Raw genomic sequence first — 115,343 nt, forward strand, 5'->3', positions numbered from 1 at the left:
ACCCCCGCACTTGGCCGCAAGCGGATCCACTTGTTTAGCGTCAACGCAAGACTAACCGCAAGCACCATGAACCCATGGGAATAGGATTCATCAAACTTTAACCACCGCTCCGATAATACTTCTAGTGCCGGCCACAGACCTACAAACAAAATGACGATGACAGCCAAGGGCATCAGCCAGTCATAGCCGGCATTCGAATTCAAACGTTCCATGTTATCCCATCTCAATGTTTAAGCCTGTACAACAGCTTCAGCAACCGCCCACGCACGACCATCATAGAAACCATCGGCACCTCCCGGTTGGCGAGGCGTTTTTTGTAATTTTCATTCTTACCCTCACCCGCCAACAAGTCGAAGCTGTCTACATCAGCAGCCGAACACGCCGATTCAATACAGTAGCCCAAGTGCAGCGTGCCTAAGGCCAGTTTGCGATGGAATCCCTCGATAAAACCAGCTTGGATATTGTATGCCCTACCCTCGTAGGTCACATTGTACAGGAGCGATATACCCTCCTTATCACAGGATAGAACAGACAACTCCGGCCGTCCGCCTTCTTCAGCAATCCTAGACAAGAAGCGCAAATGAAAACCGAGACTGTCGGGACCGAAACAGGGCTCGCCCCAACGATCGATGTGAAGCTCATTCAGTCGACGAAAGAAGGGCTCTACCTTATTTGGCCAATAGTTCTCTATCTGGATTTGACCAAGTGTTTCCAGTACCTTTCTACGGTTAAACAAGCGCAAACGCGTATTCGGACCAAGACTGGCAAGATAGTCCTTAAACGTCTTATCGGTCGTAACCTGATAAGACGTGTCGTGATGGACGGTTCGCAACAACCAGCCACGCTCGCGACAAAGCTGGCGCAAACGGCTCACGCCTGGAGAGAAATCGATGAGGTCGCGAAAAACGGCTTCGTTCCATGGCAGGTCTGAGAGCTTATCATCTGCCTCCAGACCGTCATAAAACGATGTTAAATCATTGTATTCGGTTCTAGGTGTGGAAATCCGCCGATAGTTGGTGCCGACAAATTGCAGGCAGCGAATCGGCACCGCGATGCGCCAGTGGTACTGGTCAAGGTATAGTCCACAACGGAGGCTCCCTCCTGGCATCACCAATCTGAACCCGGGAGTGCTTCCCCAGATTTCCCACCATGTCTTTTGCCAAGCGCTGCTCTGAAATAGGCTCACAACCTATATCGTCCATGAGTAAGTTACAGAGAAAAATAGCACGCCCTGAGGCTGCTTGTTTGTCAGAAATTCTTACACACTGCTTAAATTAACAGCGTCTCCAGCAGAGTATCACACTGTTATGCTTGGTGAAGTTATAATCTGGCACTTCTCATGCTGCTATCAACGAAAAGGACGTTTGACCGTTTCGGGGGATATAAAGCATGAGCTTTCTGAGCCAGGTATTACCAGCCCGCAGTAGATTGCTAGCGTTTTTTCTTCTAATTCTATTCAGTGCCTTATCCAGTTCCCCGCTTCTTGCTGCTCCCAACATACTAGTCAGCGAATACCCGGACCGCTCAGCACCGCTGCAATTGGCCGGGGCCGAACTTCACGGAGTTCGTTATATCTTTATTTCGCCGGATACCAACGTTAAACGCGTTGAGTTTCACCTAGACTCGGCGCCGCCATCAGGAACATTTAGCGTTGAGAACGTAAAACCTTTCGATTTCAACGGAACCGAGGCTGACGATACCGCCAAGCCGTATGACACCAACTCTATAAACGACGGCCAACACAGCATCTACGCCACCGTACGGTACAACGACGGCACATCTCAGCTCATATCATCAGCGTTTACCGTATACAACGCCGCCCCTGCATTGGAATTCAGTCAATCAACGGCGACCTTCTCAGCCCAGGAAGGAAGCATAACGACCTCTTCTCAGGCCGTGTCATTGCAGACATCAGACTCAAACCCGGTATCCTTTACCTTATCCGATAACGCAACCTGGCTTGCTGTCACGCCAAGCTCCGGCACAACACCTCAAAGCATTAACCTGACGGCAGACCCCTCCGGCTTGCCTCCCGGGCAATACAGCGCCCAAGTCACCGCGAACAGTAACAGTGCGAACAGTGATAGCTTGCTTGTCACATTAGATGTCGTGCCAGAACCGTCGAGTACATACTCTTTGATGGTGAGCAGTGATCCTGATCGCTCTTCTGCCATTTCGCTCAGAGGCGCTTCATTAGCCGGTAACGTTTATGTCTTCGTGCCCGAGCAACCGGACATGACTCGCGTCCAGTTCTATATTGATAACCCGCAAAAGAATGGATCGCCTAACCAGACAGAAAACGTCGCTCCGTATGACCTGGCCGGTACGGCAACCAACGATCAAGCAAAAGCGTTCGATACGACTCAGCTAACTGACGATACCCATACCGTCACCGCTGTGATCAGACTTAACGATGGTTCAACGCATGAAGTCACTGAATTCTTTGACGTTGCCAACAACTCTGTCTTTTTAGCTTTTGCGCCGTCGTCTCTAGCGGGCTCTAGGCATGTTAATAACCCCGACCCAATTGTCTCGAGCTCGACTCTTACCGACAGTGACAGCTCAGGGGCCGTATTCAATTTAACCTCGAGCGAAAGTTGGCTATCTGCCATAGGTGATTCGGGTACCACACCCGCCACAATAACGGTGACCGCAGACCCAACCGGCCTGCCCGCAGGCACCTACAATGCGGCGGTTACCGCTTCCGCTTCCGGCTATGAATCCGCACTGCTTAATTACTCGCTGACAGTTACCGATGGCCCTCAAGGGCTGCTCGCTGCACCTAGCTCGCTATCATTTACCGCCGCTCCCGATTCCATTCCGGCAAGCCAAACGGTTTCCGTCAGCCATACTAGCAACCAAGCTACCGCCTTTACTGTCAGCACCAACGAACTCTGGCTGTCAGCCTCGCCATCAAACTCCACTACGCCTGACGACATTTCAGTGTCGGTTGATACCAACGGCTTGGCATCAGGAAATTACAGTGGCGTGGTTACCCTCAGCCCTGCCAGTGGAGATCCTGTCAATGTGCCCGTTCAACTGACCGTCGCAAGCTCCGACAAATGCGCCCCCGTGCAATGCAGCGATGTTCGCGTAGACCTGCCTTACCAACTCAGCTTCACAGAAAGCCAAGGATACTACATGGACAAAAATGGATGGGGCACGGGCTTTACCTGGGTGGACAAACCTACGGCTGGAACCGGCTACATTCAGAACAACCTAGAGATGTTTTTCTTGCAGGGTTATTTGGAGCTGACCACAACATCCGGCCTGAATATCGGGGGCGTTAATTCTCTGGATAATGCTATGGCGGTCGGCTTTGCCGCACCCAACCAAATCACCCGGATCACCACTCAAGTACTGGATATTCCCCAAGGTACTGGCAAGTATGAGCAAGCTGGGCTCTGGTTCGGAAATGACGAGGACAACTACCTTAAGTTGGTGGCAGCCTCTACGCCCAGCGGGACCGTTCTCCATTACTTGCTGGAGGTAAATGGGCAAAAACTAATCGAGAAAAACGTCTCCGTTGCAGGGCTTGTTGGTTCGGATGCTAAATTTGGCCTTATCGTAGACCCTTACTCCCGGAGCGTCGATCTGAACTACAGCCTTAATGGCGGTTCAACCTACAAACTCGCGACAGTATTCCCGCCCGATGAGTTCTTCAGCTTCGACGCGGCGGGTATCGATCCTGAAATAGGTACTCGCAGTTTCACCGGTATTTTTGCAACGCATCGCCATGCGTCTGCCCCCATGATCTATCGTTTTAACGAATTCACTCTGCAAGAGGGAGAGGCTCCGCTAGCACCTAATTCCGGTGTCGACTTCATAAAACGTCAATACAATATCGACTACCCGACATCGATGGTCTGGGGTCCCGACGATCGCCTGTACGTAACCCAGCTGTTCGGCACCATTCGCGCGCTAACTTTTGACGACGAACTCAACGTTATCGGCGACGAAGTCATCAACGCACTTGAGAACGATTTGGGCCCAAGGCTGACACTTGGAATTACCGTCTCGCCCTACTCGACTGCTAACGACATAGAACTGTGGGTCGCCCATAGCAGCCCGTCCATTGATAATGGCGAGCCAAACTCCGGCATGGTAACCCGCATTGGTGGCCAAGGATTCGGAACGGTTGAGCACGTCATTACCGGCTTGCCGAGGGCAATTGCCAATCACTCCATCAACTCCATACACTTCGGCCCGGATGATAACCGCCTCTATATTGCCATCGGCGGAAATACTGGCGCTGGCGCACCGAACGAATCGAACTCTGAATTCGGACAAATGCAAGAGCAGCCTTTGAGTGCGGCGATTCTGGTAGCGGACGTGTTCGCTGCAAACTTTGATGGTTCCTGCAACAACACCAACGACCTATTCGGGCCGCCACCCTGCGATGTCGCCACCTATGCAACAGGCCTCCGTAACAGCTACGACTTCGCATTTCATACCAACGGAAACATGTACGCGACCGACAATGGTCTTGGTGTGACCGGCACATTCCCTCCAAAACCGGAGCCCCAGTGCCTTGGTCTCGCGAGTACAGCGAGTTATCAGAACGGCGGTCACAACCCCGGTGCCCAACCTGACCTGCTGCTGCTTGTTAAGCAAGGCGCCTACTATGGCCATCCCAACCCGCATCGTGATGAGTGCGTATTTAAAGACGGTTCCTATCAGAATGTTGCGCCACTGCCCAATTACGAGGAACCTGCCTATATCCTTGGCGAGCATAAATCTGCGAACGCCATTATTGAATACCAAGGCGGTCAAGGATGCGTGGGCGATTATCTGAATGGCCAACTACTGATTACGAACTACTCGGTGGGAGACGATATATTCCGGGTCAAACTCGACAGCACAGGCAATTACGGCGTCGAAGGCAGCCCCTTGGTAACCGGCTTTAACGACCCGCTGCCAATGACCAAATCTCCAACCGGCAACCTGTTTGTCGGAGAGTTCGGCGGCGGTAACCTTACTGCTCTGAAACCCGTAAGCCTGGGTTGCTGGGAATCTAAGGCACCGGCACCCATAGCGGTACTTGATGCCTCCGGGGCAGGCATTAACGGTAAATTCTATGCTGTAGGTGGTAAAAACAACAGCGGACACCTAAATACCCTACTCATTTATGACCCGGCTACAGATAGTTGGAACCAAGGTGCGCCGCTACCCGGCGCTGGCGTTGAAAACCCGGCAGTTACAGCACACAACGGCATGCTGTACGTATTTGGCGGATCGACAGCCCCATTCTCCGGCGCAGTGGCCAACAGTTCGGTTTACGACCCATCCACCAACGCCTGGGCCGCACTTCCTGACATGCCAACCGCTAGAGGTGGCGCTACCGCACAAGCTGTTAACGGCACCATCTACATCATTGGCGGCATGGGGTCTGCAGGGAACTCGTTAAATACGGTGGAAGCGTTCAACCCAATCGCCAACACTTGGCAGCTCGCCCAACCACTGACGTATGTTCGTGACAACCCGGGTTCGGCGGTGATCAACGATAAGATCTACGTCTTTGGCGGGCGCCATCGTGAAGCTAACGGCAATACGATCGAGGGTGCAATGAAGACCGTAGAAATGTACGACCCCGCCGCTGGCAGTTGGGCTAACATGGCACCAATGCCAACAGGAAGACGTACCATGAGCGTCGGTGTCATCGGAGGCAAAATCCAGGTAGCGGGCGGCGAATTTAATGCTAACAACACAAGTGGGGTGTTTGAGCAGAATGAAGAATACGACCCCACGACCAATACCTGGCGCCCTTTAACAAATGTTCCAACACCCAAACATGGCGCAGCGGCAGCAACGATCAACGACACTCTGTTCATAATGGGAGGCGGCGCAACGGCTGGGTCATCGTATACCAGCTCAATGGAAGCCCTGAGATATTGAATCCAGAGAACACTCAGAGGTACTAACTGCTTTGCCTATCGAACACCATTGAAACTGGCTATACTTTAGGCAACATAACATCCTCTGAAGTGGCAAGGACGCAAATGCCAAGAGCTTCAATCATTGTCCCCGCGTTTAACGCGGGGCAATATATCAGAAAAACACTTGATTCGATCCTGAGCCAGTCATTTCAGGACTTCGAAGTCATCATCATTGACGATGGATCGTCTGACGATACCGCCCAAATAATCCATCAATATGAAGACCCTAGAATTCGCTACTATCACCAACCGAATAGCGGTAAGCCCGCCATCCCACGAAACCGGGCAATAAAAAAAGCTCAAGGCGAATTCATCTTCATCTTCGATTCAGACGACATCATGCTGCCGGGTAAGCTGGCGACAACTATAGAGCGCATGGAACAAGCCCCACAAGCCGGGCTCGCATTTACTGGTTTTGCCTGTATCGATGAGCAGGACTCTGTTATCAACCCCGACTTTCTGGCCCCTTATCAAACTCTCTATAACCTTGAGAAAACCGGAGTAACCGACAACGCCTTCCTGATCAAAGCTCCAGATGCATTGAAAGGGCTAGCGATTTCAAATTACTTGGGCACGTCTGGAGTGGCCATTCGGCGCACGGTTTTTGAGAACGTAGGCGGTTTCGATGAGGATGTGCGAAATTCAGACGATTATCTGATGTGGCAAGCTGTCGCAAGCCAATACGACTTTCTCTACATCCCCACTATCTTTCATCATTACCGCGTCCGCTCCGGTAGCATTTCGCTCCGCAAAATCGAAGACCGGGCACCCGGCCTGATTGCCTGCACTGAAAAGATGATGCAGTACCACGAAGGCGATTCGGTATCACTCAATCACCTGCGACAAAGGATAGGACGATTTCATTTTGAAGTTGGCTACTCGCATTTCAAACAACAGCAGATGCCCCAAGCCCGAAAAGCATTGATCAAGGCGCTCATCAAACGTAAAGACCGAAAAAGTCTTTTTTACTTACTTCTCGCCTGCCTTCCCCCCTTCCTACTAGGCCAACTTAAACAACTAAAAGCATCAGGTAGCAGCAGCTAACGTGTCGACCGCCACTGAACTTTTAAAAGGGTCCGTTACAAGGGTTTCTCAAACCTTTGTCAGCATCATCGTCGCCTTCTTTATGATGCCATTCCTGATTCATGAGCTCGGCGACCATTGGTACGGCCTCTGGACTGTGGTAGGAAGCCTAGCTGCGGCCTATCACCTTTTTGACATGGGCATGGCCAGCGCGGTCACCCGATATGTCAGTCGCGCCTTTGGTATCAACGACGACCAACAGGCTAACGTCACCATCAATACCGCACTGGCCATTTATATTGCCATCGCGCTTGTCATCATACTCGTGAGCATAGCCGCGAGTTTCGTTAGCCGAGGGTTTATAGATAACGAAAGCGATAAGGATATTATCCAATGGCTTGTACTAATCATCGGCGTATCGGTAGCCTTAGAGTTTCCCTTTAACGCCCTGGCCGGAGTTGCCAACGCAAAGCTCCGCTTTCACCAAGTAGCCATCGTGCGGATTGTCATGACCCTGTTAGGGGCAGCACTGACTTGGTGGTTCATATCGAATGACTATGGCATCGTCGCCCTCGCGGTCATCACGTTCTGTACTGCCAGAATATCCAATATTCTTTATTACCTGATCTGTAAATCGGCCTTCCCCGGTCTAAAGCTTTCCTGGTCTCTGGCATCCCGAGACAACAGTAAAGAACTTTTCAAATACAGCATTTGGTCATTCGTGATTGCGATTGCCTACCAGATGCGAAACAACGTGGACAATTTTGTAATTGCGGGATTTCTTTCTGCTGCGAGCGTAACGCCCTATGCGATTGGCTTGCGATTGGTTGACTATGTCGCCCAGTTTCTGAGCCAGGCGACAAACATGTTCGTGCCAATTTTTACGGCCTACCACGCCAAAGAAGACACCAGCGAGCTGCACTCAAAACTGCTGTTTATCACCCGGCTCAATCTTGTACTAGCGCTCATTGCTGGCGGCGGGTTGGTGATATTCGGCGATGCCTTTATCAATCGCTGGATGGGGCCAAGTTACACAGAAGCCTACTGGGTGATGGTGATACTGTTGATTGGTCGAATGATCGGTTTCGCCAACCACCCTCTAAACTCTGCTATGTACGCCGCCAACAAGCACAGCATCGTGGCGAAAATTGATGTAGTGGAAGTTGGCCTTAACTTGGCGATAAGCCTGATTTTGGTTCAATACTATGGTTTGATCGGCGTTGCCCTAGGCACCATGATACCGCTGCTAGCCCTTCGCCTGTTCGTTCTTCCAACACTTGCTTGTCGCGCTATCGAAATGCCTGTGAAAGACTATTACCTTTGTCTGATTCGTCCAATAACAGCAACAACCTTACCTCTCGTAGGCATGTACCTATGGGTACATGCCAGTGTAAAGCCCGAGAGTTACGGCCAGATCTTCGCCTTTGCAGCGCTAATGACGGCAATCACTGCGGCGACGGGGATAAAACTAGGCTTTTCAGCTCCGGAAAAAAGCGAACTTCGCAAGGTCATTCCAGGGCACCGACTCAAGCTATTGCTCTGAGCAAAGATAAAATCAAAACAAAGCTAACCTTTGCGCAGCAACAAATCGCCGGGATAAAAAATGGAATATACAACCAACTCCAAACCACTTGTTTCAATTGTGATCGCAGCTTACAACGCGTCTCAATATATCCGTGAAACGTTGGACAGCATCTTGGCCCAAACCTACAAAAACCTTGAAATCATTGTAGTTGATGATGGATCTACAGATAACACCGCGGACCTTGTAAAGGCGTACTCACCTCGGGTTGATTATTACTACCAAGAAAATAGTGGTAGTTGCGCATCCCCTCGAAATACAGGATTAAAAAAAATAAAAGGCGATTTTGTTACTTTCTTCGATGCTGACGACATAATGCTGCCAGAAAAAATTGAGACGCAAGTAGGAGCATTGTTGGCCAATCCCGATGCCGTAATGAGTGTTATCAACTACCGCAATTTCAAGGAAAATAAGCACTCCGCGGATCACTTTTCCACTTGCCCTATTTTTTCTTCGTATGTGGAGCATAATCAAAGTAAAAGCTTCGCTCTAACCTCTGAGGAGTGTAGGCGCATTATGATCGATGAAAACTTCTCCATCGCGTCTTCGCCGGTTTTTCGGTCTGGATACCTGCAGCAGGAGCAAGGGTTCGATGAAACGTTAACTGCCTGTGAAGATTTCCATTTAATTTACCGCATAGCGATTCATGGTCAGGTTATCATTCACCCTGACATAGGATTTGAACGCCGACTACATAACAGCAACATGAGTAATGATAATGAACGCATGCTAAAAAACTTAGTGATGAGCAGGTCGCATTTAAGTAAAATAGAAAAAGATTATCACTTGAACAGGTGCTTGACTAACAGAGTCACCCAATACCTTCGAAAGTTACAGTCGTGCCTCATCAATAAAGGCCAAATAAGATCAGCACTAAAAATATACAACCAAACATTTCCACCAAAATCGATCTATGATATTCGTCATGACCTCCTACAACTTATCAAAATAACGTTAAAACTTAACCCCAAAAAAAATAAAAACTGAAGGTAAATTTAAAAATCATCTGACATCCAAGAGCATCAATTTAAGATTTTTTTGCTTTTGAGAAAACTCCTCAAAAACACCAAATAACAACGTGTAAGCGGTAGCACCAACCGAAAAACTTACCAACCAAGCGTCAGCACAGAGCACATTAAAAACAAAAAACAAACTCTAGCTTTTGCATTAACGCCACCCCAATTATTTAGCTAAAACTTCAGGCGACACGAGAATTATCAAAGAACGAAACATCCTTATGACGTTCTTTCTTATACCCCAGAAAACCAATCTTAAACACCTACAGACACAACATAAAAGTGGGATTATAATATTTTTAACGTGAACACCAAATGATCGCACAAATATTTATCAGGCGACATTACACCACCACTCCTAACATACAAGAAGATAACTGATATTATTACTAAAACTAAAAATGAATCACCCCTTTCTATGCCATCGTCAAAACTATCCTATCATCTAAAATCTACTTATTTTTCTCGCCAACTTGAACCCGCTAGATCTATCTGGTTTTAGCTGGCTATCGCTTTCCTCCGAAAGAATTCTAGATCTAACAATCGATAAGACGACAACAGACAGACCACCGAAGAAATACCATTCATAACTCTTTAGACCATAGCTAGCAAAACTAAACAGAAAATTCATTAAAAGCCAAACCTGCATCGCTTGCACACAACGGTACAAAAAGTCGTCCGTTTTTAGGTTTTCTTTTACAAGCCTTCCGGCGTTCGAGAAATTCTTTATCATTGACCACAAATAAAACAAAAATAACGAAAGCCCGATCAAACCTATTTCTTGCCATATTTCAGCCCATAAAATGTGGGATACCTGGTCTTTCCCAGCTACGTTCCAATTTGCCTCTTTGGATGTCCCCAACCCATGACCTACTATAGGTCGATTCATGGCTACGTTAAAATCAACAACCCAACCCTCAATACGCCCCTCAGCTGATGCCGACTGACGAGCCTCGTCACTTACTATTGAAAAATAGCGATCTTTTTGGACATCACTAAGATTTTCAGAGATAAACCAAAGCCCAATCGCGCCCAACAAAAAGAAAGAAAACCTATGAGTACTTTTTAACCATATACCAATTGCTATAATGCCTAATGCTATAACGCCAGAACGAGAAAGAGTAAGCACCATTGCATACAACAATATAGGAAGGATAAAAAAATAAATACACAAAGCTTTCCCACTCGATTTCGCATATATATAATGAAGGAACGGTATTATGGTAGAAATAATGAAAGCCAACCCATTAGGATTCACTATATCCGACGGTGCTCCAGACAAACGTCCAGCAAATTCACCCCCACCCAAATGAGTAGCAGATCCAAGATAACCCGTTGCAATATTCAAGACCAAAGGTTCTGCTACACGAATTAGATTGCACACCACAAACAAACTAATAACATTTTTAAGACGATTTTCGTTTATTATTAATTTTACGGTAAAAAAGTAAAAAATTGCTCCTTTAACAAAAGCAATCAAACCGTGGGACAAAACCGACCCCGGCCACTCTACAAAGGGTATTGTTAAAATTGAATAAAATAATATTGCTACCAAAAACTTCGATGCGTCATCCAAGCGTGTTCCATTCGTCGCCTTAGATGAGCAGATAAGAAAGAATATTATCGCAACCAAAACAAAGTCTATTCTTATCACACCAAAAAATGGTATTCGGTTTGGTATATGAAGAAAAAAACTGATCAGATATACCAAATAAAGTACAAAAGGCAGGCGGGTTTCTTTCTCTATGACACTTGCCCCATGCTTCGATCTAGTTATTGATATGCCCCCCCTCACCCAAGTACCTGCTCATACATTTTCACAATTGCACCAGCTGTATCCTTTACGTCATAACGTTTTACAGCCTCATGCATGAAATCACCAAACGGCCGCCGTCCCTTTTCTAAACATTCAACAATCCCCCTACCCAAGCTCTCGAAATCCCCTACTTCAACCAACACCGCGGGAGTATCATTCAGCACCTCTCGAAGCCCAATGCACTTACTAGCAACGAGCGGAGTACCCGCACAAAGGGCCTCCATCGCTAGTAGGCCACAAGCTTCCCAACGCGAGGGCATTGCAATAAGGTCACAGCCTTTTAGGTAACCTGCTATATTTGGCGTAAAAGGAAGAAAGTGAAAACTATCAACTAGCCCTCGTTTCTTTAGAGATAACTGCTCCTCTCGAATAAAACCACCTGAACCCACACAAACAACGCTCAATCCCAAGGATGGGTTTTGCGCTCTCACATACTCAACAGCATCCACCAGAACAGAAAAGCCTTTTTGAGCCATGAAGCGACCAAAAAATCCGACCAAGACGCGATCTTCTGAGAGGCCTAAGTCTGCTTTTAAATCCACCCTTTCTGCGTCGCTAAAATTTGCGGCTTGTATCCCGTTCTGAATTACCAACTGAGAAGTTCTAAGAGTCAACGGCAAGGTTTGCGCAAGATTAGATTGCGCGTCCCGAGAAACCGAGTGAACTATCTTGCAGCTGTAAAGTGCTAGGCTCAACAAGAGCTTTTTCAACCACCCACTGAAACCGCTGAACTGGGACGCATTGAGAACATCGTGAGATGTGCAGATTACTGGCAAGCCAGCTAAGCGTGAAGGTAACACACTCGCAATCGCCGAAGTAAAACCATGCGCATGAACCAGGTTAAAGTCACCATTTTTCAGAACCTTGCGCACCACATTGAAACAACCGCGAACCTCTGAACCATTTTCAGGAAAAACAACCCAGGAAGAAAACACCTCAGATAATTCATGCTGCAAAGCATTAGAGTTGTCAGTATCAGCACACACAACGGTAAAATGAAAGCGATCATCATCGATTTCCTGATACACGTACCTGAGAAATGTTCTTATCCCCCCTACAGGCCATCTTACAACGAGAAGTACTCGAAATATCTGCTCCTTCCTTTGTAATCCATCTTCCATCGAGCTCGCTCCTGCTATTCTTGTTTAACACTAGTTTCTAACAAAAACCCCCATGAGACAAGGAATAAACTTATTCTAAGACAGCTTATTGCCAACTGATTTTAATGGTAATTTGACAATATAATATTGTGATCTACGACTCTTGAATGACCATAAAAAAAAATTGCTTATAGCCAACGGGTCTCTTTGTTCTTGAAGTTTAAGTATCGAAGTAGGATCAAACTTTAGTAGACTAAGGCTTAGCTCAAATTAACCTTGGGGGTCGCATGAATTCGTCTATCAATAAGCGCAAATCTCAATACGCGTCGACACTGGCTTGCATCCTTCTTTTTACAGACAGCGTAATGGCTGCCCCAGCCATTACGAATGTCAGCCAAATTTCTGATTCCCCTCCTACACTTTCAGTCTCAGGTTCAGGATTTACCGAAAAAAAACGAGGCGCACCTCTTTACTATTTTGATTTTGAAAATGGTTCAAAGCAACAGAGCAAATCATCATTCATTACCAACCCTTTAACTACCAATGGAACTTTAACCTCTCAAACAACTCCTACAGGCGAAGGAAATGCCCTCAAGTATCGAATTTCCGATGATTACCGTGACGTTGCGATTCCTAGAATAGAGATAAGCCCAGCACCTGCTAGGCTTTACTTATACTTCCATCGCAGATTTGACTTTTCAATCGGTGACTCGTCAACATGGGGCCCATCGGGCTTCAATTTAAAGGTTAACCGATTCTGGGGAAACGATGGCAACAATATCTACCTGGGCTATCAGGGAAAAGAAGGAGCTAACTCCGCAAGAATCTATGCCGAATATACTGCAGAAGGAGGTTCAGTTTGGCCAGGTAGCGAGCTTGGCCAGGTAAAAGGTCAGTGGACTCAGGAGGAAATAATTTATTCAGCAAGTGATATAAACGTTAAGAACGGAAAATTTGATTTTATTCGCAATGGCATTCTTCCATACAGCCGCACTTGGAGAATGAGGACAAGTGATAGACCAAGCATGTATAACGAAATTTATTTCGACCAAATAAGCAACGGCGCCAACACATCACAAGATCTCAACATTTATTACGACAACATATATATTGACGATTCGCATCATCGAATTTATATTTCAGAATCGCCTACTTTCAGTGACGCTAAAAAGCGGTTAATTCAAGTTCCAGTTTCTTGGAACAACAACAACATACAATTTTTATTTAACCCTGGCGGAAGCCCAATCGATAGGCTCTACGTATATATTTCGGACAAAAACGGAAATATAAATGAAAAAGGTGTTCAAATTTGCCAAAACAACTGCTCCTACAGTTCAACAACTGATGCTCCACCAGCACCTCCATCTTTAAGCATTGAATAGCTAATAGCTTTTCCGTTCGGGATAAATCTTTGCCCGAACGGACATAAAATACAAAATTATGAAACAACATTACCCCTTCTAAACCCCGACGATAGAATTAATCAGAAACTTAAGAGATTCAAGTTTACGATCATATTTCCCCTCATATTCACTTCTAAATCTTTCAATATCAGACCTCAACCTATCTTCATTCTCAACCCCATATATTATCGACTCTTTCAAACTATTTGAATCATTATTACTATATAAATACCCCATACTGAAAGTCTGAGACGAACATAAGTTATCAGATAAAATACAAGGAGTACCGACCGCTGCAGCCTCGTAGCCACCGCAAACCAAACAATCAGATCGATCCGTTAGGTCAACGATGAGATTTGATTCAGCCAACAAATCAACATAATCCTGCTCTAGAAGATAGCCAGTTAACTTTAAGTTATCGGGAATCAAATGTTTCATTACATGCTTGGGCGGATTTCCAGTGACAAATAAAACAATATCCTTACTAGATAGAGATCTAGCTGCCTCTATAACCTCCATATATGGCTCATCTTTTGCCCAACTGCATACAAACACAACTTTTTTGAAATCACCTTTTGATTTTTTAACACACTCTGAAATAACAAATTTAGGTATTGGATCCTCTAGCACAAAAGCGCGACCATTATTTTCTTTTACGGCTGCTACCAACAACTCATTGGTGACAATTGTCAAATTAACTTTAGCTATTAACAACGCTGACAATTTATTGAGAACCCAAAACCTACCTTCCAAAGGGTTAATTGCGGCATTATGAGCATCCATAACAAGGTCTAACTTCACAAAAAAAGAATATACGACCAGAAACACTGCAAGAACTATTGAAGGGTTTTGAAATATTACAATATCCGGCCTTTCTCTCCTTAATATACACAAGGTTTTTAACGCCGAACAGATATACCTTATAAAAAATCGATTATCATATATCACCTCGAAAATTGAAATATCTAACGCTCTAGCAATACTACGGCTTCGAGTATGCTTCTCCCACGAAACGAAAATACATTTAATGTCTTTTTCAATTTCCATTTAATCTTAGACTCCGACGAAACACGGCTGTAACATACGAAACTCCATACATTGTTTTTTCAAACCTATCACAATTCTTATCAACCGAATATCGGCTTACAGAGTAGGCATCGCCTAGTGGATCGAGTGTCGGATATGCCGACACCCCATATTTATAACCTGACTTTAATAACGCATACTTTATATTATCATCGAAATCCGATGGCATTCCATTCGGATAGCATAGAATCGACACATCAACACCCAAATTAAAACTGATTGTATCCTTAGAGAACATCAACTCATAACGCAAATCGGCCTCACTGAGTCGAGTCAAAACTGGATGAGTACATGTATGGCTGCCGATATCAAGCAGCCCCTCAGCGACAAACGCTTTCAACTCATCCCACCCAACGGGTTTAAACCCACTTGGAGCATCTTTAGGAAGATTTACATCATTTATAAAGAAAAGATCAGATATATACTTTTCTTTAACTGAATTATTTAACGTTAGACAATAATTAGATATATCACTCCACAGCGAAAAAGAGCTTCCGATCGTCTTTAAACCTTCAACAGCGCCGTCATTTTCTGGAATTTTTATCTTCGATTTTTTCGACAACAAGTATTTTATTTTATCCGGCCACAACCAAACATCTCCATTAACAAACCCGGTAGTTATAAACAGCGTTGCAGGTATCCCTTGTTCCTGAAGAATTGGAAACGCATAATCGGCAAAATCACTATAACCATCGTCAAACGTTACTGCGACGGCATGCTTCGGGGTAATTCCCTTCTCATGTAGCTCTATCAACTTCGACAAGTGGATCGGGGTGAATGATTTTTTAATTAACCTCATTTGGTTACGAAACTCATCTACGGAAATAGTGCCGGGAGCCCCGTCTGGGGAGATACGGTGGTACATCAGGATGCGCGGGTGATTACGTGCAAGGAATCTTGCGACCTGTAAAATCCCCAACGGCCGCGCCACGTTGTATATGAAATGATTCAACGTCACTGTCTATCCCTCGACTTGACCATGGCTTTATATCCGCCGAATCAGCAGTTTGACCAGACTCTTCCAGCCACGCATGTACGATAGGTCGTATTTCAATCCAGTGCAGATGTCTGCTAACGGCTCTGATATGGATTTCTCCGCACTAGCAATGGCCATTCCTCGTCCAATATACATGTCCGCCCACGCACGCGAAGCTAATCGCTCAGAGACTCTACTTGGGTTTGCTTTGATGAACTTTCTCAGAATACGAAACGCATTGTCGTACCGACCCCTGTAATTCATAGACATCTGCCCCGGCCATATTCGGTATATGTAGGTTACCTCCGGGCAGTAGGTAAACTCCCAATCAACCGAGTATCTCAACCATAAGTCCCAATCAATGCCCATCGGCAACTCTTCGTCGAATCCTCCATTTTGCTCTAGACACTTAAGGCGTATTACCGAGGTTCCAAAAGGTATGAAGTTCGAGATAACCAATGCATCCGTCACGCTCCCGCTGTAACGGGTGTAGGGAGCCTCTTTCTCGATCGGTGTTGTGTTCTGATCGATGTATGAAACCTCACTGTAGACGACCCCAACCCTTGGGTTCTCGAACTTCGGCATCTGAACCTCAAGCTTGTTGTTAATCCATAGATCGTCCGCGTCACAAAAAGCGATGAATTCGCCACGCGCTTCTTTGAGTCCTCGATTCTTAGCTTTGGGTTGGCCGCGATTTTCGGTCCGGATATAACGAACACGCTCGTCGTGTTCGAACATTGCCATTCGATCTTCGGTTTCATCTTCGGAGCCATCATCTATGACAACCACTTCAAGGTTGTTCCAGGTTTGGTCGAGCACCGAAGCCACCGCAGCCGGCAAGTATTGCGCTGTGTTGTAGGTGGCGATGACTACAGAAACCAATGCCTGATCGTTCATTGGGGAATCCTGCAGATTGAGAATCGGTATTTACCGGAGGCCTCTTGGGGAATCTCTTTTACATCGTTGATGCTTAGGTCCACGCTTTCCCCAAAAAGTTCTCGCATGGCCTTCAACAAATCGTTATCTGTCTCGTCGGTGTAATCAGAGCCCTTAACGCGATTAATCGTCACCTCGTTTAGCTGCTCTTGTATCAACTGCATTTGCTCAATTCCGGGGACTTTGGTCAGCGTTCGCTCAACGAGCGAGATGCCGGCTACCTGGCCGCCGCCCGGCAGCCGCAAAAAGTCTGCAACTCGCCCTTCAAGTTTCTCTAGCAGGGGGAACCCTCGTCCGCATTCGCAAATTCGATCGCTGCAAACACCGACATCCTCAACACGGTAACGAATGAGCGGCATAGCAAAATTGTTAAGGTCCGTTACCACGATTTTGCCCGGTTCGCCGGGCGCAACAGGGTTATCGTTTGTATCGAGGAATTCCACGTATACGTGCGGAACATTGATATGCATGCCGTTGTGCTGTTCACACTCGCAGGCGATTAATCCAACCTCTTCACAGCCGTAACGGTTCGTTACTTCGCAATCAAACGCTTGCTGGATCGTTGCCCGTTCGTGCTCCAACAGCATCATCGATGTCGCAACAATACCCTGAGGCCGCAAATCGGTGATCCCTTCCAAAAGCACGTATTTTGCGAATACGTAGATCGAGTGCGCATGACCAAACACCGCCCCTGGTTTTTCTTTTCGCCACCGATCAACGAACGAACTCATGGAACAATCATTCAAGTCCATGGTGTCTAGGTAAATGGTTCGATCGAGAAGGTTATGTCTTAGCTTCTGTTTAACGCTTCCGGGTACCGGCGGATTCCCCCAAACAGATGCCCTTTTCATGCCGAGATCCCATCCTGACCAGCGGTCTGCCATCAACTGGGCGGCATTTCTTTTTTCCTGGCACGCTTCATCGAAAAACAAGCTCAGTGATACACCGGTCGACCCTCCGGTCTTAGAACGGACCAATGTACGTTTATCATGGCTGTCGCTGATAAAACGGTCACCACCGTTACGGATATCCTGCTTGGTCGTCACGGGAATCCGCTCAAGGTCACGGAAAGTTTTTATATCGTCCGCTTTAAGGTCATGTTGTTTGAAGAGTTCTCGGTAATGTGGGCTGTGCTTCTCCGCATGTAACAACAAAGCCTTTAATCGACTTAATTGCAGGGTTTCCAAAGCCTCCTTCGACCACCATTGCTGCTTTTCCAGCTGTCGCCATTCCAGTAGCCGCTGGCTGCCATCCTTTAGATCCCAGGCGGGGTAAAAGATGTACTTCGACAGTAAACTCATCATCCTTGGAAAACCTTTGGTTGAACCACTTCATACAGAGCTATGTGCTGGTTCAGCAGGGCGTCAATGCTGTATTTTTCAGCCACCTTCTCCGCCCCTTTGTCGCCCATAGTCACCCGTAGGGCCGGTTGTTCGATGAGATTTTTGAGCTTTTCAGCTAGCCCATCGATGTCGCCCACGTCTACCAGGTATCCAGTCTCTCCATCGATCACAATTTCCGGGTTACCGCCAGTACGCGTGCAAACCACCGGTTTGCCACACCGCATGTATTCGATGATGGCGTTTGAGAAACCTTCGGTTTCTGAACATAAGACCGCTATATCGAACTCGGCAATAAAAGCTTCGGGCTCAGGCTGCGAACCCATGAATCGAATGGATTCCCGAACGCCCACCTCCTCAGCCAACTGTTCATAGGGTGCGGAATCCCCTCCACCTATAATATTGACACTAGACCGCACACCTACCTTTCTCAACTCAGCCACAGCCTTTATTAAATCTTCTATGCGTTTAATCGGCCGAAGGTTGGCGACGATCCCGATAACCACTGGCTTGCCTTCTGCGCTTTCACGCATCGACTTTAGCGCGGCAGGCGGTACTGGCGGATAGCCGTTGTAAATGACTTTTATTTTTTGAGCGGGAATTTTTTCTGAGGAGCGTGTGATAGAACCAACAGCTTTACTGTTGCAGATAACGGCGCTCACAAAGCGGCCCGTTAGTGGCAATGCCCGTAAATATTTGTTGTTGTACCAAAACCCCATATCACGCCGAGAAATGATGGTTTTCAAGCCGGCCATGCGCATGGTTGGTGGGCATAGTACGGAGGCATCGTTAAAAAAAACGTGCACAAGGTGAACGCCTTGTCGCTTTAGTTGCCGACCATACTGATAGGTTTTGAGCCAACTTTGGGGGCTCGATATTGAGCCGATTTCCAGCTCTTCGATCGCCACTGGAAATTCGCCGGCGCGGCTATACTCTGTTCCCCTTAGCACTGCAAAGCGAATATCCCAGCCTCGTTCCCGCAGACCGGTTACTAACTTGAGAACCTGACTTTCAGTACCTGCATAAGGGTTGTTGTACTGATCCATAATGATGCTGAGTTTCATGCCAGCGCCTTCTGGTAAACAGATGTGTAACGATCCGCCATCGCTTCGCTCGAGTAACTTTCTTGCACACGCTGAAGAGACCATATCTTTGCCGCCTCTGATGCGTCTGTTTGCGACAAAGCAGCCTGGAGCCCTTCATACAATCCCGTGTCGCTCTCGGGCGTAATAACGACTCCACCATAAGCAACCTCTCCCTGCCTACCCAGCACCTGCGCGATTTCACCAACATCCGACGCCACGATAGAAACCCCCGCAGCCATGGCTTCAAGTAACGTAATAGGGAGACCTTCTGTTCGTGAGGGCATGCAAAGCACATCCGCCTTCGCCATCATTGCAGGTACTTCACCGCAATAGCCTGGCAACAATACACTGGCTTCCACACCAGACTCTTTCGCCAGTCGCTCCAGCTCAGGCCGCAATTTACCCTCACCGATAATGATTAGCCCGGCATTCGCGTATCGATTCCGCAGTTTAGTGAATGTCGAAATTAAACGGTCAAACCCCTTTTCAGGGGATAACCGCCCTACACCGAGTAAAACAGGAGAATGAGTGTTAAAAAACTCGGAGAAGGTGTCGCTGATAGGTAGTTTTGCCTTTGCGCGAACGGCCTCTATGTCCAGGCCATTGGGAATAACAGTGACTTTTTCTGATCTGGCTATGGCCTGCGGTATCTGCTCTTTCATGGCATCAGATACCAGCACAACCGCTCTCATTTGGCTCAGGCCCACACGATCCAAGCTTTCATATAGCCAGGACTTGGTGAACGTTGGGGCTTTAACATAGCCGTGCAGAGTGGTGACCAATGGGATTGAGCGAATCGATTCCGGCCATAGCCCCATGAGAACATTGAACTTATAGCCATGTGAGTGCAGCACCTCAAAGCCGCTGCTCTTCGCCCAGTGAAGAATCTCTCTCGACCCCGTGAGGTTGAAGCCAGGCTTCATTCTCCAAGGCGTGACGGGTAAGCCAAGACGCTTAGCTTCTGCTTCGATAGGCTTCTCGGGCTGACCAAGCTCTCCAGCACTGAGTATCATCGGCACCAATCCCTGTTTAAGCTGTTCGGCAACGAGCGTCAGAAGCATTTTTTCAGCACCGTAAAGGCCACCACTATCAATCAAGTGCAATACTTTGATTGACATAAAGCTCACCCCTTCCTTGGGTTCCAGACCACTTTCTTTTCCCCCTTCAAAAACGCCACACACGCCTGGAAGGAAGCAAGGTTAAGCAACACAAAGTAATGCGGAATCGAATAGATGGCCGAAAGTGATTTTCCACCTGATTCTTTTTTGTGGCCGCACCAAGCAAGAATTAAGAAGCCTGCGTACCCAAGAGCTGCCAGTGCATAGACACCATTGAAGGGCGCAAGATAAAGCGCTGCATACGCCAGCGTCACCATAGGTACGAAGGCGCAGTACCTTAACAATTTGTGCGAGATCATCTGCCAGGCAAAAAGAGCGTGCTTCAAAGGGTTCATCAGGTGCTTCATGTCTCTAAGTGCCCACAGCGCTCGCAGGCTTACCCGCACACGCATACTGAATTCGCTATTGCCGTCACTGAGGGCTTCTTCCTTTAGCAGTGCCCCCGGCTCGTAAACCACCCTGTAGCCCTGCTCAACGACTTTCAATGGTTGCACAAAGTCTGGAAGCTGATCCGCTCGGAGGGGCTGAAACAGCGCTGTTCGGATGGCATCAATACCACCGTCTACGCCCACCACCGAACCAATTTCTGTTTCCTGAAACCGAAGCCAATTTTCATACTTCATGTACGCGCTGCAGCCATCGCCTACTAAAGAGCCATCGCTGTTCACATACACCATTTTCCCGGTTACATACCCAACTTCGGGATCGTTAAAGTTGCTCACCAGCAAAGAAAGAGCCTTGCTATCCCACTGAGAGTTTGCGTCTGAAAACGCCAAAATTTCTCCCGTTGCATGCTCCTTGAGCATATTCAGACCGGCGGTTTTGCCTTGGCGCGGTACTTGGCGGAATAGGCAAACGTTGCAGTCTGCCTGTTTGGCAATCATCTCGACCAACTCGTCAGTTCCGTCTTCGGATTCATCCGAAACCACAAGGATTTCCAGCTTTTCTTTCGGGTAATCCAATTGAAGCTTGTTTTTTAGTGTGGCCTCTATGTCGCTAGCTTCGTTATACGCCGCAATCAAAATAGAGACTTTTGGTTGGTAGTCGCCGGTCTTTTTGATGGGTCTGGGGTTTAAAATGGCACCGACTTTTACCGCCAACGGATAGCCAAAATAGATGTAAAACAGTAATAAAAGAGAAGCCCAAAACACGAACTGCATCATGCCAAGCCACCTGAAACTTGCAGGCTAGCAGGCTGCGTTGCGTTGGCATCAAGCACCCCCTGGCCACGGAGTACTTCGCTCATGGTCGTAAAGGAAAAATGGTCCACGAGTTTAGAAAGGCGGCTCTCGCACACTTCGAGGTTGTTATAGTGGCGGAATCTGGAGAACCATTTCACGTCCAATCTTGGCTGGTTTGGGTCTACTTCCCATGGATGCAGATAAAACACAAAGGGTTTACCCTGCCGGTTAATGGAGCCTAGCCCCCTTCGACTGAACCAGTAGGGGAACAGCCGAAAATACCCGCCTCCAGCAATTGGCAAAGTGTAGCCGGGGAACTTGAGTGTACTTAATGGAAACTCTGCCAGTTCATAGCCTTTGTCGGTGGTCAGGCGGTGCGGCCATCTTGGCGTGCCGGGCATGCCGTACCGGTCGTGATGAACGGGAAAGATTGATGAGTCCCAGGTGAACCCCTGTTCCGCCAGAATATCCAGAGCCCACCGAGATTGATTCGTAATGGAGTAGCTTGCTGCCCTATAGCCGGATACAGGTACCCCGAGGATGTCTTCCAGGATGCCTTTGGAGCGAATGGTTTCTTCACGAAACACCTCAGGCGTCTGGTTGTAAATCAGTTGATGGCTGTACCCATGGCTGGCAACTTCATGGCCAGCGTCAGCAATTCGTTTCACCAGCTTCGGCGAGCGTTCAGCCACCCAACCCAGTGTAAAGAAGGTGGCTTTAACGCCCGCTTCGCTAAATAAACTAAGTATTCGGTCTGTGTTGGCTTCTACGCGGTACTCCATGCTGGGCCAGTCTTCGTACTTAACGGCCTCAGCCAACGCAGCCACCTGGAAATAATCTTCCACATCGATCGTCAGTGCATTTTGAATTCGCTGCGTCATAGCATTATTCCCAGTCACATCCTGTGCGGGTTAACGGAATCGATATTTCACGCCCAAAAGCACCCAGTTCTCATCATACTCACTGCTTGCCACATCACTCTTTTTGCGTTCGTGGCCGAGCTTGGAATGAAGGCTCAATTGCCTAGAGGCCTGATACTCTGCACCTAACTCAACCCGCGACTTCCGTTCATCCACATCATCGCTGGCATAGGTTATGTAGTCGTAACCTAGCCCTAGGTATGCATTGGTGCGTTTTGCTATCGGGCGGACGTATCGCAGGTTCGCTCCGGCGCCTTCTTCTCGCTCAGCTGAGTCTAGATAGTCAGACTGATTTCCGTATAAGTCGACGTGCAACGTTGAACTGTTCGAGAACCGTTTGTTGAAGCCCGTTGATATTGCGCTGGTTTCCACGGAGATGGAATTCTGAAGGTTGAACTGAAAATCCCCATAGCGGAAATCAAAATCCGATGTCTTGTCCGTGAGCTCTCGAGCCGCCTTTAGGTACCAGTCTGAACTTGGAGTCAGTGCTCTTGAAATGGTCAGCTCACCCACCCAGCCATCGCTCTTTTGCGTGGTAGCACCAAAGCGGGTTTCGATTTCACTGACACCCACGGCACCAGATAAATCCATGGTTGCCCACCGCTTGCTGAAGGTCACCCGCCCGGTTTTTACATCGACTTCCGCGCCTGTGTCATATTCGGTTCGACTGAAGGTGCCGCTTAGGCCTCCGTTCAAGGTTTGGCTGAAAGCGTGGTTCCAAGCCGCCGTTCCCGTATATCGTTCGGTATCGTTGTTATCCGGTTCTGAAAACTCGGTTTGCTCGTATCGGGTGGTCAATGTCAGCCAATTGGTGTCGTTAATCCGCCAGTTATAACGAGGTCCAGTGCTGAACACATTTTTGCGGGTACGATTGTCCTGGGTGTCACCTGCACGGCTGCTCTGAGTAACCTCCCGCAAGGTGTTGGCTACATCCCAATAAAGTTGATTGGCCAGCCGGCAATCGCCGGTGAAAGCCATTTCGCCATACATTTCATCATCGAAGGTGCTGTCGAGCCAGTATGAATAGCCGACGGTGCCGCCAAAGTTGGCATTACATTTACCGGGATCACTGATGTAGTCCGCCTTTAGATATGCTCGGGTCTCAACATCGCTTGTTTCATTGCTACTGACCTTGCCGGCGTTATCCGTATATCTCGAATCAATGCCGCCGCTCAGTACCGTTTGGCTCGCCGCGTTTGATGCTGCACAGATTATGGCGATAGCGCACATCAATTTTTTTGTGCCGCGGAGCATCCCTACTCCTTTTTGACTATCCATTGATGACGGCCCCCACAAATTTATCTGGGTTAAAAGCCATGGCGGCCTTCTCAACCGCTGACGCTGTGATCTTCCCGTGCGGGACTACCAACATACCGTAGTCACACAGCTCCGTGAGAATACGTGCATCCGGGGATTCAGAGATGGGCGCCGTATCCAACACAATAAAACGGTCTGGATAACGTCGGCGTATGGCTTGCAGGAACTGTTTCATTCGAAAGGAAGTGAAGAATTCAGCGGGTGTTTCACGGCGACTACCCGCGGGGATTAACCGAAGCCTAGGTATGCCCGTCGGGTAAAGAATGCGACTGATGTCAAAGTTGGGGTCGTCGAGGAAGTCGGTCAACCCGGTCTCGGGTAAAACGTCTAAAGAGCTATGAATAGATGGTTCTCGCAAGTTGCAATCGATAACCAACGCTGTTTTTGCCTGGTCAAAGGCAAAGGCTGCAGCCAAATTGAGTGCCACGAACGAAGACCCTGCCCCCGGGGAGGCTCCGCTGACAACCATGGTAAAATTGTTGCCCCCGGATAACTCCAGCAACTTGGTTCGCAAGTCACGAAAACGGTTAACAAGAACTCGATTCGAAGACTCCGGGTAGATGATTCTCCGCTCATCTAGATCGTCAGGGGTGAGCTTCCTCGGCTCCTGCATTTTGGTGATCTGCTTACTGATCAAATACCGGTCTACGGCACCAGACCCCAGCTCTAAAGAGCTGGGCACCAAAAGCTTCGAATCCTCTTCTCCGGATGACTCAACTTCCTTTTCTAAACGCTCTTTTCGCCGCTGAAAATACGGGTGCCGCTCTACATGATCGGGTTGGTTGCTGCGATGTTCGCGGTCGGAACTTTCTAGCCCCGCCCGGTCAACTCTGGTGCTTTCGCTCTTCCAATCCGCCATCACAGAACTCCCATGTATGCAGCCGCTACAATGGCGCCATACACAGCCACGATCAGCACAGCACATAACCCAATGACAACCGTTACCCTTCGATCACGTCGCTTTTCAAAAGGCGTTCTAACGGCGGGAATGTCAATCAGTACCGGTAAGCCAATCTCTTCCTCAAGCTGTTCTCTGACCCGCACTCGAGGATCAATCTGTAATAAACCAGCGATGGCGCCAAACGGGATAAACGCGCCCGCCAGCAAACCAGCAGCTGCAAATGCTGAAAACCGGGGCCCTGACGGCTGGTTCGGGTATTGGGCTGCTTCATTAATTCGATAACTGAGCCCTTGGCCTTCAACGTCCAGGTGCATAGATACCCGGGCTTTTTCGCGGCGTTTCAGGAGGTCATCGTATATTTCGCGATTTACCTGCAAGTCTCGTGTTAAGTCAGAATACTGGGCCTTGTTTTCCTGAATTCTCTCCATGCGCAAATTCTGCTTGGCGATGAGTTGTTCAAGAGAGGAGATTCTGATGTCTATCGTGGCCACATCCGCTCTGGCTTTGGTGATGTCAGCCGTAATCTCTTGGTACAGCGGGTTAAAGGTTTGCTCCCCCTGGTCACCTGCATTCGCACTTTGGCCACCAGCTAAATGAGCCGAACGCTGTTTTTTGAGCTCGGCAATTTGTTCACGCAGAATAACAATGTCTGGATACGTGTCGTGGTATTGCAAGCGGAGCGTATCCAGCCGTTCTTCGAGCACACTGATTCGCTGACGGTATACATCCTCAGTTTTTCCCTGCCGGATGGTCTGCCGGACACCACCACGTTGTTGCTGCAGCGAGTCCACCCTCGCATTGAGTTCTTCCCGTTGGAGCCGAGCCAACTCCAGCTGGTTTCTGAGTTGGGCCAATCGGGAATTTGCCTCACCCTCAGTTCCATCCGTGTTTTCAGACAAAAACTCTTTAAGCTGTTGCTCAACTTCTGCCAATTGGTGCTCGTAGCTTTTCACTTGCTTATCAATAAAGTCGTAAGCTCCACGGCTTTCCCTGCGCTTTCGGTCATTAGACTCTTCAATAAACAACTGCCCCAGCCTTTGGGCTACCCGAAACGCTTCAAGTTGGGATTCGGCCGTGTACCCAATACTGAAATAACTATCGCCTCTCGGCCGCACAAAAAGATTACCGCGAATTCGTCCTATACGTTGCTCGACCGAAGGCTCCTCCATTGACGAGTCTGGATAAACAGAGGAGTCACGTGCCAAACGTTCAATGACAGTCCTGGTCAGAAGAAGCTCTCTAGCGGCAGAAATACGGTCATTTAGTTTTGTTGTAACCGCTCGGCCTTCCATCAGCGGGCGAATAATATTGCTGTCATCGACAAAGATAACGACCGAAGCCTGATACTTGTACGGAAACACAAACCCCACACCTAATACCGTGAAGCTGACCACCAAGAAGGCGAGCAACACCAGCCATTTACGTTCTCGAACCTCGCGAACAATTTCGCGAGGCATGTGCGATAGGGGTAAAGCCATAATTACACCAGGCCGGGTTGGGGTTTAATAAACAAGGTCTGTTAGAAATTGCGCTCAGGTATTGTCAAAATATCCCCTGGCCGCATCAGGTAGTTGGTATCAATACGGCCCTTGCTCAAAATGTCATCTAATTGGACCGGTATAGCGACGACCTCGTCGCCAACCTTCCGGTACAACATCGAATCGTTCAGGTCAGCAAACTGATTAGCTCCTCCGGCATTGAGGAACATATCAAGCACCGTCATGCCACTACGGTGCGGTATCGACACGGGCTGGCGCACAGCCCCGGTAACACGAACTCGATCAGTGAACTCATGACTTCCCATCGAGGTAACCACGATGCTGACCTGCGGTTCGCGGATATACTCTGACAGCGCTACCCGTATAGCCTGTGCCAGCTGTTCAGGTGTTTCGCCACTTGCCTGCACGTCACCAACCAACGGTACGGATATCTTGCCGTCAGGCCGAACCGGGACAGAGATACTGATATCTTCATTACGCCACACGGATACCCGGACTACATCCGTGGCACCTAGCACGTACTGATCAACGCTATCGCGCGAATCCATCGCCAAAGCGCGTTGCACCATTTCCGGTGAAGACGGGGTATTGGAAGCACAGCCGGTCAACAAGAGAGCGGCCATAAACGAAAGAACTGATGCAGAGACAAGGGACTTCAGAGACATTGTTTTTTCTCTCTTTTGTTGATGCTGAGTTCCGTGTTCCGGGGCCATTAACCCCGAAGCTACCTTGAGCCTTTCTTGAACAAAACCACCTCAACTGTCTGAAGCACAATCAGAAGGTCGAGAAGTAGACTCTGATTCTTTATGTAGTATAGGTCATACCGGAGTTTTTCCCGGGTATCCTCTTCATTATCTGCATAGGCAAAACATAATTGTGCCCAGCCGGTCAGGCCTGGCTTAACCCGATGCCGCTCAGCATAGAAAGGAATCTTGCTGGTTAACCGCTCCACAAAAATCGGGCGCTCAGGCCGTGGCCCAACAAAAGCCATGCTTCCATTCAAAACGTTGAATATCTGCGGCAGCTCATCAATCCGCACTCGACGAATGAAATCACCCACTTTCGTAACCCGTGAATCGTTTTGCTTCGCCCATACCGCCCCATTCTTTTCGGCATCCGTCACCATTGACCGAAACTTATAAACGCGAAATACCCGGTTATTCACGCCAACCCTTTCCTGACTGTAAACTACCGGGGCTGAGAAGCCGTCTTCAATTTTGATTGCCAGCGCGGTCAGCAACATGATGGGGAAAGTAAAAACCAGAAGCACCGCCGCAGTAATAATATCGAGAGCCCGCTTACCCATTCCGTACACGGCTGAAAACGTGTAGCCATCGGAAAACACGAGCCAACCTCGTGTAAGCATCTCAAGAGCCACTTTTCGGGATTCACGTTCGTAGAAATTGATACCGTCAATAATGCTGACACCCGCCATCTTGCATTCCAGAAGGTCATCCATTGGCAAGCCTCCGCGACGATCATCAACGGCTATAACAATTTCACGCACAGGGTGTCGAATCACATACTCATACAAGGAACCAGGCAGGTTTATTAGATGTTCTTCGCTAACTTCCACATTCTCATCAGGCATTGGAATAAAGCCATCAAGCGTGAATCCCTTGCGATTGAAAGGCGTCGTAAGGTCTTGCAGTAATCGCTTTGCTCGCCGCCCCGCACCAAGTACCACGACACGTCGTTTGAACCGCTCTTTGCCCAATACCCCAAAGAAAAGAACCCGGGCTATCCCAAGGCAAAACACCGATAGGACGGTTGCCGAGGACAGCAGATCAAAGCTGCCCAGATACCAGAGCCAGTCACTAGCCACGAAATAGGCAAATCCGTGAACAGGGATGGCCAGCATTAAAGCCATAATAGTCCGGAGCATCATTCCAGACATGCCCTCTTCAACGCTTGCTTGATAGACGCCTAAAGCCATCATGACTGTTAAATTAATGAACGAAAAAACCACGAGCGAAGGGAAAACAATAGCGAAATGTTCACTGAAGAATGCTGTGTCTCCGAAGAACCGAAAAAACACAGCTAACGAGCAAGAAGCAGCTAAAACAACCAGGTCAATTAAACCCAGAAGTATAAAAGGCAGGTGGAAGTAGTGTTTAAACAACCTGACGTGGGCCACGCCGACTCCTTGTTATGTTCACAATAAAATCAAACCGCATCCCATGCGATTTACTACCAGTTGTGAACATTCAGTTTAGTACACAATCCCGTTACCGCAATAACAATGTGAAGCACTAGTTAACAAAAACTTACAAAGCCCGCCAGGCGCCCATTTCGCGCTTAGCGGGCTTCGGAATTTAGACCTTGCTCTTTCTGCTTCGAACCAAAACCAGACCAACCAAACCTAACCCCATCAATGCCAAGGTGCCTGGCTCCGGGACAGTTCCGATCGTTACGTTGTCGAGACCGTAACCATCATTAGAGTTATTTGCATAGATACTGAGATCCCCTAATCCACCGTCGTCATACAAAGAAATATAGAAGACTTTGCCGTTTCCCAACGATGAACCAAAGATGTCGGCGAACGAGAAATTCACTCCCCCAACAGAGAACCGGCCACCCGCATCGTTAGGGTCCGTCATATAAAAACCCATTGCGGTGTACCCGCCAGACGGAGAAATGGTCATCTTCTGCGCATCCATGCTGTCAAGCCAGTTGTCAGGAGAGATATCAAACCGACCGGAATAGGGTGAGCTTGTAGAATCGAGAACCGCCAAACCAGCGCTACAAGAATACGGACTGGTGTCACACGCACCGCCTGTACCCGCCGTATCCATAGTGAACGACCCGACACCGGCCAGCGAAGTAACCGTTGGGGATTGCGCCCCCACCGTATAGCCGCTGTCGAATGTCTCTGTGATATACCCCGAATTCAAATTGCCGAGAAAAGCGGCTTCCGCTGCCTGCGCTGCACTAAAACCTTCGGAACTGATGTTGATGACTGGCGCTGCAGCTGCGGTGCCAACACCCCCGGCAAACATTAATGTCGCTACTACCGTTGCCATGCTTTTCATTGCTAACGCTCCATGATTGTTTTAATCAATTAGAACGAAGCAGAATCTGTGCCACAAAAAAAAACAGAATTAAAACAACACTTTAAAAAACATCGTATTTCAGAGCGTAAAGAAAGCTGACAACAGAACCCCGAGTCATCTCACATCACCCCAAACAACCCGACAAACTCATGCACCGGCATAACCTCCAGCCGCCCAATATCCTCGCAACTGGCCATAATCGCCTCGCATTTCCGGGGTACAAAACAGGTCTTCAAGCTGTTTTGAAACTTCTCCACTAACAACGGCATCCCCTCTTCCCGTCTACGCCGGTGGCCAATCGGGTATTCCACCGCCACCTTGTCTGTGCTGCTGCCATCGGTGAAAAACACCTGAATGGCGTTGGCGATGGAGCGCTTGTCTGGCTCAAGGTATTCCCGGGTATAACGTTCGTCTTCGACAACGTTCATTTTGTCGCGGAGTCGGTCGATCTCGGGATGAGCTTGGTGAAAGCTGTCTTCGTAGTGTTCTGCGGTCAGGTTGCCGAAAATCAGTGGCACCGCAGTCATGTATTGCAAACAGTGATCCCGGTCGGCCGGATTGGCCAATTCACCTTGCTTGGAGATGATCCGTATAGCGGATTCGTGGGTGGTCAGTTCGATGCGGTCAATTTCATCGAGCCGGTCTTTGACTTCCGGGTGGAGCTTTACGGCAGCTTCGGCCGCAGTTTGGGCATGGAACTCCGCCGGGAATGAGATTTTGAACAGGACGTTCTCCATCACGTAAGAGCCAAAGGGCTGCGGTAGTGAGAACTTACGGAACGAATCCGCTTTCAGGGCTTGGTCGCGGTTGGTCTTGGTGAACAGTACATCGTAAAATCCCCATTGATTTGCGGTCAGGACTCCGGGCACACCCATCTCACCCCGCATGGCGATGTCCGCCAGGCGAACGCCTCGTGAAGCGGCATCCCCTGCGGCCCAGGATTTTCGGGAACCGGCATTTGGAGCGTGGCGGTAGGTCCGCAAGGATTGCCCATCGACCCATGCATGGGACAACGCCGAAAGCATCTGCTCCCGATCCGCCCCCATCAATTTTGCACTAACCGCGGTGGAGGCCACTTTCACCAGCACCACATGATCCAGCCCGACTCGGTTGAAAGAGTTCTCCAGAGCCAATAAGCCTTGGATCTCATGGGCCATAATCATGGCTTCCAACACGGCTTTCATGGCCAAGGGAGCCTGCCCGTTGGCTACTCGTTTTTGAGACAGGTGATCGGCAACAGCCAAAATGGCGCCGAGGTTATCCGAAGGGTGACCCCACTCGGCCGCCAGCCAAGTGTCGTTGTAATCCAACCAGCGGACGATGCAGCCGATATCCCAAGCCGCTTTGACTGGGTCTAGCCGATACGGCGTGCCGGGCACCCGGGCTCCATGGGGAACCACAGTGCCCTCCACAAAGGGGCCAAGGTGTTTGGTGCATTCCGGAAATTTTAAGGCGAGAAGGCCGCAGCCGAGGGTGTCCATCAAACAGTAACGGGCAGTTTCCCATGCCTCGTCACTGTCGACTTGGTAATCGAGGACGTAGTCCGCGATTTCCTGTAACACCTCGTCGTAATCAGGACGTTTGTTCTGGTCTACGTTGGCTCCCATGGCAAAATCCTCCCATTTCCGGAATCGTCAGGGTATGCCTCAGCTTAGTTCATAAACTGTCCTGCGGCACCCTCACCCAGCCTTCCATAATAATCCGCGCACTGCGGCTCATGATGGCTTTAGTGGCAGTCCATTGACCATTCACTTCCTTGGCTTCCGCACCCACACGCAATGTGCCGGACGGGTGGCCAAAGGTCACTTCGGTACGGTCGCCGCCGCCAGCCGCTTGATTCACCAAAGTTCCGGGAATCGCAGACGCCGTTGCTATGGCAACCGCCGCAGTGCCCATCATGGCGTGGTGCAGCTTGCCCATGGACATGGCCCGCACCAGCAAATCAACTTCACAGGCGTTGATTTGCTTGCCACTGGACGATACGTAATCCACCGGCTTAGCGACGAAGGCCACTTTCGGGGTGTGCTGACGATTAGCGGCTTCAGCGATGTCGTTGATCAGGCCCATTTTCACCGCACCATGGGCGCGAATGGTTTCGAATATGGCCAGCGCTTTCGGATCGCTGTTGATGTCGCCCTGAAGCTCGCTGCCGTTGTAACCAATGTCTTCCGCGTTCACGAAGATGGTGGGGATGCCAGCGTTGATCATGGTCGCTTTGAGCGTGCCTACGCCCGGGACTTCCAGATCGTCTACCAGATTACCCGTTGGGAACATGGAGCCTTCGCCATCGGCTGGGTCCATGAACTCGATCTTCACTTCGGCTGCGGGGAATGTCACGCCATCCAGCTCAAAGTCGCCGGTTTCCTGCACTTCACCGTCGGTGATGGGCACGTGGGCAACGATGGTCTTCTTGATGTTGGCTTGCCAGATGCGAACGGTGCACACGCCGTTTTCGGGGATGCGCTCTTGGGCGACAAAGCCACCGTTAATAGCAAAGGCACCGACAGCCGCCGTCAGGTTGCCGCAGTTACCGCTCCAGTCGACAAACGGCTTGTCGATGGAGACCTGACCAAACAGGTAATCCACGTCGTGATCTGGTTGAGTCGGTGCCGCGAGAATCACGGTTTTGCTGGTACTGGACGTGGCGTTACCCAAACCGTCGATTTGTTTCTCGTAGGGATCAGGGCTGCCAATCACTCGAAGCAACAACTTGTCGCGGGCTTCGCCGGGTACCTGGCAGGCTTCTGGCAGGTCTTGCAGACGGAAGAACGCGCCTTTACTGGTACCGCCACGCATGTAGGTCGCAGGTACTTTAATTTGTGGGGGGAAGCTCATGAAATGCCTCTCTTTGAAAGCATTTGGGGTGGTTCTGGAATGGTCCGAGGCCGTTGGTTGGGGTCTGACCCCGATGGGTCAGACCCCTTTGCCAGTCTGGCTTCGGAGTCAGATTTCGAAATCTACAATCTGATTACGCGGCGCCTTCGGCTTCCAGGAAGTCCTGGGCGAAGCGCTGGAGCACGCCACCCGCTGAATAGATGTTCAGCTCAGCGAAGGTGTCCAGACGACACTTCACAGGGACTTCTACGGACTCGCCGTTTTTACGGTTAATAACCAGCGTGAGCTCCGCACCCGGAGCAATTTCGCCTTTCACATCGAAGGTTTCGGTACCATCAATGTTGTAGGTGTGGCGCGTTTCGCCTTCGCGGAACTGCACCGGCAGTACGCCCATACCCACCAGGTTGGTACGGTGAATACGCTCGAAGCCTTCCGCCACAATCACTTCCACTCCCGCCAGACGAACGCCCTTGGCAGCCCAGTCACGGGAGGAACCCTGGCCGTAATCTGCACCGGCAACGATGATCAGTGGCTGCTTGCGCTCCATATAGGTTTCAATCGCTTCCCACATGCGAGTCACTTGGCCTTCCGGCTCGATGCGAGCCAGTGAGCCCTGCTTCACTTCGCCGTTTTCATCCCGAACCATTTCGTTCAGCAGTTTCGGGTTAGCAAAGGTTGCGCGCTGCGCGGTCAAGTGATCGCCACGGTGCGTGGCGTAGGAGTTGAAGTCTTCCTCCGGCACGCCCATTTTGTGCAGGTATTCACCAGCGGCCGAGTCCATCATGATGGCGTTAGACGGCGACAAGTGATCTGTGGTGATGTTATCACCCAGCACCGCCAGCGGGCGCATGCCAGTCATGGTGCGTTCTGCAGCCAGTGCACCTTCCCAGTATGGCGGGCGGCGAATATAAGTGGACATCGGGCGCCAATCGTACAGCGGGCTCTTGGCCTGCTCTACGGCATCCAGGTTGAACATCGGGATGTAGACTTCTTTGAACTGCTCCGGCTTCACGAACTCGCCGACGATGCGGTCGATTTCTTCATCGGAAGGCCACAGGTCTTTCAGAGTGACCGGGTTGCCGTCTTTGTCGTAACCCAATGCATCCTGCTCGATGTCGAAGCGCACGGTACCGGCAATAGCGTAGGCCACAACCAGCGGCGGTGACGCCAGGAAGGCTTGCTTGGCATACGGATGAATACGGCCGTCGAAGTTACGGTTACCGGACAGTACTGCAGTTGAGTACAGGTCGCGGTCGATGATTTCCTGCTGGATTTTCGGGTCCAGCGCGCCAGACATGCCGTTACAGGTGGTGCAGGCGTAGGCCACGATACCGAAGCCGAGTTTTTCCATTTCTGGCAATAGGCCGGCTTCTTCCAGATACAGGCGAGCCACTTTGGAGCCCGGTGCAAAGGAAGATTTAACCCAAGGCTTACGCACCAAGCCCAGCTCGTTGGCTTTTTTCGCCACTAAGCCAGCCGCCACCACGTTACGCGGGTTTGACGTGTTGGTGCACGACGTGATCGCAGCGATGATCACTGCGCCATCCGGCATCAAGCCTTTGCGCTCTTCTTCCAGCGCTGCTTCCAGGTTTACGGCAATGCCGCGTTCATGCAGGTCAGCGGTCGCCACGCGGCGATGCGGGTTGGACGGGCCGGCCACGTTACGAACCACGGTCGACAGATCAAATTCCAGAACACGTTCGTATTGGGCTTCTGCCATTTCGGTGGCCCACAGGCCGGTTTTTTTCGCGTACTTCTCAACCAGATCGACCTGTTCTGGCTCTCGGCCAGTAAGCTTCAGGTAATCGATGGTCTGCTCGTCGATGTAGAACATCGCCGCCGTAGCGCCGTATTCCGGAGTCATGTTGGAGATGGTAGCGCGGTCACCGATGGTCAGGCTGGAAGCGCCTTCACCGAAGAACTCAAGATACGCCCCCACTACCCTTTCCTTACGCAGGAATTCAGTAATGGCCAGAACAATGTCCGTCGCGGTGATGCCAGGCTGGCGTTTACCCGTGAGCTTCACGCCAACGATGTCAGGCAGGCGCATCATGGACGGCTGGCCCAGCATCACGGTTTCGGCTTCAAGACCACCAACACCCACAGCGATAACACCCAGTGCATCGATGTGCGGCGTGTGGCTGTCGGTACCAACACAGGTGTCCGGGAAGGCAATCGGATGGCCATCTTCATCGGCACGGTTCTGGATCACCGGAGACATTTTCTCCAGGTTGATCTGGTGCATGATGCCGTTACCGGCTGGAATCACATCCACATTGTGGAAGGCGGTGCGAGTCCAGTTGATAAAATGGAAACGGTCTTCGTTACGGCGCTCTTCAATGGCACGGTTTTTCTCGAACGCATCCGGGTCAAAGCCCGCTGCTTCTACCGCCAACGAGTGGTCGACGATCAGCTGGGTCGGTACCACCGGGTTTACTTTGGCGGGGTCTCCACCTTTTTCGGCGATGGCATCACGCAGGCCAGCCAAGTCCACCAAAGCGGTCTGGCCAAGGATGTCGTGGCACACCACACGCGCCGGATACCATGGGAAGTCCAGATCACGCTTACGCTCGATCAACTGCTTCAGGGAATCGGTGAGCGACTCAGCATCGCAACGACGAACCAGTTGTTCGGCCAGGATTTTAGACGTGTACGGCAGCTTGGCGTAGGCGCCGGGCTGGATATCTTCGATGGCCTGACGGGTGTCGTAGTACTTCAGGTCGGTACCCGGAAGCGGTTTTCTGTATTCGGTGTTCATGTCGTGTCCTCTAATTCGGAGATCGGCTCAGGCAAAATGGTTGAGGCCTGACCCTTAACTCCGCTTTTCAATCGGCAGCCATTCCTGGTTTTCCGGGCCGGTATAGTCCGCACTTGGGCGGATGATACGATTATTGGCACGCTGCTCTTTCACATGGGCCGTCCAGCCAGATACCCGCGACATCACGAAGATGGGGGTGAACAACTCGGTCGGGATGCCCATGAAGTGATAAGCCGAGGCGTGGAAGAAGTCCGCGTTGCAGAACAGCTTCTTCTCGCGCCACATGACTTCTTCACAACGAACCGAAACCGGGTACAGAACGGTATCGCCCACTTCTTTAGCCAGTTTCTCGGACCACTGCTTGATGATGCCGTTACGTGGATCAGACTCGGTATAGATCGCATGGCCGAAGCCCATGATCTTTTCTTTGCGCTCAAGCATACCCATCAGGCCGGCTTCGGCTTCGTCCGGGGTTTTGAAACGCTGAATCAATTCCATCGCGGCTTCGTTAGCACCACCGTGTAGCGGTCCACGCAGTGAGCCGATGGCACCGGTCACACAACTGTGAATGTCAGACAGCGTTGAGGCACACACGCGAGCAGTGAAGGTAGAGGCATTGAACTCGTGCTCTGCGTACAGGATCAGGGACACGTTCATCACACGCTCATGCAGTTCGCTCGGCTTCTTGCCGTGCAGCAGCTCGAGGAACAGACCACCAATGGAGTCAGATTCGCTGTTCGCGGTATCGATACGTACGCCTTCGTGGGCGAAGCGGTACCAATAAGTGATGATCGCCGGGAACGCCGCCAGCATGCGGTCGATTTTGTCATCCTGCTCACTGAAATCATTTTCAGTTTCCAGGTTACCCAACATGGAACAACCGGTACGCATCACGTCCATCGGGTGGGCGGTGCTCGGAATCTGTTCCAGAACCGTTTTCAGGGCATCCGGCAGTGTGCGCAGGCTCTTGAGCTTGGCTTTGTAGGCATCCAGTTCTTGCTGGTTCGGCAGCTTTCCGCGCAGCAGCAGGTAAGCCACTTCTTCAAACTGGGCGTTTTCCGCCAAATCCGTTACATCGTAACCACGATACGTGAGGCCAGCACCGGTTTTACCCACAGTACACAGCGCTGTTTCACCAGCTACCTGGCCACGCAGGCCTGCTCCGCCTAGTTTCTTTGCTTCAGCCATGTTGGTCTCCCTCAATGTTCAGTTGTTAGAGTTTTACGGGTTAGTCTTTCTTCTGAGAAAACAGCTCGTCCAGCTTCTGCTCGAAATCGTGATAGTTCAGGAAGTCGTAGAGTTCCATGCGGGTTTGCATCAGGTCTACTACGTCTTTCTGATCACCTTTATCCAGAATGTTCTGGTACACCGTCAGCGCCGCTTTGTTCATCGCGCGGAACGCACTCAGCGGGTACAAAACCATCGCCGCGCCGGCTTCTGCCAGCTCGGCTTTGTTGTATAGAGGTGTAGCACCAAATTCGGTGATGTTCGCCAGAATCGGCGCATCAATGGCTTCAGCGAAAGCCTTATAGTCCGACAGTTCGTGTACCGCTTCCGCGAAAATGCCATCAGCTCCGGCTTCAATGCAGGCTTTCGCACGGTCAATGGCGGCTTCCAGACCTTCTTTCTGGAAGGCATCGGTACGGGCCATGATAAAGAAATCTTTGTCCTCACGGGCATCGGCCGCAGCTCGGATACGATCCACCATTTCTTCTTTGGAAACAATTTCTTTGTTCGGACGGTGACCACAGCGCTTCTGGGCAACCTGATCTTCGATGTGAACCGCGGCTGCGCCTGCACGTTCCATTTCACGAATGGTGCGGGCGATGTTAAACGCGCCGCCCCAGCCAGTGTCGATGTCGACCAAAAGCGGCACGTCGGTGGCTGCAGTAATGCGGCGCACATCTTCCACGACATCGTTCATGCTGGTCATGCCCAGGTCCGGCAGACCGTAAGAAGCGTTGGCAACACCACCACCTGACAGGTAAATTGCCTGATGCCCTACTCGCTCTGCCATCATGGCCGCGTAGGCGTTGATCGTGCCGACAATTTGCAGCGGTTGGTTTTCTTTCAGAGCCTTGCGGAAACGAGCACCAGCGGAAAGCTTAGCCATAACAATTACCTCTTAATCAGATGGTTAACACGCCTTCTTGAATCTTTTTCTCAATATTTTGGCGTGCGGCGTTGATGTGTCTTTTCATAAGAAATTCGGCGAGTTCACCATCACGCTGGGCAATGGCTTCGACGATACTGCGGTGTTCGCCGAGCGCCATATGGGGGCGCCCGGCGGATGTGCTTAACCGGTAACGGTACATTCGTACCATGTAATAGAGATCGCCCAGGAGCATCTGAGCCAGCTTGGTGTTTCGACTACCGGTGGCAATACGGTGATGAAAATCGTAATCGCCCTCAGCCTGATAATAGGCTTGACCACGAGCTTCTTCGATCATGGTTTCATGGCTGTCGAGCGTAGCCCGCAGGTCACGAATTTCTTCATCGGTCATTCGCTCAGCCGCTTGCCGGGCAGCCAGCCCTTCCATCACCTCACGAATTCGGTACAGTTCTATCAATTCTTCTGCACTGACAGAAACCACCTTGACGCCAGCATGAGGGCGGCGCACCAGCAGGCCACGGGACTCCAGCCGGCCCAGAGCCTCCCTGAGGGGGCCTCTGGTCAGATTAAATCGAGAGCAGAGCTCGACCTCGCCAATTTTCTCTCCCGGTGCCAAGTCACCTTTTACGATTGCCGTTTGCAAACAATCGAACGCTTCATCAGCACGGGTTTGGTTTTGCAACTGAACTTCAGCCATGTTTTGTTAACAATCCAAGGTTTGATGAATCGAAAACTACGCTTCAACTAACGGATTGTCAACAATATGACTTACGGCCAAAGTATAATTGTTAGCAGTGAACTAGCCGACAGCCGCCCGTCCCTTCGCTATACCCACGAAACCCTCCATTTAGAGCAATAACTTCGCTACACTTAGCGCACTTTGTGGGAAGGCTCCCAACAAGCACGAATCGAATGAAGGATGAACAATATGATCAAGAAGTGTCTCTTCCCCGTTGCCGGCTATGGCACACGCTTCCTCCCGGCCACCAAGGCCATGCCCAAGGAAATCCTGCCGGTGGTCAACAAGCCACTGGTTCAGTACGGTGTAGAGGAAGCCGCAGACGCAGGCATACACGAGTTTGGTTTCGTGACGGGTCGCGGCAAGCGCGCTATCGAAGACCACTTCGACATCAGTTATGAGCTGGAACACCAGATCGCCGGGTCAGGTAAAGAAGGCCTGTTGACTTCCATCCGCGACCTGATCGACAACAACACTTTCGCATTTACTCGCCAAAGTGAAATGAAAGGTCTCGGTCACGCCATTCTGACTGGCCGCAATCTGGTCGGCGACAACCCGTTTGCAGTGGTGCTGGCCGATGACTTCTGCGTAGGCCCAGAGGATGACGACGGCGTATTGAGCCAGATGGTTAAACTGTACAACCAGTTCCGCTGCTCTATCGTCGCTATTGAAGAAGTGCCTATCGATGAAACCCATAAGTACGGTGTGATTGCCGGTGAATCGATGAAAGACGGCCTGTACCGCATCACCGACATGGTTGAGAAGCCGGCACCTGAGAACGCGCCAAGCAACCTCGCCATCATTGGCCGCTATATTTTAACCCCGGATATCTTCGACATTCTGGAGCGCACTCCTCCAGGGAAAAACGGCGAAGTACAAATCACCGACGCCTTGCTGGAACAAGCCAAGAACGGCTGCGTGCTGGCGTATCAATTCAAAGGCAAGCGTTTCGACTGCGGAAGCATTGATGGCTTTGTTGAAGCCACCAACTACGTGTACGAAAACATCTACAAGAAAGGCAAGTAAGGGCTTAACCCCCTAACAACTGCAATACCATGCGCCGGTTGTCCGTTGACGCTTTGCGGAACCGGCGCAGAATTTCCATTTCCTCATCTGACAACCGCACTCGCTCTATTTCCTGCTCCAACTCTTTAAGAGCCTCTGCCAGACCGTCACCATTGCTGACCACCAAGCCAGGTAGCTCCAGTTGATCGGCGTCGCTGTCCTCGTTCATGTCCAGCATTTGCTCAAGCGGCGTTTCTGTTTTAACGCACAAATCCAACAGTTCGGCTATGCCAGGGTAGCTGCGTTGCTTTGGCTCAAGCGCTTCCCAGCGCTGCACCACCGTTTCTTCTACGCCACACATAGCAGCAATATCCGAACAAGAAAGCTGCCCCGCTTCGCGAAGATAACGTAAACGACGATGAAACGACTGCAGGTACCGCATCCTGTTGCCCCTGACCTGTTAGCCGCGGCCTTTTCAGAGCCACGGTGTGTTGTGCGTGATGGTGAACATTATGCGGAAATGTATCGTATATGTCGCTTTAAGCACAATGTGTTACTGCGGGTATTGCACTTCATCGGAAGTGTGATCATAGGTGCCTGGATCGCTCTTGCCCATTCTGAGAACCAACTCACACTTCGTTCAACCCAACGGGAATTCAGCAAAGCTTTCTGCCGTTTTCGACAAATCGTCGCCTATGGTTGTTTATTGACCAACAAACCCATTTGAAAACAAAAAGAGAAAACATACATGCGCCGCAAGACGATGCTCGCCGCAGCCACTGCAGTATTGGTCTGTGGTGGCGCTGGAGCTATTTGGTTACTGGCTGATACCCCACGCAAGATGGAGACAGTTGACGCTACCTCAGTGCGCGCAGCCACCCAAGCTCCACACATGCCAAACAACAACCACAATCAAGCCCCAGTAACCAAGCGGACTTTGCCGGCAGAACCCAACGACAACGCCATTGCCTTTATGTTGGCAAGCGTTGCTGACGAATACACCCAAACCACCCGCCACCCCGATTACTCGATCCCCCTGACTCGGGCTCAGGCAGAAGGGTATCAGGGTAACCGCTACCATCCGGTCGCCTTACCACTGGAAGGCGATGGCCAGTTCAGCGTTACACTCGACAAATTCCGCTTCACCCGTGGCGATCCGATTCTGGTGGTAGCGTCCCTCACCGGTCGGCAGGTGGTTGGTAACAACCTCTCGGCCACGCTCGAAACCGCTGCCGATCGCGATACCGCGGACACAACCACGTTAAAGCCCACCGGGTCAGCCGGCTATTTCGATGGCAATCTCAGTTCTGACCACGAGCCGGGCGAATACCGACTGATTGTGGAGGCCAGCGTTGATGGTCGCCCGGTTCGTCATGCATCGCCCCTAACCATCGAACCTGATCTTGGAGACTTCGAAGGGCTGGGCTCCGCGTCTATTGACGGCAACGACTTGGTCATCCCCGTGCACTTCAATGCGGAAACGTCCGGCTACTACTCCCTTTCCGCCCAGCTGTATGACAACCAAGAACCGATTGCACTTCTGCAGGCGGAGACCGCCCTTGGCACCAGCCGGAACACTATCGATCTTCGAGCCCATGGCAGCGTACTAGCCAACAGGGATATAGCCGGCGCACTGCAAGTCAGATACCTGCAAATCCGCCAACTGCCTGCCCGGCCTGGCGATCGAACTCACTACGCCTTCGGCCCAGACAAAGGCTACGAATTTTCACCGCCAGATCTCGACAAGCTTCGCGATGAGCCTGCGGTGAACCCCGAATCAGAACACAGGGCCATGCTGCTCCAGCAGTTGGCCGATAAGTTCTGATAGCAAAACAATAAAATCGAAAGAACGGAGTGACACATGGGAATAAACAAGAAGCAACGCCTGAAACCATCTGCCTTATCCTTAGTTCTAGCCGGCACGTTATTCAGTGTTGGTGCCAACGCTCAACTCGCAGGCCACAACGTAATTCTGGTGCATGGCTTTATGATGGATGATTTGTCCAACCCGCCTACCAGCTTCAACGATGTTCAACAAGCCGGTGCCGACAACTGGAGAGCGTACTGGTTAAACCGGTCTGAAGCTCGCATAGACTGGCCGAGCAACGCGCGGATTGAGGGGCAAATTTCCCAAACCGCGTACCAACAGGTGCGCCAAATCAGCCAGCAAGGCCTATGCAATGATTACTGCATAGTAGTTACCCACTCAACCGGCGATTTGGTCACTCGTCACCTACTGGAGAACCAAGCTCGCTGGCTTCAGGCCGATGGCCTTCAGCCTCTGAGAATACTGGCCGTACTCGATATGGCTGGCGCCGGGGGCGGCACCGAGTTGGCTGATCTCGCTGTGAGCATTGCTTACAACGACAGTTGGTATAACTGGCCGGTCAAGCAGGCTGTAAAAGCTTTCACCGGCATCGACCCAAAACCGGACAATCTTGGCGTGGTAAACGACTTACAAACCAACGTAGCCCGCAATCTGGCGATTAACCCGATGTCGATTCCGCGCCTACGCTTTGTCGGTGGCGGGTCTTCTTACGGGGGCATCACCAAGCCCTTCATTGAGGGAAAGGATGACGGCGTTGTACCCACCCACTCTGCCTGCGGTGCCACGAACGCAAACGGTATCGACTCCTGTTCGGGGACGTTGAGCATGACTGGGAAGGTATCCAGCCAGAACGGGCCTGCAGGTCTCTGGCACAACCACTACCCTGTGTTGATGAGCGAAGGCGCCAACCACAGCGACGTGATCAACAATCAGACTGGCAACATCTCCGTACCGGTGGTGAATGGTACGGTCCTGAATGGCCTGCAGGTAAACTTTGCCAGCCGCACCTACAACAAACGGGCATGGTGGCAATTCTGGGGTTCCGGTGACCAATATGTGGAAGTACCGGGGTCCGACCAAACCAGTATGTCCAACCTGCTGTACACCACCTTGAACAACTAAGGAACCCACCCCCGGCTCATGGACGAGCCAATCCCCTCGGTTTTCGCTGCTTTCTTTTTTAGCGACCTAACGATAAATTGGGCAACCTTTTTATCTATGCAGGCCTCGTTTAATCATGTCTGACGCTCACAAATCCGACCTACTGCTGGTTGTCGTCACTCTTCTTGCGGCGGTCGGCTGGATGTTCTCGAAAGAAGCGGTGCTGATGATGCCGCCCCTCCTGTTTATGGCTATCCGGTTTTTGATTGCCGGCGGCGTGCTGATCCTGGTAGCCCTGCCTTCACTACGCCGCCTGAGCACAGACCAGATCGGGCGCAGCATTGGCGTAGGAGCCGTGTTCGGGATTGCCATGACCTGCTGGATCATGGGGCTTTTCCACGGCGACAGCATGGGCGAAGGTGCCTTTCTGACCAGTTTGGGGGTCGTCATTGTGCCGATACTGGCACGACTGGTGTTTAGCGAAGCACAGCCCATGAGTACATGGTTAGCGATACCCATTGCAGTATCCGGGCTGGCCTTATTGTCATTGGAAAACGGCTTCCGGCCAGATCCGGGCCAACTCTATTTTGTGATGGCCGCGTTTATCTTCGCTCTCTATTTCACGCTAAACACCCGAACCGCCAATCAACGGACGGTGGTGAACAAACACGGTGAAACCATCGAGAAAAAGAAGGTGCCCGCCCTTCCGCTCACCGCCATGGCGCTTCTGACAGTGGGCTTAGTAACGCTTTCGGAATCCGCAATCAGTGAGCCCTGGGCACCTGCCTTCGCCAACCCCCAACCCATTCTATATGTGTGGGTGCTGGCCAGTGCCATCATCGCCACGGCAGGGCGCTTTCTGCTGCAGACCTACGCTCAGAGCCTGTCCGCACACAGTCACGGGGTGGTGATTCTGATACTGGAACCGGTATGGGTCGCGCTGTTTGCCGCGGTATGGTTTGGGGAGACCATGAGTTATCTCCAAATCGCCGGATGCGGACTTATATTCGCTGCTTTGTTGGTCAATCGCTGGAATGCCCTGAGCCGTGCCATCAAAGGCTTGTTGAAAGTGAAAAATACACCTCAAACTAGTTGACCAGTAACGGGATAATCAGTATATTTCGTCCCCGTTGCAGGACATAGGACCATAGCTCAGTTGGTTAGAGCGCTACCTTGACATGGTAGAGGTCCCCAGTTCGAATCTGGGTGGTCCTACCAATTTCTGCAAGTAAAAGAGTCACTTAGGCGCGAGCCAAGTGGCTTTTTTTGTGCCTGGAATTTGACCAACATAGTTCCTGCTTCGAGTTTGACATTTTCTTGATATTTTCCTGACCCATTACTGACACCCCCCGCCTTATCCTGCATTGCTACTCATAGCGAGTTCTAGCCAATTCATCCGCTTAAGGTAAATGCATGGGTTCGTTCGATTCATCTCGTAATAGTTCTAATTCCGCCGGTGTTAACCGTTGGCTGAACTGGGCCGGGCCTTATTCCCCAATTGTCATACTGTTCATCTCAATACTGGTAATTGGCGGCCTATCCCGCATGCTGTTGGTGGCCTGGCAATTGGATCGAGTGATAGAAACGCCTGTTTGGCCCAGCATATTTCTAGTCGGTCTGAGGGTTGACCTAATCATGGCCGGAATGGCCGTTGCGCCGCTTGTACTCTTGCTGCCGTTTTTAGGCCATCGCTTCAGCTGGCCTATCTGGAAGACACTTACAGGCCTATGGTCACTCGTCGTCGTTTTCGCCTTTCTATTCATGGAACTAGCAACTCCAACGTTCATCAATGAATACGATACCCGGCCCAATCGCCTGTTTATCGAATACCTGAGCTACCCAAAAGAAGTCTTTAGCATGCTTTGGGAAGGCTACTTGCCTAGCGTTATTTTAGGACTCATTCTTTGCTTCTTAGTCACCTATCTATTTGCCCGTTTCTTCAGGGCATCGTTGCGAAATGCTAAGCCGGGCGGTTATCGCAAAGCGATTTTAATGTGGCCCATCGTGGTGATCGCTGTATTTATAAGCATTCGCTCAACCACAGGCCATCGCCCTGCAAACCCGGCGATGTTTGCCCTTACATCAGATGCGCTAGTGAACTCCCTGATCATTAACTCTACGTGGTCGGTGGCCTTTGCCATCTACAATCTGAAACATGAAGACACTGCGACCGACAGTTACGGTGAGATGGCACTGGCAGACATTGTTGATGAAGTCCGAAGCGAGCCATGGTTGCGCAACGAAGCGTTCAACTCGCAACAATTCCCAACGCTGCACCAACAACAGCCGGCGATAGAACGAACACGCCCACTAAACCTTGTTATCGTTCTCGAAGAGAGCCTAGGCGCGACGTTCGTTGAATCCCTGGGTGGCGCGCCAGTTACCCCTCACTTAGAAGCCCTGAAAGACTCGGGATGGTGGTTCGATAATCTTTACGCGACAGGTACCCGATCGGTTAGAGGTATTGAAGCAGTGGTCTCTGGATTCTTACCCTCCCCTGCTCGCAGTGTTGTGAAACTTTCCCTTTCTCAATCGGGGTTCTTTACGCTGGGCTCACTACTGAAAAGTAAGGGCTACGACACCGGGTTTATCTATGGCGGACAAGCGCACTTTGACAACATGCGCAGCTTTTTCACAGGTAACGGGTTTGACCATATTATCGATCAACAAAATTACACCAACCCCGCTTTCACCGGAAGCTGGGGCGTCAGTGATGAAGATCTATTTTCCAAAGCCCATGAAGATATCTCAAAGCTGCACAACACTGGCAAACCATTTTTCCGGTTAGTGTTTTCGTCATCCAATCACACGCCATTTGAATATCCCGACCATAGAATTGAGCGTTACGATGAGGAAAAGAATACCGTCTACAATGCCGTGAAATATGCGGACCAGGCCTTAGGCGAATTTATAGACACGGCACGAAAGAGCGACTACTGGCAGGACACCCTGTTCCTCATCGTGGCAGACCACGATGCGCGAGTTTGGGGAGATGAGTTGGTTCCTATCAAGAATTTCCAGATTCCGGGACTGATACTTGGCGCAGATGTGGAGGGGCGAAATATTGAGACGATAGCCAGTCAGGTGGATCTTGCCCCAACGCTGCTCTCGCTCATGGGCGTAGCCGGAGAACATCCCATGATCGGTCGGGATTTAGCTAAATTCCCCGATGAGCCGGGCCGTGCGATTATGCAATTCAATGACTATTACGCGTGGATGGACAGTGAATTCAATGTGACCGTATTACGGCCAGAAAACTCGCCCCTGTCCGGCGTCTATTCACCAGAAACTGGAAACACCGATTACCGACCAGACGCACCCAAGCAAGCCGACTTGAAAAAGGCGTTAGCCCATGCGCTCCTACCTCTGAAATTGTACCGAGACCAAGCATACGGGGTACCGAATTAATCAACTTTGGGTAAGCTCAAAACATGAATGACAAACTCAGTCCCTTGACTGTCTGACTGCGGAATCTCCAGCCCCCACCCCAACCTTTCACAGACCAGCCGGACAATCAACAACCCAAAGGTGGTGTTGCTGAATTGTCCGGCTGAAGTGGTCATAGCGCTGGCTCCACCCTGAACATTCAGGTGCTCAGTTATATAAGCAGGAAGCCCAGAGCCGAAATCTCGCACAGAGATGCTGTTCTCGATCACTCTGACTTCAACTTTCCCATGGGTATGGCGTAATGCGTTCTGCAGTAGGTTACGCAGCAACATACGCACGAGTGCGGGATGGGCTGTGACGCCAAGCTTAGGTCCATCATTATAGATATCGATCCGGCCTACCTGATCGGGATACCCGTGTTCTAGCTCTTCAACGGTATCTTGAACGAAGTCATGTAAATCGATGGTTCTGGCATAGCTCTCAGTCGCTTCGCTGCGCGCAAGTTCTAGCAAAACATCGGTATCGTCGCGCATGGTTTGCATGGCCCGCCGAATTCTAGCAAGCGTTTTCTGATCCGCTGCTGAGAGGTTTTTCCGTTGCTCAAGCACATCCAAGGCACCACTCATCACCGATAGAGGTGTACGAAGCTCATGGCTGGCGAGTTTCACAAACGATTTTTCACGCTCGATGTACGCCTCAAGTTCAGATAGAAAACGGTTAAACGCACTGGCGATGTCGCAAAACTCTTGATCACGGTAGTCGGTAGCGATTCGCCCCATAGACAACCTAGGGCTTGGTGTCGTGTTAGACACGTCTAGAGTGAGTTTTTTGAATGGCCGGACCAGATACTGGGCACCGGCTCGGGCGACGAAAAAGCTGACAATAAGCATAAAACCCGCCACACCGACCAGAACAAGCTGAACCATGGTCATGCGGCCTTCCATGATACTGATATCTTGAGCTAGAAAGAGCGCGCCATTGGGCTCTTCAAGCTGTTCGCCAATAATCAGTAACGTGGTCTCACCTACTTCAATTTCTTCCGAAAACGGCAGGGGGCGATTCTGAAAATACTTTGGAAGTACTGCTTCACCCTCCCCTTGCGCAAGAAACGTCGCCTCTAGCCTCCCGGTTTTGATCGGCTGAAAGCTGCCCTGGCGTAGTTGCTCGGCGAAAAACTCAGCATCGGCCCTAAGTTCACGGCTTAAAATAGTCTCTTCCACATCCTCGACGAACATTTCTACAACGAACATCGAGGTTGCGGTCGTCGCAACAATGAGAAAGAGCAGCGTTCGGGTTAAGCGTGCGGTCAAGGAAGGCTTCATGGCGTATCAGCCGCTCCACTGACAGGGGAACCCAGGCAATACCCTCGGCCATGGATCGTTTTCACAAGACCATGGCCCAAGCCCGCCTGCAGCGCTTTTCTTAGCGTATAAATATGGGTACGCAGGCTGTTTCCTTCGAGCTCTTTCTGGTGGGATCCCCATACGGCTTCGCTTAGAGCCTCGTGACTCAAAAAGCTCGGGTAGGCTCGCATCAATAATTCAAACAGGCGCGCGGGCGTGCCCGACAACGTTGTCTTAACCCCATTGAGCTCTGCCTCCAACGTACCGGGATCAAACCGGATTTCGCCGGCCATCAATACCGAGCGCTTTGGAGAATATCGTCGATGCAGGGCATCGATTCGCAGCTGTAGCTCACGTAGTTCAAACGGTTTCACGAGATAGTCATCGGCACCGCAATCGAAGCCTTTCTCTTTGTCGTTCAACGAGCCCAGTGCGGTCATCAAAATAACCGGGGTTTGGCATTGCAAGTCTTCGCGAATCCGCCGACAAATCTCATAGCCATTAACGCCAGGAAGCATCAGGTCGAGTACGATCACGTCGTAGCTTTGAGTCGCCAACAGGTGCAATGCCGTCAAACCGTCAGCCGCAAAGTCGAGTTCGTAGTGGTCCTCACCTAGAAACTCGAACAGATTCTCCGCGAGATCCACCTGGTCTTCGACAATTAGTAGCCTTAGTCGTGGCTGGTGCGATGTCATTTGAGCGGACTCCCTTAGCAACGGTTACCGGATACTCACCCAGCGTCAATTCCGAAAAACCCTATCCCGATACGGACAAAAAATATACACAAAAAATGGTAAGCCACCCAGCGTCGACTATTCTTATCGACGGACACACTGAAACGTGTAACCAACCAATACACACCAGAAGGCTAAGGGTGTGTCGCTTAGAAGGAGTTAAGCGTGGGAACTGGAAAAAAATGTGCGTGTGCCGTTGGAATCATGGCATTGGCAGTGGTCGCCGATCACCCTGAGTTGCTTGATACCAAATACTTGGACCCCTACTTTTACTACGACTGGGCCTTCTACCTAGCCCAAGACTACGTGATGCTGGCAGGGCTCTGAAGCTTAGCCCTCCCGCTTTTCTTTCTCCCGCTCTTCTTTTTCGAGCTGGGCTTTTCGTGCACGGATTTTTTCCAGCTTGTCTTCTGGAATTGTCATGTTGGCGCTGTCTCTGAGCAACAAGAGGCTGCCAACCACCAAGCCAATCGCGGCGAAAATAAACAGCCATCCTATGAGGGGCATCTTCAATCTCCTTCCCGGCATTTCAGCTCAGTGTACACCCTACCCTTAGAATGGTTAACTCATTCACCTCGCGCGAAATCACTTGTCCCACGTTCTGTAGCTTCGTACCATTGCCCCGTCGATCGCCCATTCAGGACCCCAGATGCGTAAACAGCTCGATATAACCGTTGATTCCACTCAAACCGCCGTGGACGCACTGGCTCAAGCGTCAGACCTACCCAAGCAACGGATCAAAGACGCGATGGCCAAAGGGGCCTGCTGGTGGACACAAAAAGGTAAGAAGGTTCGGCTTAGAAAGGCTAAGCGGGACCTGAAGCCCGGTACTCGCATCGAGCTTTTTTATGACGATCAGGTGCTTTCCAAAACCCCGGAGACCCCAAAGCTGGTGCAGGCGTTTCGCAGTTACAGCGTATGGTTCAAGCCGCATGGGCTGCTCTCCCAAGGCTCACAATGGGGCGATCATTGCAGCCTACTTCGGCTTGCGGAAGTTGAACTGAACAAACCCTGCTTTCTGGTGCACCGCCTAGACGGCGATGCCGCCGGTTTGATGCTGATTGCTCATGATGGGAAGGCCGCTGGCGCATTGTCGCAGCTATTCTCCGGCCGCACCGTCACCAAGATTTATCGGGCTACTGTGGCGGGTCGGCTAGAGGCGGATGAATTAGTGATTAATGCGAAATTGGAAGGGAAGGAATCCATCAGCCGAGTAACAACGTTGAGCTTTGATGACGAGGCAAACACTACGGAGGTGAAGGTAACCATCGAAACCGGCAGAAAACATCAGATTCGCAAACACCTTGCGGGCATCGGCCACCCTATTGTCGGGGACAGACTTTATGGAAAGCCAGATGCATCAGGACTTCAGCTTGAAGCCGTGCATCTGGCTTTCGACTGCCCGCTGCTCAAGCGCAGGCAGGCCTTTGGTCAGACTTTGTAGAAGTCCCGATACCAGTCCACGAAGTTGGCAATGCCTTCCTCAACCGGTGTGGCAGGCTTGTAGTCAACATCGTTGATCAGGTCGTCGACATTGGCGTAGGTGGCAGGCACATCACCCGGCTGCAAAGGCAACAGGTTCTTCTGCGCTTTCTTACCCACTCGCTCCTCGATAATCTCAATAAACCGGGACAACTCTACCGGGCTATTGCTACCGATGTTGTAGATCCGATACGGTGCCTTGCTGGTGCCTGGGTCGGGCTGTGCGCCGGACCACTCTGGGTTCGGTTCCGCCACGTGATCCAACGTGCGGATAACGCCTTCCACAATGTCATCGATGTAAGTGAAGTCGCGCCTGTGCTGGCCATGGTTGAACACATCAATCGGCTCACCCGCCAGAATCTTCTTGGTGAAGATAAACAGCGCCATATCCGGTCGACCCCATGGGCCATACACGGTAAAGAACCGCAAACCGGTGGTCGGCATGTTGTACAGATGGCTGTAGGTGTGGGCCATCAGCTCATTAGCTTTCTTTGACGCGGCGTACAAGCTCAACGGATGGTCCACGTTGTCATGCACTGAGAACGGCATGGTTTCGTTTGCACCGTAAACCGAGCTGCTGGACGCATACACCAGGTGCTTCACATCGTTGTGGCGACAGCCTTCCAGAATATTGGTAAAGCCCACCAAGTTGGCATCAATATACGCGTGCGGGTTTTCCAGGGAATAGCGAACACCGGCTTGCGCTGCCAAGTGAACTACCCGCTCAGGCTTGTGCTTCTGAAAAAGCGCTTCCATCGCCTCACGGTTGGCCACGTCTTCCCGCACTTCGGTGAAGCCCGGCTTATCCAGCAGCCTTGCCAGCCGCGCCTCTTTGAGGTTGACGTCGTAATAGTCGTTAACGTTGTCCACACCGATCACTTCATCACCGCGATCCAGCAGCCGATGAGCAAGGTGTGAGCCGATAAAGCCGGCGGTGCCCGTTACGAGAATTTTCAAGGTCTGTTCTCCAAAAAAAACGGCGCCCGAAGGCGCCTTTATAGCTTGCTTAGAAGTCTACGCCAACGCTGGCAAATGGGCCGGAAAGCTTCACATCCAGCCGGTCGTCGTCATCTTCGTAGTCAATGGCCATCTGACGGTAGCCGGCGCGCAGACGCAGCACAGCCACATCGAACTGACCGTATACGTTGACGTCGTACAAAGAGTCACCGCTGTAGGAAATCACGTTACCTTCACCACCAACAGACACGCCAGTGAACGGCAGGTCGAAGCGAACGGAGGCGTAGCCTAGAGGCAATACTGCGTCGACCTCTGTTTTACTGACGCGGCCATTAGTACGCTGTTCCCGAACAATCAGCTCAGCATCCATCTTACGAGCGGTCAGACCAAGATCCAGGTTCACCCAGTTATCCAACACTTCATAGTAAAAGGTGGCATCCAACTGCTCGATATCGAGATCAGACTTAACATCGGCGCCCGGCAGAATGCCGTCAAAAGCCGATGCACCAACCTTACCACTGCCACTCTGGGAAATACCGGTGTAGTTCACTCGGACGTTGGGCAGTACCGGAATCGGGTGTTCAAAGTTAGCCGTAAAGTTGGCGTTGCCATCGCTGCTCATCTTGAGGTCTTTGTCGATATCGACAACATCACCCTTGTTAACGACTTCACCGGAAAAGTCCGAGTTCCAGTAGCTAACACTCGCACCCGCGCCGACTACATCTGCACTGGCCAAAGGAGCGGCAAGTACCAAGGAGCCACCCACAGCAATCATCAATTTACGCATAACACACCTTGTCGTTTGGTTATTTATTGTATTGATCAGTCGAAACTGATGCCGAGACGACGACCTACTTCTTCGTAGGTTTCAATCACGCTGCCAAGCCCCTGACGGAACCGGTCTTTATCCATCTTTTTGCGGGTTTCCTTATCCCAGATACGGCAGCCGTCCGGGCTGAATTCGTCACCCAGAACAATCGTTCCTTCACTGCGGCCAAACTCCAGTTTGTAATCGACCAGCAACATGCCGGCCTCGTCAAACATCGCTTTCAGCACGTCGTTAACTTTGTAGGTCAGCTCTTTCATCTGTGCCAGCTCGGCCTCTGAAGCCCAGCCGAAGCTCACCGCCAAGGACTCGTTCACCATGGGGTCGTGCAGAGCATCATTTTTCAGGAACAGCTCGTACGTGGGCGGATTCAGTTCGACGCCCTCTTCCACGCCAATTCTGCGGCACAGGCTGCCGGCGGAGATATTGCGCACAACACACTCCACCGGAATCATATCGAGCTTTTTCACCAAAGATTCTGTGCCGGAGAGCAACCCTTCGAAGTGGGTCGGCACGCCGGCCGCTTCGAGCTTTTCCATGATGAAGGCATTGAACTTGTTGTTCACCATACCTTTACGGTTAAGCTGCTCTTTCTTTTCGCCGTCAAAGGCGGAGGTGTCGTCCCGGAATACCAGAACAAAACGATTGGGGTCATCGGTGCGGTAAACAGATTTTGCCTTACCCGCGTATAGCTCTTCGCGCTTTTCCATTAGGGTCTCCAAACGGTCGGCGGCCTGCCCGGCCGCCCCGTTAATCAGTACAGATGTTCAAACAGTTTGGTAAGCAGGTCGGCACTGGTGTTTTCACCATTATAGGCGTCAACGCGTTCTGCCGTAACCACCATGGCAGGGGCGGCCTTGCTGATTGTTACCGTGTGGGTGTGGGTGAGCTTTTTTTCGTCGCTGAACCAAGAGAACCAGCCCGGCGAACGTTCGTCTTCGGTGCGGAAGTCCACCTGAACCCAACCGGCACTGCGGTCGATGTCGACAATGTTCGCACCAACCTCTTCGAGGGAACGGTTCACTTCAGCCCAGGTTCGGCCGTAATCCAACTCGACTTCAACAGCTTTCGCCTGTTCGTCCTCAGACACCAATCGAACCAGCGGCTTAGCGACCATGCCTGAAGCAGCTCTGGAGAAGGATTTGCTATCCTCTCTTTGCTTCAGAAACTCCGCCAATTCACCAAGAAGCTTTTTCTGGAGCGATTGCGACGGCTCATTGTCGGTCGAATCCGAGTTCCAAGCGACCAAACCTTCCGGCTTTTCATTGAGCTCTAACACCTGAGCACGGATTTCAGTGGTTTTCCGGCGAATACCGGGAGCCAGTCTCAGTTGCACGAGCACTTTGGGTTCAGATGTAGATGGCGCGTTTTCCAGCTCAAGCATCGAACGGGCCGCCATACTGAAGTTGGCGAGCTCGCTTTGCAGAACACCCAACTGAGGGCTGTCATGCGCGATACCTAGGCCGGACTGGTTCATCCACGCGCTAGCCGCAGGCCATAAACGCCCGGGTACATCGTTCACCAGCAACCACAATCTACCGTCCAGCTCCTCGATAACGTAGTTCTCGTCGAGAATCTCAGACGTCATATCCGGAGGGCGAGGAATGGAAGATGGGTACATCCGGCGAGAGTCGTCGGTGTTAATGCTACGAATAGGCATGGTTTCGCCTATACGCGAACTATCGTAGCCATCAGGCACTTGAATGGGCGTTCCTTGCGGTGCGTTCACGTAGTCTTCGGAACGGTCGTGCAGAAAGCCACAGCCAGCGAGTGTGCCAGCAAACACAAGCCCGGCAACAGGCCGGGCTAGAGTTACAAGTTTATAACGGGTTCTTCCAGGAACCTGCATCGGGTTACTCCGGTTGAAGAGAAAAGGAGTTAGCCTCAGAGAACACCTGAAGCCTTGAGTGCGTCTTCCACTTCACCGTGGAACTTGTCGCTGAACGGCGTCAGCGGCAGACGAATCCCTTCTCCGATCATGCCCATATGCGTCAAAGCCCACTTCACCGGAATCGGATTCGCTTCCAGGAACAGCTTGTGGTTCAGCGGCATCAGCTGTTCGTTCAGACGGCGAGTCTCTTCTTCGTTACCGGCAATAGCGGCTTCACACAGCTGCGACATCCCCTTTGGCGCGACGTTGGCCGTTACAGACACGTTCCCTTTGGCTCCTGCAAGCATCAGATCGGCTGCCGTCGCATCGTCGCCCGAATACACCGCCAAGCGCCCTGCCAAGCCTTCGATCAGCTCAATACCGCGCGGAATGTTTCCGGTGGCATCTTTGATGCCCACGATGTTGGGAATGTCTGCTAGGCGCAGCACCGTTTCATTCAGCATGTCGCAAGCTGTCCGTCCCGGCACGTTGTAAAGGATCTGACTCATACCCGGTACGGCTTCGGCAATCGCCTTGAAATGCTGGTACAAACCTTCCTGAGTCGGCTTGTTGTAATAAGGTACAACCAGCAAGCACGCATCCGCGCCCAGCTTGTGCGCTTCCGTGGTCAGGTCGATTGCTTCCCGTGTGCTGTTACCGCCGGTACCGGCGATCACAGGAATCCTGCCATCCACTCGTTTTATGATATGGCCGATAACCCGACAATGCTCTTTCGGGTCCAAGGTGGCGGACTCACCGGTGGTGCCCACAGCCACAATGCCATGAGTGCCATTTTCGATATGAAAGTCCACTAGTTTGTCCAAGTCTTCCCAGTGGATGTCACCATTGGGATGCATGGGCGTAACTAGTGCGACGAGGCTACCCGTAATCATAAAAACTCCGTCCGAATAAAACCGATATGGTAATGTTGGGCTCGAACTGACACAAGGGAATTAAAGGAGATGTCATGTCATCCGTAGCATTGAATCAGCCTGTACCCGATTTTCAGGCCCAGGCCACCGGTGATCAATCTATTACCCTGGCTGACCTTAAGGGTAAAAACGTTATTATCTACTTTTATCCGAAAGACAACACCCCCGGATGCACCACCGAAGGCCAGGATTTTCGTGACCGCATGGAGCATTTCACGGCTCTGGACACTGAAATATTCGGCGTTTCCCGCGACAGCTTGCGGGTACACGAAAACTTTCGGACCAAACACGAGTTTCCGTTTCACCTGATTTCAGACAAAGACGAAGACCTGTGCAAGCTTTTTGACGTTATTAAACTCAAAAAGCTTTACGGAAAAGAATATATGGGCATTGAGAGAAGTACGTTCCTGATCGACAAGGAAGGCGTACTCCGTCAAGAATGGCGCGGCGTTAAAGTAAAAGGCCACGCCGACGAAGTGCTGGATGCCGTCAAAGCGCTGTAGTCATTACGCCTGAGCTGCCGGTGAGGAAGCAACGCTCTTCACCGGCCAAGCTGCAAATACGGCCTTGAGCATGGTCGCCAGCGGTATGGCGAAGAAAACGCCCCACAATCCCCAGACACCCCCGAAAAACAGCACAGCCACGATAATAGCAACCGGGTGCAGATTGTTAACCTCCGAGAACAAGACCGGCACCAACACGTTGCCATCTAGCGCCTGGATAATGCCATACACCACCATCACCCATATGAAGTGGCTACCCCAACCAAACGCAAAGAGCCCGATCACCGCAACCGGAATGGTAACCACTGCTGCACCGATGTATGGAATAACCACGCTCAACCCCACCAGCAACGACAGCAAGGCCGCATAAGGCATACCTAACACCTTAAACGCGATATAGGTCACCGACCCCACGATCAGGATCTCAACAGCTTTGCCTCGCACATAATTGGCGCACTGCATGTTCACCTCACGCCAGATACCAATCATCATCGGACGCTGCTTAGGCAACAGCCGTGCGAAAGAGCTAACCAACAGCTCGCGATCTTTCAGAAAGAAGAACACCAGAATGGGCACCAAGACCATATAGATCAGAAGCGCGACAAGATCCGGGATACTGGATAGCGAAAACGACACCAGCCACTGGGTTATATGGGCAACTTCGGTAGATACCTGCTGATACACCGCATTCACAGCCTCCGCCGAAACCAGATGCGGGTATTCATCGGGCAAAACCTCCAGGTACGACTGGAGTTCTCGGATAATCCTTGGCGCTTCTTTTGCCAGATTCGATACCTGAGACCAAACCAAAGGCAGCAATCCGAAGAGAAAACCGACCAGCACCCCCAAAAACATGAGGAACACGCTAATAACAGCAACGAAGTCAGGAACCCCCCACTTCTGCAGCTTGAGAACCAACCCCTGCAATATAAAAGCGACAATCAAGGAGGCAATAGCCGGCGCCAGCATGGCTCCGAACCAAACAATAAATACGGTGCCCGCAAGCAAGATAAGAAACAGCACTACCGCTTCTTCATCTGAAAAATACTTATTCGCGAGATCTCGCAAGACTCTGATCATGAAACGCTCCGACGATTATCCGCCGCACTCTATCACGAACCGGTATTCACCGTTATCTTCCTTATAGCTAAGGAGTTCGTGGGCGGATAATTTTATGTAAGCAGGGATGTCCCGTGCCGATCCAGCATCCGTTGCGATGACTTCCAAGCACTCGCCAGAAGCCATAGCATTAAGCTCTAGCTTGGTTTTAAGAAGCGGCATAGGACAACGCAGCCCGCTTGCATCCAGAGTTCGGTCAGCCATCTTGAAAAACACCATTAATATTCATTCAACAATGGGCAGGCATTATGCCGACAGTGTTACTCTATTGCATCACAACTGTTGGTAATACTGCACAGAGTATCAGCGTTAGCTATCGTAATACGCCTGCAGCCAAAACCACACATTCTCGATGAGGCAACACCTAAATCCATGACGCTAATTCGTAAAGACCGCCGCACACTAACGTCGATCATTGCGGCCGCCCTGCTCATAGTTTTTCTCGCAGCACCTGCGCTGAAGGCTGAGCCCTCGGCACTCCCCTCGTTTGGAGGCAGCGGCGGACTTATCGCCGGCCAACAGGAAGCCAGCATCGGCGAACAGGCCATGACCTCGATCCGCCGCTCGGCGCCGCAGGTGCAGGACCCCCTAGTGTATGACTACCTTTACAACGTGATTTACCGATTGGTGCCTTTCGCCCCGTTGGATAACCGCAACCTGAACCTGGTGCTCATCGACAGCCCTGCACTCAACGCGTTCGCAGTGCCCGGAGGAGTGGTTGGAGTAAATGGCGGACTCTTCTTGAATGCCACCACAGAACAACAGTTTGCGTCGGTACTCGCCCACGAATTGGCACATCTTAGCCAACGTCATTTCGCGCGTAGAATGGAGCAGCAAGAAACAAGCGCCCCACTGACGCTGGCAGGCATGATCGCTGGCATCGTCCTTTCTGCTGTCACTCAATCCGACATTGGCATAGCTGCCATAGCGGGCACGCAGGCCATGGCCATTCAAAACATGCTGTCCTACAGCAGGGCTCATGAACAGGAAGCTGACCGGGTGGGCCTGGACATTCTGGCCAGCGCCGGCCTCGACCCTAAAGGCATGCCGGAGATGTTTGAAATAATGATGCGCCAGAACCGCCTGCAAGGGAACCAGATGCCCGAATACCTCTCCACCCACCCTCTGACGCAAAGCCGGGTCTCCGACACGCAAAACCGGGCCGAGCAGTATCCGCGCAAAGCCGTTCAGGACAGTCAGGAGTATCATCTGATGCGCAGCCGCCTGCAGGTGCACTACGCCTCTTCCCCCGCATCCGCAGTCGAGGTGTTCGAATCGTACCTAAACCGCGACGATGCCAAAAAAAATGATGCTATAAGCTACGGTCTTGCCGTTGCCTACAAAGAAAACAAGCAATTTGATAAAGCCGAGAAGATACTGCAGGAACTTTTGTCTAAAAATCCGGGCCGAATTACGTTCCAAGTTTCTCTCGCTGAAGTCTATACCGAACAAAAGCGATATGAGGCCGCCCGACAGATTCTGAAAACAGCGCTCTCAAGGAACCCGCGCAACTACCCCGTCACTTGGGCTTTGGCTAGCCTTGAGATCGCAGACGGAAATGGCACCGCAGCCGCCAGCTATTTGAAGGAATTGACGCGACAGCGACCTTCCGGTGATCAAATCTGGTTGCGACTTGCGGAAGCCGAAGGCATGGCCAGAAACATTGTTGGCGTTCATCGAGCGAGAGCGGAATACGACGCTTTGAGAGGAGACTACCAATCAGCTCAGCGCCAGTTGCGCCAAGCCCAAGAAAAGCTGCCGGCAGGCTCTGCGGAAAGACAGGTGGTTAGCGAGCGGCTGAGCGATATCGCCAGCCGCATTCAGCAAGCCAATAGGCCCTGATCCGGAGCTGTCAGCAAATCAGGAGGCATTACCAGCCGCTTTCAGGTTCATGCCTGCCGTAAAGTCCAACATGCGCTTGAGCGGGCGCAAGGCGTCTTCACGAAGGGTTGGATCAACGTGCACTTCCTGATCCCCGGTTTCCAGAACATGAAGCAGGTTCTCTAACCCGTTCATCGCCATCCATGGACACTGTGCACAGCTACGGCATGTGGCGCCGTTCCCGGCGGTGGGCGCCTCAATCAGAGTTTTATTGGGTGCCAGCTGCTGCATCTTGTAGAAGATGCCGTTGTCGGTCGCGACAATAAACTCTTCGTTGGGCATGCTTTGCACGGCATGAATCAACTGAGAGGTTGACCCGACCACGTCAGCCATCTCAACGACCGCGTCAGGTGACTCCGGGTGCACCAGAATCGCTGCATTCGGGTACAGCGCCTTCAGATCTTCAAGCCCTCTCGACTTGAACTCCTCGTGAACGATGCAGGAGCCGTCCCACAGGAGTACGTCCGCGCCGGTTGTTTTCTGCACGTAATGGCCCAGGTGCTTGTCGGGTGCCCAGAGTATCTTTTCTCCCTTGGCATCCAAATCTTCTACAATCGCCTGCGCACAGCTTGAGGTGACCACCCAGTCTGCCCTCGCCTTTACGGCCGCCGAGGTGTTGGCGTACACAACAACAGTGCGGTCAGGGTGCTGATCACAAAAGTCTGAAAACTCGTCTGCAGGGCATCCAACATCAAGCGAACAAGTCGCTTCCAGCGTTGGCATCAGCACACGTTTTTCAGGGTTCAAAATCTTCGCTGTTTCGCCCATAAACCGGACACCAGCCACTACCACGGTCGTGGCTGAATGCTGGTTGCCGAAACGCGCCATTTCCAAAGAGTCAGCCACACAGCCACCCGTTTCTTCAGCAAGACGCTGAATATCGGGATCGGTGTAGTAATGAGCAACCAGCACAGCATCTTTGTCTAAAAGTACCTGTTTGATGCGGGCCTCAAGCTCGGCTTTCTCGCTAGTGCTGAGAGGCTTAGGCTCAGCGGCATGAGCCAGGTGTTCCTGAACAAGGATACGGTCTTGCGCTCGTGTCATTGATGGATCTCTGCGTTGAACGTTACAGGCCGAGTATATCACTTCCCCATTTGAAATGAGGTCAGCGCGACATCTCCCCAAAAACTGCAGGCAAAAAAAAAGAGCCCGAAGGCTCTTTTTTCGAGCAAAACCACGATTCCGGCTTTGCTATGTTGGTGGGTCGTGATGGATTCGAACCATCGACCAATTGGTTAAAAGCCAACTGCTCTACCAACTGAGCTAACGACCCATAACTGGTATTGCCGGTTTTTCACCCGACGAACAACGGACATGTCCGGTGCTCTGAAATTGGTGGGTCGTGATGGATTCGAACCATCGACCAATTGGTTAAAAGCCAACTGCTCTACCAACTGAGCTAACGACCCAATGGAGACGCGTATAGTAATGATATTTTTTTGCTGATCAACCCCTTTTTCAGGGTTTTTTTGATTTTTTTTAGTTACTGCTTAAACAGCAACCAAATTGGTGGTTGCGTGAACAACTTCACGCTTCACCAAGGAACTTTCGAGCGAGATCTGCCGCACTGGAATCCGGATAATGCTCCACCACCATCTGCATACGGCGTTTAGCTTCGCCTTTTTCACCCAGCTTGTCGAGTGTCACGCCCAGCTTGTAGACCGCATCGGCTGCTTTTCGATGATCATCGTAACGCGTAGCGACAATGGTAAAGGCCTGCTTCGCTTGCTCAAGTTGCGGCTTGGCCAGATACACCTCACCCAACCAATAGTAGGCATTGACGGTTAAGTCACCTTCCGGATACTTGTCCACAAACTCATACAGTTGAGTAATGGCCTCGTCGTAGGCTTTTTGGTTGCGGATCATATCAATAATCTGATTGTAGGCTTGCCGCTCTTCTGCATCGGGTGCCCGATAATTCCGAACCTTAGGCTTGCTCGCAGAAGACTCCGTATTGTTTGTCGCTGCATCGGGTACAGAGGCTCTCTCGTCCAATGCTTTCGACAAATCCAATATCCGCTGATCGAGATCCACGTAGCGATCTCTACCCTGTTGCTGAAGCTTGCGGATTTCGTACTGCTGTTCTTCCACTTTACCCTGAAGCCGCCGCACGTCGCCCTGGAGCTGCTGAATCATATAAAACAACTCGGCAGTTGCCTGGCTATTTCCAGCTTTACGCTGGGCTTCTGAGGCAGTGTTCTGGTACGCAGGCGTCGACGACTGTGCGGAAACGGCACCCGCCAGGCCTAAGCCTAGCGGGATGAGCACGGCCGCCATGAGTTTATGTCTCATGGGTCAGTCCGGTTATTAACGTTAATTACTTGAAAATCAGCTCAACGCGACGGTTCTGAGCATAAGCGCTTTCGCTAGAGCCACGAACCACCGGCTTCTCTTCACCATAGCTTACGGTTTCAATCTGGCCACGTGAAGCACCGTTCACCACCAGAAAACGCTCAACGGCTTTGGCACGACGCTCACCCAGTGCCAGGTTGTATTCCTTGCTACCACGCTCGTCTGCGTGACCTTCAAGGCGAACCTGCTGGCGCGGGTTGCTGGACAGGAAACGCGCATGGGTTACCAGCGCATTGCGGGCTTCTTGCTTGATTTCGGAGGTATCGAAATCGAAGTAGAAGGTTGTGATGTTGCGAAGCGCTTCCTGCTCGGCTTTCGCACGGGCCTCAGCACGCTCTTCATCACTCAGAACGGAAGAGGAAACGCCTTCCCCGTCTTCGCCGCCGTAGACAGTAGAACCGCCTTCCTGATCAATTGCAGCAACGTCTGAGCCGGAATCGTAACCGTACCCATCCTCTTCCATGGTGTCACCGGTCGAGCTACAGCCCGCAACCAGCCCAAAGGACAACAGCATGGCAAACGCTTTGTTTTGTGCAGATACTTTCATAATTACCTTCCTTTTCGTGACATTGACTTTCTTTAAGCGATATCGGGGTTAGCGTGTAATCGGCCCCCAAGCGGGCTCTCTTACTTCACCCTCTGAGGCTGGCAGGCTGTATGCAGCACCGCCGTCAGCGGAAACCACCGTGAGGACCCCTTTGCCGCCTTGTTCGGTGGCATAGATCAGCATGCGGCCGTTAGGCGACACGCTGGGAGACTCATCGGTTCCAGTGCGAGTAACGATAAACTCCTCATCGGTTTTTAGATTACGACGTGCAATGTGGAACGAACGCTCCCGCTGATGCACGTAGTAAACGTATTCACCTTTCGAATCCGGGCGCGCTCGAGCGTTGTAACGGCTACCAAAGGTAAGTCGGCGAGCTTCTGCACCGGGACGCTCCATGTAATAGATCTGTGGCCCACCGGAACGGTCAGAAGTAAAGAAAACGCCCTTTCCGGCATGATCCCAAGCCGCTTCGGTATCGATCGCCCAGTGGTTGGTCAGCTTTGTAAGCTTGCCACTGGCCAGATTCTTTTCATAAACCTCGGCATTACCGTCTTTGGATAGAGTCATAAGCAACGACTGACCATCGGGCGACCATGCAGGCGCGGAGTTCAGTCCGGGAAAGTCAGCCGCTTTGGTGCGTTTGCCGGTCGCCAATTCATGGATGAAAATGACCGGCTTGCCGGTTTCAAAGGACACGTAGGCCAGCTTCTTACCATCCGGTGACCAGGCTGGAGACAGAATCGGCTCCCCAGTTTCCAGGCGCACTTTGGAGCGCTGCCCGTCTATGTCGCTGACATGGAGGCGGTAGACACTATTTTTACCCATGCCTGATAAGGTCACATACGCCAATTTGGTTGAAAAAGCACCGGGCTCGCCGGTAATCGCTTCGTACACACGGTCACTGATATGGTGAGCTAAAGAGCGAACGTTACCTGCCGGCGCAGCGGCCGTTTCGCCCAAAATCCGTTGCTCACGGTTCACATCAAACAATTCGTAGCGCGCCTCTACTCGGCCACCACTGTTGGTTAACTGCCCAACCAAGACGTAACGCTGTCCCAACATCCGCCAATCTCGAAAGTACACTTCGGAACGCTCAGACGGCAGACTCAGCATTTTGGCGGGATCCAAAGGTTTGAACTCACCGCTCATGGTCAAGTCGGCCTGCACAATACTGCTGACCTTGTCACCGGCCGGCATGGCGCCACTTTCCGCGAATGGAACGACCGCCACCGGAATGGCCGAGTTTGCGCCTTCGGTGATGCGAATCAGCAACTCTGCTCGCGCACTCGATGCAACGAACAACATAGCCACCAACCAGCCCATTACGGTTAGGTTTCGTTTCGCCATTACGCTCCTCGAACTCTTGCTCTTAAACATTGTCAGCCTCACCGCAACCGTTTGGGGTTGAATTCAATCGTAAACTTTCGGAAGTAACGCTCAAACGTATCCCTGTCGCTCGGTACCGGATATCGATTCAAAGAGCGCACGGCACTCAGCGCCGAGTTATCGAACGCGGCATTACCGCTACTGCTGACCAAGGTGACACCTTGTAACTCTCCAGTCGGCAGCAGTGTAATCTGCAGCCGCGCCACCATATTCTCTGTCGCCGAAGCCGGCGGATACCAAGCCTGCGCCAAGCGATCCCGAATCAGCGCCTGATATTTCTCACTGTCGGTCAGCATTTGCGCTTCCCGCGCTTTGGCCGCAGCGGCCTCGCGCTGACGACGTGCTTCGCTCTCGCGAGCCTTCTCAGCTTCTTCGGCCAGCGCATTAAGCTGTTGCTCTCTCAACCGTCGCTCTGCTTCTTTTCGCTTACGCTCGGCCTCTTTGCGCGCTTGCTCTTCTTTCAGCTTGCGCTCAGCTTCTTCTTTACGGCGCTGCTCTTCCTGACGCTTTTTTTCTTCCTCGGCTTTGCGTTTGGCCTCTTCCTGGCGCTTACGTTCCTGTTCCGCCTTCTGACGCTCACGCTCCTTCGCTTCAGCCTCCGCTTTTTGGCGAGCAGCTTCTTTAGCTCGCGCCTGCTGCTCAGCCTTTTCACGAGCCTGAGCTTCTTGCCGCTTACGCTCTTGCTCTATTTTTCGTGCTTTTTCCTGAGCCGCTTTTTCAGCGGCCTGACGCTCCGCCTCTTGCTGAGCTTTTTTGCGCTCTGCCTCTTCTTTTTTACGTTGCTGCTCTGCGGCTTGCTCCCGCTTTTCAGCCTCGTCCCGTTGGTCTTGATCATCGACCACTGGGCTTGGCTTCGGCTCCGGGCTGATCAATCTCGCTGAAATACTGCGTGGTTCAGGCTCCTGCACCGGATTGGTCCAAGACCATCCCGCCAGCGCAACCACGACAATCAGCAGGTGCAACCCCAGAGACATCGCGACGGGCGATTTCAATGAGGTGCTGTCTATACTTACGGTGTCCCGTTCGTGACCCTTCACAACAATCCTGCCACTTGGTTAAGGCTGATTCTGGGGTGCATCGGTAATCAGGCCTATGCCGGACGCACCTGCTGCCTGAAGTTCTGCCATCAATCGCACCACAACGCCGTAATCGACAAATTCATCACCGCGAACCAATACTTCGCTATTAGCACGCTGTGACAGGATTTTACCTACCTGTGCCCGCACGTCTTCTAACGTCATGGGATCACTGCTGTTATCGCCAACTTCCAGGTAGTAAGCGCCATTGCTGTCGACCGACACGGTAATGGTCTCAACGTCTTTATCTTGAGTGATGGGATCAGACGTGGTTTCCGGCAAATCAACTTTCACGCCCTGCGTAAGCATCGGAGCCGTTACCATGAAAATCACGAGCAGGACCAACATAACGTCGATATAGGGCACCACGTTGATTTCCGACATCGACTTACGTGGCTGCCGGGACATCATTCCCATACCTTTCATCGTGCTACCCTCCCCTTGGTCTCGACAACCATCACGAACCGGCCTGATCGGCGCTGTGAACTCGGCGGTGAAGAATGCTCGAAAACTCTTCCGCAAAGGTTTCGTAATTCTTCAGCAGAGCATCCGACATGGTCGAGAAACGGTTATAGGCGATAACAGCAGGAATGGCCGCAAACAAGCCCATCGCGGTGGCAATCAATGCTTCGGAGATCCCCGGCGCCACCGTTGCAAGCGTAGCCTGCTGAACCTGCGCCAGCCCCCGGAACGAGTTCATAATGCCCCACACGGTGCCGAATAGACCGACATAAGGGCTGGTGGAGCCGACTGTTGCCAGAAACGGCAGGTGCATATCCAGCCGCTCCTGCTCACGCGAAAAAGCGACACGCATTGCCCGCTGAGCACCTTCCATCACCGCATCGGCATCACGGCTTTGCTGGCGAAGCCGTGAGAACTCTTTGAACCCGGCACGGAAGAGCGACTCCATCCCCGAATACGGGGTCGGATTGGCGTTCACGTCTTTATACAACTGGCCAAGATCCATTCCGGACCAAAAGCGCTCTTCAAAGGCCAGCTGGGCTTGTTTAGCTTGACGATAGATCTTCACACGCTGAAAGATCAGCGCCCAAGACACCACAGATGCCAACGCCAGCAACAGCATGACGAGCTGTACCAGAAGCCCTGCGTTCGCAATCAGATGCCAGACTGATAGTTCGGATCCCACTGTACACTCCCAAAAAAGTTTCTATATTTTTCAGATGATTAAAGCACGTTTTTAAGAATTACACTCATATTATCAGGCAGACGCCTTGGCTTACCGGTATCCAGTGCGATACAGGCCACTCTTACTTCGGCGTCGCACAACAATTGCCGGTCGCCAGCTCTGAGCACTTGCTGACGGAACGTCATCCACACGCGAGAGAAAGCAATCGGCTCGGCAGTGACTAACAACTGATCGTCCAACTTGGCCGGTGCCGCGTAATGCAGAGCCATCTTCTGCACCACATAACTCACGTTTTGCTCTAGCCCAGCCCGCAATCCAACACCCTGACTGCGAACCCATTCCGTACGTGCGCGCTCCATGTAATGAAGATATTTGGCATGAAAAACAATGCCACCGGCGTCGGTATCCTCTATATAGACCCGAATCGGCAATTCAAAAGCAGGAGCGCCCGCTATATCACTCAAACCCGCTACTCTCTTTCCCGGACTTGGGCGGCACGACGCCAAAATGCTGATACGCACTCGACGTCACCATACGACCTCTTTGTGTCCGCACCATGTAACCTTGCTGAATCAAAAACGGCTCTAGCACGTCTTCGATGGTGCCCCGCTCTTCACTGATAGCCGCAGCCAAACTTTCAACACCGACCGGGCCGCCATCGAACTTCTCAATCATCGCCAGCAGTAACCGACGATCCATGTGGTCGAAACCTTGGCTATCGACCTTCAACATGTTCAGTGCCTGGTCGGCGATCTCGGCGTTAATCCGACTATCTGACCGTACTTCCGCGAAATCACGTACCCGTCGCAGCAATCGGTTAGCGATTCGCGGCGTGCCCCGGGACCGGCGGGCAATTTCAAAAGCACCGCCATCATCAAGCGTGACCGAGGACAACCGGGCCGATCGAGCAATAATCTGGGTTAGGTCAGCCGTGTTGTAGAATTCCAGACGCTGGACAATACCAAAACGATCCCTCAGCGGTGACGTCAGCAATCCGGCACGGGTAGTCGCTCCTACCAAGGTAAAAGGAGGCAAATCCAACTTGATAGAACGTGCGGCCGGCCCTTCACCAATCATAATATCCAGCTGATAGTCTTCCATCGCCGGATACAACACCTCTTCAACCGCTGCACTGAGACGGTGAATCTCATCGATGAAGAGAACGTCGCCTTCTTCAAGGTTGGTCAGCATCGCAGCCAAGTCGCCCGCTTTTTCAAGCACCGGTCCGGAGGTGGTTTTGATGGCAACACCCATCTCATTGGCAATGATGTTTGCCAACGTAGTCTTACCAAGGCCAGGCGGGCCGAAAATCAAGGTGTGATCCAAAGCTTCCTGACGTGCCCGCGCAGCAGAGATAAAGATCTCCATCTGCTCGCGCACCGTAGGCTGACCAACGTATTCAGACAGCAGCGTCGGGCGGATGGCGCGATCATGCACCTCTTCGTATTCTCCGGCTTTGGCCGTTATCAGTCGGTCCGATTCAATCATGGCATTATCCACTTACTGGGAATAAACAACGTGCCTGCTGGTCGCCCTTGGCTTTAATTGCCCCAATTGTACAAAGGGCGCGGGCTGAGTCACGTTAAGCTCTATACACATTAGTGTCATCATACGACACAAAAAAGCCGGGCTTACCCGGCTGGAATCATGTTTCTCAGTGAAAGCCTGATCAGCGACTCACTATTCATACCCGGCTCTGCAACCTTACTGATGGCTTTAGCAGCCTCCTGAGGCTTGTAGCCCAACGCAATCAACGCGGCTTCCGCCTCCTCCCTGGGGTCAGGCCCAGCTGCGGCTGTGCCGCTGGACGCTCCGCCCACCAACTGTTCTGGCATCGATGGCACAAACTGGCCTTCCAACTGCTTGATACGGTCAGCCATGTCGATCAACAAACGCTCTGCGGTTTTCTTGCCAACACCGGGCAACTTCACCAAGGCATTGACATCCCGGGCCTCAACGCACTGAATAAACTGCTGCGCGTCCAGCCCAGACAAGATACCGATGGCCATTTTAGGCCCCACACCGTTCACTTTGATCAACAACCGAAACAGATTACGATCAAGCAAAGAAGCAAAACCGAACAGGCTTTGTGCATCTTCGCGAACAGCAAAATGGGTATGGAGAGTCACCTCTTGTCCGGCTTCCGGCAGGTGAAAGAAGGTGGTGTAGGGAATATCGATTTCATAGCCCAGCCCTGCACACTCCACCAGTGCCTGGCCCGGGGCTTTCTCAACCAGCAAACCTCGAATACGACCTATCAAAGCCCGTCTCCTCTGGCTCTTATCAACCTTTGTTTATTGCCGGCGGACGCGGCCGCCCCGAACCTTGCCACCAACACCGGCAAGCTTAAGCGTACTTTGATTCATGTGGGCATGGCACAGTGCAATGGCCAAGGCATCTGCAGCATCTTCCTGCGGCTTGCGGGACAACCCGAGCAAGGCCTGAACCATGTGCTGAACCTGAGATTTATCGGCGCCTCCGGTTCCTACGACAGCCTGCTTGACCTGTCTCGCGGAATACTCATGGACAGCCAAACCGCTATTGGCAGCACTGACGATTGCCGCCCCTCTAGCCTGCCCCAGCTTAAGCGCAGAATCCGGGTTGCGGGCCATGAACACCTGCTCAATGGCGAATTCTTCCGGACGATACTCACCAATCAACAGCGCAAGACTCTGAAAAATGGTTTGCAAACGTTCAGCCATGGGTTTCTGGCCAACTCGAATGCAGCCACTATCAAGATACTCGATCTGGCGACCATCCACGCGGATGATTCCGTAACCGGTGATTCTGGAACCGGGGTCTACGCCCAGAATGATTGGCATCCGCCTACCCTCAACTCTGCGAGAGGATCACCAAAACAAAGAGGCGGCCAAAGCCGCCTCTTGTCGTTAGCACTTACGCTTTGTCTTCTGTTTTACCGCCGTCAGCCGCCTTGGCTGAGCGCCGCAAACGAATGTGCAGTTCTTTCAGCTGTTTCTCGTCTACTTCACCCGGCGCCTGAGTCATCAAGCACGTGGCACTCTGAGTTTTCGGGAACGCAATCACGTCACGGATAGACAAAGAGCCGGTCATCAGCATCACCAGACGGTCCAGACCAAAGGCCAGTCCACCGTGCGGCGGGCAACCGAACTTCAATGCATCCAGCAGGAAGCCGAATTTCGCACGGGCTTCTTCTTCACCGATACCCAGAATACGGAACACCGTTTCCTGCATGGCGCCGTCGTGGATACGGATGGAACCGCCACCCAGCTCAGTACCGTTCAACACCATGTCGTATGCACGGGACAGAGCGTTTGCCGGATCAGCCGCCAGCTCATCCGGTGTGCACGAAGGTGCGGTGAACGGGTGGTGAATAGCGGTCAGGCCGCCATCGGACGTCTCCTCGAACATCGGGAAGTCAACCACCCACATAGGTGCCCACTCGCAGGTCAGCATATTGAGGTCGTGGCCCACTTTAATACGCAGCGCACCCAAGGCTTCGTTCACAACGGTGGTCTTGTCTGCACCGAAGAATACGATGTCGCCGTCTTCCGCACCTACACGCTCCATAATCGCCATGGCAACGTCGTCACCCAGGAACTTAACGATCGGAGACTGCAAACCTTCAACACCCTTGGCCAGCTCGTTAACCTTGATGTAAGCCAGACCTTTGGCACCGTAGATGCCCACGAACTTGGTGTACTCGTCGATTTGCTTACGGCTCAATTCGCCACCTTTCGGTACACGCAACGCGGCAACACGGCCTTTGGGATCTTTCGCAGGGCCGGCGAAAACTTTGAAGTCGACGCTTTCAACCAGATCGTTTACGTCCTGGAGTTCCAGAGGGATACGCAGGTCTGGCTTATCGCTGCCGTAGCGCTGCATAGCCTCGGCGTATGGCATGCGTGGGAATTCTGGAAGTTCAACGTCCAGCACGTCTTTAAACAGGGTCCGAATCATGTCTTCATTCAGGTTCATCAGGCTTTCTTCATCAACAAAAGAAGCCTCGATATCCACCTGAGTAAACTCCGGCTGACGATCGGCACGAAGGTCTTCGTCACGGAAACATTTGGCAATCTGGTAGTAACGGTCTACACCCGACACCATCAGCATCTGCTTGAACAGCTGCGGAGACTGAGGCAGCGCGAAGAAAGAACCATCATGGGTACGGCTCGGCACCAGATAGTCACGGGCACCTTCAGGGGTGGCACGGGTCAGGATGGGGGTTTCCACATCCATAAAACCGCGGCTGTCCAGGAAGTTACGGATATAGCTGGTTACGCGGGAACGGAAACGCAAGCGGTTGATCATTTCCGGGCGACGCAGGTCAATAAAACGATAGCGAAGACGTACGTCTTCACCTACGTCTATATGCTCGTCCAGCGGGAACGGAGGCGTGGCTGCAGCATTCAGGATAACCAGTTCTTTACCCAGCAGCTCTACCTGACCGGTAGGCATGTTGTCGTTTTCAGTGCCAGCAGGGCGGCGACGCACGAGGCCGGTCACTTTGACAACGTATTCACTCCGGACTCTCTCAGCCAGCGCAAAACTTTCCTCGGTATCCGGGTCAACGACGACCTGAGAAATACCATCCCGGTCCCGCAGATCCAGGAATATAACTCCACCGTGGTCACGGCGGCGATGTACCCATCCACAGAGTGTAACTTCCTGATCAATGTGAGATTCGTTGATCCCACCGCAATAATGACTGCGCATACCGGTTCCCGTAGTTTCTGAATGTGTGCGTTAATTCGTAATGTCTGGGCAAGCAGGTGGAGATGGCTTTCCGAAACCGTGCGGAGCCATGGAGGGCGGAGCCGAGCGTACACGGACGTATTCACAGCGTGTTTCGGAAAGCCATCTCCACCTGCTTGCTTGCAGCAAAATCTTGGCCGCTGGATTTTTTTGCGACCTTACTGGAAAAGCCGCCCATTATAAACACAATGACGCTGAAAATCAGGCGTACAAGAACGCATTTAAGACACTCTGATGACTCTATGGAAACAGGCAGCTAGAATGACGGTCTTTAGCCGCAATTGGAGCAGCCATTTTGGCCACCAGAGCAGAGCAAAAACTGAAAACCCGACGGGCACTGATGGATGCCGCCCTAGCGCAATTGAGTGCAGACCGGGGCTTTGGCAGTTTGAGTTTGCGCGAAGTGGCTCGCGAAGCCGGCATTGCCCCCACCTCTTTTTACCGACACTTTGCTGAACTGGACGAATTGGGCCTTGCGCTGGTGGATGAGGGTGGCGTCGCCCTACGACAACTGATGCGACAAGCTCGAAAGCGCATTGTTCGGGATGGCAGCGCCATTTCGACCTCAGTTGATACCTTTATGGAATACCTGGGCAACAACGCCAACCTGTTCCGCTTGATGTTGCGGGAACGGACCGGTGTGTCCAAACCATTCCGTACGGCCGTGAAAGCCGAAATCGAGCATTTCGTGACTGAGCTAGCCGCTGACCTGCGACGCTTCGCGGAAGAGCAGAACAAGCCCATTTCAGACGCACGTGTTGTGGCCGAAGCGATGGTCACACTGGTGTTCAATCAAGGCGCAGAAGCTTTGGATGCCACACCGAAAGAGCGAGAAGAGCTCAAAGCGAAGCTGAAAATCGAATTGAGGATGATTCTGGTAGGCTCCCAGACCTTGGCCCAATGGCAACAAGGCCGGGAGTAATCAGGAGCTGGCTTAAGCCAACAGCTTCAGCACCGGCTGAAGCTTAGCCTTAACACGCTCCAGCTCTTCTTCGCCATACGGCACAGCCGCCTGCTTGCCCCAGACGGGGCCCGGCCAAGCCGGATCGCCTTCAAACCGGACAATGTGATGAAGATGCAGTTGAGGCACCATGTTGCCCAAGGCCGCCACGTTCATCTTGTCACCATCAAAGAGCTCCATCATGCCTTGGCTCAGGGCTGACGACTCCTGCAACAGCTTTACCTGCTGCTCCGGCGTAAGCTGATAGATTTCCCGAATGCCGGGCAGCGCCGGCACCAGAATAATCCACGGCCAAGTGCAGTCATTCATCAAACGAATTTCGCACAGTCCAGAGCGCCCCAGGCTGTGCGTGTCGACTTCAAGTCTTTCGTGGAGCTCAAACATACATTGCCCTTGATCAGCCCGCCGAATGGAACTGGTTTTGACCGCGGCCGATTGCGTAATAGGTCAGGCCATAGCGTTCCAACATTTCAGGTTCGTACAAGTTACGGCCATCGAACACCGCAGGCTCTTTCAACGTGCCGGCGATGGCATCGAAGTCTGGAGAGCGGAACTCTTTCCATTCTGTGCAGATGACCAACACATCCGCCCCTTTCAACGCCTGTTCTTTGGTGCCACACAAGGTAAGGCCGTCATGGTCGCCATAAATGCGCTGGGTTTCATTCATCGCTTCTGGATCAAAAGCCTGAATCTTAGCCCCGGCCCTCCACAAGCTTTCCATCAATGTTCTGGATGACGCCTCACGCATGTCGTCGGTGTTCGGCTTGAACGCCAAACCCCAGAGGGCGACTACTTTGCCTTCCAGATCTCCCTGGAAGTAGTGACTGATCTTATCGAACAGCACGTGCTTTTGCGCGTAGTTAACCGCTTCAACCGCATTCAACAGCTTGGCGTCGTAATCGCAATCACGGGCGGTGCGCGCCAGCGCTTGAACGTCTTTCGGGAAACAGGAACCACCATAGCCACAGCCGGGGTAAATGAAGTGGTAACCGATGCGCGGATCAGAACCGATCCCGCGGCGCACCGCTTCAATATCCGCACCCAAACGTTCAGCCAGGTTCGACATCTCGTTCATGAAGCTGATTTTTGTGGCCAACATCGAGTTAGCGGCATACTTGGTCAATTCCGCCGACCGGATATCCATAAAGATCATGCGATCACGATTCCGGTTAAACGGGTAATACACTTCACGAAGCATATCCGCCGCTTGCTCACTATCGGTGCCGATCACGATGCGGTCCGGCTTCATAAAGTCGTTAATGGCCGCGCCTTCTTTCAGGAATTCCGGGTTTGAAACCACGTCGAATTCGAGCTCCAGACCACGCTTGTCCAGCTGCGCGCGCACCGCAGCCTTCACCTTATCACCGGTGCCCACGGGAACCGTGGACTTATCGACCACCACTTTGTAATCGTCCATATACTGGCCGATGGATTTAGCCACCGCCAACACATACTGCAAATCGGCGGAGCCGTCTTCATCCGGTGGTGTGCCAACTGCGATGAACTGCAGGGATCCGTGTTTAACGGCTTCTTCGACATCGGTGGTAAAAGACAACCGACCAGATTCAAACGTGTGCTTGACGATCGAATCGAGGCCCGGCTCGTAAATGGGAATCTGACCATTTTTGAGCTTGTTGATTTTGCCTTCGTCGACATCCATACACAGCACGTCGTGCCCCACATCAGCCAGACAAGCGCCGGTCACGAGGCCGACATAACCTGTTCCAAAAATCGTAATTTTCATGAATTCTTTCTCGAAAACAATGAATTAAACCGTTACTTCGCAACTTTTTTTCTGAAGCCAGATCTTTTCCCAAGCCAGCGCTGTACGGACGATGATATCAAGGTCATCGTAATCAGGCTGCCACCCCAAAACCTGTTTGATTCGGGCGTTGTCCGCCATCAATGCAGCGGGGTCCCCGGCTCTACGGCCGGTTTTCTCAACCGAAAAGTCGACGCCGGACTCTTCTTTAACCACATCAATCACTTCGTTGACGGTAAACCCACGGCCATAGCCGCAGTTGAGTACCTGGGACTCGCCACCGCGAGCCATATAATCCAGCGCCATCACGTGGGCTTTCGCCAGATCTTCAACATGAATGTAGTCCCGAACACAGGTACCATCGCGGGTTTCATAGTCGGTACCGAAAACACTCATTCCCTCGCGCTGTCCGGTCACGCACTCACTTGCCACCTTAATCAAATGAGTGGCTTCGGGCGTTGCCTGCCCCAGCAGCCCGTCAGGGTTCGCACCTGCCACATTGAAATAACGCAGCACCACGTAATTGAGACTTGAGGCCGCCGCCAGATCCATAATCATACGCTCGCTCATCATTTTCGAAGCGCCGTAAGGATTAATGGGGGCCAAAGGTAGGTCTTCCGTTAACACCGTCTGCTCGGGCATTCCGTAAACAGCGGCTGTGGAAGAGAACACCATGTATGGAATATTATGGCGCTCAATAGCCTTGAGAAGATTCAGGGTATTGCGAGTATTATTGCCGTAGTACTTCAGAGGATTGCTGACGGACTCCGGCACCACGATATTCGCGGCAAAATGGAGAACGGCTTCAAAATCGTGAGCGGCAAACACCTGCTCGATGGCATCCTCATCGCCAAGATCACCTACCACCAACTCACCGGCGGTAACCGCCCAGCGATAGCCTGTCGACAGGTTGTCAAACACCACAATGTCGTGGCCTGCTTCGGCCAACTGACGAACAACGTGGCTGCCGATATAGCCGGCACCGCCGGTCACAAGTACTTTCACGTGGAATTACTCCTTCCCTGAATATTGATTGCGCTGCCGGCGGATTTCGTCCCGTCGGCGGCTGAAAAATTTGCTGATAATCTGACCGCAGTCGTCCGCCAAAACCCCACCAACGGTTTCAACTTGCCAGTTAAGAAAGGGCTCGTCTAACGTGCGCCGCGCAGACTCCACCGCGCCAGCTTTAGGCTCGTTCGCCCCATAGACGATGCGGCTAATGCGACTGTGCACGATCGCCCCGACACACATGGTACAAGGCTCGAGAGTGACGTAAAGCGTAGCGCCACTCAGTCGATAGTTCCCTGCCCGAGCTGCTGCATCGCGCAAGGCGCGCACTTCGGCGTGGGCCGTCGGGTCACACCCGGTAATAGGCGCATTATAGCCTACGCCCAACTCCAGACCATCACGAACAACAACGGCGCCCACAGGCACTTCACCTATCTCAGCAGCTTGTGCGGCCAGAGATAATGCACGAGCCATCCAGTATTCGTCATTGGCTTGGAAATCTGACATAAACAAGGTTCGTTATTTAGGGACTTAAAGAATCGAGCTAGCGAGCAATCAGGAAGTACGACAAAAATACCACCGTTCAGGATCTTAACCAACCAACAGACCTAGTTAGCGCTGCGCAGGTGGCGCAAGCATAAGAACTTACGCAGCGAAAAAGCGGCGAGAATCAACCAGCACAAAAGACAACGCATTATTTCAGTTTTTCGCCATGGACCTTTCCGCCAACTTATAACCCATCATCTCCAGCGCCGGGATTGGCTTGCTGAAATGATAACCCTGCGCTATATCGCACCCCAACTCCTGCAACAACGTAAGCTGTTCGGCCGTCTCCACGCCCTCAGCAACAACATGCAAGTTCAAACTATGAGCCATGGCTATGGTAGCCGTCACAAGGTCACGATCCTCTCTGTTGGTGGTGATACCACTAACGAAACTGCGGTCGATTTTCAGAAGATCAAAATCGTACTGCCGGAGATAGCTCAAAGATGAATACCCGGTTCCGAAGTCATCCATTGACAACTTGACACCTAAGGTGTGCAAAGTCGATAAAACCTCATCGACACAGGATTGCCCGATCATCAACACACCTTCGGTAATTTCAAATTCCAACCGATCAGGGGCGACACCGGAGGCTCTAAGCGACTCTTTCACGAAATCGACAAAGCCCTGATCTCTAAACTGTCGCGGAGAAAGGTTGACCGCCACGGTGTATTCTTGGCGCTGAGTTTGCCCCCACTCCCTCAAAAAATCCAACGCATGGGCAAGCACGTATTTCCCAATTGGCACAATCAACCCTGTGTGCTCTGCAATGGGTATAAACTCGTCAGGCGCGACCTGCCCCATCACAGGATTATGCCATCGAAGCAGAGCTTCAACGCCCACAATTCTCCGGTCATTCAGATTAATCTTCGGCTGATAATAGACCTCAAATTCGTTACGCTCTAACGCGCCAATTAATTGCGCTTCGATCTCCAGGCGGCGCAAAATCATAGCGTTCATTTGCTTTGTGAAAAACGAATAGGTGTTTCGCCCCAGCTCTTTTGACTGATACATTGCAGCGTCTGCATTCCGCAGCAAATCGGTAGCGCTTTCGCCATTGTCGGGAAAAACAGCAACACCAATACTGGTGGTTAGGTTCAACTCTCTGCCATCGATATTAAAAGGCTCTCTAAAAACGTCGAGCAACTTCTCGACAACATCAACCGCATCAAAACATTCGGTTAACGATCCCAGCAACACGATAAACTCATCACCCCCTAAACGCCCAACGGTGTCTGATTCCCGTACGGTCGAGCTCAGCCTATTAGCCGCCTCAATGAGAACTTTGTCTCCTGCGTCGTGACCTAACGAATCATTTACCTTTTTAAAGTCGTCAACATCCAGAAATACCACAGCCCCTTTTTCGCCGTTTCGATCCATCTCTTTAATCATTTGCGACAAACGATCAAGCGACAAGAAACGGTTTGGTATCGAAGTTAAGGAGTCAAAATAAGCCTGCTTTCGGATCAGTTCAGCGGTCTCATGCGCTTCTGTGATATCTCGAACGATAACCATTAATTGTTGCTGCCCGCGCAGGTGGCTAACCCTTGCTTCAAAATAAGCCTTGCCAATCGGAAGATCCAAATAATATTCGAAGCTAAGAACTCCGCCATCGACCATCGCTTTTGCTATGGAAGCGTTGAATTTAGCCGACACTTCTTCAGGCAAAAAATCGGCCATATTTTTGCCGATTATGTTCTCATGCTGAACATAAAGCTTTCGACTATCGCCAGCGTGGTAGTCAATGATATTTCCATCTTCTGACAACAAAAAAAACAAATCGGGGATAGACTCAAATACACCTTTAAGCAACTCTTCTTTCGAGACAGCCTGAGACTGCGCTTTTTTAACGTCACCCATATCCACGTCAATGCAATACATTTCATATTCACCGCGTGAATTACAAAACATGACGTGACTTGAATAGACGCTTACATCTCGGCCGCTCTTGCTGCGCAAGGTAAGTTCAGAGGCGGGTATTTCAATACCTTTATTCACCCAATTCTTATGCGACGATACAACATTTGATCGCATAGATTCGGGGATAATCAAATCTTCCAGTTTTTTACCTAACGCTTCCTCGGCGGTGTAGCCGTATATCTTTTCACTGCCTATATTCCAGTAAACAACCCTTCTCTCTTGGTCATACCCTTGAACAGAAATAGCGTCTACGGTATCAAACAGTTGACGTACAGACTCCCTTGTATCCGCGTGATGATTTTCCATATCCCACTCTTTTTCTTTGATCACCTGACAAAAATACATGAGCTCAATGTTTTTTCTGTCCCGCTTCCTTTTAGCACCCCACGGATGCAGCGGTTCGACACAAGCCTCTTCATGCAATGAATGCGAACCCTTGAGCTAAGCTTAGGAAAAACCGGAGAAATCACCAATCTTTTTCTGCGCTAATAATGAAAACAAAAAAGCCCACAACGAAGTGGGCTTTAGCAAAACTTAACTGTAGCAATCGAGCGGCATTGCCAGCGGCAAAATCATTCCCACTCAATCGTCGCAGGTGGCTTGGACGACACATCGTAGGTCACCCGTGAAATGCCACTGATTTCATTGATGATCCGGTTGGAAACGGTTTCCAACAGATCATACGGCAGATGCGCCCAACGAGCGGTCATGAAGTCGATGGTTTCAACCGCACGCAATGCCACAACCCACTCGTAGCGACGAGCATCACCTACAACACCGACAGACTTCACCGGCAGGAAGACGGCAAACGCCTGACTGGTCTTGTGATACAGGTCAGCGCGATGCAGCTCTTCCAGGAAGATGGCATCGGCATGGCGCAGAATATCGGCGTATTCTTTTTTCACTTCACCCAGAATACGAACACCCAAACCTGGCCCCGGGAACGGATGGCGGTACACCATGTCGTAGGGCAAGCCCAGCTCGAGCCCGATTCTCCGCACTTCGTCTTTAAACAGCTCACGCAGTGGCTCAACCAATTTCATCTTCATGGTTTCTGGCAAACCGCCCACGTTGTGATGGGACTTAATCACGTGCGCTTTACCCGTCTTCGACGCGGCAGATTCAATCACGTCCGGGTAGATTGTGCCCTGGGCCAGCCAGTTCACATCTTTGATCTTGGCAGCCTCTTCATCGAACACTTCAATAAAAGTGTTGCCGATCACTTTCCGCTTTTGCTCAGGATCACTAACACCCTTTAGCTTCGACAGGAACAGATCTTCTGCATCAGCGCGGATGACTTTCACACCCATGCTGCTGCCAAACATATCCATAACCTGATCGCCTTCGTTCAGACGGAGCAAACCGTTATCCACGAAAACACAGGTCAGCTGATCACCGATGGCTTTGTGCAACAGTGCCGCGGTTACCGAAGAATCCACACCACCTGACAGGCCAAGCAGTACTTTATCAGTGCCCACTTGCTCACGAATCTGGCGTACGGCGTCATCAACGATTTTAGCAGGGGTCCACAAGGCTTCACATTCACAGATATTCAGAACAAAGTGCTCAAGAATCCGCTTGCCCTGCAAGGTGTGGGTTACCTCCGGGTGGAACTGCACACCGAACAGGTTGCGCGACAAGTCCTGCATAGCGGCAATTGGAGCGCTTTCGGTCGAAGCCAGCAGCTCGAACCCTTCAGGCATGGCCACGACCTTATCGCCATGACTCATCCATACATCCAGCAAGGATTCACCCGCTGGCGTCAGGTGATCGGTAATATCGTTGAGCAAAGGCCCCTTGGCGCGCACTTTAACCTGCGCATAACCGAACTCGCGCTTCTCCGAGCTGGCTACACGGCCGCCCAGTTGCTCTGCCATGGTCTGCATGCCATAGCAAATACCCAGTACTGGAATACCTTTACCGAACAGGCTCTCAGGCGCACGTGGCCCGCCCAATTCGGTAACCGATTCAGGCCCACCGGCGAGAATGATGCCTTTGGGGTTGAAGTCGTTGAGTTCATCTTCGGTGATATCAAAGGCTTTAACTTCGCAATACACGCCAATTTCCCGCACGCGGCGAGCAATTAGTTGAGTGTACTGGGAACCGAAATCGAGAATCAGGATACGGTGATCGTGAATGTTCTGAGCCATGGAGTCCTCGGGCTGAAGAGAAACAACACAGCCCGGAAACCGGGCCGTGTCAGATCGAGCAATAATTAACCGACGCGGTAGTTTGGTGCTTCTTTGGTGATGGTCACGTCATGAACGTGGCTCTCACGCATACCCGCATTGGTAATACGGACAAATTCCGGTTTGGTACGCATTTCGTCGATGTTCGCGCTGCCGGTATACCCCATAGAGGCACGCAAGCCACCAATCAACTGATGAATAATGTTGCGCATCGGGCCTTTGCAGGCAACGCGGCCTTCAATTCCTTCTGGTACCAACTTCTCAATACCTTTACTGGCATCCTGGAAATAACGATCGCTGGAGCCCTGCCCCATGGCACCAAGGGAGCCCATGCCGCGGTACGCTTTGTAGCTACGACCCTGGAACAATTCAATCTCGCCCGGAGCTTCATCAGTACCCGCCAACAGGCTACCGATCATGACGCAGTTAGCGCCCGCTGCAACCGCTTTGGCAATATCGCCAGAGAAACGGACGCCGCCGTCAGCGATTACAGGTACACCACGGTCCTTCAGAGCCTCAGCAACGTTCGATACAGCTGAAATTTGAGGTACACCGATGCCGGCCACAATACGTGTTGTACAGATCGAACCGGGGCCAATACCTACTTTGACCGCGTCTGCGCCGGCGTCGGCCAACGCAAGGGCTGCGTCTGAAGTCGCGATGTTACCGCCAATCACCTGCACCTGCGGATAACTTTCCTTAACCCAACGAACACGCTCAATCACGCCCTTGGAATGGCCGTGTGCGGTATCCACTACGATCACATCAACGCCGGCTTCGACCAATGCTTGAACACGTGCCTCCGTGTCACCACCGGTACCCACAGCAGCACCTACCCGCAAACGACCTTGATCGTCTTTACAGGCCATCGGGTAATCTTTGGCTTTCTGGATATCTTTAACAGTAATCAGACCGCGCAGCTCGAAACTGTCGTTAACAACCAGAATTTTCTCGATACGGTGCTTGTGAAGCAGCTCTTTAACCTCATCGAGGTTGGCGCCTTCTTTGACCGTCACCAAATTTTCTTTTCCGGTCATAATATCTCGAACCGGGGTTTCCATCCGGCTTTCAAAACGGATATCACGACCCGTAACGATACCTACCAATTCGTCGCCATCAACAACCGGCAATCCGGAAATGTTGTTAGCCATGGTGATATCAACCAACTCGCGAACGGTGGTATCCGGCGTCACAGTAATGGGATCTTTAACCACACCACTTTCGTGCTTTTTAACTCTGCGCACTTCAGCGGCCTGCTGCTCCACCGTCATATTCTTGTGCATGATACCGATACCGCCTTCCTGGGCCATCGCGACCGCCAGCTCGGCGTCGGTGACCGTATCCATAGCGGCAGATATCAACGGAATATTCAGAGTGATTCCCTTGGTCAACTGAGTTTTCAGGTCAACCTGGTGTGGAAGCACTTCGGAATATCCGGGCACAAGCAGAACGTCGTCAAACGTGAGGGCTTCTTCGGCAATACGCAGCATTTGGGTCCGCCTTTTGATCATGCTAAGTTGGGAGTTCCTAAGCCACACCCATCGCGGTGTAACAGAGTAAAATCCTTAATCGATCTATTATAAAGTGGTGATAGAACACAGTAAACCACGGGGTTCTTACCATCAGGTTGCATCTTTCTGAATTTACGTTATTTTTACCCGTCACCTTCTCGGCTATTGCGTATAAAATCCACGGAGCCCGACTTTGACCCTCGCTTATCCGGACACCCGACCACACGCTCTGAGCGTTAGCGAACTCAACCGCCAAGTTCGCCGCCTGCTGGAAACCAGCTTTATGCAGGCATGGGTGGAAGGTGAAATCTCGGGACTATCCAGACCGTCATCAGGACACTGGTATTTCTCACTGAAAGATCAAAATTGCCAGATCCGGTGCGCCATGTTTCGAGGTGCCAACCAACGCATTCGCACCCTACCCCGAGAAGGCGATCAGATACGCATTCGGGGCAAGGTCACCCTGTACGAGAACCGCGGCGACTTTCAGATCATTGTTGAGCACCTGGAACCCGCAGGCCTCGGTGCTCTGCAGCAAGCGTTCGAAGCACTTAAAGCGAAGCTTCAGGCCGAAGGCTTGTTCGAGCCAACGCGCAAAAAGACGCTTCCTGCCACTCCCAGACACATTGGCGTAGTCACCTCGCCCACCGGCGCTGCGATTCACGACATCCTGACCGTGCTCGCCCGGCGTTGCCCCGCGATTCCTGTCACTCTTTACCCGACCGCCGTTCAGGGCAAGGCAGCCACAAGCGAAATCGTGAACGCCATTGCGCGAGCGCAACAGCACAACGTGGCAGATGTTTTGATCATCGGTCGGGGCGGCGGCTCTCTGGAGGACTTGTGGTGTTTCAATGAGGAGGCGGTCGCCCGAGCGATTGCTAACTGCCCGATTCCTACCGTCAGCGCCGTTGGTCACGAAGTGGATGTCACCATCGCAGACTTCGTTGCAGACTTGCGCGCTCCCACCCCTTCAGCGGCCGCGGAGAAGATTTCTCCAGACCAGCAAGACTGGCTTCGCCGCTTGAACGACCAGCAGGTTCGCCTCGGGCACTCAGCCCAACGCCTATTCAAGCGACTGGAAAATCAGCTTGGACATCTCAGCGCGCGACTTCGAGACCCGCGCCGGGAATTACAGGATAAAGCGCAACGCATGGACGAACTCGACATGCGCCTGAACAAAGCCATGCGACAAAAGCTGGAACAACAGTCACTTGCGACCAGCCACTTTGCCCTGAGACTGGAAACCCAGTCTCCCCGAAAACTGATCACCAGCACCTCAGAACAATTAGCAAGACTGAATGAGCGTATGCAAGCCGCCATTCAACACAACCTCAGAAAGCAGCAGGACAAGCTTCAACTTCAGGCGCAGACCCTCAATGTTGTTAGCCCCCTCGCCACGCTCGGCCGCGGCTACGCGATCGTTAAAAATGAGGCAGGCGACATAGTGCGAGACGCCAGTCAGCTATCAAAAGGCCAAACCATTCAAGCACAGCTTGGCCAAGGGCATATTTCCGCGACCGTTATTGATGTAGAACCACAGTAAATCAATCCCTCAACCCCCACTCACTACGCCTATTGTCTACTAGCTCAGCTCTCTAAAACTCCTACAGTTGACGGAACCAAACACAAAATAAAAACCACTCAACTGAGGTGGAGCATATGAGCTACAACTCCGCATTTCGCCGTTCTATTGATCAGCGTGATGAATTCTGGCGCGAACAAGCGCAGAGCATTGACTGGAGTTCGGCGCCCAACACCATCTGGCAGCCACTCGAAAACGGTCACGGTGAATGGTTCCCTGACGGCACCCTGAATACCAGCGACGTTGCACTGGACGCCAATATAAGGGCCGGCCGCGGCGATCAGGCGGCTCTTATTTACGACTCACCAGTCACCAACACCCAACAAACGTTCACTTACAACCAACTAAGAGACGAAGTCGCTCTGTTTGCGGGCGCACTTCAAAATCAAGGCATACAAAAAGGCGATCGGGTTATTATTTATATGCCTATGATCCCGCAAGCCGCCATTGCCATGCTGGCTTGCGCTCGCCTTGGTGCCGTCCATTCAGTGGTATTTGGTGGCTTCGCCGCCCACGAACTGGCCGTGCGAATCGATGACGCCACGCCCAAAGCGCTGATCACCGCCTCTTGCGGGATCGAAATCAACACGGTTATCGAATACAAACCACTGGTCGACAAAGCCATCGAACAATCGGGCCACAAACCGCACGTTTGCGTGGTTTACCAACGCCCTCAAGCAAAAGCGTCCATGCAGGCCGACCGCGACCGGGACTGGAACGATCTCTGCGCAAACGCCAAACCCGCAGACCCCGTACCTGTCAAGGCAACCGATCCGCTTTACATCCTTTACACCTCCGGCACCACTGGCAAGCCCAAAGGGGTGGTCAGAGACAATGGCGGCCACGCCGTTGCACTCAAGTACAGCATGGGGCTGGTTTATAACGCGAAACCCGGCGACGTTTACTGGGCAGCCTCGGATGTCGGTTGGGTGGTTGGCCACAGCTACATTGTTTACGGCCCGCTGTTCGCCGGCTGCACCACCGTGCTGTATGAAGGCAAACCCATCAAAACTCCCGACGCTGGTGCCTTCTGGCGTGTAATTCAAGACCATAAGGTCGACATCCTGTTCACAGCCCCCACCGCTTTCCGCGCCATTCGCAAGGAAGACCCTGAGGCCACTCAACTCAGCCGTTACGATATCTCTTCGCTAAAGCGAATTTATCTGGCCGGTGAACGCTTGGACCCACCCACCTATGAATGGCTGAAGGAGAACACCAACCTTCCGATTCTTGACCACTGGTGGCAGACGGAAACCGGCTGGGCCATTTGTTGTAACCCAGCCGGAATCGAGATGATGACAACCAAACCCGGCTCTTCCACGGTACCGTCACCGGGGTTTGATGTGCAGGTCGTGAATATGGACGGCTCACCCGTTCCAACTGGCGAACAAGGTCAGATCGCCGTCAAGCTGCCGTTACCACCCGGTTGCCTGATGACGGTCTGGGGCGACGACGAGCGCTTTCTGAGTAGTTATCTGCGACCGATACCAGGCTTCTATAGCTCGGGAGATGGCGGATACGTCGATGACGACGGCTACGTATTCATCATGGGCAGAACCGATGACGTCATTAACGTGGCCGGCCACCGACTTTCGACCGGCGAAATGGAAGAAGTGGTCGCCTCTCACCCCGCTATCGCGGAATGTTGCGTTGTGGGAGCGCACGACGATCTGAAAGGTCAGCTACCTATTGGATTGGTCCTCATCAAGGATGGCGCAACCATCGACCCGGACGAACTTGAAGAAGAGCTGATCGAGATGGTGCGGGAAAAAATCGGCGCTATTGCCTGTTTCCGGCGGGCAATCGTGGTTGAGCGCCTACCAAAAACTCGGTCCGGCAAGATTCTTCGACGCATAATCCGTCAGATCGCCGATCACGAAGAGTACAGCGTTCCAAGCACCATCGACGACCCGGCCATTCTCGAAGAAATCAGCGAAGCACTCGGGCGCTGACCTGCAAGCACGCCTTTACAACAATGATTTCGGGCCGCCTCGTTCCGGGGCTGGCCCTCACTCGCCTTCAAATTACAAGCGACTGTTTTTTCTGTAAAAAAAATGAAAAAACGGGAGCATAAAAAAATTGACGAGCCGCGAAGGCGGTCTATACTGAAATTGCTGTGTGATTCTGCAGCGGTATTTGGCGAATGTGCTCCAACGTCCTGCCCCGGCTTTTCGTTGCCCCTTTCATCAGAACGCCCCGAATTATTCAGCAAGCATGGTCCCGTGAGGGCAAACCTTTTAGTAAGTACAGGAAAGATCAATGTCTGATACAAAAACTGGCCAGGTCAAATGGTTTAACGAAGCTAAAGGCTTTGGCTTTATTGAGCAGGAAGGCGGCAGTGACGTTTTCGTTCACTACAGTGCAATCAACTCAGGTGGCTTCCGCACTCTGGCTGAAGGCCAGCAGGTGCAGTTCACCGTTACTCAGGGCCCGAAAGGCCCGCAGGCAGAGAACGTAACGCCGCTATAAAGGGCTTATGTTGATTGCCTGATGCCCCTCACGGGCAGACGGAACAAAACAGCCGGCATTCGTGCCGGCTGTTTTGGTTTCGATTCAAGCTAACGGGAATAACACTAAGCTGAAACAGGCTCCGAGCTTCCAGCCACATCCGGCATCTGCACCCCAACTTCCTGTGCAACGGCCGAGAACAAGGCCTGCAAGGTAGCCGACGTCGTATCTTCCGCCAACGCAGCAGCACTGCAGATCTTACCGTTAGCATTCAGCCGAATACACGCCAAAGCATTAGCCTTGGTCCCCTCTCCCAAAGCGAATTCATCGTAGGCTTCTACTGCAATGGTGACGCCGAAACGGCGGGTCAGCGCATCCGACACAGCCTCAACAGCACCTAAACCGCGACCTTCCAAGGTGACGGGTGTTTCATCCGGCCCCACCACAACGTCAGCTCTGACACCTTCGTCATCACGGTGCAAGTTATAGGATCGCAATGCCCAATCCCGTGCCACCTTCAGGTACCGCTCTTCAAAGAGATGGTGAATGGTGTGTGAGTCGATCTCACCACCGTTGGTTTCGGCTTCCGATTGCACCACCTTACTGAACTCGATCTGCAGCCAACGAGGCAGGCTGATGTCGTAATCCCGTTCGAGCACGTACGCTACGCCACCCTTGCCAGATTGGCTGTTAATTCGCACCACTTCTTCATAGCGTCGACCAAGATCCGAGGGATCGATCGGCAAGTAGGCAACATTCCAAACATCCCCATCCTTTCGACGTGCCAGACACTTGCGGATCGCGTCCTGGTGGCTACCGGAAAACGCGGTAAAGACCAACTCCCCGGCATACGGATGACGAGGATGAGTCGAGATCTCTGTGCAGGCTTCCACCACCTCGGTGATTTCAGCCATGCCGGATAAATCCAATTCAGGATCAACACCTTGAGAGTACAAGTTCATGGCCATTGTGACCAAATCCATATTGCCCGTGCGCTCACCGTTACCCATCAAGGTGCCTTCAACTCGATCAGCTCCGGCCATGACAGCCAATTCGGCCGCCGCCACACCACACCCGCGATCGTTATGGGTGTGAACGCTGATACTCAAAGAATCCCGGTATTGGATCTTTTCACAAATCCATTCCACCTGATCCGCAAAAACGTTCGGCGTCGACATTTCCACGGTTGCAGGCAAATTAATAATCACAGGCTGACCCTGATCTGGCCGCCAAACACCCGTGACGGCATCAATAACATCCGCTGCGAAGTCCAATTCGGTACCGGTGAAGCTCTCTGGGGAATACTGGAACGTCCACTCAGTGTCCGGATAACGGCTCGCAATATCTTTCACCAGAGTTGCACCATTCCGGGCAATATCGCAAATACCCTCACGATCAAGCCCGAAGACTTGCTCACGCTGCACCGTAGAGGTCGAGTTGTAGACATGCACAATCGCTTTCTTTGCACCATCAAGCGCCTCGTAGGTACGCTCAATTAATTCAGCACGGGCCTGCGTAAGTACCTGGATGGTGACATCGTCCGGAATACGATTCTCTTCAATAAGCTTCCGGCAAAAATCGAAATCCGGCTGACTAGCGGCAGGGAAGCCAATTTCAATTTCCTTGAACCCCAGCTTCACCAACAAATCAAACAATCGCTGTTTTTGCGCTACAGACATCGGCTTGATCAGTGACTGGTTGCCATCCCGGAGATCTACTGCACACCATGTTGGCGCCGTTTCAATCACCCGATCCGGCCAGCGTCGATCTTTCTTGGCAACGGGCTTGAAGGGTGCGTATTTCCGATGATCAAAAGCCATGTCTGATAATTCCTTTCACTGATCGAAGAGATAACGCCAGTTTAACCGGTTTAATGCGCCATACGATTGCGAACTTTAGCTCAAACCGCTACCTTTAGGGCAAACTATTGCCAACTCAAGACAATTGGTGAAATATTGTGCTCAACAATGACAAAGCGTTAGTTAAAATAGACAAAACTGACCGGAAAATTCTGGAACAATTGCAGAGAGATGGCTCGCTGACCAATCAGCAGCTCGCCGAAAAGGTCGGCTTATCGCCCTCACCCTGCCTGCGGCGAGTACGGTCTCTGGAAGAAGCGGGCATTATTGTCAGAACCGCCACGATTCTTGACCACAAGAAACTGGGGTTAGCCCTGACAGCGGTGATACTGATCGGCATGGATCGTCACACCCCGGAGCGATTCGCGGATTTCGAAGAACAGATTGCGAACTACCCCGAAGTGCAGGAGTGCTACCTGATTACCGGACAAAGCGCAGATTACATGCTGAAGGTTGTGGTGCCGGATATGGACCATTACCACCAGTTCTTGCTAAACCGCATCACCCGCATTCCCGGGGTCAGCGGTGTTCACTCAAGCTTTGTTTTACGAAGAGTCATCGACAGCACCGCCCTACCCCTGGGTTACTTATCCTGACGAATCAACTCCATCAAGTAGGCTCGCGCCATACATTTAAGCTCGGTTACCAGCAATGCTCCCTGAGACTCCGGCAAGGTAGCTGCCAGTCTGAGAATTGAGCCAGCGGACCGAGGCAACAACAGGCTTGCAGTCCAACGCCGCTCTTCAGGTATGCTTGGACATTCCTGCTTGAGACGTGCGTCAAAATCCCGGGCGTTGCTGTAGAGTTCGCGCAAATCCAAGTCTCGCAATTCCGGCATTGATTCGACGCCACTCCAGATTGCCGTATAAGCTGGTTCTGTCCGATAAAATTCGTAAAACAAGTCGATCAACACATCAACCGCTTCGGACAAACTGACTTCCAGCAATCGTTCCCGCAACGCGCTTTCCATTTTCTCGACATGCCCCTCGGCGAGGGCGTGAACAATGGCTGCTTTGTTCGGAAAATAGCGATATAGCGAAGCCAAAGACATGCCAGACTGCCGGGCGATGGCCGACATGCTGGTACCATCCACGCCGTTCTCGTGAAAGATCTCGGCCGCATGGCGGAGAATACTATCGACACGCTCCCGACTGCGCGCCTGCACCGGTTTACGGCGCGGTGTTACATTTATAGATTCGTCTGTCATCATCTGTACCTTATGGGGCAGGCTCCGTACAATAACGCTCACTTTAAGACAATGAAAGGCAGTTTCGGGCCAGTACCACTGCCAAATAGTCCAATCCCCACTTTTCAATGAAGCGGAAGACACGATGCGAGCTAGCCGTTATCTGATTGCCACTCAAAAAGAGACCCCTGCTGACGCGGAAATTATCAGCCATCAGCTGATGTTACGCGCAGGTATGATCCGTAAATTGGCCGCTGGCCTATACTCCTGGCTGCCACTGGGTTTGCGAACTTTGCGTAAAGTAGAACGAATTGTACGTGAAGAAATGGACAAAAGTGGAGCCCAGGAAGTCCTGATGCCCGCAGTCCAACCGGCTGAGCTGTGGCAAGAGTCCGGCCGCTGGGAACAATACGGCGGCGAATTGCTGCGCCTCCACGACCGACACGGCCGTGATTTTTGCGTTGGCCCTACTCACGAAGAAGTCATTACCGATCTGGTTCGCAATGAGCTGAAAAGCTACAAAGAATTGCCTGCCAACTTCTATCAGATTCAAACCAAGTTCCGCGACGAGCGCCGCCCGCGCTTTGGCGTGATGCGTGCCCGCGAATTCATCATGAAGGACGCTTACTCCTTCCACATTAATGCAGCATCGCTCGACGACACCTACCAGCTCATGCATCGGACCTACTGCAATATCTTTGACCGTTTGGGGCTGGATTATCGCCCGGTGCAGGCGGACTCAGGCTCCATCGGCGGCAGCAGCTCTCACGAATTCCATGTACTTGCTTCCTCCGGTGAAGATGCCATCGTCTTCAGCACCGGCGGTGACTACGCCGCCAACATCGAGAAAGCAGAAGCGGTGGCCCCGGCTGGTGATCGTCCTGCGGCCACCGAAGACATGAAAGAAGTGCACACGCCGGATCAGAAGACGATTGATGCCGTCTCTGAATTTTTGGGCCTGCCGGCTGAGCGCAGCGTAAAAACGCTGATCGTGAAAGCCGAAGCTGACGAGAATGGCGAGTCCGGTCTGGTTGCTCTCATTCTGCGTGGCGACCACACCCTAAACGAAATCAAAGCCGAAAACCTGCAAGGCGTGGCCGAACCACTGACCATGGCAACCGACGAAGAGATCGAGAAGGCCATTGGCTGCAAAGCCGGTTCCATTGGCCCAGTCAACTTGCCGATCCCGACCATCGTTGATCGCAGTGCGGCTCATCTGGCTGACTTCGTGTGCGGCGCGAACAAAGACGACTACCACCTGACCGGCGTCAACTGGGAGCGCGATGTTGCGGTTGGCCGCGTTGAAGATCTCCGGAACGTTGTTGAAGGCGACCCAAGCCCGGACGGCAACGGCACGCTGGAGATTCGTCGCGGCATCGAAGTTGGGCACATCTTCAAGCTGGGCAACAAATACAGCTCGGCCCTGAACGCCACGGTACTGGACGAAAACGGCAAATCGGTTGTCATGGAAATGGGCTGCTACGGCATTGGCGTTTCCCGCATCGTGGCCTCATCCATTGAGCAAAACCATGACGACAAAGGCATCATCTGGCCCGACGCGATTGCGCCGTTCCAGGTTGCGATTGTGCTGCTGAACGGGCACAAAGCGCCGGCTGTTGCCGAAGCCGGTGAAAAACTTTACAACGAACTTCGCGAAGCGGGCTATGACGTTCTGCTGGATGATCGCAACATGCGCCCGGGTGTAAAGTTCGCGGATATGGAGCTGATGGGTATCCCGCACCGCTTCGTTATCTCCGAGCGCGGGCTGAATGCCGGCACTCTGGAGTACAAGGGTCGCCGCGATGAAGATAAACAGGATATTGCGGTAGAAAACGCACTGCCTGTGCTGATGAAGGCCTCGCCAAAAGCCGGCCTGTAAGAAGCAAACGGTTCCGGGCAGTCCCGAGTGGCTGCCCGGAATGTTCTACGGCCGTTTAGCGAGCCCCAACGATACCCGGCTCTACTTCCAGCCCTACCCCGAATTTTTTCTGCACCGACTCTCGCACCTCCTCGGCTAACGCCAAAACATCCGCGCCATTGCCATGCGAGTGGTTGATCAGTACCAGTGCCTGTCGATTATGGATGCCCACTCGGGCGTTGCGAAAGCCTTTCCAGCCGGCCTGATCAATCAACCAAGCCGCAGCCAACTTCACGCCATCGGCAAGTGGGTAAAACACCACGTCTGGGAAGCACTTATGCAAACGCTCGAACTGTGCTTGATCGATAACCGGGTTCTTAAAAAAGCTTCCTGTATTGGGTAGGGTATCAGGATCGGGCAATTTTCTTCGGCGTACTGCCATGACCGCCTCAGCCACTTCCAGAGGCGTAAGCTCTATGTTGCCGGTATCTCCCAGATAATCCTGAAGGTCACGATAACCGAGCTTAAGGGGAGCTGAACGAGACAAGCGCAGGCGAATCTCCAGAATGATATAACGCCCTGGATTGCGCTTGAAAAAACTGTCGCGATAGGCGAACTGACACTCTTCAGCGCTCAACGCAACCACCTTCCGGGAAACACAATCCAACGCGGTCACGCTCTCAAGGGTATCGCACAGCTCCACGCCGTAGGCGCCAATGTTCTGAACCGGCGCAGCCCCCGCCGTTCCGGGAATTAACGCGAGATTTTCAATTCCGCGATAACCGGAGCGAGCTGCGTAAAGCACCGCATCGTGCCAGTTTTCCCCTGCAGATAACGCCAGCACTGCCGAATCACCTTCTATCTTTTCCCAGCGTCTGCCACGTATCGCTATGTGCAGGACGAGCCCGTCAAAGTCACCGGCAAAGACGAGATTGCTACCACCGCCCAGTACCAACGTTTCCAACTGCCGCTCACCAGCAATGTCGAGAGCCCGCACCAGCTGGTCAGCACTCGCTATATCCGCAAACTGTTTGGCTTTGACGGCTATCGCCATCGTGTTCAGGTCTTTTAAATCAACCTGTTCGCGGATGTGCAGCCCGTAGCTCAAGCCAGCCGCCCCCGAATTTCTTCAAGCAACCCTTCACTGGCTTCCTGGATCAGATCGAGAACCTGTTCAAAGCCCTGATCACCGCCGTAATACGGATCCGGCACTTCAACTTCACTAGAGCGGCCGAACTCAAGAAACAGCCCCGGTTCCGTGCCACCGTTCTGACGCCAGATATCCAGCACATCCGCTAGGTTTGAGCGGTCCATTACCAGCACATAATCGAAGGTATCGAGGTCATTTGACGTGATCTGCCGCGCTTTGAGATCAGAGAGATCAATTCCTCGGCGCCCTGCCGCCTCGACGGACCGAGTGTCCGGAGATTTTCCGGTGTGCCAGTCCGCGGTGCCGCAAGAGTCGATAAACACCCTATCAGCCATACCCTGCTCTGTTACGAGCTGACGAAATACCCCTTCCGCACTGGGCGAACGACAAATATTTCCCAAACAGACAAAAAGCACCCGAACGGATTCAGACATGACGTCCTCCGACTTCCATCAACTTTCTGATTCGCACTAGATCTTCTTCCGTATCCACACCAGGCGCAGGAGGCCGCTCTGCAACATCCACATGAATACTGGCTCCGTTATACAGCGCCCGTAGCTGCTCCAAAGCTTCTACTTGCTCGGTTGGCGCAGGCGCCCAGCTGACAAAATCACTCAACACACTGGCCCGGTAACCGTAGATTCCAATGTGGCGGAAGTACCCGATTCCATCCGGCAGATCGATCTCTGCAGACGCGGCATTTTGAGGCCATGTATCGCGAGCCCAGGGAATCGGTGCCCGGCTAAAATAATGGGCAATGCCACGAGCATCAAACACCACTTTAACCACGTTTGGGTTCAACACCTGATGAGCGTCATGAATGCGCTCGCATAAAGTCGATATCGCCACTTCGGGATACCGCTCCAGATTGTCGGCTACCTGATTAATCAAAGCCGGCGGCAACAATGGCTCATCACCTTGAACATTCACGACCCGGTGCTCCGGTTCGAGCTCGAGCTTTCGCGCAACTTCTTCGAGCCGGTCAGTACCACTGGCGTGATTCGGTGAGGTCATAACCACTTCAGCCCCAAACGCCCGGCACGCTTCGTCGATGCGTGCATCGTCAGTCGCAACCACAACACGACCTGCCCGGCTTTCCTGAGCACGCTCATGCACGTGCTGGATCATAGGCTTGCCAGCAATCATCGCCAACGGTTTGCCCGGCAATCGGCTGGACGCATAGCGGGCGGGAATCACGACAGTAAAAGACATACAGACAATCCTGCTTACGGTTAACTCAGTGCTTGTCCAGACGCTCGTCTGTGCTCAGGGTACGGGCTTCAACCGCGATCATAACGGGAATACCCTCCCGAATCGGAAAAGCCATGGCGTCCTGATAACACACGAGCTCCGTGCGATCGTCGTTCAGTTTCAGCTCACCCTTGCACACTGGGCAAGCCAGCATAGACAGAAGTTTCTTATCCATGTTTTTTTCTCTCGGTCATTTTAGACTGCAACTGCTCAGAGCATGTGTTGAGCCGTTCCAGAAAGCGTTGTTCAAAAGGTTCAGACAAGCAGGCATCGACAGTCAACACCCAGGCGTTATCCGGTGCAAAACCGCGGCACTTCACAGCATCTTTGGCCGTCATCACCAGCCATTCACCCGCGCCAGAGGCCAGATCTTCCGGCCGGAATCGATGGTGATCCGGAAAAGCCACTTCCTGCACATGTGCCCGTAAGTTCCTCAGGGTGTCAAAGAAACGGCCCGGGTTACCAATACCGGCAACCCCACGCACGGGTTTTCCGTTAAGGGCTTCCGGGGCTCTGATTTCACCCGAATTAATGTTGACGAGGGAGGCAGGCTGCAACGCCATGGCATGGATATTCGCGTGTTCGGCACCGGCGAACTCATCGATACTCTGGCCGGCCGACGGGAACTCACCCCCATTCAGTATCACGAAATCAACCGAGTTAAGGCGATCAATGGGCTCTCTTAACGGGCCCACCGGTAGAATGGCCCCGTTTCCGATGCCTCTTTGAGCATCAAACACGGCCAATTCGATATCGCGAGGTAAACGGTAGTGCTGAAGGCCGTCATCGCAGATCAGAACGTTACCCAGATCTTGCTCCAGCGCCCAACGAGCGCCCCGGAGACGCTGAGGGTCAACCACGACCGGGCAACCCGTGGCCAGCGATAGCATGAGCGGCTCATCGCCACAAACACCGGCGGGTGTACCCTCTTTCACCAGCAGCGGATAATTATCACTCTTACCGCCATAGCCCCGACTCAGGATGACGGGCCGCCATCCCTGCTGGCGCATACAATCCACCAGCCGAGCCGTTAACGGCGATTTACCAGTGCCGCCTACGGTTATGTTACCTACCACAACCACAGGTACCGGCAAACTCTCGGCTTGAGCCTGCCACGCCTTTCGGCGTTTGGATTCAGATATGGTGCGGTAAAGCCAAGCTAGCGGCGCCAACACACCCAAGGGCCGAGTCTGGCCATACCATAAACGGTCAATCACATTGCTCATGAATGCTCACTGAACTGAACCTGATGCAGTTGCGCGTAGGCTCCCCGAGCCGCCAGCAGTTCGCTGTGGGTTCCCGACTCGATGATTCGACCATTATCCATCACCAGAATACGATCGGCCTTCTCGATGGTCGAAAGCCGGTGGGCAATCACCAGAGTGGTCCGCCCCTGCATAACCGTCTCAAGAGCCTTCTGGATATGCCGCTCTGATTCGGTATCCAGCGCTGATGTCGCTTCATCCAGTATCAAAATGGGCGCGTTCTTAAGCAGAGCTCTGGCAATCGCCAATCGCTGCCTTTGACCGCCAGAAAGCATCACACCATTATCACCGATCATGGTATCCAAGCCTTCGGGCATGCGGTCAATAAACTCAAGCGCGTGCGCCTTGGCAGCGGCTTCGCGAATCTCTTCCCGGCTACAGTCCCGCAACGCGCCATAGGCGATGTTTGCGGCAATCGTGTCGTTGAACAACACCACGTTCTGAGTAACCAAGGCTATCTGGGCACGGAGTGCTTCCAGAGAGAACTCCATCAGCGAATGCCCATCAACCCGGATATCACCACCGGTAAAGTCGTAAAAGCGTGGCAGCAGGCTTACCAGAGTGGATTTACCACTGCCTGAACGGCCGACCAGCGCAACACTTTGGCCCGCTGGCAAATCGATCGAAATCTCGTCCAGTACGTTATCCAACTGGTCGCGATAGCGAAACGACACCTGATCAAACTCAATATGCCCCTCAACACGTTCGGGCGCATGGGTGCCGCCATCTTTTTCCGGCTGCTCGTCCATGGTTTCGAACACATCGTAGGCCGCAGCAACACCCTTTTGGATCTTGGAATGAATGGAAGTCACCTGACGAATCGGCTTCGCCATGGTGGTAGCCGCCGTAATGAACGCTATCAGCTGCCCGGTGGTCATTTCACCGCGGATTTCCGGGGCCAGCATGGTCCAGACCAGCGCTGCGATCGCAATGGCAACCAACACCTGAATCACCGGCACACTGATGGCCTGAGTCGAGGCCATTTTCAAACTTTGTTTCAGGTTGCGTGCACTGACCTGTCGAAAGCGGTCCCTCTCGTAGTCGGCACCACCGAAGGTACGAACCACGCGATACCCGGAAATCGATTCCGTCGCCACATGGGTGATATCGCCCATAGAGCCCTGGATTCGCTTACTGATCTTACGAAACCGCTTGCTGGCGTAGCTGACAACAAAGCCAATAACAGGCCCAACAGTCAGGAACACCAATGTGAGCTTCCAATTGGTGTAGATCATGAAACCAAGTAAGCCGACGATGGTCAGGCCTTCTCGCAGGGTGATGGTGATCGCGTTGGTAGCAGCTTCGGCCACTTGCTCGACGTTGAACGTTAATTTCGACACCAACCGGCCAGCGGCATTTTCGTCAAAATAACGAGACGGCAGCGTCATCATTCGATCAAACACATCGTTGCGCAGCGCGTTAATCACATTACGCCCAACATAGCTTATGAAATACTGACTGAAGAAAGTGCCCAATCCTCGCAGCGCAAACACCCCAACAATCAAGGCGGTCAACATCACACGATTCTGCGAAGTCGGGTTCTCGATCGCGGTGATGACGTACTCCATGGCAGCCGCCATGCCCGTGGACGCTGCGGCGTAAAGCACGTTACCCACAACGGCTAATGAAAAAGCCAACCAGAAGGGCTTCACATAAGTCAGCAGGCGCTTGTAGGTTGTCCAGCTGCCCGTGGGCGGCGTTTTAAGGGGCTCGGGGATTGAGCTACTCACTGGGACTCAGCCTCCCGCTCGGTGGTGATGCTTAGTTTGGCAAACCCCAACCGGCCCGCCACATCCATTGCACGAACCACGAATTCATGAGGGGTCCGGGCATCTGCAGTAATGACAAACGGCAAGCTGTTATCCCCTTCGGCCAACTCACTGACACCACGCTCGAGGGTTTCCCGACGATTATTGACCAGCGTCTTATCGTTCAGGATGTATTGGCCCTCGGCATTAATGACTACGTCGATCTGACGCAGCTCTGCGGGCTGTGCAGGGTCGCCACTCGCCTCAGGCAGCTCGACCTCAAGATGACTTTCTCGAGTGAACGTCGTGGAGACCATAAAGAAAATCAGCAACAGGAACACCACGTCGATCAGTGGCGTCAGGTCTACCCCGACCTCCTGGCTTCTCTGGCGCTTGAACTTCACGGTGTTCAGGCTCCTTCCACGTCGATTTCGCGATCACCATGAACCACTTCAACCAACTTAATGGCTTCTTGCTCCATGTTGACCACTAATTCATCTACCCGGCGAATAAAATATCGGTGACAGATCAACGCGGGAATGGCCACACTCAAACCAGACGCAGTGGTAATCAGCGCTTCCGAGATACCACCTGCCAGGTTGCCGGCGTTGCCAACTCCCGCCAACTGGATTTCGGCAAACACCTTGATCATACCAATGACCGTGCCCAAGAGGCCGAGCAACGGTGTGATAGTTGCAATGGTCCCGAGCGGATTGAGAAAACGTTCCAGTTCGTGAATGACCTGACTGGCCTCATGTTCTATGCTTTCTTTCATGATCTCGCGACCATGCTTTGCATTCATAAGACCGCTCGCAAGTACTCGGCCCATAGGGGATGAGCCCTGTAGCGCTTTTAACTTTCGACCGTTCAGCTCTTTCTTTTTGATCCAGCGCCAAAGCTCGTTAAGCGATTGGGTCGGCGCCACACGGGAAGCACGCAACGACCAGAAACGCTCCAAAATAATCGCAAGCGCTAAAATGGAACAGGCAACAATAGGCACCATCAGGATGCCACCAGCTTTCAACAGCTCAAACACGCTTGATCTCCCTGATTAATGACAAGCCGCGCTACTTTAGCATAGCTGCCGGTACAGGCCACACCTGCAATGTCACGGCATTTTACATTGATCACGGGTCAGGCCCGGACCAGCAATCCAGAACGGCCCCTGTCGCTTTGCTTCAACGATCTTCGGGTTATCCGGCTCAAAGCTAACCGATAGCTGTCCTGAACACGCCGTACTCAAGGGCACCGCACCAACCTGTTGATATCGATCCACAACATCCCGGTGCGGGTGCCCATAACGATGCCGATACCCGGCGGTGTAAATCACCCAATTCGGCTCCGCAGCCGAGACCCACCGCATCGAAGATGACGTTTTACTACCATGATGCGGAGCCACCACAATGCGGCGCCCCGAAAACGCCGGCAACCAATCCAACCCGGGATCAGCTAGCATTTCCGCTTCCACCTTGCGACTGATGTCGCCGGTGAGGACCACATCCACCCCGGTCTCGGGATGAAATACACGCAGGACACAGGAGGCATCGTTTCCGGATGGCTCCGCGCGGCTGCGCCAGAAACTCAGCTCAAACTCTCCCATCACCCGAGGCAATCGTGGGCAGCCCTGAATCACCGCAGCTGGATGGCGATCCAATTTCTGTCGCACCACCTCTGGCTCTCCGGTTGAGATCATCCCTATGGATAACTCATCCAGCAAAACAGATAGCCCGCCCGAGTGATCACTATCGCCGTGACTCACCACAAGATGGTCAACATGGTTCACGCCAAGCGCCTTAAGATTTGGCAGCAACACCGACTCTACCGCAGAGTACACACCTGTGACTTCCGGCCCCGTGTCATACAACAAGACTTGGCTCCCGGTGCGCACCAATACTGACAAACCCTGCCCGACATCCCAGATACGAACCTCGGGTACCGCCACTGAGGGATTAACCGGCTTTGCATTACTCAACCAACCGGAGCCTAACCACCCCACGACAGCCACTGCGCTGAGGACGCGAAACCGCCAGTCCGGAAAGCGCAACGCCAGCAAGGTCACCACGGCCAGAACGACCAACACAGGTTGCGATGCATTTGGCAGCGGGTATACCGGTATAACCTCCACCCCTTTAAGCAGGTACCATAAGACCCCGAGCACCGCATCAAAGCCATCGATCACATAACCGGCCAACGAGCCACCACTCACTACGACCAACAACGTTCCAACAAACAACACCGGCATCACCACGAACGACACCCAAGGAATCGCGACCAGATTGGCCAACACTCCCGCTACGGGCTGTACTTGGTCAAATGCATGGAGAACAGGCCAAAGACCGGCAAACACCGCGCACTGGGCGAGCATCAAACCTGCCAGCCAACCCAGCTTCCCTAAACGGCTTGAGAACACCAAAATGAGCAGAGCCACAGCCAAAAAAGAAAGCCAGAACCCCTGATCGAGCGGCGCGAAAGGATCAAGCAGCAGCACGCTCGCCAATGCAACAACAAAAGGCCGCCAAGGACTCACCTCTCGAGCTTTAACAAGAAGCCACCCGCCAACAACCACCATCACCAGCGCGCGACGTGTAGGTACGGTCATTCCGGCCAACAAGGCATACAACAGGCAAGCGAGCAACACCACTCCATAAACCGTATTGCGGATATAGTTTTCCGAAACGCGCCCCACAGCTACTAACAATAAGAGGCGCCGGCTGATCAGCCCCGCGACCAATGCCACTAACCCTAAATGCAACCCGGAAATAGCGACCAAATGAATGGTGCCGGTCGCCTTTAGCGTTTGCCACTGCTCTGCAGAAAGGTGAGCTCGATTCCCAATCAGTAAGGAGGCCACTAAAGAATAGTGCTTTGCCGCTCCAAAATAACGTTCAACCGCTGAGGCCGTTTCCCGATGCCAAGCGCGATAGGAGCACGCCAAGCCACAGGCCGATTCAGGCAACCCTTCCACGCTCCGCACACTACCCGTTGCACGCACACCCTGCCTGAACAGCCAATCCTCGTAGCGAAAACCTTCGTCATTGAGGTTTCCATGTGGCCGTTTGAGTACCACCTGAAGCGTTATTGGCCGTAAAGGCAGCACCTTATCGCCCGAACCGTACCAGGCAAGCCGAATCTTATCGGGGAGCTCGCCGTTTTCCACGGAATCGAGCGCGCTTGGCCAGCTGTCCACGCAAAAGCTAAAACGAAGACTGTTAAAGCTTCCGGGTTGCGGCAGATCACAAACATACCCGGACACGATCAACGAAACCCCCTCTTCCACTGACGGAAGCCGTTGCTGTATGCGCGAGTCTGCATTCCAGGCAGCCCATCCCAGCCCGACAAACGCCCAAATCAACCAAAGAAAAACGGCACGAAAGCGGGAGGCTTTCGCAAGCAAAAGCAGCGGTAGTACAATTAGGGATAAAAACAGCCACGGATAAGGTGGCAATACCGAGAACCGATACAGTAAGATAACGCCGCAACTAAATGCGAACAGGCCCATAGGGCTAAGTAGAGATCTTTCAGCTTTAGTGCTGAACTGGGTGTTTCTGGACAATCCTTGTCCTCCGATCAAAATCGACGCTCCCCATGCGCCGGTTACCATCCATACCGAGAGAACAGGCCGAACGTCCAATGCCGAAGAGGTTTATGAAACGGTATCTGCCGACTCCAGAAAAAGTGCAGTCTATGAAGAGCCTGCACTTTCTAGGCGATATCCTTCACGAGCCCAACTTGTGGCACATCAATCGCCACTGTGTGGCTCGAGCCTTTCTGATCGGTATCTGGTTTTGTTTTATTCCGATGCCCTTCCAAATGGTTGCCGCGGCATTTTTCGCCATTTGGTTTAATGCAAATCTGCCGCTATCCGTCGCACTGGTTTGGATTAGCAACCCGCTGACCATGCCACCGATCTTCTACTTCAATTATAAAATCGGTGCCTGGATACTGGATCGTCCGGTACTGCCTTTCGAGTTCCACGCAAACTGGCACTGGGTCAGCGACCGCCTGTTTGAAATCGGAATCCCGCTCTACCTTGGGTCACTGCTGCTTGCCACGATAAGCGCGTGTATTGCCTATTTGGCCGTACAATACCTGTGGCGCCGAAAAGTACGCTCTGACTGGCAACTGCGCCGCCGCCTGAGAATCAGACAGCAGCGCTCCAATCCTCAGGACTCCTGAACCAGCGTTCCCTGCTCCAATCGCAGCACTCGCCCCAAACTTTTGGCCATCCCCATGTCATGGGTCACCATGATGAAGGCAGTGCCCGAGTTATCCCGTAAATCCTGAATCAGCGCCCTTATACCTTCACCCGTGTGCTGGTCCAGGTTACCCGTAGGCTCATCCATCAACACGCAGTTGGGCTCGTTAACCAGAGCTCTGGCGATGGCGACACGCTGGCGCTCGCCCCCCGATAACTCACCCGGCTTGTGGCGAAGGCGCTGCGCCAGACCCACTCGCTCCAGTAACGCCTCAGCTTTGGGCTTCGCCTGTCTCGGAGACTGCCCACCTAACGCCAAGGGCATCATGACATTTTCAAGTGCCGTGAATTCAGGCAGCAGATGGTGAAACTGGTATACAAACCCCAGATGCCCATTACGGAATCGCGCGCGCCCCGCCTCCGACATCCCGTGAATATTCTGACCACAGATTTCTATCTGGCCGGATGACGGCTTATCCAAACCACCCAGTAGGTTCAATAGAGTGGTTTTACCCGCGCCGCTACTACCCACAATCGCAACCGTTTCACCAGCCGACACTTCCAACGAAATATCGGAAAATATCGTCAGCTTTTCCGGACCTTCGCTGTAGGTGCGCGTGACTTTCCGGCAATCAATCACCAAAGGCGTGGCTGTGTTTGTCATCGATACATCACTCATAGCGCAAAGCCTCCGCCGGTTCGACTCGCGACGCCCGCCAAGCCGGGTAAATCGTTGCCAGCAGGCTCATCGCCAAGCCAGCACCACTAATCACTGCCACATCCTGCCATTGCAACTGAGAAGGCAGGTAGCTGATAAAGTACACATCGGCACTCAGGAACTGGTGCCCCATGGCAGCCTCGAGCCAAGCGATAAAAGCGCTGATATTCAAGGCTCCCAGCACGCCCAACGCCGTGCCAATTAATGTACCGAACACACCGATGACGGCGCCCTGAATAATAAAGATGCGCATAATTCGGCCCGGGGTAGCCCCCATAGTCCGCAGAATGGCGATATCGGCGGTTTTATCAGTCACCACCATCACCAGCGTAGAGACAATGTTGAACGCCGCAACGGCAACGATAAACATCAACAACAGCCCGATCATGGTCTTTTCCATGCGGATGGCATTGAACAAATTGCCATGAGTGCGAGTCCAATCCGATACGTAATAACGGCCGCCTAAACCAGAGGCTACGTCGTTAACCACCCGCGGAGCCGAGAACAAGTCATCCATCAGCAGGCGAAGCCCTTCAGCTTTGCCACCCGTGCGCATCAGTCGAGACGCATCATCCATGTGAATCAGTGCGTAATTACCGTCCAACTCGGCGCCGACACTAAAAATGCCTTTTACGGTGAAGCGTTTCAGCCGTGGCAAAACACCCGCTGGAGTCACTGAAGCCTCAGGCAACACCACCGTTAACTTGTCGCCTATGCCCAACCGAAGACTGTTGGCCATCAACCGGCCGATAATAATGCCGAATTCACCGGACTTGAGATCGTCCAGCCCACCTTCTACAAAATGGTTTTCAATGATCGAAACTGAGGCTTCTTGCTCCGGCAATATACCGCTCAGCATCACACCGCGAACATTACCACCCCCCGTAACCATCCCCTGGCCCTGAATAAACGGCGCAGCGGCCAGAACGTCAGGGTTCTGCTCCACACGGCGATCAAGCTCTTCCCAATCATTTAAAGGCCCGGACGCACCTTGAATGGTGGCATGAGGAACCATACCCAAAATGCGTTGCTTGAGCTCCTGATCAAAACCGTTCATCACAGACAGCACAATGATCAGTACCGCTACCCCCAACATGAGGCCGATCATGGATGTGAGAGAGATAAACGAAATAAAGTGATTACGACGCTTGGCTGCGGTGTACCGCAAACCAATGTAAAACGATAAGGGTCTGAACATGGGGAGGTGCCTGTCGCTACCTTCGGGTCTGTCGTGGTTTAAGAAACTGCTAAACTACTCTGTACTAACAACATTTCTTAGCTATCTGGAGAAAGGATGCCAAGCCAAGATACTACGGGCTCAACAACCCGGTCGCCACAAGATCGTCGGGAGTTTTTCCGGATCCAGGACCGTATTGGTCTGGAAATCCGAAGACTCGAGGAGAATGATCCGGCGGATCCCAACCTCTTCAACGACACGCCTCTAGACTCACTGAAAGCCGAATACCGCCGGCTCGACCAGGACATAAAAACGCATCTGGCCAACATTGCCGAACGCGACCGCTTGCTCACGGGTTTGATAACAACCCTAAACAGTAAGATGGACGCGTTGGCACGCATTATCGCCTTTGAGCAAAATCCGTTGCAACCTGATGACTGGCAAGATGTGACAATGAGCGAGGGCGGCTTGGTCTTTTTCAGCCCGTCAGTTACTTGGCAAGCGGGGGACCGAATGGCGGTCCGCATGACGCTTCCTCCAGAACTTTACCAACCGCAGGCCATTGCCCGCGTGATCGATCTCGAACGCGACACCTCCGGGGGCGCATGGGTTCAAGCTGCCTTTACTGAACTTGAGGAAAGCGACCGCCAACAAATTGCGCGCCATGTGATGCGGTGGCAGATAAGGCAGAAACGAAAAGAGTAGACTCACAATAAAGTGTTGGCTTTTAGCAAGCTTTTCACCATATTACGCTTTATCCATGTGCCAAAGAAGGCCGCGGCAACCCAAGCATTAATGGAGAACCTGATGAAAAAGAAATCAAACTTGCGCACAGCACTCGGCCTGGCAGCCCTGCTAACCACCGGAATGGCACCGGCACTTCATGCCGAAGACTTAACGATTCCAGTGGGCAGCCAAGCCGATCGCAATACAATCAGCCTGCCGAGCAACGGCATGAGCCAGGCATCCGTCCGCCAGCGCTGGGGTAACCCCAAAGATATTCGCGGGCCCGTTGGCCAGCCGCCCATCAGTCAATGGCACTACGCCGACTTTGTGGTCTATTTCGAGCGCGACCTCGTCATGCACGCCGTGGTCAAACGCCAAAAAAACTGATTTCAAAGGTTTTGCTTGAAAGTTTCTCCACTCCCAGCCTGACGTTAGGATAACGGTCAGATAGAATGGCAGTTTCTGCGAACCAAGGTGGCTTATTACAGTGAGATCCAAGCGAGTTTTGCCTGCCGAGTGGGCGCCCCAGAGTGCCGTCATGCTGACCTGGCCTCATCCCGGGACCGACTGGGCCCGGATTATGTCAGACGTAGAACCTGTCTTTCTGGCCATCGCCAAGGCTGTACTTCGTTTCGAACATCTGATCATCAGCTGCGAATACGTTGCCCGATTGCAGGAACTCGGCGACGAACTGAATAAATGGGCAGAAGATAGCCAAATGCCCGGCAGAGTTATCACAGTTCCGGCACCCGCCAACGATACTTGGGCGAGAGATCACGGCCCTATTACCGTTCAGACTAATAGCGGCCCGACCCTGATCGACTTCAAGTTCAATGCTTGGGGCGAAAAGTTTAACTGGGAAAAAGACAACGCTCTAAACCTGCACTTGGCCGGTGCTCGCGTGTTTGGCGCACACCCTATGCAAACAGTCGACTTCGTACTTGAAGGCGGCTCGATCGAGTCCGATGGCGAAGGGACGCTACTGACTACCAGCGAATGCCTGCTCACACCCTCCCGAAACCCGACGATGGACCGCACAAGCATCGAACAGCTTCTTACCGAGATGCTGGGCGCGGAGCGAATTCTTTGGCTGAACCATGGGTATTTGGCCGGCGACGACACTGATAGCCATATCGACACTCTGGCTCGCTTCTGCGCGCCTGACCATATCTGCTATGTCGCCTGCCCAGACGTAGCTGATGAGCACTACAGCGCGCTCGCCGCTATGGAAGAAGAGCTGCAGGGTTTCTCCCAGAAGGATGGGACCCCCTACAAGCTGACCGCTTTACCTTGGCCCGATGCCATTTTCGACGAAGACGGCGAGCGACTGCCGGCAACCTATGCCAACTTCCTGATCATCAACGATGCCGTGTTACTGCCGACTTACGGCGTGCCGCAAGATCAAGAAGCCATAGGCGTTATGGCTGACATTTTCCCCGACCGGGAGATCATTCCTATCAACTGCCGCCCTCTGATTTACCAGCATGGCAGCTTACACTGCGTCACCATGCAGATTCCGGCAGGAGTCGTAGAACTATGAGCCAGGCAAACAGCCACAACGAACTCACTGTAGCCGCCATTCAGCAGAGCTGCAGTGACGACAAAGAAGTCAGTTTGGCGACATCAGAACGATTGATCCGGGAAGCCGTAAAAGGCGGCGCCCAACTGGTGGTTCTGCAAGAACTGCACGCCACTCTGTATTTCTGCCAAACCGAAGACACAGCCGTGTTCGAACTTGCAGAACCTATCCCAGGCCCCACGAGCGACCGCTTGGCAAATCTGGCGAAAGAGCTTGGCATAGTACTGGTAGGCTCGATCTTCGAGCGCCGTATGAATGGCGTGTACCACAACACCTCCGTTGTTTTTGAAACGGACGGTAGCCTTGCCGGTATTTACCGGAAAATGCACATCCCCGACGACCCGGGCTTTTACGAAAAGTTCTACTTCACCCCTGGCGACGCGAACTTTAACAACGGTAGCAGCGGGTTTACGCCCATCCAGACCTCTGTCGGTAAACTGGGTGTTTTGGTGTGCTGGGATCAATGGTACCCGGAAGCCGCGCGATTGATGGCTTTGGCGGGCGCTGAAATCCTGATCTACCCAACCGCCATTGGCTGGGACATCACCGATGACCAGGACGAGCAAGCGCGCCAGCTTGATGCCTGGGTTACCGTACAACGTGGTCATGCAGTGGCCAACAACCTACCTGTGATCGCCCCTAACCGGGTCGGCACAGAACCGGACCCATCAGGACAAACCGATGGCATTCGTTTTTGGGGCAACAGCTTCATCTGCGGCCCGCAGGGTGAATTCCTTGCTCGCGCTGACGACCAGCAAGAGAGCATTCTGATCACCACACTGGACCGAAACCGTTCGGAATCCGTTCGCAGAATTTGGCCGTACCTGAGAGACAGACGGATCGATGCTTACGGGGACATTGTAAAGCGGGTCAGGGATTAATTGCGGCATGAAGCAAAAGCTGGATAACGTTGTTAGCGTACTCAACACCATATTGTTGGGCAAAGAACCTCAAGTGCGCCTTGCTCTGTGCGGTTTGCTCGCTCGAGGCCACCTGCTAATCGAAGACATCCCCGGCATGGGCAAAACAACGCTGTCCCACGCTCTGGCCAGTATCATGGGCCTCAGCTATCAACGAATTCAGTTCACCAACGATCTGTTGCCTGCTGACGTGCTGGGTTACTCCATGTACGACAAGCAGGCCAACAACCTGGTGTTTCACCCGGGCCCTATTTTCGCGCAAGTCGTGCTGGCCGACGAAATCAACCGGGCATCCCCGCGCACCCAAAGTGCGCTACTGGAAGCCATGGAAGAACGGCAAGTTTCTATAGAAGGCGAAACTCGCCCGCTACCCTCTCCGTTCTTTGTGATCGCCACGCAAAATCCGATCGAACAGGGTGGCACCTTCCCTCTACCCGAATCTCAACTCGACCGCTTTCTGATGCGCCTGAAACTGGGCTACCCAGATCCCAAGGCAGAGCGAGAACTGCTGGAGGGAGAAGACCGAAGAGCATTGACGGCACGCCTAGAGGCGATCCTGCCACAGGCAGAGCTTGAACAAGCACAGACAGCGGCAGAAAAAGTCTCCGCAAGCCCTGCCCTGCTCGACTACCTGCAACGCTTGCTCGAACAAAGCCGACGGATGCCGGGCTTAATGTACGGGCTATCACCACGAGCCGGTCTAGGTTTACTGCGCGCAGCCAAAGCCTGGGCATTAATGGCTGGTCGAGATCACGTGCTGCCAGACGACCTACAAGCTGTATTCCCTTCCGTGGCCGAACATCGCCTGGAGCAAGGGGAAACCGGCAAGAGCCATGAACGGGTCCGTCAACTTCTGAGCACGGTATCGGTCCTGTAATACCCGCTGTCCATATAGCCTGCATCAATGAACGGTATATTTGGAAACAAATGGAAGCCAATCAAATTCGTGTTAGCCTTTTACCACGATTCGAACCCTGAGCTCCCCCAATGAGCTCAAACCAGACCAAACTATTAGCGAGATTTCGATGAGCACAACCCAACACTCCCGCCTGATCATTCTTGGCTCCGGCCCGGCCGGTTACACCGCTGCGGTCTATGCAGCCCGCGCTAACCTGAACCCGACACTGATTACCGGCATTGAAGTGGGCGGGCAGCTCACCACCACCACTGACGTCGACAACTGGCCAGGCGACAACGACGGCGTTCAAGGCCCGGAACTGATGCAGCGCATGCAGAAGCATGCCGAGCGTTTTGAAACATCCATTGTTTATGACACCATCAATGAAGCCGATCTGCAAAACCGCCCGTTCCGCTTGAAGGGTGACAGCGGCGAGTACACTTGTGACGCCTTGATCATTGCCACCGGCGCATCGGCCATGTACCTGGGCATGGAGTCTGAAGAAAAATTCAAAGGCCAAGGCGTATCGGCCTGCGCTACCTGTGACGGTTTCTTCTACCGCAAACAGAAAGTCGCGGTCATTGGCGGCGGCAACACCGCAGTTGAAGAAGCGCTGTATCTGTCCAACATTGCTGACGAAGTGACTCTTGTACACCGTCGCGACAAACTGCGCTCAGAAAAGATTCTTCAGGACAAACTGTTCGAAAAAGCTGAAAACGGCAATGTGAACATCGTCTGGAACCACACACTGGATGAAGTGCTAGGCGATGGTACCGGTGTTACCGGCATGCGCATCAAAAGTACAGAAGACGGCAGCACACAGGAAATGGATCTGGCGGGTGTCTTCATTGCCATCGGCCACAAACCCAATACCGACCTGTTTGCCGGCCAACTGGACATGGAAAACGGCTACCTGAAAATCAAATCCGGATTGGAAGGCATGGCCACCCAAACCAGCATTCCAGGTGTCTTCGCTGCGGGTGATGTGGCAGACCACGTTTACCGTCAGGCGGTCACGTCTGCGGGCTTCGGCTGCATGGCAGCTCTGGACGCAGAGAAGTTTCTGGATCAGCAGGACTAAGGCGAACTCGTCAACATGACGTCGTTACCATGGATCGAACCAGACGAACTCTGGTTCCCTCCCGCTGAAGAAGCGCTAGACGACCCTGACGGCCTGCTGGCCGTTGGTGGAGACCTGTCTCCGGACAGACTCCAGCTGGCCTACCGGAACGGTATTTTCCCTTGGTTCAGTGATGACCAACCCATTCTGTGGTGGTCTCCTGACCCGAGGTGCGTCTTAATACCCGGAAATATTCACGTCTCTCGCAGTCTGCGCCGCACCCTCAATCAGCAACGATTCCGGATAACGGCAGACCAATGCTTTAGCCGAGTCATCCGGCTTTGCGCGTCTATTCGCGCCGAAGGCACGTGGATCACTGACGAGATGATCGATGCCTACAGCGAACTTCATCGCTTAGGCACTGCTCACTCTATCGAAGTGTGGAATCAGAACGGCGAGCTTGCCGGAGGAATGTACGGTGTCGCTATAGGGCGGTGTTTCTTCGGGGAGTCCATGTTCTCCCTTGAAACGAATGCATCAAAAGTCCTCATGGTCCACCTGGCCCACCAACTGCAAGCGTGGGGCTATGAGATCATGGATTGCCAGGTTGAGAGCAGCCACCTACTTTCCATGGGTGCGACAACAGTTTCACGCTCCGAATTTTTATCTATACTCAAGGCATGTGTTGACGCCAAACCAGAAGAATCAGAGTGGAACTTCACATGGCAGTGGCCTCGTTAGGAGAAGTGCATGAGTAATCTCCGAACGCTCGTTTTCTTTGCAACCCCCGCCCACGATTGCAGCTACCTTCCTGATCGTGAAGCCACCACCATGTTTGTTGACCCTAGAGCGAAAATTGATAAAAAACTCTACAGCCAATTGACCGCCCTCGGTTTTCGTCGCAGCGGTTCACACTATTACCGCCCTCACTGCGAATCGTGCTCTGCCTGCGTCCCTGTGCGCCTGAAGGTTGATAAGTTCCAGCCAGACCGCAGCCAACGCAGAGTACTCAAGATGAACGCTGACCTTGCATGCCGGCTCGTGCCAGCCGCATACAACGAACGCTATTACCGCCTATATGCCCATTACATCGAAGAGCGCCATCAAGATGGCGACATGTACCCTCCCACTCGAGAACAGTTCACCTCGTTTTTAGTCGAAGGCTCCACCGACTCCTGGTTTCTGGAAATCACTCTGAACGATGAACTTATAGGGCTAGCCGCCATCGACTTACTCGACGATGGCCTGTCTGCCATATACACGGTCTTTGCACCGGAATACGAATCTCGAAGTCTCGGCACTTTTGCTGTGCTCTGGCAAATTGAAGAGGCCCGAGCACGAGAGCTGCCCCACCTTTATCTAGGCTATTGGATTAAAGACTGTAAAAAAATGAGTTACAAAACCCGTTACAGACCCATCGAGGCACTACAAGATGGTCAGTGGCATGAAATGAGAAGCACCTGATTTTTGCCAAACGGCAAGAATTCAGGCAGAATTGCGCAATTTAAAATCACCGAAAGTATTCCGAACGAGGTTTTTACTGAATGGCGAAATCAGATGTCATTGAAATGGAAGGCGTTATTCTAGACACGCTTCCTAACACCATGTTCCGCGTTGAGCTGTCAAACGGCCACGTTGTGACCGCACACATCTCAGGAAAGATGCGCAAGAACTACATCCGCATCCTGACTGGCGACAAGGTCAAGGTAGAGCTGACTCCCTATGACCTGAGCAAAGGCCGCATCGTTTACCGCGCCCGTTAATGCTCCAGTGACATCTGAAAAGCCCCGCTAATGCGGGGCTTTTTTGTTACTTCAGATGGCTTCTGCCGGTTCGTCTTCGTACTCAAAGACAAGCTCGTCGTTTTCGAGCTGGATGAACACATCCCCGCCCTTCTCAGACAGCTTCCCGAACAGAATCTGCTCAGCCAGAGGTCGCTTGATCTTATCCTGAATCAAACGGGCCATTGGTCTCGCACCCATGGTCACATCGTAGCCTTTTTCTGCCAACCAGGACTTAGCAGCCTCATTCACATGCAAGACCACGTGTTTCTCGTCCAGCTGCGCCTGCAGTTCGGTCAGGAACTTGTCCACGACGTGGGTGATCGTAGCCTTTTGCAGATCGCCGAACTGAATAATGCCATCCAGCCGGTTACGGAACTCAGGCGTAAAGGTTTTGCTGATCACTTCCATGCCGTCAGTACTGTGGTCCTGCTCGCTGAAGCCAATCGAGCGACGAGCCATGTTTTCTGCACCAGCGTTGGTTGTCATCACCAAGATCACATGCCGGAAATCCGCTTTGCGACCGTTGTTGTCCGTCAGCGTACCGTGATCCATAACCTGTAGCAGCAGGTTAAACACTTCCGGGTGCGCCTTCTCGATCTCATCCAGCAACAAAACACAGTGTGGGTGCTTGTTAACGGCTTCCGTCAGCAGACCACCCTGGTCATAACCGACATATCCCGGAGGCGCACCAATCAAGCGAGACACAGTGTGACGCTCCATGTATTCCGACATATCGAAACGTACCAGTTCGATACCCAGAACCTTGGCCAACTGCTTGGTCACCTCGGTTTTACCAACACCCGTTGGGCCCGCAAACAGGAAGGCACCTTCAGGCTTCTCTGGTGCCTTCAGCCCTGCACGGGCCAGCTTGATGGCGGTCGACAAGGATTCGATAGCCGGGTCTTGGCCGAACACCACCATTTTCAGGTTGCGTTCGAGATTGCGCAGAAGATCTTTATCGCTAGTGGACACATTCTTCGGCGGAATGCGCGCAATGCTGGCCACCACATCCTCGATATCAACCACTTCAACCGACTTCTTGCGCTTGTCCTCCGGCTGCAGGCGCTGGCGAGCACCGGCTTCATCGATTACATCGATGGCCTTATCCGGCATGTGCCGGTCCGTGATGTAACGGTCCGCCAGCTCTGCTGCCACCCGAAGCGCCTGATCGGTATAGGTCAGGTCATGGTGCTTCTCGAAGCTTGGTTTGAGGCCCTTGAGAATCTGATACGTATCTTCAACGCTAGGTTCGTTGACATCAATCTTCTGGAAACGACGCGCCAACGCACTGTCTTTTTCAAAGATGCCACGGAATTCCTGATAGGTGGTTGAACCAATGCAACGCAACTCTCCGGAACTCAGCATTGGCTTGAGCAGGTTGGACGCATCCATTACCCCGCCCGATGCCGATCCCGCACCAATAATGGTGTGGATTTCGTCAATAAAAAGAATCGCATGCTCTTGCTTCTTCAAATCACTGAGAAGCCCCTTCAGGCGTTTTTCGAAATCACCGCGGTATTTCGTACCGGCGAGCAAAGCTCCCATATCCAGGGAGTAAACCACAGCGTCCGAAATAATATCGGGCACTTCGCCGTCAACAATGCGCCGTGCCAAACCTTCCGCAATCGCCGTTTTACCCACGCCGGCCTCACCAACCAGCAATGGGTTATTCTTCCGACGACGAGCCAGAATCTGCACCACCCGCTCCACCTCAGTCTCACGACCAATCAGGGGGTCAATGCGCCCTTGACGGGCTTGTTCGTTCAAGTTTGCGGCGTAATTTTCCAAAGGACGTGCGTGACCATTTTCTTCTCCCGCATCCTCTTGAGCGGCGTGATCGGCCCCTTCCTGATCCTCAGCACCCTGCACACGCGAAATCCCGTGAGAAACAAAGTTCACCACGTCGATGCGGGCAACGTTCTGCTTCTTGAGAACATAAACCGCCTGACTTTCCTGTTCACTGAAAATCGCAACCAGCACATTCGCACCCGTCACTTCTTTCTTTCCCGAGGACTGAACATGGAACACCGCCCGCTGCAGCACTCGCTGAAAACCGAGTGTAGGCTGTGTTTCCCGGTCACCGTCGGTGGACGGGATCAGGGGCGTTGTGGAATCCACAAACTCTATCAATTCATCCTCAAGCTGTTTGAGGTCTGCACCGCAAGCTTTCAGCACTCCCACTGCCGATTCATTGTCCAGAAGAGCCAACATCAAATGCTCCACGGTCATGAATTCATGGCGCTTGTCACGGGCATTTTTGAAGGCTGTATTCAGCGTAAGTTCAAGATCTTTGCTCAGCATGGGCTACCCCTAGGTCTGTCAGTCCGCGCGTTCTATCTCGCAAAGCAACGGGTGTTCGCATTCTGAAGAATACTGATTCACCTGAGCTGCCTTCGTTTCTGCGATGTCGCGGGTATATACCCCACATACGGCCTTTCCTTGCGTATGGACGAGCAGCATTACCTGCGTCGCCTTCTCTTCGTTCATACCGAAGAACGTCATCAACACTTCCACCACAAAATCCATCGGGGTGTAGTCATCATTCAGGAGCAGCACCCTAAAACGGGCGGGACGCTTCAGGGCCGGCTTTTCGGGCGCAACACTCACCCCATCTTGACGCCCGGGCTGGTCGTCCTCCCCCTGATTAAATATTAGTAGAGAATTCTCAATTGTCCGCATGGTTCTATGTACCGATTATTCGGATGGCTAACTTAATGTGGTTACCCGGCCAGACATTTTCAAGGCAGGCGCCAGTTCAAGCGCGGGTTATCTAATCCTGTGGACATGATACCGATTCCATACCCTGAAGAAACACTTATTCAATCAGCTGTGATCCTTGACTCAGAAACGTGATTGGTCGACAGTTAAGATCACATGTAATTTAATGTAACGGTTTGCAGCAAAAGTGTATCGGCACCAAGCCGGAGAGATTGGGTTGCACCCCAATCGGCAATGAGCATCTGCTGCTGACCACAGAAAACGCTCCAATAATAAAAGTGACAGCAAAGGGACGGGGGAGTTCATCATGCCAAGGGGCAAGGTTAAGTGGTTCAACAACGCCAAGGGATACGGCTTCATCATTGAAGATGGCTGCAGCGACGATCTGTTCGCGCACTTTTCTTCGATTCAGATTGAAGGCTACAAAACCCTCAAAGCAGGCCAAGCCGTTACGTTCGACAAGAAGCCGAGCGACAAAGGCGTCCATGCAGTGAATATTGTGCCGGATGCCGCGTCTGAGAATGGCATGCCTACAAAGCATGACGCTCAATCCGACCCCAATAACAACGGGTATCCACCAAGAGCCGCCAACGCCTGATCGTAAATTCCGGCCAAGCCAAACCCGCTTCCCTGCCGGTCTTTGCCGGTGGGTGCCAAACTCCCATACTTTTTTCGCTGCCCCCATTCCAGTACGCTTGTCAGCTCGGCCCACCCGCGACTGACAGGAATCTGTGAATGGCGGACATCATCCTGTTTAACAAACCTTTTCAGGTTCTCAGCCAGTTCACTGACGAGCGCGCCAACAATCCTCGCTCAACTCTGGCAGAGTGGATCAAGAAACCCGATTTTTACCCCGCAGGTCGACTGGACTACGATTCAGAAGGGCTTCTCCTTCTGACCAACCACGGGCCCTTACAGCATCGCATTGCGTCTCCGCAGACTAAAATGCCCAAAACCTATTGGGTACAGGTGGAAGGCGAGATTTCGGCTGAAGCCATCGATCAACTGTCTAAGGGAGTCAATCTAAAAGACGGCCCCACCCGGCCTGCAAAGGCACAAAGAATTGAACCACCAAGCCTTTGGCCTCGAACCCCGCCCGTTCGACACCGGGAAACCATTCCCACCAGTTGGATCGAACTAACCATCAGCGAAGGCCGTAACCGACAGGTGCGCAGAATGACAGCGGCCGTTGGTTACCCTACCCTGAGGCTGATACGTTACAAAATTGGCGACTGGACGCTCGACAAGCTTCTGCCTGGCGAGTTCCGAATTGAACAGGTGCACCTCCCCGATGCTCCAAGCGCAAATTCGACACAGACCCGTCGCACGCACTCTCGCTCACCTAAAGCGCGCCGACCCAACAGGAGATCAGCACCCAAATGACCTGGAAACCTCACGCGACAGTGGCCGTTATCGCCGAAGATGATCAAGGCCGTTTCTTACTGGTGGAAGAAGTCAGTAACGGTCAGGTGGTCTTCAACCAACCGGCCGGCCACATTGAAGAAGACGAGCTGATTCTCGAGGCCGCCTGCCGCGAGACACTGGAAGAAACTGGATGGGAAGTTGAGCCCACCTATTTTCTGGGCATTTACACCTATAAGACACCCGCTAATGGCGTGACTTACCACCGGTTCTGCTACGCAGCAAAGCCGGTTCGAAAGGTCACCAATGAACTGGATACCGGCATCATCGCCCCACACTGGCTGAGTCTGGACGAAATTAGAGAACTCGGGAGCAAATTACGCAGTCCTCTGGTGCTGCAATGCATCGAGGATTACCGAAACGGTCGTCAATTCCCCCTTGAAGTCGTCATCGACGGACAGACGTAACTCTCACAAGGTGGTAAAATCGCCGCTTTCTAACCGGTCACCAGTAGGCTCATGACTCCAAATCCTGATTCCAAAGCCCCAGAAAACACCCGCGTCATCGTTGGCATGTCCGGCGGTGTAGACTCTTCGGTTGCCGCTTGGTTATTGAAAGACCAGGGTTACCAAGTGGAAGGCCTGTTCATGAAGAACTGGGACGAAGATGACGGAACGGAATACTGCACCGCCATGACCGACCTTGCCGACGCGCAAGCGGTGGCCGATGCCATTGACATTAAATTGCACACCGCCAGCTTTGCCGCCGAGTACTGGGATCGAGTGTTCGAGCACTTTTTATCCGAATACAGTGCTGGCCGCACGCCCAACCCCGACATCCTGTGCAACAAGGAAGTAAAGTTCCGGGCCTTTCTGGATTATGCCGTTACCTTGGGTGCCGATTACATTGCGACGGGGCACTATACCCGCCAGCGCCCGCTAAACGATGGCAGCGGCAAAGCCGAACTGCTTAAAGGGTTAGACCCGAACAAAGACCAAAGCTACTTCTTGCACGCGGTCTCTGGTGACCGCATTGCCCGCACCCTCTTTCCGGTGGGTGAACTGGAAAAACCCGAGGTACGCCGCATTGCGGAAGAACAAGGGTTTATCACCCACGACAAAAAAGACTCCACCGGAATCTGCTTCATCGGCGAACGCAAGTTCACCGATTTCCTGAAGCAATACCTGCCAGCACAACCGGGCAACATTGAAACCCCGGATGGCAAAATCATCGGGAAACATCAGGGCTTGATGTACCACACCATTGGCCAGCGCCAAGGTTTGGGAATCGGCGGACTGGCCAAATACGGGGATGAGCCGTGGTATGTGGCTGAAAAAGACCTGAACCGGAACGTATTGATTGCGGTACAGGGAAAGCACCACCCGCTGCTGTTTTCTCGCGGCCTGGTGTCCGGCCCGATTGACTGGATTGCCGGCGAAGCGCCTGCCGGGCAATTCCGCTGCAAAGCCAAAACCCGTTATCGTCAGCCGGATCAGGATTGCGAGGTCACCGTCATCAACGGCGGCGTAAAAGTAGTCTTCGACGATGCCCAGCGGGCGGTGACACCGGGCCAGTCTGTAGTGTTCTACATCGACGACGTGTGTCTGGGCGGCGGCGTAATCGAAGAGACCTGGCGCGACAACGAAGTTCTGCCTGCACGCCTGGCTGATGATACTGCCGAGGCGCGCTCATGAGCCGGACACTGCACGACCAGACACTGGCACTGGCAGGACTTTTCCAAGCTGCCTCTTTAGTACAGCAAGTGGCTCACAAAGGAACTTGCGACGAAGAAAGCCTGGAAACCTCGCTCCGCTCACTGTTCGCCACCGACCCGGCGTCAACACTCGATGTTTATGGTGGCGAGGTATCCGATATACAGGAAGGCCTGAAAGCTCTTTCAACATCTTTGGCTCAACAAAGCCGCTCTCAGGATGTCGAGACACTGCGCTATGTACTGAATCTGGTTCAACTGGAATCCAAGCTAAAAAACAGCCCAGACATACTGGATGTGATCGGCAACCGGATAGAACAAGCCCGTCACACGGCCAGCCACTTCGGTTACAACCATAGCAATCTGATCAGCAATCTGGCCTCGATCTATACCGACACCATCAGTACCTTCCGGTTGCGCATTCAGGTGAGTGGCAATCCGCAAGTCCTGCAGCAAGACGAGAACGCCGCAAAAGTTCGTGCCCTCCTCCTTGCTGGCATTCGCTCCGCGGTGCTCTGGAGACAATGCGGCGGCCGCCGCTGGCAGCTCATTTTTGCCCGCAAAAAAGTGATCAACCACGCCCGTGAGTTGTTGCGCTGATTCACAGCGCGCGCTGGTGTATCATAGACGCCCTAATTTTATTATCCGATTCTTTGATGAACTGAGAGGTTTTCGATGGAACTCACCGCCCTGACCGCCATATCTCCGGTCGATGGACGCTACGGCAGCAAAGTCAGCGTATTTCGCAGCATCTTCAGTGAATACGGCCTGATCCGTAACCGGGTAACCGTCGAGATCCGCTGGTTGCAGAAACTGGCCGAGCACCCGGCCATTACCGAAGTACCGGCTTTCTCAGCAGAAGCCAATGCGTTTCTGGACAAGATGGTCAGCGAATTCAGCCTGGCTGATGCTGAACGCATCAAAGAAATCGAACGCACGACCAACCACGACGTGAAAGCGGTTGAATACCTCATCAAAGAAAAGATTGCCGGGGTTCCCGAGCTGCACGCAGTCACCGAGTTTGTGCACTTCGCCTGTACATCTGAAGACATCAACAACCTGTCTCACGCGCTGATGCTGCGCGAAGGTCTGGATCACGGCTTGCTGCCGGGTATGGAAAAAGTCGTAAACAAACTGGCCGAGCTGTCGAAAGAACATGCCGAACAGCCCATGCTGTCCCGTACTCATGGCCAAACCGCCTCCCCTACTACGGTCGGTAAAGAACTGGCCAACGTGGTTTACCGCCTGCGCCGCCAGCTTAAGCAGATCAAGTCTGTGGAATTGCTGGGCAAGATCAACGGTGCCGTCGGCAACTACAACGCGCACTTGTCAGCCTACCCACAAGTAGACTGGGCAACCAACGCCAAAGAATTCATCGAACGCCTCGGCCTCGACTGGAACCCGTACACCACGCAGATTGAACCCCACGATTATATCGCAGAACTTTACGATGCCATCGCTCGCTTCAACACCATCCTGATCGATCTGGATCGTGATATCTGGGGTTACATCTCACTGGGTTACTTCAAGCAGAAAACCGTAGCGGGCGAGATCGGTTCATCCACCATGCCCCACAAGGTCAACCCGATCGACTTCGAAAACTCCGAAGGCAACTTGGGCATCGCGAACGCGATCTTCGGTCACTTGTCCGCCAAACTGCCGATTTCCCGCTGGCAGCGCGACCTGACCGACTCGACCGTGCTGCGAAACCTGGGCGTTGGTTTTGCGCACAGCTTGATCGCATATGAAGCCACACTGAAAGGTTTGGGCAAGCTGGAAATCAACCCGGTTCGATTGGGCGAAGACCTTGACAACGCGTGGGAAGTTCTGGCTGAACCTATCCAGACCGTCATGCGTCGTTACAACATTGAAAAGCCCTACGAAAAGCTCAAGGATCTGACCCGCGGCAAAACCATGTCGGCGGAAGTGATCCAGAATTTCGTGGAAACATTAGAGATTCCGGAGGAAGCCAAAGCAGAGCTGCGCGCCCTGACACCGGAATCCTACATTGGTAACGCCGTCGAACAAGCCGGCAACATCTAAATCTGGAGCAGTACCATGGATATGCTTGGCGGACTGACAGCCTCTGAATTTCTGCGCGATTACTGGCAGAAGAAACCGCTTGTCATCCGTCAGGCTTTCCCCGGTTTCCAGTGCCCGGTCAGCCCGGATGAGCTGGCCGGTTTAGCCTGCGAAGAAACAGTAGAGTCCCGTATCGTTATTGAAAATGACGCGGGCAAGCCTTGGCAGCTCCACAACGGCCCGTTCACACCGGAACGTTTCAGCACCTTGCCCGAGCATGACTGGACCCTGTTGATTCAAGGTTTGGACCACTGGGTTCCGGAAATGTCCGATCTATTGGAAGCGTTCCGCTTCGTCCCGAACTGGCGACTGGATGACATCATGGCCAGCTACGCCCCCAAGGGCGGCAGCGTAGGGCCTCACTACGACCAGTACGATGTTTTCCTGCTGCAGGCAGAAGGCCATCGGCGCTGGACCTTTGGTGGCCACTGCGACCACACTTCACCCAGAGTGGATGGCACCCCACTGCGGATACTCAGCAGCTGGGACGGCGAAGAAACCGTCACACTAGCACCGGGCGACATGCTGTACCTGCCGCCCGGAGTCGGCCATCACGGTGTTGCAGAAGATGACTGCATCACCCTGTCGATCGGCTTCCGTGCGCCCACCATTGACGACTTGCTGACGGGCTTCACTGACTTCCTGTGCAATCAGGAAAAAGCGGCTGAGCATTTGGGCGATCCTGACCTAAAGATTCAGGACAACCCCGGCACCATTGCACCGGAAGTGATTGACCGCTTGGACCAAGTGATTCGCGAACAGATCAGTGACCGGCGCAAACTTGCCCTGTGGTTTGGCCAGTACACCACCGCACCGAAAAGCCTCGACATCGTCGTGCCGGCAGAAGAGCCCGCGACGCCCGAAGACTTGGCTGCAGCCATTCAGGCTGGCGAACAACTGCGCTGGAACGAAGGGTCTCGTTTTGCGTACCACGAACTAGAAGGCGAAACCGCCCTGTTCGTTGATGGGGAACAATATCTGCTCAAAGGGGATGCGCAGCCGATCGCACCACTCCTGTGTGCAGGCGCCCTAATCGATCAAACAAAGTTGGCGGCCTATGCCGACGATGAAGCCCTAGTTGGACTGCTAACAACGCTTTACAACCAAGGCTCCGTTTACTTCGAGTAAGCAATGACTCCAAGATTCCGCAAGTACAGCTGGCAACTGGCACCGAGCTCCATTCGAGATATACGCCAGCGGGTGTTTATCGATGAACAAAATGTGCCGCCGGAGCTGGAGTGGGATGACACGGATGAGATCGCCGATCACTACTTAGCCGTCGACGAAAACAACCAACCCATTGCCACCGCTCGACTCTTTTCAGCGTTGGAAGAAACCGGCTACATCGGGCGCATGGCTGTGCTCCCGGAATTTCGCGGACGCGGCATTGGCGAAGCACTCATACATCACCTGCTAAAAGAGTCTGCGGGCCGTTATCAGGAGCTCAAGCTCTCGGCCCAACAACACGCAATAGGCTTTTACCAGCGCTGCGGCTTTCATGTCTGCTCATCGCTCTACGAAGACGCAGGCATCCCCCATCTGGATATGCGATGCCTGGCCCCTGCACTCGCTCACGGTGCACTTGGTCATCGCGCACAGCCTCTGATCCTCGGGGCAGACACCGAGAGCTGGCTGTTCGATCAAGAGCGTAGCCTTCTGGAATTGATGGACTCTTTAGCGGGTCAGGCAAGACAGCGTCTTTGGGTTTATGATCGCATGCTGGATCACAATCGATATGATCGCCATCAGCTGCGTGAGCTAATCTCTGCCGTCGCCCGCCAGCATCGGCTCAGTGAAGTCCGCCTTCTGATTCACGACGACAAGCCCTTGGTGCAAAAACGCCACCGCCTGATCGAACTGATGCGCCGTTTACCCAGCCGTATCGAACTCCGGATTATCAACGAAGATTATCCGCAGGAAGACCAACCATTCATCGTGGTCGATCGCGACGGGCTACTCTGCCGACACGACTTCAACAAACCAGAAGGGTTTGCCAACTTTACTGCCGGTCGGCGGTTAAAGCTTAAAGAAGAAGTCTTTCAGCGCATGTGGGAAACGGCCCAACCCTCACTGGAATTACGAGAACTACCGATCTGACCCCGACGCCTGCGGCGATTCAAACTGAGCCCCGAAAGGTGCAAATTCGTCATCCACCTCTTCGGCCACTTCCGCAATCAGCTTTCTCAGCCACTGATGATCCGAGTTGTGCTGCAGCAAAGGGCTCCACGC

Annotated in this window: 108 protein-coding genes and 3 tRNA genes (2 of these 111 running past the window's edge); 39 read left to right on the plus strand and 72 right to left on the minus strand. The window is 52.5% G+C overall.

Translation table 11 applies throughout. The features are described from left to right. Positions 1 to 212 carry the 5' end (the start) of an exosortase gene (gene xrt / locus ACNQ6O_RS07870; protein WP_418052689.1) on the minus strand. Its footprint begins 1,333 nt before the window's first position, so 212 of the gene's 1,545 nt are visible here — the first part of the coding sequence; the start codon lies at positions 210 to 212; its stop codon lies beyond the left edge, outside the window. Between the two features lie 11 nt (positions 213 to 223). Then, entirely contained in the window at positions 224 to 1,048 is an 825-nt protein-coding gene (locus ACNQ6O_RS07875; protein ID WP_418052690.1) for a GNAT family N-acetyltransferase, read from the minus strand. Positions 1,049 to 1,389: 341 nt separating this feature from the next. Here ACNQ6O_RS07875 and ACNQ6O_RS07880 point away from each other — a divergent pair, with 341 nt between their 5' ends. The 4 genes from ACNQ6O_RS07880 to ACNQ6O_RS07895 all read left to right on the plus strand — a co-directional run bounded on the left by ACNQ6O_RS07880 (position 1,390) and on the right by ACNQ6O_RS07895 (position 9,528). After that, positions 1,390 to 5,895: a kelch repeat-containing protein gene (locus ACNQ6O_RS07880; RefSeq protein ID WP_418052691.1), complete on the plus strand. Its 4,506-nt coding sequence runs from the start codon at positions 1,390 to 1,392 to the stop codon at positions 5,893 to 5,895. Between the two features lie 104 nt (positions 5,896 to 5,999). Beyond that, a complete protein-coding gene (locus ACNQ6O_RS07885; RefSeq protein WP_418052692.1) occupies positions 6,000 to 6,980 on the plus strand; it encodes a glycosyltransferase family 2 protein in 981 nt (326 codons plus the stop codon). Between the two features lies 1 nt (position 6,981). After that, positions 6,982 to 8,502 carry a lipopolysaccharide biosynthesis protein gene (locus tag ACNQ6O_RS07890; protein ID WP_418052693.1) on the plus strand — a complete coding sequence of 507 codons (1,521 nt, stop codon included), beginning with the start codon at positions 6,982 to 6,984 and terminating at the stop codon, positions 8,500 to 8,502. A 60-nt stretch (positions 8,503 to 8,562) separates the two neighbouring features. Next, complete coding sequence (locus ACNQ6O_RS07895; protein WP_418052694.1) at positions 8,563 to 9,528, plus strand: glycosyltransferase family 2 protein; 966 nt, start codon at positions 8,563 to 8,565, stop codon at positions 9,526 to 9,528. A 474-nt stretch (positions 9,529 to 10,002) separates the two neighbouring features. Here the strand turns inward: ACNQ6O_RS07895 and ACNQ6O_RS07900 are convergent, their stop codons facing one another. Beyond that, positions 10,003 to 11,133, minus strand: coding sequence for an O-antigen ligase family protein (locus ACNQ6O_RS07900; RefSeq protein WP_418052695.1), 1,131 nt, complete (start codon positions 11,131 to 11,133; stop codon positions 10,003 to 10,005). A gap of 215 nt (positions 11,134 to 11,348) precedes the next feature. Next, positions 11,349 to 12,494 (minus strand): glycosyltransferase family 4 protein, encoded by a 1,146-nt coding sequence (locus ACNQ6O_RS07905; RefSeq protein WP_418052696.1) that lies wholly within the window; start codon positions 12,492 to 12,494, stop codon positions 11,349 to 11,351. Between the two features lie 266 nt (positions 12,495 to 12,760). Here ACNQ6O_RS07905 and ACNQ6O_RS07910 point away from each other — a divergent pair, with 266 nt between their 5' ends. After that, complete coding sequence (locus tag ACNQ6O_RS07910) at positions 12,761 to 13,855, plus strand: hypothetical protein (RefSeq protein ID WP_418052697.1); 1,095 nt, start codon at positions 12,761 to 12,763, stop codon at positions 13,853 to 13,855. Positions 13,856 to 13,933: 78 nt separating this feature from the next. Here ACNQ6O_RS07910 and ACNQ6O_RS07915 read toward each other — a convergent pair whose 3' ends face one another. The 20 genes from ACNQ6O_RS07915 to ACNQ6O_RS08010 form a co-directional block, all read right to left on the minus strand. After that, positions 13,934 to 14,923, minus strand: coding sequence for a glycosyltransferase (locus ACNQ6O_RS07915; RefSeq protein ID WP_418052698.1), 990 nt, complete (start codon positions 14,921 to 14,923; stop codon positions 13,934 to 13,936). Continuing rightward, on the minus strand, positions 14,913 to 15,920 hold the full coding sequence (locus ACNQ6O_RS07920) for a polysaccharide deacetylase family protein (protein ID WP_418052699.1): 1,008 nt from the start codon (positions 15,918 to 15,920) through the stop codon (positions 14,913 to 14,915). Before ACNQ6O_RS07920 ends, ACNQ6O_RS07915 begins: the two co-directional genes overlap by 11 nt. A gap of 27 nt (positions 15,921 to 15,947) precedes the next feature. Further along, complete coding sequence (locus ACNQ6O_RS07925) at positions 15,948 to 16,835, minus strand: glycosyltransferase family 2 protein (RefSeq protein ID WP_418052700.1); 888 nt, start codon at positions 16,833 to 16,835, stop codon at positions 15,948 to 15,950. Further along, positions 16,832 to 18,061 (minus strand): phenylacetate--CoA ligase family protein, encoded by a 1,230-nt coding sequence (locus tag ACNQ6O_RS07930; protein ID WP_418052701.1) that lies wholly within the window; start codon positions 18,059 to 18,061, stop codon positions 16,832 to 16,834. Before ACNQ6O_RS07930 ends, ACNQ6O_RS07925 begins: the two co-directional genes overlap by 4 nt. Before the next feature lie 113 nt (positions 18,062 to 18,174). Then, the gene (locus ACNQ6O_RS07935; RefSeq protein WP_418052702.1) at positions 18,175 to 19,278 is read right to left on the minus strand and encodes a glycosyltransferase family 4 protein; all 1,104 of its coding nucleotides are present in this window, start codon (positions 19,276 to 19,278) and stop codon (positions 18,175 to 18,177) included. Beyond that, positions 19,275 to 20,417, minus strand: coding sequence for a glycosyltransferase (locus ACNQ6O_RS07940; RefSeq protein ID WP_418052703.1), 1,143 nt, complete (start codon positions 20,415 to 20,417; stop codon positions 19,275 to 19,277). Before ACNQ6O_RS07940 ends, ACNQ6O_RS07935 begins: the two co-directional genes overlap by 4 nt. A 5-nt stretch (positions 20,418 to 20,422) precedes the next feature. Continuing rightward, on the minus strand, positions 20,423 to 21,580 hold the full coding sequence (locus ACNQ6O_RS07945) for a glycosyltransferase family 2 protein (protein WP_418052704.1): 1,158 nt from the start codon (positions 21,578 to 21,580) through the stop codon (positions 20,423 to 20,425). Next, complete coding sequence (locus ACNQ6O_RS07950) at positions 21,577 to 22,479, minus strand: XrtA system polysaccharide deacetylase (RefSeq protein WP_418052705.1); 903 nt, start codon at positions 22,477 to 22,479, stop codon at positions 21,577 to 21,579. Before ACNQ6O_RS07950 ends, ACNQ6O_RS07945 begins: the two co-directional genes overlap by 4 nt. A gap of 30 nt (positions 22,480 to 22,509) precedes the next feature. Beyond that, the gene (locus tag ACNQ6O_RS07955; protein ID WP_418052706.1) at positions 22,510 to 23,772 is read right to left on the minus strand and encodes an outer membrane beta-barrel protein; all 1,263 of its coding nucleotides are present in this window, start codon (positions 23,770 to 23,772) and stop codon (positions 22,510 to 22,512) included. Between the two features lie 16 nt (positions 23,773 to 23,788). Beyond that, complete coding sequence (locus ACNQ6O_RS07960; protein ID WP_418052707.1) at positions 23,789 to 24,694, minus strand: polysaccharide biosynthesis protein; 906 nt, start codon at positions 24,692 to 24,694, stop codon at positions 23,789 to 23,791. Then, a complete protein-coding gene (locus ACNQ6O_RS07965; protein ID WP_418052708.1) occupies positions 24,694 to 26,214 on the minus strand; it encodes an XrtA system polysaccharide chain length determinant in 1,521 nt (506 codons plus the stop codon). The genes ACNQ6O_RS07960 and ACNQ6O_RS07965 overlap by 1 nt, the downstream gene beginning before the upstream one ends. Before the next feature lie 41 nt (positions 26,215 to 26,255). Beyond that, positions 26,256 to 26,900, minus strand: coding sequence for an XrtA/PEP-CTERM system exopolysaccharide export protein (locus tag ACNQ6O_RS07970; RefSeq protein ID WP_418052709.1), 645 nt, complete (start codon positions 26,898 to 26,900; stop codon positions 26,256 to 26,258). A gap of 59 nt (positions 26,901 to 26,959) precedes the next feature. Then, a complete protein-coding gene (locus ACNQ6O_RS07975) occupies positions 26,960 to 28,357 on the minus strand; it encodes a TIGR03013 family XrtA/PEP-CTERM system glycosyltransferase (protein ID WP_418052710.1) in 1,398 nt (465 codons plus the stop codon). 193 nt (positions 28,358 to 28,550) lie between these two features. Then, the gene (locus ACNQ6O_RS07980) at positions 28,551 to 29,267 is read right to left on the minus strand and encodes a PEP-CTERM sorting domain-containing protein (RefSeq protein ID WP_418052711.1); all 717 of its coding nucleotides are present in this window, start codon (positions 29,265 to 29,267) and stop codon (positions 28,551 to 28,553) included. A 140-nt stretch (positions 29,268 to 29,407) separates the two neighbouring features. After that, the gene (gene prpD, locus ACNQ6O_RS07985; protein WP_418052712.1) at positions 29,408 to 30,895 is read right to left on the minus strand and encodes a 2-methylcitrate dehydratase; all 1,488 of its coding nucleotides are present in this window, start codon (positions 30,893 to 30,895) and stop codon (positions 29,408 to 29,410) included. A gap of 49 nt (positions 30,896 to 30,944) precedes the next feature. Beyond that, the gene (gene prpF / locus ACNQ6O_RS07990; RefSeq protein ID WP_418052713.1) at positions 30,945 to 32,123 is read right to left on the minus strand and encodes a 2-methylaconitate cis-trans isomerase PrpF; all 1,179 of its coding nucleotides are present in this window, start codon (positions 32,121 to 32,123) and stop codon (positions 30,945 to 30,947) included. Between the two features lie 133 nt (positions 32,124 to 32,256). Beyond that, positions 32,257 to 34,881 (minus strand): Fe/S-dependent 2-methylisocitrate dehydratase AcnD, encoded by a 2,625-nt coding sequence (gene acnD, locus ACNQ6O_RS07995; protein ID WP_418052714.1) that lies wholly within the window; start codon positions 34,879 to 34,881, stop codon positions 32,257 to 32,259. A 54-nt stretch (positions 34,882 to 34,935) separates the two neighbouring features. Next, complete coding sequence (gene prpC / locus ACNQ6O_RS08000) at positions 34,936 to 36,069, minus strand: bifunctional 2-methylcitrate synthase/citrate synthase (protein WP_418052715.1); 1,134 nt, start codon at positions 36,067 to 36,069, stop codon at positions 34,936 to 34,938. A 40-nt stretch (positions 36,070 to 36,109) separates the two neighbouring features. Next, positions 36,110 to 36,994: a methylisocitrate lyase gene (gene prpB, locus ACNQ6O_RS08005; RefSeq protein WP_418052716.1), complete on the minus strand. Its 885-nt coding sequence runs from the start codon at positions 36,992 to 36,994 to the stop codon at positions 36,110 to 36,112. A gap of 16 nt (positions 36,995 to 37,010) precedes the next feature. After that, positions 37,011 to 37,691 carry a GntR family transcriptional regulator gene (locus tag ACNQ6O_RS08010; RefSeq protein ID WP_418052717.1) on the minus strand — a complete coding sequence of 227 codons (681 nt, stop codon included), beginning with the start codon at positions 37,689 to 37,691 and terminating at the stop codon, positions 37,011 to 37,013. A gap of 231 nt (positions 37,692 to 37,922) precedes the next feature. On the opposite strand from ACNQ6O_RS08010, the gene galU reads away from it, so the two are divergent. After that, positions 37,923 to 38,759 carry a UTP--glucose-1-phosphate uridylyltransferase GalU gene (gene galU, locus ACNQ6O_RS08015; RefSeq protein ID WP_418052718.1) on the plus strand — a complete coding sequence of 279 codons (837 nt, stop codon included), beginning with the start codon at positions 37,923 to 37,925 and terminating at the stop codon, positions 38,757 to 38,759. 4 nt (positions 38,760 to 38,763) lie between these two features. Here the strand turns inward: galU and ACNQ6O_RS08020 are convergent, their stop codons facing one another. Further along, positions 38,764 to 39,180, minus strand: coding sequence for an XRE family transcriptional regulator (locus tag ACNQ6O_RS08020; RefSeq protein ID WP_418052719.1), 417 nt, complete (start codon positions 39,178 to 39,180; stop codon positions 38,764 to 38,766). Between the two features lie 306 nt (positions 39,181 to 39,486). Between ACNQ6O_RS08020 and ACNQ6O_RS08025 the strand changes: the two genes are divergently transcribed. From ACNQ6O_RS08025 to ACNQ6O_RS08045, 5 genes are all read left to right on the plus strand, one after another. After that, positions 39,487 to 40,563, plus strand: coding sequence for a hypothetical protein (locus ACNQ6O_RS08025; RefSeq protein WP_418052720.1), 1,077 nt, complete (start codon positions 39,487 to 39,489; stop codon positions 40,561 to 40,563). A gap of 36 nt (positions 40,564 to 40,599) precedes the next feature. Beyond that, positions 40,600 to 41,688, plus strand: a complete 1,089-nt coding sequence (locus ACNQ6O_RS08030) for a hypothetical protein (protein WP_418052721.1) — start codon at positions 40,600 to 40,602, stop codon at positions 41,686 to 41,688. Positions 41,689 to 41,803: 115 nt separating this feature from the next. Further along, positions 41,804 to 42,763, plus strand: coding sequence for a DMT family transporter (locus ACNQ6O_RS08035; RefSeq protein ID WP_418052722.1), 960 nt, complete (start codon positions 41,804 to 41,806; stop codon positions 42,761 to 42,763). A gap of 45 nt (positions 42,764 to 42,808) precedes the next feature. Continuing rightward, a tRNA-Val gene (locus tag ACNQ6O_RS08040) sits at positions 42,809 to 42,885 on the plus strand. A gap of 195 nt (positions 42,886 to 43,080) precedes the next feature. Further along, positions 43,081 to 45,075, plus strand: coding sequence for an LTA synthase family protein (locus ACNQ6O_RS08045; RefSeq protein ID WP_418052723.1), 1,995 nt, complete (start codon positions 43,081 to 43,083; stop codon positions 45,073 to 45,075). Here ACNQ6O_RS08045 and ACNQ6O_RS08050 read toward each other — a convergent pair. Beyond that, a complete protein-coding gene (locus tag ACNQ6O_RS08050; protein WP_418052724.1) occupies positions 45,072 to 46,376 on the minus strand; it encodes a sensor histidine kinase in 1,305 nt (434 codons plus the stop codon). The genes ACNQ6O_RS08045 and ACNQ6O_RS08050 overlap by 4 nt on opposite strands. Beyond that, the gene (locus ACNQ6O_RS08055) at positions 46,373 to 47,092 is read right to left on the minus strand and encodes a response regulator transcription factor (RefSeq protein ID WP_418052725.1); all 720 of its coding nucleotides are present in this window, start codon (positions 47,090 to 47,092) and stop codon (positions 46,373 to 46,375) included. Before ACNQ6O_RS08055 ends, ACNQ6O_RS08050 begins: the two co-directional genes overlap by 4 nt. Before the next feature lie 204 nt (positions 47,093 to 47,296). Here ACNQ6O_RS08055 and ACNQ6O_RS08060 point away from each other — a divergent pair, with 204 nt between their 5' ends. Next, positions 47,297 to 47,458: a hypothetical protein gene (locus tag ACNQ6O_RS08060; protein WP_418052726.1), complete on the plus strand. Its 162-nt coding sequence runs from the start codon at positions 47,297 to 47,299 to the stop codon at positions 47,456 to 47,458. A 3-nt stretch (positions 47,459 to 47,461) separates the two neighbouring features. Here ACNQ6O_RS08060 and ACNQ6O_RS08065 read toward each other — a convergent pair whose 3' ends face one another. After that, entirely contained in the window at positions 47,462 to 47,638 is a 177-nt protein-coding gene (locus ACNQ6O_RS08065) for a DUF2897 family protein (protein WP_418052727.1), read from the minus strand. A 142-nt stretch (positions 47,639 to 47,780) separates the two neighbouring features. Here ACNQ6O_RS08065 and ACNQ6O_RS08070 point away from each other — a divergent pair, with 142 nt between their 5' ends. After that, positions 47,781 to 48,575: an RluA family pseudouridine synthase gene (locus tag ACNQ6O_RS08070; protein ID WP_418052728.1), complete on the plus strand. Its 795-nt coding sequence runs from the start codon at positions 47,781 to 47,783 to the stop codon at positions 48,573 to 48,575. Here ACNQ6O_RS08070 and ACNQ6O_RS08075 read toward each other — a convergent pair. From ACNQ6O_RS08075 to dapA, 5 genes are read right to left on the minus strand one after another with little or no spacing between them, the layout of a single operon-like run. Continuing rightward, the gene (locus ACNQ6O_RS08075; protein ID WP_418052729.1) at positions 48,563 to 49,570 is read right to left on the minus strand and encodes an NAD-dependent epimerase; all 1,008 of its coding nucleotides are present in this window, start codon (positions 49,568 to 49,570) and stop codon (positions 48,563 to 48,565) included. The two genes, ACNQ6O_RS08070 and ACNQ6O_RS08075, sit on opposite strands and share 13 nt — an antisense overlap. Before the next feature lie 49 nt (positions 49,571 to 49,619). Beyond that, positions 49,620 to 50,357 carry a TIGR04219 family outer membrane beta-barrel protein gene (locus ACNQ6O_RS08080; protein ID WP_418052730.1) on the minus strand — a complete coding sequence of 246 codons (738 nt, stop codon included), beginning with the start codon at positions 50,355 to 50,357 and terminating at the stop codon, positions 49,620 to 49,622. A 35-nt stretch (positions 50,358 to 50,392) separates the two neighbouring features. Further along, entirely contained in the window at positions 50,393 to 51,106 is a 714-nt protein-coding gene (gene purC / locus ACNQ6O_RS08085; protein WP_418052731.1) for a phosphoribosylaminoimidazolesuccinocarboxamide synthase, read from the minus strand. Between the two features lie 44 nt (positions 51,107 to 51,150). After that, positions 51,151 to 52,245, minus strand: a complete 1,095-nt coding sequence (gene bamC, locus ACNQ6O_RS08090; RefSeq protein ID WP_418052732.1) for an outer membrane protein assembly factor BamC — start codon at positions 52,243 to 52,245, stop codon at positions 51,151 to 51,153. A 35-nt stretch (positions 52,246 to 52,280) separates the two neighbouring features. Further along, entirely contained in the window at positions 52,281 to 53,159 is an 879-nt protein-coding gene (gene dapA, locus ACNQ6O_RS08095) for a 4-hydroxy-tetrahydrodipicolinate synthase (RefSeq protein WP_418052733.1), read from the minus strand. Positions 53,160 to 53,233: 74 nt separating this feature from the next. Between dapA and ACNQ6O_RS08100 the strand changes: the two genes are divergently transcribed. After that, positions 53,234 to 53,701 (plus strand): peroxiredoxin, encoded by a 468-nt coding sequence (locus ACNQ6O_RS08100; RefSeq protein WP_418052734.1) that lies wholly within the window; start codon positions 53,234 to 53,236, stop codon positions 53,699 to 53,701. A gap of 3 nt (positions 53,702 to 53,704) precedes the next feature. On the opposite strand, the gene ACNQ6O_RS08105 is transcribed toward ACNQ6O_RS08100, so the two are convergent. Both ACNQ6O_RS08105 and ACNQ6O_RS08110 read right to left on the minus strand, forming a co-directional pair. Then, positions 53,705 to 54,781, minus strand: coding sequence for an AI-2E family transporter (locus ACNQ6O_RS08105; RefSeq protein WP_418052735.1), 1,077 nt, complete (start codon positions 54,779 to 54,781; stop codon positions 53,705 to 53,707). 15 nt (positions 54,782 to 54,796) lie between these two features. Beyond that, positions 54,797 to 55,024, minus strand: a complete 228-nt coding sequence (locus tag ACNQ6O_RS08110; protein ID WP_418052736.1) for a sulfurtransferase TusA family protein — start codon at positions 55,022 to 55,024, stop codon at positions 54,797 to 54,799. Positions 55,025 to 55,192: 168 nt separating this feature from the next. Between ACNQ6O_RS08110 and ACNQ6O_RS08115 the strand changes: the two genes are divergently transcribed. After that, positions 55,193 to 56,662, plus strand: coding sequence for a M48 family metalloprotease (locus tag ACNQ6O_RS08115; RefSeq protein ID WP_418052737.1), 1,470 nt, complete (start codon positions 55,193 to 55,195; stop codon positions 56,660 to 56,662). Positions 56,663 to 56,680: 18 nt separating this feature from the next. On the opposite strand, the gene nadA is transcribed toward ACNQ6O_RS08115, so the two are convergent. From nadA to aspS, 14 genes are all read right to left on the minus strand, one after another. After that, positions 56,681 to 57,745 carry a quinolinate synthase NadA gene (gene nadA, locus ACNQ6O_RS08120; protein WP_418052738.1) on the minus strand — a complete coding sequence of 355 codons (1,065 nt, stop codon included), beginning with the start codon at positions 57,743 to 57,745 and terminating at the stop codon, positions 56,681 to 56,683. Between the two features lie 153 nt (positions 57,746 to 57,898). Then, positions 57,899 to 57,974: transfer RNA gene (locus ACNQ6O_RS08125), tRNA-Lys, on the minus strand. A gap of 60 nt (positions 57,975 to 58,034) precedes the next feature. Then, positions 58,035 to 58,110, minus strand: a tRNA-Lys gene (locus tag ACNQ6O_RS08130). Between the two features lie 118 nt (positions 58,111 to 58,228). Then, on the minus strand, positions 58,229 to 58,993 hold the full coding sequence (gene ybgF, locus ACNQ6O_RS08135; protein WP_418052739.1) for a tol-pal system protein YbgF: 765 nt from the start codon (positions 58,991 to 58,993) through the stop codon (positions 58,229 to 58,231). Between the two features lie 25 nt (positions 58,994 to 59,018). Continuing rightward, positions 59,019 to 59,600, minus strand: coding sequence for a peptidoglycan-associated lipoprotein Pal (pal, locus tag ACNQ6O_RS08140; protein ID WP_114333560.1), 582 nt, complete (start codon positions 59,598 to 59,600; stop codon positions 59,019 to 59,021). A gap of 48 nt (positions 59,601 to 59,648) precedes the next feature. Next, a complete protein-coding gene (gene tolB / locus ACNQ6O_RS08145) occupies positions 59,649 to 60,923 on the minus strand; it encodes a Tol-Pal system beta propeller repeat protein TolB (RefSeq protein ID WP_418053363.1) in 1,275 nt (424 codons plus the stop codon). 62 nt (positions 60,924 to 60,985) lie between these two features. Beyond that, on the minus strand, positions 60,986 to 61,960 hold the full coding sequence (gene tolA, locus ACNQ6O_RS08150; RefSeq protein WP_418053364.1) for a cell envelope integrity protein TolA: 975 nt from the start codon (positions 61,958 to 61,960) through the stop codon (positions 60,986 to 60,988). 81 nt (positions 61,961 to 62,041) lie between these two features. Further along, positions 62,042 to 62,488 carry a protein TolR gene (gene tolR, locus ACNQ6O_RS08155; RefSeq protein ID WP_418052740.1) on the minus strand — a complete coding sequence of 149 codons (447 nt, stop codon included), beginning with the start codon at positions 62,486 to 62,488 and terminating at the stop codon, positions 62,042 to 62,044. 31 nt (positions 62,489 to 62,519) lie between these two features. Beyond that, complete coding sequence (gene tolQ, locus ACNQ6O_RS08160) at positions 62,520 to 63,209, minus strand: protein TolQ (protein ID WP_418052741.1); 690 nt, start codon at positions 63,207 to 63,209, stop codon at positions 62,520 to 62,522. Positions 63,210 to 63,247: 38 nt separating this feature from the next. After that, positions 63,248 to 63,664: a tol-pal system-associated acyl-CoA thioesterase gene (ybgC, locus tag ACNQ6O_RS08165; RefSeq protein ID WP_418053365.1), complete on the minus strand. Its 417-nt coding sequence runs from the start codon at positions 63,662 to 63,664 to the stop codon at positions 63,248 to 63,250. 1 nt (position 63,665) lies between these two features. Further along, complete coding sequence (gene ruvB / locus ACNQ6O_RS08170; protein WP_418052742.1) at positions 63,666 to 64,697, minus strand: Holliday junction branch migration DNA helicase RuvB; 1,032 nt, start codon at positions 64,695 to 64,697, stop codon at positions 63,666 to 63,668. A gap of 143 nt (positions 64,698 to 64,840) precedes the next feature. After that, a complete protein-coding gene (gene ruvA, locus ACNQ6O_RS08175; RefSeq protein ID WP_418052743.1) occupies positions 64,841 to 65,470 on the minus strand; it encodes a Holliday junction branch migration protein RuvA in 630 nt (209 codons plus the stop codon). A 33-nt stretch (positions 65,471 to 65,503) separates the two neighbouring features. After that, positions 65,504 to 66,031 (minus strand): crossover junction endodeoxyribonuclease RuvC, encoded by a 528-nt coding sequence (ruvC, locus tag ACNQ6O_RS08180; protein WP_323750720.1) that lies wholly within the window; start codon positions 66,029 to 66,031, stop codon positions 65,504 to 65,506. A gap of 73 nt (positions 66,032 to 66,104) precedes the next feature. Further along, positions 66,105 to 67,904, minus strand: a complete 1,800-nt coding sequence (aspS, locus tag ACNQ6O_RS08185) for an aspartate--tRNA ligase (protein ID WP_418052744.1) — start codon at positions 67,902 to 67,904, stop codon at positions 66,105 to 66,107. A gap of 334 nt (positions 67,905 to 68,238) precedes the next feature. On the opposite strand from aspS, the gene fabR reads away from it, so the two are divergent. Then, the gene (fabR, locus tag ACNQ6O_RS08190; protein WP_418052745.1) at positions 68,239 to 68,865 is read left to right on the plus strand and encodes an HTH-type transcriptional repressor FabR; all 627 of its coding nucleotides are present in this window, start codon (positions 68,239 to 68,241) and stop codon (positions 68,863 to 68,865) included. 12 nt (positions 68,866 to 68,877) lie between these two features. Here the strand turns inward: fabR and ACNQ6O_RS08195 are convergent, their stop codons facing one another. The 7 genes from ACNQ6O_RS08195 to guaB all read right to left on the minus strand — a co-directional run bounded on the left by ACNQ6O_RS08195 (position 68,878) and on the right by guaB (position 77,816). Next, complete coding sequence (locus ACNQ6O_RS08195; protein ID WP_418052746.1) at positions 68,878 to 69,288, minus strand: HIT domain-containing protein; 411 nt, start codon at positions 69,286 to 69,288, stop codon at positions 68,878 to 68,880. A 13-nt stretch (positions 69,289 to 69,301) separates the two neighbouring features. Beyond that, the gene (locus tag ACNQ6O_RS08200) at positions 69,302 to 70,648 is read right to left on the minus strand and encodes a UDP-glucose dehydrogenase family protein (RefSeq protein ID WP_418052747.1); all 1,347 of its coding nucleotides are present in this window, start codon (positions 70,646 to 70,648) and stop codon (positions 69,302 to 69,304) included. 24 nt (positions 70,649 to 70,672) lie between these two features. Next, entirely contained in the window at positions 70,673 to 71,671 is a 999-nt protein-coding gene (galE, locus tag ACNQ6O_RS08205) for a UDP-glucose 4-epimerase GalE (protein WP_418052748.1), read from the minus strand. 6 nt (positions 71,672 to 71,677) lie between these two features. After that, a complete protein-coding gene (tadA, locus tag ACNQ6O_RS08210) occupies positions 71,678 to 72,181 on the minus strand; it encodes a tRNA adenosine(34) deaminase TadA (RefSeq protein WP_418052749.1) in 504 nt (167 codons plus the stop codon). A gap of 192 nt (positions 72,182 to 72,373) precedes the next feature. Further along, positions 72,374 to 74,560, minus strand: a complete 2,187-nt coding sequence (locus ACNQ6O_RS08215) for an EAL domain-containing protein (RefSeq protein ID WP_418052750.1) — start codon at positions 74,558 to 74,560, stop codon at positions 72,374 to 72,376. A 149-nt stretch (positions 74,561 to 74,709) separates the two neighbouring features. Further along, positions 74,710 to 76,287 carry a glutamine-hydrolyzing GMP synthase gene (gene guaA, locus ACNQ6O_RS08220; protein WP_418052751.1) on the minus strand — a complete coding sequence of 526 codons (1,578 nt, stop codon included), beginning with the start codon at positions 76,285 to 76,287 and terminating at the stop codon, positions 74,710 to 74,712. 65 nt (positions 76,288 to 76,352) lie between these two features. Then, positions 76,353 to 77,816, minus strand: a complete 1,464-nt coding sequence (gene guaB / locus ACNQ6O_RS08225; protein ID WP_418052752.1) for an IMP dehydrogenase — start codon at positions 77,814 to 77,816, stop codon at positions 76,353 to 76,355. Between the two features lie 214 nt (positions 77,817 to 78,030). On the opposite strand from guaB, the gene xseA reads away from it, so the two are divergent. From xseA to ACNQ6O_RS08240, 3 genes are all read left to right on the plus strand, one after another. Further along, complete coding sequence (gene xseA / locus ACNQ6O_RS08230) at positions 78,031 to 79,380, plus strand: exodeoxyribonuclease VII large subunit (protein ID WP_418052753.1); 1,350 nt, start codon at positions 78,031 to 78,033, stop codon at positions 79,378 to 79,380. A gap of 116 nt (positions 79,381 to 79,496) precedes the next feature. Further along, the gene (locus ACNQ6O_RS08235) at positions 79,497 to 81,371 is read left to right on the plus strand and encodes a propionyl-CoA synthetase (RefSeq protein ID WP_418052754.1); all 1,875 of its coding nucleotides are present in this window, start codon (positions 79,497 to 79,499) and stop codon (positions 81,369 to 81,371) included. A 307-nt stretch (positions 81,372 to 81,678) separates the two neighbouring features. After that, the gene (locus tag ACNQ6O_RS08240) at positions 81,679 to 81,888 is read left to right on the plus strand and encodes a cold-shock protein (RefSeq protein WP_114333539.1); all 210 of its coding nucleotides are present in this window, start codon (positions 81,679 to 81,681) and stop codon (positions 81,886 to 81,888) included. Positions 81,889 to 81,992: 104 nt separating this feature from the next. On the opposite strand, the gene leuA is transcribed toward ACNQ6O_RS08240, so the two are convergent. Then, complete coding sequence (gene leuA, locus ACNQ6O_RS08245) at positions 81,993 to 83,687, minus strand: 2-isopropylmalate synthase (RefSeq protein ID WP_418052755.1); 1,695 nt, start codon at positions 83,685 to 83,687, stop codon at positions 81,993 to 81,995. 137 nt (positions 83,688 to 83,824) lie between these two features. Between leuA and ACNQ6O_RS08250 the strand changes: the two genes are divergently transcribed. Further along, on the plus strand, positions 83,825 to 84,322 hold the full coding sequence (locus ACNQ6O_RS08250) for an Lrp/AsnC family transcriptional regulator (protein WP_418052756.1): 498 nt from the start codon (positions 83,825 to 83,827) through the stop codon (positions 84,320 to 84,322). Here ACNQ6O_RS08250 and ACNQ6O_RS08255 read toward each other — a convergent pair. After that, on the minus strand, positions 84,310 to 84,933 hold the full coding sequence (locus ACNQ6O_RS08255; RefSeq protein ID WP_418052757.1) for a TetR/AcrR family transcriptional regulator: 624 nt from the start codon (positions 84,931 to 84,933) through the stop codon (positions 84,310 to 84,312). The genes ACNQ6O_RS08250 and ACNQ6O_RS08255 overlap by 13 nt on opposite strands. A 124-nt stretch (positions 84,934 to 85,057) precedes the next feature. Here ACNQ6O_RS08255 and ACNQ6O_RS08260 point away from each other — a divergent pair, with 124 nt between their 5' ends. Beyond that, positions 85,058 to 86,791: a proline--tRNA ligase gene (locus ACNQ6O_RS08260; RefSeq protein ID WP_418052758.1), complete on the plus strand. Its 1,734-nt coding sequence runs from the start codon at positions 85,058 to 85,060 to the stop codon at positions 86,789 to 86,791. A 55-nt stretch (positions 86,792 to 86,846) separates the two neighbouring features. On the opposite strand, the gene murB is transcribed toward ACNQ6O_RS08260, so the two are convergent. From murB to ACNQ6O_RS08305, 9 genes are all read right to left on the minus strand, one after another. Continuing rightward, positions 86,847 to 87,878, minus strand: coding sequence for a UDP-N-acetylmuramate dehydrogenase (gene murB / locus ACNQ6O_RS08265; protein WP_418052759.1), 1,032 nt, complete (start codon positions 87,876 to 87,878; stop codon positions 86,847 to 86,849). Then, entirely contained in the window at positions 87,875 to 88,354 is a 480-nt protein-coding gene (locus ACNQ6O_RS08270; RefSeq protein ID WP_418052760.1) for a low molecular weight protein-tyrosine-phosphatase, read from the minus strand. The genes murB and ACNQ6O_RS08270 overlap by 4 nt, the downstream gene beginning before the upstream one ends. Continuing rightward, positions 88,347 to 89,132, minus strand: coding sequence for a 3-deoxy-manno-octulosonate cytidylyltransferase (gene kdsB / locus ACNQ6O_RS08275; RefSeq protein ID WP_418052761.1), 786 nt, complete (start codon positions 89,130 to 89,132; stop codon positions 88,347 to 88,349). The genes ACNQ6O_RS08270 and kdsB overlap by 8 nt, the downstream gene beginning before the upstream one ends. 25 nt (positions 89,133 to 89,157) lie before the next feature. Further along, positions 89,158 to 89,346 (minus strand): Trm112 family protein, encoded by a 189-nt coding sequence (locus ACNQ6O_RS08280; RefSeq protein WP_114333532.1) that lies wholly within the window; start codon positions 89,344 to 89,346, stop codon positions 89,158 to 89,160. Further along, the gene (lpxK, locus tag ACNQ6O_RS08285) at positions 89,339 to 90,397 is read right to left on the minus strand and encodes a tetraacyldisaccharide 4'-kinase (RefSeq protein WP_418052762.1); all 1,059 of its coding nucleotides are present in this window, start codon (positions 90,395 to 90,397) and stop codon (positions 89,339 to 89,341) included. Before lpxK ends, ACNQ6O_RS08280 begins: the two co-directional genes overlap by 8 nt. Beyond that, a complete protein-coding gene (gene msbA, locus ACNQ6O_RS08290; RefSeq protein WP_418052763.1) occupies positions 90,394 to 92,166 on the minus strand; it encodes a lipid A export permease/ATP-binding protein MsbA in 1,773 nt (590 codons plus the stop codon). Before msbA ends, lpxK begins: the two co-directional genes overlap by 4 nt. Continuing rightward, positions 92,163 to 92,588 carry an ExbD/TolR family protein gene (locus tag ACNQ6O_RS08295; protein ID WP_418052764.1) on the minus strand — a complete coding sequence of 142 codons (426 nt, stop codon included), beginning with the start codon at positions 92,586 to 92,588 and terminating at the stop codon, positions 92,163 to 92,165. The genes msbA and ACNQ6O_RS08295 overlap by 4 nt, the downstream gene beginning before the upstream one ends. Before the next feature lie 5 nt (positions 92,589 to 92,593). Beyond that, positions 92,594 to 93,220 carry a MotA/TolQ/ExbB proton channel family protein gene (locus tag ACNQ6O_RS08300; protein WP_418052765.1) on the minus strand — a complete coding sequence of 209 codons (627 nt, stop codon included), beginning with the start codon at positions 93,218 to 93,220 and terminating at the stop codon, positions 92,594 to 92,596. Between the two features lie 72 nt (positions 93,221 to 93,292). Continuing rightward, positions 93,293 to 95,785 (minus strand): DNA internalization-related competence protein ComEC/Rec2, encoded by a 2,493-nt coding sequence (locus ACNQ6O_RS08305; protein ID WP_418052766.1) that lies wholly within the window; start codon positions 95,783 to 95,785, stop codon positions 93,293 to 93,295. 29 nt (positions 95,786 to 95,814) lie between these two features. Between ACNQ6O_RS08305 and ACNQ6O_RS08310 the strand changes: the two genes are divergently transcribed. Continuing rightward, a complete protein-coding gene (locus ACNQ6O_RS08310) occupies positions 95,815 to 96,360 on the plus strand; it encodes a DUF2062 domain-containing protein (RefSeq protein ID WP_418052767.1) in 546 nt (181 codons plus the stop codon). On the opposite strand, the gene lolD is transcribed toward ACNQ6O_RS08310, so the two are convergent. Both lolD and ACNQ6O_RS08320 read right to left on the minus strand, forming a co-directional pair. Continuing rightward, positions 96,348 to 97,058 (minus strand): lipoprotein-releasing ABC transporter ATP-binding protein LolD, encoded by a 711-nt coding sequence (gene lolD, locus ACNQ6O_RS08315; protein WP_418052768.1) that lies wholly within the window; start codon positions 97,056 to 97,058, stop codon positions 96,348 to 96,350. The genes ACNQ6O_RS08310 and lolD overlap by 13 nt on opposite strands. Continuing rightward, positions 97,051 to 98,295, minus strand: coding sequence for a lipoprotein-releasing ABC transporter permease subunit (locus ACNQ6O_RS08320; RefSeq protein WP_418052769.1), 1,245 nt, complete (start codon positions 98,293 to 98,295; stop codon positions 97,051 to 97,053). Before ACNQ6O_RS08320 ends, lolD begins: the two co-directional genes overlap by 8 nt. Positions 98,296 to 98,391: 96 nt before the next feature. Between ACNQ6O_RS08320 and ACNQ6O_RS08325 the strand changes: the two genes are divergently transcribed. From ACNQ6O_RS08325 to infA, 9 genes are all read left to right on the plus strand, one after another. Next, positions 98,392 to 98,979: a PilZ domain-containing protein gene (locus ACNQ6O_RS08325; RefSeq protein WP_418052770.1), complete on the plus strand. Its 588-nt coding sequence runs from the start codon at positions 98,392 to 98,394 to the stop codon at positions 98,977 to 98,979. Between the two features lie 102 nt (positions 98,980 to 99,081). After that, a complete protein-coding gene (locus tag ACNQ6O_RS08330; RefSeq protein WP_418052771.1) occupies positions 99,082 to 99,387 on the plus strand; it encodes a hypothetical protein in 306 nt (101 codons plus the stop codon). Positions 99,388 to 99,487: 100 nt separating this feature from the next. Next, positions 99,488 to 100,540, plus strand: coding sequence for an agmatine deiminase family protein (locus tag ACNQ6O_RS08335; protein WP_418052772.1), 1,053 nt, complete (start codon positions 99,488 to 99,490; stop codon positions 100,538 to 100,540). Then, positions 100,537 to 101,460: a carbon-nitrogen hydrolase gene (locus ACNQ6O_RS08340; protein ID WP_418052773.1), complete on the plus strand. Its 924-nt coding sequence runs from the start codon at positions 100,537 to 100,539 to the stop codon at positions 101,458 to 101,460. Before ACNQ6O_RS08335 ends, ACNQ6O_RS08340 begins: the two co-directional genes overlap by 4 nt. A gap of 7 nt (positions 101,461 to 101,467) precedes the next feature. Next, positions 101,468 to 102,376, plus strand: a complete 909-nt coding sequence (locus tag ACNQ6O_RS08345; protein ID WP_418052774.1) for an AAA family ATPase — start codon at positions 101,468 to 101,470, stop codon at positions 102,374 to 102,376. A gap of 148 nt (positions 102,377 to 102,524) precedes the next feature. After that, positions 102,525 to 103,478, plus strand: a complete 954-nt coding sequence (gene trxB / locus ACNQ6O_RS08350; protein ID WP_418052775.1) for a thioredoxin-disulfide reductase — start codon at positions 102,525 to 102,527, stop codon at positions 103,476 to 103,478. Positions 103,479 to 103,493: 15 nt separating this feature from the next. Then, positions 103,494 to 104,198: a leucyl/phenylalanyl-tRNA--protein transferase gene (aat, locus tag ACNQ6O_RS08355; protein ID WP_418052776.1), complete on the plus strand. Its 705-nt coding sequence runs from the start codon at positions 103,494 to 103,496 to the stop codon at positions 104,196 to 104,198. 9 nt (positions 104,199 to 104,207) lie between these two features. Further along, complete coding sequence (locus ACNQ6O_RS08360) at positions 104,208 to 104,921, plus strand: arginyltransferase (protein ID WP_418052777.1); 714 nt, start codon at positions 104,208 to 104,210, stop codon at positions 104,919 to 104,921. An 80-nt stretch (positions 104,922 to 105,001) separates the two neighbouring features. Then, positions 105,002 to 105,220 (plus strand): translation initiation factor IF-1, encoded by a 219-nt coding sequence (gene infA / locus ACNQ6O_RS08365; RefSeq protein WP_044386042.1) that lies wholly within the window; start codon positions 105,002 to 105,004, stop codon positions 105,218 to 105,220. Positions 105,221 to 105,271: 51 nt separating this feature from the next. Here infA and clpA read toward each other — a convergent pair whose 3' ends face one another. Beyond that, complete coding sequence (clpA, locus tag ACNQ6O_RS08370) at positions 105,272 to 107,542, minus strand: ATP-dependent Clp protease ATP-binding subunit ClpA (protein ID WP_418052778.1); 2,271 nt, start codon at positions 107,540 to 107,542, stop codon at positions 105,272 to 105,274. Positions 107,543 to 107,560: 18 nt separating this feature from the next. Next, complete coding sequence (clpS, locus tag ACNQ6O_RS08375) at positions 107,561 to 107,920, minus strand: ATP-dependent Clp protease adapter ClpS (protein WP_114333516.1); 360 nt, start codon at positions 107,918 to 107,920, stop codon at positions 107,561 to 107,563. Between the two features lie 346 nt (positions 107,921 to 108,266). On the opposite strand from clpS, the gene ACNQ6O_RS08380 reads away from it, so the two are divergent. The 8 genes from ACNQ6O_RS08380 (at position 108,267) to ACNQ6O_RS08415 (ending at position 115,211) form a co-directional block, all read left to right on the plus strand. After that, the gene (locus ACNQ6O_RS08380) at positions 108,267 to 108,557 is read left to right on the plus strand and encodes a cold shock domain-containing protein (RefSeq protein WP_418052779.1); all 291 of its coding nucleotides are present in this window, start codon (positions 108,267 to 108,269) and stop codon (positions 108,555 to 108,557) included. 137 nt (positions 108,558 to 108,694) lie between these two features. Next, positions 108,695 to 109,342 (plus strand): pseudouridine synthase, encoded by a 648-nt coding sequence (locus ACNQ6O_RS08385; RefSeq protein WP_418052780.1) that lies wholly within the window; start codon positions 108,695 to 108,697, stop codon positions 109,340 to 109,342. Further along, positions 109,339 to 109,788: an NUDIX hydrolase gene (locus tag ACNQ6O_RS08390; protein WP_418052781.1), complete on the plus strand. Its 450-nt coding sequence runs from the start codon at positions 109,339 to 109,341 to the stop codon at positions 109,786 to 109,788. The genes ACNQ6O_RS08385 and ACNQ6O_RS08390 overlap by 4 nt, the downstream gene beginning before the upstream one ends. A gap of 51 nt (positions 109,789 to 109,839) precedes the next feature. Then, complete coding sequence (gene mnmA, locus ACNQ6O_RS08395; RefSeq protein WP_418052782.1) at positions 109,840 to 111,015, plus strand: tRNA 2-thiouridine(34) synthase MnmA; 1,176 nt, start codon at positions 109,840 to 109,842, stop codon at positions 111,013 to 111,015. Next, the gene (hflD, locus tag ACNQ6O_RS08400; protein WP_418052783.1) at positions 111,012 to 111,632 is read left to right on the plus strand and encodes a high frequency lysogenization protein HflD; all 621 of its coding nucleotides are present in this window, start codon (positions 111,012 to 111,014) and stop codon (positions 111,630 to 111,632) included. The genes mnmA and hflD overlap by 4 nt, the downstream gene beginning before the upstream one ends. Before the next feature lie 75 nt (positions 111,633 to 111,707). Next, on the plus strand, positions 111,708 to 113,075 hold the full coding sequence (gene purB, locus ACNQ6O_RS08405; protein WP_418052784.1) for an adenylosuccinate lyase: 1,368 nt from the start codon (positions 111,708 to 111,710) through the stop codon (positions 113,073 to 113,075). Between the two features lie 15 nt (positions 113,076 to 113,090). Next, entirely contained in the window at positions 113,091 to 114,242 is a 1,152-nt protein-coding gene (locus ACNQ6O_RS08410) for a JmjC domain-containing protein (RefSeq protein WP_418052785.1), read from the plus strand. Between the two features lie 3 nt (positions 114,243 to 114,245). Further along, a complete protein-coding gene (locus ACNQ6O_RS08415) occupies positions 114,246 to 115,211 on the plus strand; it encodes a GNAT family N-acetyltransferase (protein WP_418052786.1) in 966 nt (321 codons plus the stop codon). Here ACNQ6O_RS08415 and ACNQ6O_RS08420 read toward each other — a convergent pair. Further along, positions 115,200 to 115,343, minus strand: partial view of a LysR family transcriptional regulator gene (locus tag ACNQ6O_RS08420; protein ID WP_418052787.1) — the 3' portion only. Its footprint extends 858 nt past the window's final position; the window shows 144 of its 1,002 coding nt (coding positions 859-1,002); its start codon lies beyond the right edge, outside the window — the gene reads right to left on this strand; the stop codon is at positions 115,200 to 115,202. The genes ACNQ6O_RS08415 and ACNQ6O_RS08420 overlap by 12 nt on opposite strands.

The sequence above is a fragment of the Marinobacter sp. SBS5 genome, assembly GCF_048285575.1.
In the GTDB taxonomy this organism is placed as follows: Bacteria; Pseudomonadota; Gammaproteobacteria; order Pseudomonadales; family Oleiphilaceae; genus Marinobacter.

Coding starts and splice junctions, on each gene's coding strand:
- ACNQ6O_RS07880 (WP_418052691.1), top strand. CDS start 1,390: ATGAGCTTTCTGAGCCAGGTATTACCAGCCCGCAGTAGATTGCTAGCG.
- ACNQ6O_RS07885 (WP_418052692.1), top strand. CDS start 6,000: ATGCCAAGAGCTTCAATCATTGTCCCCGCGTTTAACGCGGGGCAATAT.
- ACNQ6O_RS07895 (WP_418052694.1), top strand. CDS start 8,563: ATGGAATATACAACCAACTCCAAACCACTTGTTTCAATTGTGATCGCA.
- ACNQ6O_RS07905 (WP_418052696.1), bottom strand. CDS start 12,494: ATGGAAGATGGATTACAAAGGAAGGAGCAGATATTTCGAGTACTTCTC.
- ACNQ6O_RS07910 (WP_418052697.1), top strand. CDS start 12,761: ATGAATTCGTCTATCAATAAGCGCAAATCTCAATACGCGTCGACACTG.
- ACNQ6O_RS07915 (WP_418052698.1), bottom strand. CDS start 14,923: ATGGAAATTGAAAAAGACATTAAATGTATTTTCGTTTCGTGGGAGAAG.
- ACNQ6O_RS07925 (WP_418052700.1), bottom strand. CDS start 16,835: ATGAACGATCAGGCATTGGTTTCTGTAGTCATCGCCACCTACAACACA.
- ACNQ6O_RS07935 (WP_418052702.1), bottom strand. CDS start 19,278: ATGAAACTCAGCATCATTATGGATCAGTACAACAACCCTTATGCAGGT.
- ACNQ6O_RS07940 (WP_418052703.1), bottom strand. CDS start 20,417: ATGTCAATCAAAGTATTGCACTTGATTGATAGTGGTGGCCTTTACGGT.
- ACNQ6O_RS07945 (WP_418052704.1), bottom strand. CDS start 21,580: ATGATGCAGTTCGTGTTTTGGGCTTCTCTTTTATTACTGTTTTACATC.
- ACNQ6O_RS07950 (WP_418052705.1), bottom strand. CDS start 22,479: ATGACGCAGCGAATTCAAAATGCACTGACGATCGATGTGGAAGATTAT.
- ACNQ6O_RS07955 (WP_418052706.1), bottom strand. CDS start 23,772: ATGCTCCGCGGCACAAAAAAATTGATGTGCGCTATCGCCATAATCTGT.
- ACNQ6O_RS07960 (WP_418052707.1), bottom strand. CDS start 24,694: ATGGCGGATTGGAAGAGCGAAAGCACCAGAGTTGACCGGGCGGGGCTA.
- ACNQ6O_RS07965 (WP_418052708.1), bottom strand. CDS start 26,214: ATGGCTTTACCCCTATCGCACATGCCTCGCGAAATTGTTCGCGAGGTT.
- ACNQ6O_RS07970 (WP_418052709.1), bottom strand. CDS start 26,900: ATGTCTCTGAAGTCCCTTGTCTCTGCATCAGTTCTTTCGTTTATGGCC.
- ACNQ6O_RS07980 (WP_418052711.1), bottom strand. CDS start 29,267: ATGAAAAGCATGGCAACGGTAGTAGCGACATTAATGTTTGCCGGGGGT.
- prpD (WP_418052712.1), bottom strand. CDS start 30,895: ATGGGAGCCAACGTAGACCAGAACAAACGTCCTGATTACGACGAGGTG.
- prpF (WP_418052713.1), bottom strand. CDS start 32,123: ATGAGCTTCCCCCCACAAATTAAAGTACCTGCGACCTACATGCGTGGC.
- acnD (WP_418052714.1), bottom strand. CDS start 34,881: ATGAACACCGAATACAGAAAACCGCTTCCGGGTACCGACCTGAAGTAC.
- prpC (WP_418052715.1), bottom strand. CDS start 36,069: ATGGCTGAAGCAAAGAAACTAGGCGGAGCAGGCCTGCGTGGCCAGGTA.
- prpB (WP_418052716.1), bottom strand. CDS start 36,994: ATGGCTAAGCTTTCCGCTGGTGCTCGTTTCCGCAAGGCTCTGAAAGAA.
- ACNQ6O_RS08010 (WP_418052717.1), bottom strand. CDS start 37,691: ATGGCTGAAGTTCAGTTGCAAAACCAAACCCGTGCTGATGAAGCGTTC.
- galU (WP_418052718.1), top strand. CDS start 37,923: ATGATCAAGAAGTGTCTCTTCCCCGTTGCCGGCTATGGCACACGCTTC.
- ACNQ6O_RS08020 (WP_418052719.1), bottom strand. CDS start 39,180: ATGCGGTACCTGCAGTCGTTTCATCGTCGTTTACGTTATCTTCGCGAA.
- ACNQ6O_RS08025 (WP_418052720.1), top strand. CDS start 39,487: ATGCGCCGCAAGACGATGCTCGCCGCAGCCACTGCAGTATTGGTCTGT.
- ACNQ6O_RS08030 (WP_418052721.1), top strand. CDS start 40,600: ATGGGAATAAACAAGAAGCAACGCCTGAAACCATCTGCCTTATCCTTA.
- ACNQ6O_RS08035 (WP_418052722.1), top strand. CDS start 41,804: ATGTCTGACGCTCACAAATCCGACCTACTGCTGGTTGTCGTCACTCTT.
- ACNQ6O_RS08045 (WP_418052723.1), top strand. CDS start 43,081: ATGGGTTCGTTCGATTCATCTCGTAATAGTTCTAATTCCGCCGGTGTT.
- ACNQ6O_RS08050 (WP_418052724.1), bottom strand. CDS start 46,376: ATGAAGCCTTCCTTGACCGCACGCTTAACCCGAACGCTGCTCTTTCTC.
- ACNQ6O_RS08055 (WP_418052725.1), bottom strand. CDS start 47,092: ATGACATCGCACCAGCCACGACTAAGGCTACTAATTGTCGAAGACCAG.
- ACNQ6O_RS08065 (WP_418052727.1), bottom strand. CDS start 47,638: ATGCCCCTCATAGGATGGCTGTTTATTTTCGCCGCGATTGGCTTGGTG.
- ACNQ6O_RS08070 (WP_418052728.1), top strand. CDS start 47,781: ATGCGTAAACAGCTCGATATAACCGTTGATTCCACTCAAACCGCCGTG.
- ACNQ6O_RS08080 (WP_418052730.1), bottom strand. CDS start 50,357: ATGCGTAAATTGATGATTGCTGTGGGTGGCTCCTTGGTACTTGCCGCT.
- purC (WP_418052731.1), bottom strand. CDS start 51,106: ATGGAAAAGCGCGAAGAGCTATACGCGGGTAAGGCAAAATCTGTTTAC.
- bamC (WP_418052732.1), bottom strand. CDS start 52,245: ATGCAGGTTCCTGGAAGAACCCGTTATAAACTTGTAACTCTAGCCCGG.
- dapA (WP_418052733.1), bottom strand. CDS start 53,159: ATGATTACGGGTAGCCTCGTCGCACTAGTTACGCCCATGCATCCCAAT.
- ACNQ6O_RS08100 (WP_418052734.1), top strand. CDS start 53,234: ATGTCATCCGTAGCATTGAATCAGCCTGTACCCGATTTTCAGGCCCAG.
- ACNQ6O_RS08105 (WP_418052735.1), bottom strand. CDS start 54,781: ATGATCAGAGTCTTGCGAGATCTCGCGAATAAGTATTTTTCAGATGAA.
- ACNQ6O_RS08110 (WP_418052736.1), bottom strand. CDS start 55,024: ATGGCTGACCGAACTCTGGATGCAAGCGGGCTGCGTTGTCCTATGCCG.
- ACNQ6O_RS08115 (WP_418052737.1), top strand. CDS start 55,193: ATGACGCTAATTCGTAAAGACCGCCGCACACTAACGTCGATCATTGCG.
- nadA (WP_418052738.1), bottom strand. CDS start 57,745: ATGACACGAGCGCAAGACCGTATCCTTGTTCAGGAACACCTGGCTCAT.
- ybgF (WP_418052739.1), bottom strand. CDS start 58,993: ATGAGACATAAACTCATGGCGGCCGTGCTCATCCCGCTAGGCTTAGGC.
- pal (WP_114333560.1), bottom strand. CDS start 59,600: ATGAAAGTATCTGCACAAAACAAAGCGTTTGCCATGCTGTTGTCCTTT.
- tolB (WP_418053363.1), bottom strand. CDS start 60,923: ATGGGCTGGTTGGTGGCTATGTTGTTCGTTGCATCGAGTGCGCGAGCA.
- tolA (WP_418053364.1), bottom strand. CDS start 61,960: ATGTCTCTGGGGTTGCACCTGCTGATTGTCGTGGTTGCGCTGGCGGGA.
- tolR (WP_418052740.1), bottom strand. CDS start 62,488: ATGAAAGGTATGGGAATGATGTCCCGGCAGCCACGTAAGTCGATGTCG.
- ruvB (WP_418052742.1), bottom strand. CDS start 64,697: ATGATTGAATCGGACCGACTGATAACGGCCAAAGCCGGAGAATACGAA.
- ruvC (WP_323750720.1), bottom strand. CDS start 66,031: ATGCCAATCATTCTGGGCGTAGACCCCGGTTCCAGAATCACCGGTTAC.
- aspS (WP_418052744.1), bottom strand. CDS start 67,904: ATGCGCAGTCATTATTGCGGTGGGATCAACGAATCTCACATTGATCAG.
- ACNQ6O_RS08195 (WP_418052746.1), bottom strand. CDS start 69,288: ATGTTTGAGCTCCACGAAAGACTTGAAGTCGACACGCACAGCCTGGGG.
- ACNQ6O_RS08200 (WP_418052747.1), bottom strand. CDS start 70,648: ATGAAAATTACGATTTTTGGAACAGGTTATGTCGGCCTCGTGACCGGC.
- tadA (WP_418052749.1), bottom strand. CDS start 72,181: ATGTCAGATTTCCAAGCCAATGACGAATACTGGATGGCTCGTGCATTA.
- guaA (WP_418052751.1), bottom strand. CDS start 76,287: ATGGCTCAGAACATTCACGATCACCGTATCCTGATTCTCGATTTCGGT.
- guaB (WP_418052752.1), bottom strand. CDS start 77,816: ATGCTGCGTATTGCCGAAGAAGCCCTCACGTTTGACGACGTTCTGCTT.
- ACNQ6O_RS08235 (WP_418052754.1), top strand. CDS start 79,497: ATGAGCTACAACTCCGCATTTCGCCGTTCTATTGATCAGCGTGATGAA.
- ACNQ6O_RS08240 (WP_114333539.1), top strand. CDS start 81,679: ATGTCTGATACAAAAACTGGCCAGGTCAAATGGTTTAACGAAGCTAAA.
- leuA (WP_418052755.1), bottom strand. CDS start 83,687: ATGGCTTTTGATCATCGGAAATACGCACCCTTCAAGCCCGTTGCCAAG.
- ACNQ6O_RS08255 (WP_418052757.1), bottom strand. CDS start 84,933: ATGACAGACGAATCTATAAATGTAACACCGCGCCGTAAACCGGTGCAG.
- ACNQ6O_RS08260 (WP_418052758.1), top strand. CDS start 85,058: ATGCGAGCTAGCCGTTATCTGATTGCCACTCAAAAAGAGACCCCTGCT.
- ACNQ6O_RS08270 (WP_418052760.1), bottom strand. CDS start 88,354: ATGTCTGAATCCGTTCGGGTGCTTTTTGTCTGTTTGGGAAATATTTGT.
- kdsB (WP_418052761.1), bottom strand. CDS start 89,132: ATGTCTTTTACTGTCGTGATTCCCGCCCGCTATGCGTCCAGCCGATTG.
- ACNQ6O_RS08280 (WP_114333532.1), bottom strand. CDS start 89,346: ATGGATAAGAAACTTCTGTCTATGCTGGCTTGCCCAGTGTGCAAGGGT.
- lpxK (WP_418052762.1), bottom strand. CDS start 90,397: ATGAGCAATGTGATTGACCGTTTATGGTATGGCCAGACTCGGCCCTTG.
- ACNQ6O_RS08305 (WP_418052766.1), bottom strand. CDS start 95,785: ATGGTAACCGGCGCATGGGGAGCGTCGATTTTGATCGGAGGACAAGGA.
- ACNQ6O_RS08310 (WP_418052767.1), top strand. CDS start 95,815: ATGCCGAAGAGGTTTATGAAACGGTATCTGCCGACTCCAGAAAAAGTG.
- lolD (WP_418052768.1), bottom strand. CDS start 97,058: ATGAGTGATGTATCGATGACAAACACAGCCACGCCTTTGGTGATTGAT.
- ACNQ6O_RS08320 (WP_418052769.1), bottom strand. CDS start 98,295: ATGTTCAGACCCTTATCGTTTTACATTGGTTTGCGGTACACCGCAGCC.
- ACNQ6O_RS08325 (WP_418052770.1), top strand. CDS start 98,392: ATGCCAAGCCAAGATACTACGGGCTCAACAACCCGGTCGCCACAAGAT.
- ACNQ6O_RS08330 (WP_418052771.1), top strand. CDS start 99,082: ATGAAAAAGAAATCAAACTTGCGCACAGCACTCGGCCTGGCAGCCCTG.
- ACNQ6O_RS08340 (WP_418052773.1), top strand. CDS start 100,537: ATGAGCCAGGCAAACAGCCACAACGAACTCACTGTAGCCGCCATTCAG.
- ACNQ6O_RS08345 (WP_418052774.1), top strand. CDS start 101,468: ATGAAGCAAAAGCTGGATAACGTTGTTAGCGTACTCAACACCATATTG.
- trxB (WP_418052775.1), top strand. CDS start 102,525: ATGAGCACAACCCAACACTCCCGCCTGATCATTCTTGGCTCCGGCCCG.
- aat (WP_418052776.1), top strand. CDS start 103,494: ATGACGTCGTTACCATGGATCGAACCAGACGAACTCTGGTTCCCTCCC.
- ACNQ6O_RS08360 (WP_418052777.1), top strand. CDS start 104,208: ATGAGTAATCTCCGAACGCTCGTTTTCTTTGCAACCCCCGCCCACGAT.
- infA (WP_044386042.1), top strand. CDS start 105,002: ATGGCGAAATCAGATGTCATTGAAATGGAAGGCGTTATTCTAGACACG.
- clpA (WP_418052778.1), bottom strand. CDS start 107,542: ATGCTGAGCAAAGATCTTGAACTTACGCTGAATACAGCCTTCAAAAAT.
- clpS (WP_114333516.1), bottom strand. CDS start 107,920: ATGCGGACAATTGAGAATTCTCTACTAATATTTAATCAGGGGGAGGAC.
- ACNQ6O_RS08380 (WP_418052779.1), top strand. CDS start 108,267: ATGCCAAGGGGCAAGGTTAAGTGGTTCAACAACGCCAAGGGATACGGC.
- ACNQ6O_RS08385 (WP_418052780.1), top strand. CDS start 108,695: ATGGCGGACATCATCCTGTTTAACAAACCTTTTCAGGTTCTCAGCCAG.
- ACNQ6O_RS08390 (WP_418052781.1), top strand. CDS start 109,339: ATGACCTGGAAACCTCACGCGACAGTGGCCGTTATCGCCGAAGATGAT.
- mnmA (WP_418052782.1), top strand. CDS start 109,840: ATGACTCCAAATCCTGATTCCAAAGCCCCAGAAAACACCCGCGTCATC.
- hflD (WP_418052783.1), top strand. CDS start 111,012: ATGAGCCGGACACTGCACGACCAGACACTGGCACTGGCAGGACTTTTC.
- purB (WP_418052784.1), top strand. CDS start 111,708: ATGGAACTCACCGCCCTGACCGCCATATCTCCGGTCGATGGACGCTAC.
- ACNQ6O_RS08410 (WP_418052785.1), top strand. CDS start 113,091: ATGGATATGCTTGGCGGACTGACAGCCTCTGAATTTCTGCGCGATTAC.
- ACNQ6O_RS08415 (WP_418052786.1), top strand. CDS start 114,246: ATGACTCCAAGATTCCGCAAGTACAGCTGGCAACTGGCACCGAGCTCC.